Annotated in this window: 76 protein-coding genes; 21 read left to right on the top strand and 55 right to left on the bottom strand. The window is 72.8% G+C overall.

The genetic code is table 11. The annotated features are described in order from the left end of the window. Positions 1-24: 24 nt before the first annotated feature. From AB0C33_RS40705 to AB0C33_RS40735, 7 genes are all read right to left on the bottom strand, one after another. On the bottom strand, positions 25-525 hold the full coding sequence (locus AB0C33_RS40705; protein ID WP_358298131.1) for a tyrosine-type recombinase/integrase: 501 nt from the start codon (positions 523-525) through the stop codon (positions 25-27). Then, a complete protein-coding gene (locus AB0C33_RS40710; RefSeq protein WP_358298132.1) occupies positions 411-1,217 on the bottom strand; it encodes an integrase core domain-containing protein in 807 nt (268 codons plus the stop codon). Before AB0C33_RS40710 ends, AB0C33_RS40705 begins: the two co-directional genes overlap by 115 nt. 250 nt (positions 1,218-1,467) lie before the next feature. Further along, positions 1,468-1,623, bottom strand: a complete 156-nt coding sequence (locus AB0C33_RS40715; RefSeq protein WP_358298133.1) for a hypothetical protein — start codon at positions 1,621-1,623, stop codon at positions 1,468-1,470. A 463-nt stretch (positions 1,624-2,086) separates the two neighbouring features. Further along, positions 2,087-3,292, bottom strand: coding sequence for a DEAD/DEAH box helicase (locus tag AB0C33_RS40720; RefSeq protein ID WP_358298134.1), 1,206 nt, complete (start codon positions 3,290-3,292; stop codon positions 2,087-2,089). 574 nt (positions 3,293-3,866) lie between these two features. Continuing rightward, positions 3,867-4,073 (bottom strand): cold-shock protein, encoded by a 207-nt coding sequence (locus AB0C33_RS40725; RefSeq protein WP_020545593.1) that lies wholly within the window; start codon positions 4,071-4,073, stop codon positions 3,867-3,869. Between the two features lie 358 nt (positions 4,074-4,431). Beyond that, positions 4,432-4,755 (bottom strand): YciI family protein, encoded by a 324-nt coding sequence (locus AB0C33_RS40730; protein ID WP_358298135.1) that lies wholly within the window; start codon positions 4,753-4,755, stop codon positions 4,432-4,434. 53 nt (positions 4,756-4,808) lie between these two features. Continuing rightward, positions 4,809-5,420, bottom strand: a complete 612-nt coding sequence (locus AB0C33_RS40735) for a dihydrofolate reductase family protein (protein WP_358298137.1) — start codon at positions 5,418-5,420, stop codon at positions 4,809-4,811. Positions 5,421-6,136: 716 nt separating this feature from the next. On the opposite strand from AB0C33_RS40735, the gene AB0C33_RS40740 reads away from it, so the two are divergent. The 4 genes from AB0C33_RS40740 to AB0C33_RS40755 all read left to right on the top strand — a co-directional run bounded on the left by AB0C33_RS40740 (position 6,137) and on the right by AB0C33_RS40755 (position 14,201). After that, entirely contained in the window at positions 6,137-6,733 is a 597-nt protein-coding gene (locus AB0C33_RS40740) for an ATP-binding protein (RefSeq protein ID WP_358298139.1), read from the top strand. A 212-nt stretch (positions 6,734-6,945) separates the two neighbouring features. Then, positions 6,946-7,257, top strand: coding sequence for a hypothetical protein (locus AB0C33_RS40745; protein WP_358298141.1), 312 nt, complete (start codon positions 6,946-6,948; stop codon positions 7,255-7,257). 76 nt (positions 7,258-7,333) lie between these two features. After that, positions 7,334-10,186, top strand: a complete 2,853-nt coding sequence (locus AB0C33_RS40750) for an AAA family ATPase (protein WP_358298143.1) — start codon at positions 7,334-7,336, stop codon at positions 10,184-10,186. 172 nt (positions 10,187-10,358) lie between these two features. After that, a complete protein-coding gene (locus AB0C33_RS40755) occupies positions 10,359-14,201 on the top strand; it encodes a S8 family serine peptidase (RefSeq protein WP_358298145.1) in 3,843 nt (1,280 codons plus the stop codon). Between the two features lie 566 nt (positions 14,202-14,767). Here the strand turns inward: AB0C33_RS40755 and AB0C33_RS40760 are convergent. After that, positions 14,768-15,214 (bottom strand): VOC family protein, encoded by a 447-nt coding sequence (locus AB0C33_RS40760; protein WP_358298147.1) that lies wholly within the window; start codon positions 15,212-15,214, stop codon positions 14,768-14,770. Then, entirely contained in the window at positions 15,211-16,623 is a 1,413-nt protein-coding gene (locus AB0C33_RS40765) for an alanine racemase (RefSeq protein WP_358298149.1), read from the bottom strand. Before AB0C33_RS40765 ends, AB0C33_RS40760 begins: the two co-directional genes overlap by 4 nt. Before the next feature lie 139 nt (positions 16,624-16,762). Here AB0C33_RS40765 and AB0C33_RS40770 point away from each other — a divergent pair, with 139 nt between their 5' ends. After that, positions 16,763-17,806 (top strand): Lrp/AsnC family transcriptional regulator, encoded by a 1,044-nt coding sequence (locus AB0C33_RS40770; RefSeq protein ID WP_358298151.1) that lies wholly within the window; start codon positions 16,763-16,765, stop codon positions 17,804-17,806. Here AB0C33_RS40770 and AB0C33_RS40775 read toward each other — a convergent pair. From AB0C33_RS40775 to AB0C33_RS40800, 6 genes are all read right to left on the bottom strand, one after another. Continuing rightward, positions 17,754-19,199: a hypothetical protein gene (locus AB0C33_RS40775; protein ID WP_358298153.1), complete on the bottom strand. Its 1,446-nt coding sequence runs from the start codon at positions 19,197-19,199 to the stop codon at positions 17,754-17,756. The two genes, AB0C33_RS40770 and AB0C33_RS40775, sit on opposite strands and share 53 nt — an antisense overlap. A gap of 36 nt (positions 19,200-19,235) precedes the next feature. After that, positions 19,236-19,922, bottom strand: coding sequence for a response regulator transcription factor (locus AB0C33_RS40780; RefSeq protein ID WP_358298154.1), 687 nt, complete (start codon positions 19,920-19,922; stop codon positions 19,236-19,238). Positions 19,923-19,927: 5 nt separating this feature from the next. After that, a complete protein-coding gene (locus tag AB0C33_RS40785) occupies positions 19,928-21,058 on the bottom strand; it encodes a histidine kinase (RefSeq protein ID WP_358298156.1) in 1,131 nt (376 codons plus the stop codon). A gap of 51 nt (positions 21,059-21,109) precedes the next feature. Next, on the bottom strand, positions 21,110-21,553 hold the full coding sequence (locus AB0C33_RS40790; RefSeq protein WP_358298157.1) for a hypothetical protein: 444 nt from the start codon (positions 21,551-21,553) through the stop codon (positions 21,110-21,112). Between the two features lie 64 nt (positions 21,554-21,617). Next, positions 21,618-22,493 carry a hypothetical protein gene (locus tag AB0C33_RS40795; protein ID WP_358298159.1) on the bottom strand — a complete coding sequence of 292 codons (876 nt, stop codon included), beginning with the start codon at positions 22,491-22,493 and terminating at the stop codon, positions 21,618-21,620. Between the two features lie 269 nt (positions 22,494-22,762). Then, positions 22,763-24,406 (bottom strand): chitobiase/beta-hexosaminidase C-terminal domain-containing protein, encoded by a 1,644-nt coding sequence (locus tag AB0C33_RS40800; protein WP_358298161.1) that lies wholly within the window; start codon positions 24,404-24,406, stop codon positions 22,763-22,765. Between the two features lie 294 nt (positions 24,407-24,700). Here AB0C33_RS40800 and AB0C33_RS40805 point away from each other — a divergent pair, with 294 nt between their 5' ends. Continuing rightward, the gene (locus AB0C33_RS40805) at positions 24,701-25,171 is read left to right on the top strand and encodes a pyridoxamine 5'-phosphate oxidase family protein (RefSeq protein ID WP_358298163.1); all 471 of its coding nucleotides are present in this window, start codon (positions 24,701-24,703) and stop codon (positions 25,169-25,171) included. Positions 25,172-25,228: 57 nt separating this feature from the next. Here AB0C33_RS40805 and AB0C33_RS40810 read toward each other — a convergent pair whose 3' ends face one another. Both AB0C33_RS40810 and AB0C33_RS40815 read right to left on the bottom strand, forming a co-directional pair. Further along, on the bottom strand, positions 25,229-26,059 hold the full coding sequence (locus AB0C33_RS40810) for a hypothetical protein (protein ID WP_358298165.1): 831 nt from the start codon (positions 26,057-26,059) through the stop codon (positions 25,229-25,231). Between the two features lie 129 nt (positions 26,060-26,188). Next, complete coding sequence (locus tag AB0C33_RS40815; RefSeq protein ID WP_358298167.1) at positions 26,189-27,196, bottom strand: WYL domain-containing protein; 1,008 nt, start codon at positions 27,194-27,196, stop codon at positions 26,189-26,191. A 103-nt stretch (positions 27,197-27,299) separates the two neighbouring features. On the opposite strand from AB0C33_RS40815, the gene AB0C33_RS40820 reads away from it, so the two are divergent. Beyond that, a complete protein-coding gene (locus tag AB0C33_RS40820) occupies positions 27,300-28,145 on the top strand; it encodes an NAD(P)H-binding protein (protein WP_358298169.1) in 846 nt (281 codons plus the stop codon). 3 nt (positions 28,146-28,148) lie between these two features. On the opposite strand, the gene AB0C33_RS40825 is transcribed toward AB0C33_RS40820, so the two are convergent. From AB0C33_RS40825 to AB0C33_RS40850, 6 genes are read right to left on the bottom strand one after another with little or no spacing between them, the layout of a single operon-like run. After that, a complete protein-coding gene (locus tag AB0C33_RS40825; protein ID WP_358298171.1) occupies positions 28,149-29,504 on the bottom strand; it encodes a carboxylesterase family protein in 1,356 nt (451 codons plus the stop codon). Then, the gene (locus tag AB0C33_RS40830) at positions 29,501-30,823 is read right to left on the bottom strand and encodes a M28 family peptidase (protein WP_358298173.1); all 1,323 of its coding nucleotides are present in this window, start codon (positions 30,821-30,823) and stop codon (positions 29,501-29,503) included. Before AB0C33_RS40830 ends, AB0C33_RS40825 begins: the two co-directional genes overlap by 4 nt. After that, positions 30,820-31,620, bottom strand: coding sequence for a carbohydrate ABC transporter permease (locus AB0C33_RS40835; RefSeq protein ID WP_358298174.1), 801 nt, complete (start codon positions 31,618-31,620; stop codon positions 30,820-30,822). The genes AB0C33_RS40830 and AB0C33_RS40835 overlap by 4 nt, the downstream gene beginning before the upstream one ends. Further along, on the bottom strand, positions 31,617-32,534 hold the full coding sequence (locus tag AB0C33_RS40840; RefSeq protein WP_358298176.1) for a sugar ABC transporter permease: 918 nt from the start codon (positions 32,532-32,534) through the stop codon (positions 31,617-31,619). The genes AB0C33_RS40835 and AB0C33_RS40840 overlap by 4 nt, the downstream gene beginning before the upstream one ends. 2 nt (positions 32,535-32,536) lie before the next feature. Further along, positions 32,537-33,790, bottom strand: a complete 1,254-nt coding sequence (locus AB0C33_RS40845) for an ABC transporter substrate-binding protein (RefSeq protein ID WP_358298178.1) — start codon at positions 33,788-33,790, stop codon at positions 32,537-32,539. A gap of 10 nt (positions 33,791-33,800) precedes the next feature. Further along, complete coding sequence (locus AB0C33_RS40850; protein ID WP_358298180.1) at positions 33,801-34,658, bottom strand: alpha/beta hydrolase; 858 nt, start codon at positions 34,656-34,658, stop codon at positions 33,801-33,803. A 66-nt stretch (positions 34,659-34,724) separates the two neighbouring features. Here AB0C33_RS40850 and AB0C33_RS40855 point away from each other — a divergent pair, with 66 nt between their 5' ends. Further along, a complete protein-coding gene (locus tag AB0C33_RS40855; protein WP_358298182.1) occupies positions 34,725-35,423 on the top strand; it encodes a TetR/AcrR family transcriptional regulator in 699 nt (232 codons plus the stop codon). Here AB0C33_RS40855 and AB0C33_RS40860 read toward each other — a convergent pair. The 3 genes from AB0C33_RS40860 to AB0C33_RS40870 all read right to left on the bottom strand — a co-directional run bounded on the left by AB0C33_RS40860 (position 35,393) and on the right by AB0C33_RS40870 (position 39,949). Further along, complete coding sequence (locus AB0C33_RS40860) at positions 35,393-37,285, bottom strand: hypothetical protein (RefSeq protein ID WP_358298184.1); 1,893 nt, start codon at positions 37,283-37,285, stop codon at positions 35,393-35,395. The two genes, AB0C33_RS40855 and AB0C33_RS40860, sit on opposite strands and share 31 nt — an antisense overlap. 2 nt (positions 37,286-37,287) lie before the next feature. Next, positions 37,288-38,868 (bottom strand): hypothetical protein, encoded by a 1,581-nt coding sequence (locus tag AB0C33_RS40865; protein ID WP_358298186.1) that lies wholly within the window; start codon positions 38,866-38,868, stop codon positions 37,288-37,290. Between the two features lie 70 nt (positions 38,869-38,938). Beyond that, on the bottom strand, positions 38,939-39,949 hold the full coding sequence (locus AB0C33_RS40870; RefSeq protein WP_358298187.1) for a LacI family DNA-binding transcriptional regulator: 1,011 nt from the start codon (positions 39,947-39,949) through the stop codon (positions 38,939-38,941). 156 nt (positions 39,950-40,105) lie between these two features. On the opposite strand from AB0C33_RS40870, the gene AB0C33_RS40875 reads away from it, so the two are divergent. From AB0C33_RS40875 to AB0C33_RS40895, 5 genes are read left to right on the top strand one after another with little or no spacing between them, the layout of a single operon-like run. Beyond that, entirely contained in the window at positions 40,106-41,395 is a 1,290-nt protein-coding gene (locus AB0C33_RS40875; protein ID WP_358298189.1) for an ABC transporter substrate-binding protein, read from the top strand. Beyond that, positions 41,395-42,243 carry a sugar ABC transporter permease gene (locus AB0C33_RS40880; RefSeq protein ID WP_358298191.1) on the top strand — a complete coding sequence of 283 codons (849 nt, stop codon included), beginning with the start codon at positions 41,395-41,397 and terminating at the stop codon, positions 42,241-42,243. The genes AB0C33_RS40875 and AB0C33_RS40880 overlap by 1 nt, the downstream gene beginning before the upstream one ends. Beyond that, on the top strand, positions 42,240-43,058 hold the full coding sequence (locus AB0C33_RS40885) for a carbohydrate ABC transporter permease (protein ID WP_352365036.1): 819 nt from the start codon (positions 42,240-42,242) through the stop codon (positions 43,056-43,058). The genes AB0C33_RS40880 and AB0C33_RS40885 overlap by 4 nt, the downstream gene beginning before the upstream one ends. Continuing rightward, complete coding sequence (locus AB0C33_RS40890) at positions 43,055-44,044, top strand: serine hydrolase domain-containing protein (RefSeq protein WP_358298193.1); 990 nt, start codon at positions 43,055-43,057, stop codon at positions 44,042-44,044. Before AB0C33_RS40885 ends, AB0C33_RS40890 begins: the two co-directional genes overlap by 4 nt. Further along, positions 44,041-46,662, top strand: coding sequence for a family 78 glycoside hydrolase catalytic domain (locus tag AB0C33_RS40895; protein WP_358298195.1), 2,622 nt, complete (start codon positions 44,041-44,043; stop codon positions 46,660-46,662). Before AB0C33_RS40890 ends, AB0C33_RS40895 begins: the two co-directional genes overlap by 4 nt. Before the next feature lie 3 nt (positions 46,663-46,665). Here AB0C33_RS40895 and AB0C33_RS40900 read toward each other — a convergent pair whose 3' ends face one another. From AB0C33_RS40900 to AB0C33_RS40915, 4 genes are all read right to left on the bottom strand, one after another. Further along, positions 46,666-48,000 carry a Dyp-type peroxidase gene (locus tag AB0C33_RS40900; protein ID WP_358298197.1) on the bottom strand — a complete coding sequence of 445 codons (1,335 nt, stop codon included), beginning with the start codon at positions 47,998-48,000 and terminating at the stop codon, positions 46,666-46,668. Positions 48,001-48,010: 10 nt separating this feature from the next. Beyond that, positions 48,011-49,030, bottom strand: a complete 1,020-nt coding sequence (locus AB0C33_RS40905; protein ID WP_358298199.1) for a hypothetical protein — start codon at positions 49,028-49,030, stop codon at positions 48,011-48,013. A gap of 26 nt (positions 49,031-49,056) precedes the next feature. Further along, positions 49,057-49,590 carry a hypothetical protein gene (locus tag AB0C33_RS40910; protein WP_358298201.1) on the bottom strand — a complete coding sequence of 178 codons (534 nt, stop codon included), beginning with the start codon at positions 49,588-49,590 and terminating at the stop codon, positions 49,057-49,059. Positions 49,591-49,696: 106 nt separating this feature from the next. Beyond that, complete coding sequence (locus AB0C33_RS40915) at positions 49,697-50,647, bottom strand: acyl-CoA desaturase (RefSeq protein WP_358298203.1); 951 nt, start codon at positions 50,645-50,647, stop codon at positions 49,697-49,699. A 217-nt stretch (positions 50,648-50,864) separates the two neighbouring features. On the opposite strand from AB0C33_RS40915, the gene AB0C33_RS40920 reads away from it, so the two are divergent. The 4 genes from AB0C33_RS40920 to AB0C33_RS40935 are packed head-to-tail and all read left to right on the top strand — an operon-like array spanning position 50,865 to position 56,179. Beyond that, positions 50,865-52,157 (top strand): cytochrome P450, encoded by a 1,293-nt coding sequence (locus AB0C33_RS40920; protein ID WP_358298205.1) that lies wholly within the window; start codon positions 50,865-50,867, stop codon positions 52,155-52,157. Between the two features lie 2 nt (positions 52,158-52,159). Then, entirely contained in the window at positions 52,160-53,740 is a 1,581-nt protein-coding gene (locus tag AB0C33_RS40925; RefSeq protein WP_358298207.1) for a peroxidase family protein, read from the top strand. After that, positions 53,737-55,881, top strand: coding sequence for a hypothetical protein (locus AB0C33_RS40930; protein WP_358298209.1), 2,145 nt, complete (start codon positions 53,737-53,739; stop codon positions 55,879-55,881). The genes AB0C33_RS40925 and AB0C33_RS40930 overlap by 4 nt, the downstream gene beginning before the upstream one ends. A gap of 10 nt (positions 55,882-55,891) precedes the next feature. Continuing rightward, complete coding sequence (locus AB0C33_RS40935) at positions 55,892-56,179, top strand: hypothetical protein (RefSeq protein ID WP_358298211.1); 288 nt, start codon at positions 55,892-55,894, stop codon at positions 56,177-56,179. A gap of 10 nt (positions 56,180-56,189) precedes the next feature. Here the strand turns inward: AB0C33_RS40935 and AB0C33_RS40940 are convergent, their stop codons facing one another. The 3 genes from AB0C33_RS40940 to AB0C33_RS40950 all read right to left on the bottom strand — a co-directional run bounded on the left by AB0C33_RS40940 (position 56,190) and on the right by AB0C33_RS40950 (position 57,844). Continuing rightward, a complete protein-coding gene (locus tag AB0C33_RS40940; RefSeq protein ID WP_358298213.1) occupies positions 56,190-56,372 on the bottom strand; it encodes a hypothetical protein in 183 nt (60 codons plus the stop codon). 186 nt (positions 56,373-56,558) lie between these two features. Then, complete coding sequence (locus AB0C33_RS40945; protein ID WP_358298215.1) at positions 56,559-57,317, bottom strand: M56 family metallopeptidase; 759 nt, start codon at positions 57,315-57,317, stop codon at positions 56,559-56,561. A 170-nt stretch (positions 57,318-57,487) separates the two neighbouring features. Then, positions 57,488-57,844 (bottom strand): BlaI/MecI/CopY family transcriptional regulator, encoded by a 357-nt coding sequence (locus AB0C33_RS40950; RefSeq protein ID WP_358298217.1) that lies wholly within the window; start codon positions 57,842-57,844, stop codon positions 57,488-57,490. Positions 57,845-58,008: 164 nt separating this feature from the next. Between AB0C33_RS40950 and AB0C33_RS40955 the strand changes: the two genes are divergently transcribed. Both AB0C33_RS40955 and AB0C33_RS40960 read left to right on the top strand, forming a co-directional pair. Continuing rightward, positions 58,009-58,701: a DUF899 family protein gene (locus AB0C33_RS40955; RefSeq protein WP_358298219.1), complete on the top strand. Its 693-nt coding sequence runs from the start codon at positions 58,009-58,011 to the stop codon at positions 58,699-58,701. Between the two features lie 29 nt (positions 58,702-58,730). Next, complete coding sequence (locus AB0C33_RS40960) at positions 58,731-59,447, top strand: PIG-L deacetylase family protein (RefSeq protein WP_352365061.1); 717 nt, start codon at positions 58,731-58,733, stop codon at positions 59,445-59,447. A gap of 77 nt (positions 59,448-59,524) precedes the next feature. Here AB0C33_RS40960 and AB0C33_RS40965 read toward each other — a convergent pair whose 3' ends face one another. The 8 genes from AB0C33_RS40965 to AB0C33_RS41000 all read right to left on the bottom strand — a co-directional run bounded on the left by AB0C33_RS40965 (position 59,525) and on the right by AB0C33_RS41000 (position 69,429). Beyond that, on the bottom strand, positions 59,525-60,199 hold the full coding sequence (locus AB0C33_RS40965) for a Crp/Fnr family transcriptional regulator (RefSeq protein WP_358298221.1): 675 nt from the start codon (positions 60,197-60,199) through the stop codon (positions 59,525-59,527). A gap of 124 nt (positions 60,200-60,323) precedes the next feature. Continuing rightward, positions 60,324-61,451 (bottom strand): alpha/beta hydrolase, encoded by a 1,128-nt coding sequence (locus AB0C33_RS40970; RefSeq protein ID WP_358298223.1) that lies wholly within the window; start codon positions 61,449-61,451, stop codon positions 60,324-60,326. A 133-nt stretch (positions 61,452-61,584) separates the two neighbouring features. After that, positions 61,585-62,529 carry a chlorinating enzyme gene (locus AB0C33_RS40975; protein ID WP_358298225.1) on the bottom strand — a complete coding sequence of 315 codons (945 nt, stop codon included), beginning with the start codon at positions 62,527-62,529 and terminating at the stop codon, positions 61,585-61,587. 3 nt (positions 62,530-62,532) lie between these two features. Next, the gene (locus AB0C33_RS40980; protein WP_358298227.1) at positions 62,533-64,269 is read right to left on the bottom strand and encodes an amino acid adenylation domain-containing protein; all 1,737 of its coding nucleotides are present in this window, start codon (positions 64,267-64,269) and stop codon (positions 62,533-62,535) included. Then, the gene (locus AB0C33_RS40985) at positions 64,266-65,165 is read right to left on the bottom strand and encodes a DUF6039 family protein (RefSeq protein WP_358298229.1); all 900 of its coding nucleotides are present in this window, start codon (positions 65,163-65,165) and stop codon (positions 64,266-64,268) included. The genes AB0C33_RS40980 and AB0C33_RS40985 overlap by 4 nt, the downstream gene beginning before the upstream one ends. A 79-nt stretch (positions 65,166-65,244) precedes the next feature. After that, positions 65,245-66,630 (bottom strand): carboxyl transferase domain-containing protein, encoded by a 1,386-nt coding sequence (locus AB0C33_RS40990; RefSeq protein WP_358298231.1) that lies wholly within the window; start codon positions 66,628-66,630, stop codon positions 65,245-65,247. Then, positions 66,627-67,820 (bottom strand): cytochrome P450, encoded by a 1,194-nt coding sequence (locus AB0C33_RS40995; RefSeq protein ID WP_358298233.1) that lies wholly within the window; start codon positions 67,818-67,820, stop codon positions 66,627-66,629. Before AB0C33_RS40995 ends, AB0C33_RS40990 begins: the two co-directional genes overlap by 4 nt. 118 nt (positions 67,821-67,938) lie before the next feature. Beyond that, positions 67,939-69,429, bottom strand: coding sequence for an MFS transporter (locus tag AB0C33_RS41000; RefSeq protein WP_358298235.1), 1,491 nt, complete (start codon positions 69,427-69,429; stop codon positions 67,939-67,941). 137 nt (positions 69,430-69,566) lie between these two features. Here AB0C33_RS41000 and AB0C33_RS41005 point away from each other — a divergent pair, with 137 nt between their 5' ends. Further along, on the top strand, positions 69,567-70,877 hold the full coding sequence (locus AB0C33_RS41005) for a fatty acid--CoA ligase family protein (protein ID WP_358298237.1): 1,311 nt from the start codon (positions 69,567-69,569) through the stop codon (positions 70,875-70,877). On the opposite strand, the gene AB0C33_RS41010 is transcribed toward AB0C33_RS41005, so the two are convergent. The 10 genes from AB0C33_RS41010 to AB0C33_RS41055 all read right to left on the bottom strand — a co-directional run bounded on the left by AB0C33_RS41010 (position 70,874) and on the right by AB0C33_RS41055 (position 109,359). Next, complete coding sequence (locus AB0C33_RS41010; RefSeq protein WP_358298239.1) at positions 70,874-71,413, bottom strand: DUF1697 domain-containing protein; 540 nt, start codon at positions 71,411-71,413, stop codon at positions 70,874-70,876. The two genes, AB0C33_RS41005 and AB0C33_RS41010, sit on opposite strands and share 4 nt — an antisense overlap. Before the next feature lie 5 nt (positions 71,414-71,418). Further along, positions 71,419-72,480, bottom strand: a complete 1,062-nt coding sequence (locus AB0C33_RS41015) for an NAD(P)/FAD-dependent oxidoreductase (RefSeq protein WP_358298241.1) — start codon at positions 72,478-72,480, stop codon at positions 71,419-71,421. A gap of 108 nt (positions 72,481-72,588) precedes the next feature. Beyond that, the gene (locus AB0C33_RS41020; RefSeq protein ID WP_352327373.1) at positions 72,589-72,987 is read right to left on the bottom strand and encodes a DUF3224 domain-containing protein; all 399 of its coding nucleotides are present in this window, start codon (positions 72,985-72,987) and stop codon (positions 72,589-72,591) included. Between the two features lie 66 nt (positions 72,988-73,053). After that, positions 73,054-74,307: a beta-ketoacyl synthase N-terminal-like domain-containing protein gene (locus tag AB0C33_RS41025; protein WP_358298243.1), complete on the bottom strand. Its 1,254-nt coding sequence runs from the start codon at positions 74,305-74,307 to the stop codon at positions 73,054-73,056. Further along, the gene (locus AB0C33_RS41030) at positions 74,304-74,543 is read right to left on the bottom strand and encodes a phosphopantetheine-binding protein (RefSeq protein WP_358298245.1); all 240 of its coding nucleotides are present in this window, start codon (positions 74,541-74,543) and stop codon (positions 74,304-74,306) included. The genes AB0C33_RS41025 and AB0C33_RS41030 overlap by 4 nt, the downstream gene beginning before the upstream one ends. Beyond that, positions 74,540-75,757, bottom strand: a complete 1,218-nt coding sequence (locus tag AB0C33_RS41035) for a hydroxymethylglutaryl-CoA synthase (RefSeq protein WP_358298247.1) — start codon at positions 75,755-75,757, stop codon at positions 74,540-74,542. Before AB0C33_RS41035 ends, AB0C33_RS41030 begins: the two co-directional genes overlap by 4 nt. Next, the gene (locus AB0C33_RS41040; RefSeq protein WP_352327369.1) at positions 75,754-75,990 is read right to left on the bottom strand and encodes a phosphopantetheine-binding protein; all 237 of its coding nucleotides are present in this window, start codon (positions 75,988-75,990) and stop codon (positions 75,754-75,756) included. The genes AB0C33_RS41035 and AB0C33_RS41040 overlap by 4 nt, the downstream gene beginning before the upstream one ends. Next, positions 75,977-76,900 (bottom strand): LnmK family bifunctional acyltransferase/decarboxylase, encoded by a 924-nt coding sequence (locus tag AB0C33_RS41045; RefSeq protein WP_358298249.1) that lies wholly within the window; start codon positions 76,898-76,900, stop codon positions 75,977-75,979. The genes AB0C33_RS41040 and AB0C33_RS41045 overlap by 14 nt, the downstream gene beginning before the upstream one ends. Then, entirely contained in the window at positions 76,884-97,112 is a 20,229-nt protein-coding gene (locus tag AB0C33_RS41050) for an SDR family NAD(P)-dependent oxidoreductase (protein WP_358298251.1), read from the bottom strand. The genes AB0C33_RS41045 and AB0C33_RS41050 overlap by 17 nt, the downstream gene beginning before the upstream one ends. A gap of 4 nt (positions 97,113-97,116) precedes the next feature. Then, positions 97,117-109,359: an amino acid adenylation domain-containing protein gene (locus AB0C33_RS41055; protein WP_358298253.1), complete on the bottom strand. Its 12,243-nt coding sequence runs from the start codon at positions 109,357-109,359 to the stop codon at positions 97,117-97,119. Between the two features lie 98 nt (positions 109,360-109,457). On the opposite strand from AB0C33_RS41055, the gene AB0C33_RS41060 reads away from it, so the two are divergent. After that, on the top strand, positions 109,458-110,192 hold the full coding sequence (locus AB0C33_RS41060) for an alpha/beta fold hydrolase (RefSeq protein ID WP_358298255.1): 735 nt from the start codon (positions 109,458-109,460) through the stop codon (positions 110,190-110,192). Between the two features lie 13 nt (positions 110,193-110,205). On the opposite strand, the gene fabD is transcribed toward AB0C33_RS41060, so the two are convergent. The 4 genes from fabD to AB0C33_RS41080 are packed head-to-tail and all read right to left on the bottom strand — an operon-like array spanning position 110,206 to position 115,238. Continuing rightward, on the bottom strand, positions 110,206-112,455 hold the full coding sequence (gene fabD / locus AB0C33_RS41065; RefSeq protein WP_358298257.1) for an ACP S-malonyltransferase: 2,250 nt from the start codon (positions 112,453-112,455) through the stop codon (positions 110,206-110,208). Positions 112,456-112,470: 15 nt separating this feature from the next. After that, positions 112,471-113,193, bottom strand: coding sequence for an enoyl-CoA hydratase-related protein (locus AB0C33_RS41070; RefSeq protein WP_358298259.1), 723 nt, complete (start codon positions 113,191-113,193; stop codon positions 112,471-112,473). After that, complete coding sequence (locus tag AB0C33_RS41075; protein ID WP_358298260.1) at positions 113,184-114,401, bottom strand: hydroxymethylglutaryl-CoA synthase; 1,218 nt, start codon at positions 114,399-114,401, stop codon at positions 113,184-113,186. The genes AB0C33_RS41070 and AB0C33_RS41075 overlap by 10 nt, the downstream gene beginning before the upstream one ends. 3 nt (positions 114,402-114,404) lie before the next feature. After that, the gene (locus AB0C33_RS41080; RefSeq protein ID WP_358298262.1) at positions 114,405-115,238 is read right to left on the bottom strand and encodes a DUF6039 family protein; all 834 of its coding nucleotides are present in this window, start codon (positions 115,236-115,238) and stop codon (positions 114,405-114,407) included. Positions 115,239-115,343 lie beyond the last annotated feature (105 nt).

Raw genomic sequence — 115,343 nt, forward strand, 5'->3', positions numbered from 1 at the left:
TCAGATCGACCCCGGCCGCCAGCATCAGCGAGGCCGCGCCATGGCGGAGATCGTGCAACCGCACCGGCGGCAGCCCCACCTGGAAGGCCAACTGGAGAACTGGTCGCTGACCTGCTGCGGATGCAGCGGCAGCCCGATCTCGTCAGTGAAGACGAACCCGCTGTCCGCCCAGGCCTCGCCCGCGATCAACCGCTCGGCTGCCTGCCGTTTGCGGTGCGCGCGCAGCGCGGTGACGGTGTCCTCATCCAACGCGATGGTGCGGTCGCTGGCCTCGGTCTTCGGCCTGCCCTGCACCGGCTCCCAGCCCAGCTGGGTGATCTGCCAATGCACCCCGGCCGTCCCGGCGGCCAGGTCGACGTCCTTCCAGCGCAGCCCGACCGCCTCACCCCGGCGCAGCCCACGCAGGGCGATCAACCGATACAGCGCGGACAGCCGGTGGGTGGCCGCCTGGGCGAGGAAGGCGTAGGTGTGTGAGGGCGTCCACTGCGCCTGCCGATAATTCCATCCGTGCAGGTCAAGCGGCATGTGAGTATTCGTGGAGGATGCCGCCGAGCCGGTCTCGTCGGCGTATGCTCAGGTTCCACAATCCGCTCGGGATCCGTGATCAGGTCAGGGACGGTGCATTGCGGAGCCGCTTGGCCCAGGGCTTGGTGGGCGCGGTGCCGGTTGTAGAACACTTCGTACTCGCGAAGAGCGTGCCGCAGGTGGTGTTCGTTCCACAGGAGGCAGCGGTCGAGGAGTTCACGGCGGCAAGACTGCACCCACCGCTCCATGATGGAATTCATGCGCGGCATCCGGATGCCGGTGAGTACGGTCTGGATGCCCACGTCGGCGAGGATTCCGTCCATGAGGGTGGGGAACTTCCCATCCCTGTCTCGAATCAGAAAGCGTGCTCGGCAGCCTGCGTCTTCCGGGTCCATCACTAGGTTCCTGATCGTCTGGATCAGGAAGTCGGCGGTCGGGTGAGCGGTGGTGGTGCCCAGTACGCGAACGCGCCTGCTGGCGTGCTCGATGACGGCTAGGATGTACTGGCGTTGCCCGTTCAAGGTGACGGTCTCGATGAAATCGCAGGCGAGCAGAGCGTGGGCTTGGGAGCGCAGGAAGTCGGCCCAAGTGGTGGATGCCCGCCGGGGTTGCTGGATGAATGCCTTCTTGCTTGAAGATCTCCCAGACTGTGGACGGCGCGACCTTGATGCCGAGTGTGGCGAGCTCACCATGTACCCGCCGATAGCCCCAGCCGGGGTTCTCCCGAACCAGGCGCAGGATGAGAGCGCGGATGGACCGGATCGTGGGTCGGCGCCCACGTCGGCCCGGCTGGCAGGTACGGGCCGACGCGCCGTCTCATCAGGTCGCGGTGCCAGCGCAGGACGGTGTCCGGACGGACGACAAGCCGCAGCCGGCGCAGAACCTCACGCGGCAGTGAGGTCAGGTGCGCGGCGAGAAAGGCCCGGTCCTCGGGTGCGAATTTCACTCTGGTGTCGGCGCCGATATGGCGTTGGAGGACGGTGATCTGGTGGCGCAGGACGGGAGTATCTCCACGTCCTTGTCCCGATCGCTCAGGGGCAGCAACCGCAGCGCGGCGAACGTGTTCGTGACGGTGGGGTAGGCCAGGCGAAGGAGCACGACTGATCATCCTGCCGCACGCGTTTCTGTCCCCCGGGTGGCCCTGAGTTCGCGCCGCCATGCGAAGGCCTCACATGGTCATGACCTCGGCCGATGTAATTTTCGGCAGGCGCAGAGATGACGGCGACAACTACGTCCAACGAAGATCAGGTAGATCTCCTAGCCTCGATCTTTCTCGGCCTTGAGCCGGTCGTCATCGCCCCGGCCGAGCACCGCAGACAACAACAGGTCCTGGCCCTGCTCCACCATGACCCCAACCGCCCCTGACCAGCCCGGGGCATCGCCCGCCACCTCCGCGATGTCACCCTCGACACCATGTAGCGGCAACTGTCTCGCTGGGCCGGCAGCCAACTCATCCGCAAGATCGGCCGGGTATCCACACCGCCCGGCCGATCTCTTCAGCACTCTTGCCAACAGCCCAAAAGCCTTGCCTGCCTGGCCTTGGGCGAGTCCCCATCCGCTGCTACCGGAATCGTCTGCCGTTCCGTCCCGACCGGCGACTGACAACCGGTGCTGTGATGGTCACGGGGATGCCTGAGGGAGCCTGGGCGCCCGTGATACGCCTCAGCTCGGCCTCGCCCGAACGGACCTCGCTGGTCTGCGGGACGATACCGGCGTCGGCCATCAAGCGGGTCATGTCACGGCGCTGATTGGGCAGCACCAGGGTGACGACGCTGCCGGACTCGCCGGCGCGGGCGGTGCGGCCGCCGCGGTGCAGGTAGTCCTTGTGGTCGCTCGGCGGGTCGACGTTGACGACGAGGTCCAGGTCGTCGACGTGGATGCCGCGGGCCGCGACGTTGGTCGCCACCAGCGCCGTGACGTGGCCGCTCTTGAACTCGGCGAGGGTGCGAGTGCGCTGGGGCTGGGACTTGCCTCCGTGCAGCGCGGCGGCGCGCACTCCGCTGTTCAGCAACTGTTCGGTGAGCCGGTCCACAGCGTGCTTGGTGTCCAGGAACATGATCACCCGACCGTCGCGAGCAGCGATCTCCACGGTGGTGGCCTGCTTGTCGGCGCCCTGGATGTGCAGCACGTGGTGCTCCATCGTGGTGACCGCGCCCGCCGAGGGGTCGACCGAATGGACCACCGGGTCGCTCAGATAGCGGCGGACCAGCAGATCGACGTTGCGGTCCAAAGTGGCGGAGAACAGCATCCGCTGGCCATCTGGGCGCACCTGGTCGAGCAGGTGGGTGATCTGCGGCATGAAGCCCATGTCGGCCATCTGGTCGGCCTCATCCAGCACGGTGATGCCGACCTGGTCCAGGCTGCAGTCGCCGCGCTCGATGAGATCTCTGAGCCGTCCCGGGGTCGCGATGACGACCTCGGCACCGTTGCGCAGCGCATGGGCCTGGCGGCTGATCGACATGCCGCCGACGACCGTGGCCAGCCGCAGCTTCAGTGCTTGGGCGTACGGCGTGAGCGCATCGGTGACCTGCTGGGCCAGTTCCCTGGTGGGGACGAGGATCAGGGCGAGCGGTCGCCGCGATTGTGCCCGCTGTCCGGAGGTGCGGACGAGCAGGGCCAGGCCGAAGGCGAGTGTCTTGCCCGACCCGGTGCGCCCCCGTCCCAGGACGTCCCGGCCGGCCAGGGAGTTCGGCAGCGTGGCCGCCTGGATGGGGAACGGTTCGTTCACGCCCAGGCCGCTGAGCACCTTGAGCAGTGCGGGCGGCATGCTCAGCTCAGCGAATGTCGCGGCTGCCGGCAGGGCCGGGGTTACGGTGACCGGCAGCGCGAACTCTCTCTGGAGCGCGGCGGGACGCCGCCCGTTGCCGGACCGGTTGGAGGCGCCTGAACGGCCCTGAGCCGGAGAGCTGAATCGGCCGCCCCTGCTTCGGGCGGAGCCGCCCGTACGGGGCGAAGAGTTGCGATCGTGCTCGCGAGTTGCGTGGTTCATGCAGAACCTTCCTCGATGCGGCACGTGTCAGGATCCTCGGCGCGATGAGCGGCACAAGAACAGCTAGCACGAGCCGAAGAAAGACGAGTCGAGCCGGCGGAAACAGCCTGGGCTCGTACGTCGAAATGGTCGGCTTTCGCCGGGAAGAACGCGGCTGTGATGCGGCGCCCTGGGACTGGAGCGGGCCTATGCCCGAACCGGAGCCATCGGTGGTGCATCCGGTGTGCGGCGGAAGAACAGACATGCTGTGCTTCTCGGGTTGTGAGGTCATCACGGCACGATGGATGCCACAAAAGCAACGCGCCGGGGACCGCGCCCTGCGGCGCGGGCCCCGGCTACGTGGTGCGCAGTGTCAGGCGGGAACGATGTTCTCGGCCTGCGGGCCCTTCTGGCCCTGCGTGACGTCGAAGGCCACCTTCTGGCCCTCGCGCAGCTCACGGTAGCCGCCGTTGGCGACGATGTTGGAGTAGTGCGCGAAGACGTCGGCGCCGCCGCCGTCCTGCTCGATGAAGCCGAAGCCCTTTTCCGCGTTGAACCACTTCACGGTGCCAGAAGCCATGTTGATCTCCTTCGATGGGTGCAAAGCCGAAATCCGCATCGAACGGATTCCGCGTCGCCGCGATAGGACCACACACCCGGAAATGACCGGAGAACAAAAAATGCACCTGAGGCTACATACCGTCAGGTGCACACAAGTCTTTATGGGTACCACAACTGCAACTGATCTCAATCTAGCACATGTGCCGGCGGGCTGCGCATGCCCCCGCCGACGCCGACCTCATCCCATCGCCGCCTTGACCTGCAAGTTCCAGGTTCAACCTCGGCGATGTCGAGGTCACCGAAACGCCTGGTCAGGGAGGTGATCACCCGCGCCCACTCGTCGTGGTGGGCCTGGGTGATCACTTCCCGGACGTCGGTCAAAGGAACGGCCGCACCTCGATCTTCCGGTCGCAGACCTTCGACGCCTCGGCGGCGAGCTTGAGCGCCACATCCAGATCGGGGGCCTCCCACACCCAGATGCCGGCGAGGTACTCCTTCGACTCCACGAAAGGCCCGTCGCCGAACATCGCCTGCTCGCCCCGGTTGTCGATGACCGTGGCCGCGCTGGTGTCCGCGAGTCCGCCCGAGAAGACCCAGTAGCCCTCGGCGATCAGTCGTTCGTTGAACGCACTGATGGCAGGCCGCCTGTCCGTGTCATCGGGATTGTCTCTGTCGTCGATCACGGAAACCAGGTACCGCATCTGAAGATCAACTCCCGTGGTGCCAAATCAGCGTGGTGCGCTGGTCAGGGACTTCAAGCCGTCGGCTCATACTGCGGGCGCCCAGCCGGCCGGTAGACCTGGATCGACACACCCTTGGAGTCGGCCCGCGATTCGACCAGGTCGAGCGCAAGATCCGGGCCCGCGTCGGGGAACAGCCGCGCGCCCTGGCCGACGACCACCGGGATGGTGATCAGAGTCATCTCGTCGACCAGGTCGTTCTCCAGCAGCCACTGGACCAGGATGCCACTGCCGTGCACCTGCAGCTCACCCCCGGGCTTGGCCTTCAGCTCACTGATGGCCGCCGCGAGGTCACCGCGCAGCACGGTCGTGTCCTGCCAACGCGGGGTGGTGAGCGTGGTCGAGGCAACGTACTTGGGGGCCTCGTTCAAGGCCACGCCGATGGGATGTGCGCGCATCTGCTCGATGGATCCCCAGGAGCCGGCGAACAGCTCGTAGGTGTGCCGGCCGAACAGGAACGCCTCGGCGCGCTGGTAGGTCTGCGTGATGAACGTCCTGGTCTCATCGTCGCCCTTCCCCCGGGCCCAGCCGCCGCGCTCGAATCCGTTCCTGCGGTCATCCGACGCGGCGCCGTTTCCCTGCATCACGCCATCGAGGGTGACCTGAGTCATGGTCGTCAGCTTCATGTTGCGGTTCCTTTGTCGTGCGATGCCCCTTGTGGGTGCCTTCGCCCCTGCTACGAACACCACCGCCCCGATCCGACACCGCCTCCCGGATTTTTTAAAGAACTGGCCGGAGCTCCGGTCTCGTCAGCGATCCGACAGCACGACGGCTTCGCGGCGACGGCGCTCCGCCTCCTTGATCGCGCCCAGCGCGGACGGGGCTTTGGGACCAGATCGATCGCGAAGACCTGGGAAGACGAGTAGCCGGACCGGGCGCTGGCTGGGGTGTTGGTCAGTTGCCTGTCGGCAGTGACTGATCGACGGCGGCAACGCGGGCGGCGCACACCCTGTGCGCCTTGCGGACAGCCGGTCAGGCGGTCTCGTCAGCCAGGGCGGCGCTCTGTTGCGGTGCGGCGTGAGCTGGGCAGGGAGGCGGACTGGTGCGGGCGTAGTTGCGGCGCGTGGTGGCGGCCCGCAGGAGCCCAGGAAGCGCTCGACCGCGGCCGCGACCGGTTCCCCGGCCGATCCCGGCGCCGGGCCGCCTGGAGAACCAGGAACTTCGCACGCAGTTGGAGCCGCCTGAACCGAACGCCACCCCGCTGGGCCGTCAGTGCTGAGAGACGTGCCAGTCCGCTACTCACTCCCGTGATCATCCGCACGGCGAGAGGCTGCCATGACACCAGGTGCCTGGCCGACAAACCATGAAGTCACAGTGCAAGGCGGAGGTCTATCGTCTGACCATGATTTTCGAGCGTGAGATCCGCGACGGCGACGGCGGACAACCCGAACGAGTCTGGATCCCTGTTGGGCTCGTGCTGCTGGTCGGGCCGCCGGCCTCGGGCAAGAGCTCTTTCTGCCGGGCGCTGATCGATCAAGGAAAGATCGATCCCGAGGCCGTCGTGTCCAGCGACACCATCGCCGAGCACTACCTCAACACTCCTGTCGACCGTGAATCAGCCGACCCCCAGATCTTCCAGGAACGAGATCGCCGAGTCACGGCGCGACTTTCGACGGGCCGCACCGTGATCGCCGAGTCAACCAACGTGCTCCATCACGCGCGCGCCAGGCTGCTCGCCATCGCCAACAGGTTTCAGATGCCGGTCACCGCACTGCGCTTCACCCAGCCCGAGGAGGTCCTGCTGGAGCAGAACCAGGAACGGCGGAAGGCCCTACCGGCGGCCGACGTCTCCCGATACGCCGCGCTCATGGCCATGCACGCCAGCCCTGGCCAGCTTTACGCAGAGGGCGTGTCATCGGTGCAGGACGTTCCCGGACGCACGCAACACCTCACCGCCTCCCAGGCTGCGCGGCTCTTCGAGTTCCGCACGGCCGGCTGAACACCCGGGCGATCCTTCTTCACCGGCGGCGCCCGGCTCGACAGGGCGACCTTCACCGACCACGCCGTCTTCAACAAGGCGACCTTCACTGGCACCGCCTACTTCACCGGGGCGTTGGGGCTGGAGACGGCGGACGTGGCCGGTGTGCGCCTCCCGCCCGCGGCCGCAGGCGGATCGGGAGTGGCCGCCGTGACCTGCACTTCTGGTTTCGTGTGACCGGGTTCGACCAGCTGCCGCCTGCCCACGCCGAAGCTCCGCCCGCCTCGCCGGTGCTCGATGACGGCGGCTACCGCCGGGCGCTGCGCGAGGGCCGCCGAACGCGCCGGGCGATGTTCGCACGCCTGGACGGCGATCACGCTGTCTCGCCCGATGGCGGGCGCGAGCGCGTCGATGCGGTGCTGCCGGCCACCGGCTACCGGCCGAACCTGTTCTACCTCACCGACCTGGCGCACTGGGCGCACTGGGCGCGCTGGGCGCGCTGGAGGACGGCGGCCACCCGCGTCAGCGCCGCGGCCTGTCACTGACCCATCCCGGTCTGGGCTACCCGGGCCTGCGACAAGACGTGACATTTCACGTAGTCGGCGCTTCAATTGCTCGATTATGGACGATGCCGATGTGGCCGCGGAGCGCGTGATCTCGCCGATTCTCGTTGGCCGGGACACGGAGCTGCGGCGGTTACTGGCGGCGGTGAGGCGTCCCCCGGCTGTCGTCATGATCGAGGGCGAGGCGGGCATCGGAAAGACGCGGCTGGTCGGCGAGCTGGCGGCCGCCGTCGAGCTGCGCGACCGGCCCCCGCTCGTCGGCGGATGCGCGCAGATCCGTGAGCCGTTCCCGCTCGGTCCCGTCATCGAGGCACTGCGCGGCGCCGCTGGGAAGCTTCCCGCGGTGGGCCTGTCGCCGGTGACTGGTGCTCTGCACCCGCTGCTGCCCGAACTTGCCGCCGTCCTGCCGGCCGCACCCGGCCCGCTCGACGACCCCGCCGGGCTGCGGCACCGCGTGTTCCGCGGGCTCGCGGAACTGCTCGCCGCGCTCGGCCAGGTCGTCCTGGTGCTGGAAGACCTGCACTGGGCCGACGAGCAGACGATCGAGTTCCTCGGCTACCTGCTCAGCGACCCGCCGCCCGGACTTGGCCTCGTGCTCACCTTCCGTGCTGAGGAGGCCGGTCCCGGCCTGCGGGCGCTCACCGCACGGCTGCGGCCGGAGCTCGCCCACGCCCACCTCGCCCTGGCCCCGCTGGACGCCGCGCGGACGAACGAGCTGACGGCATCGATCCTGGGCACCGCGCAGGTGTCGGACGAGTTCGCCGCCTATCTGTGCGAGCGGACATCCGGCCTGCCGTACGCCATCCAGGAGCTGGTCGCGCTGCTGCGCGCCCGCGGCGTCCTGGTCCAGCGCGGCACCAGGTGGGCGCGCAAGACGCTCGACGAGCTCGGCGTACCGGCCGGGGTTCGTGACTCGGTGCTGGAGCGGGTGCGCGGCCTGAGCGCGAACGGGCAGGCGGTGGCGGAGGCCGCGGCGGTGCTGCAGGTGGCCGTGCCGGTGCGGGAGCTCGTGGCCACCTGCCGCGTGCCGGAGCAGGACGCCCACGGGGGCCTGGACGAGTTGCTCGACCGCGGCCTGTTCGTCGAGCGGGGCGGCACGGCGGGGTTCAGGCACGCGCTGGCAGTCCAGGCGGTGTACGGGAGCATCCCGCTGTCCAGACGCCAGGACCTGCACGTCCGCGCGGCCAAGGCGGTGGCGCGGCAGAATCCCACGCCGCTCGGCCAGATCGCCCACCACCACCGTCACGCCGGCCGGCACGACGCGTGGGTGGACGCCGCGGAGAAGGCGGCCGACCAGGCCGTGGCCCTCGCCAACGACGCGGAGGCCGAACGCCTGCTGGAGGCGGTCCTGCGGCACGCGCCCCTCGACCCGGAACGCGAGGGCAGGCTGGCGGCGAAACTGGGCTGGGCGGGCGGTTACGCGCTGGGCGCCGACGAGCTCATCGGCCTGCTGCGCCCCGCCGCCGCCCGCCAGCCGCCCGGACCGGTGCGCGGCGAGCTGAACTACCTCATCGGGCTGAAGCTGGAGGCCGGGGGCGCCGCGCCGGAGCTCACCCGCGGGGCCATGATCGAGGCGGTCGCCGATCTCGCCGACCGCCCGGTGCTGGCCGCGTACGCGATGGTGGGCCTGGGCATGCCGAGAACCCCTGGTGTCCCGCTCGCCGAGCACCTGCGCTGGCTCGACCTGGCGCTCGAACGGCTGCCCGAGATCGCGGAGCCCGAGCGGCGCATCTCCGTGCTCGGCAAGGTCGCCATGGTGCTGACCCTCGTCGGCGACCCGCGCGGGGCGAGCCTGACCGCGCAGGTCGTGGCGCGGACCGGCGGCCGTCCGACCAACCGGTGGGAGGTGGTGGCCTACGAATCCGTCGGAGAGGTCGCCTGCCTGGCCGGGCAGCACGACACCGCGCACCGTCTGCTGGACGCCGCGCTGGCCGAGGCGGCCGAGCACGATGTCACCGGCCTGATCGAGTCCAGGTGCCGGTTGAACCTGGCGACGCTGGCGTACTGCCGGGGTTCGTGGGACGGCGTGGAGGACGAGCTGGAAGCGTTGCGGGTCCGCTTCGCCGACCTGCGGAGTTACCGCCTCACGGCGGACACCGTGGCCGGCTGCCTGGCCCTTGCGCGCGGGCGCGCCGACGCCGCGCTTCTCGGCGACCTGGTGCGGGCGAACCTGGAGGCGGGCGCGGCCGACGTGCTCGCGCTGCCGGTGAGCGCCCTGCTGCGGCTGGCCGTCGCGCAGGACGGGGCCGGGGAGGCGGTGGCGCGTACCGGCGAGGCGTTCTCGCTGTGGGCGGCCAAGGGGCTGTGGCCGGTGGGTGTCCGCGCGGTTCCGGCGCTGGTCGAAGCCCTGGTGGGGCTGGGCAAGGCCGAGGAGGCCGGTGAGCTGGTGTCACGTCTCGAAGGCGAGCTCGCCGCGCTGGACGCGCCGTTCGCGCGGGCCGCGCTCGGCCATGCGTGGGGCTTCCTGTCCGCCGACGCAGCGCGCTTCGTGGACGCGGCGGCGTCGTACGACCGGCTGGGGGCGACGTACGAGGCGGCGCAGGCGCGCGAGCACGCGGCCGGACGCCTGCTCACCGCCGGTGACGAGCGGGGCGCGGCGATGCTGGAGGCCGCCCTGCACGCGTACGGCGGGCTCGGCGCCGCCTGGGACCTCGACCGGGCCGGCCGGCTGAGCAGGCGCTGGGGCCTGCCCGTGCCCGCCCGGCACCGCGGCGGCCCGCGCGGTTACGGGTCCGCACTCTCCCCCAGGGAGGACGCGGTGGCCAGGCTGGCCGCCACCGGGCTGACCAACAAGGAGATCGCCAAGGAGCTGTTCCTGTCGGCCAAGACCGTGGACAAGCACCTGGGGTCGGCCATGCGCAAGCTGGGCCTGCGCTCCCGAGCCGGGCTGGCGCACCGACTCGACGCCTGACTATTGGGGTGTTTGCCCCATAGGTAGCCCTCTGTCGCTCCTGTGAAGCTGGGCGCATGCCCGAAGAGCCCGATCCGACGGACGAGCAGGACACACCCGAGCCCGAGGCCGAACCCGAGGCCGAACTCGAAGAGGGCTGGGTCGACGCATGAGGAGAGAGGCAGAACCCCCGATGCCAACCACCAGAAGGCGGCCGTGGCCGCGCGTGTTAGCGGGCGCCGCCGTAGCGGCACTGGCCGCGGGCCTGCTCACCCCGGCGACGGCCCTCGCCGCGCCTGATGAGGGCGGCCCAGGCGTCGTCGCGCTCCCCGGCGCCGCCGGCGGCGAATGGAACCTCACCCTGATCACCGGCGACACCGTCCGCCTCACCAGGGACGGCGACGGACGCTACACCGCGACCCCCGAGGCCGTCCGCCGCCCCGACGGTCACACCCCGTTGTTCCGCAGCGAGGCCGGCCCGGAGGGGATCTTCGTGATCCCGGACGACGCCCAGCCCGCCCTCGACGCGGGCGTCCTGGACCGCAAGCTGTTCGACGTCCGCTACCTGGCCGAGAACGGCTACGCCGACGGCACCGCCGACCGCCTGCCGCTGATCGTCCAGTACCCGGGCACCCAGAAGAGCACCGCCCGCGCCCTGCCCGACAGCACCGCCACCCGGTCGCTGCCGAGCATCCACGGCGCCGCGCTCACGGTCGACAAGGCGAAGGCGGACGACTTCTGGGCCACCCTGCGCGACTCGGCCACCGGCAGGACGAAGCTGGCCGGCGGTGTCGGCAAGGTCTGGCTGGACGCCAAGGTCAAGGCGGACCTGGCCGAGAGCGTGCCGCTGATCGGCGCCCCCGAGGCGTGGAAGGCCGGCTTCGATGGCTCGGGCACGACGGTCGCCGTGCTGGACACCGGCGTCGACGCCACCCACCCCGACCTGGCCGGCCGCATCGCCGGCAGCCGCAGCTTCGTCGAGGGCCAGGAGGTGACCGACCACCACGGCCACGGCACCCACGTCGCCGCGACCGTGGCGGGCTCCGGCGCGGGCTCGGACGGTTCACGCAAGGGCGTCGCCCCCGGCGCCAGGCTCGTCATCGGCAAGGTGCTGGCCGACTCGGGCTCGGGCAGCATCTCCGACATCATCGCCGGCATGGAGTGGGCCGCCACCGAGGAGAAGGCGAAGATCGTCTCGATGAGTCTCGGCGGCGATCCCACCGACGGCACCGACCCGCTGTCCCAGTCCGTCAACGACCTGAGCGCCTCGACGGGCGCGCTGTTCGTGATCGCCGCGGGCAACGACGGGCCCGGCAAGGAGACGATCGGCGCGCCCGGCGCCGCCGCGTCCGCGCTGACGGTCGCCGCCACCGACAAGTCCGACCAGCTCGCGAGCTTCTCCAGCCGCGGTCCGAGGGCCGTCGACGGAGCGCTCAAGCCGGACATCGCCGCCCCGGGCGTGGGCATCGTCGCCGCCCGCGCCGCCGGCACGTCCCTGGGCAGCCCGGTCGACGACCTGTACAGCAGCCTGAACGGCACTTCCATGGCGACCCCGCACGTCGCGGGCGCGGCCGCGCTGCTGGCCCAGCAGCATCCGTCCTGGGACGGTCAGCGGCTCAAGGCGGCGCTGATGTCGACCGCCAAGGACGCTGGATTCTCCGCCTACGAGCAGGGCGCCGGTCGCGTCGACGTGGCCAGGGCCGTCTCCCAGGCCGTCACCTCCACCACGCCGAACCTGGACTACGGCATCGTCCCGGTCGACGTGAACGACACCGCGGACAAGACGCTCACCTACGCCAACGACGGCACTGCCGAGGTGACGCTGACCCTCGCCGCCACCCTGGGCGAGAACAAGGACACGCTGACGCTGAGCGCCCCGTCGGTGACCGTCCCGGCGGGCGGCACCGCGTCCGTCACCGTCACCCTGCACCCGGGCGGCCTGCCCAAGGGCGGCCACACCGGCGCCGTGGTGGCCACGGGGCCGTCCGGCACGCGCGTCACGACCCCGGTGGGGCTGCGCCGAGGGCCCAAGATGGTGCCGCTGACCGTGCACCTCGTCGACAGGTACGGCAACCCGCCGTCGCCGATGTTGACCTGGGTGGCCGCGAGCGCGGTCGACGTCGTCGACAGCTACAGCCCCGCCCAGGGCACGTTCGTCGCCGACGGCGTCTACCGCTACATGCTCGAACCGGGCACCTACAGCGTCCAGGCCGGCATCCAGCACAACACGGTCGACAGCGGGCCGGCCCCGGTCGCCCAGCTGTACGACCCCGAGGTGGTCGTGCCGGAGAAGGGCGCCGAGATCACCCTCGACGCCCGCGAAGCCGAACTGCTGCGCTTCACGACGCCCAAGCCGATCGACTGGCGGCACGCCCGAGGCAGCTTCTCCCTCGTGCGCACGGCCTGGGACGGCACCCCCATAACCTCCGGGAACATGGGGGCTCTCGGCATGAACGACTGGTACATCAGCCCCACCAAGAAGGTCACCAAGGGCAAGCTGCTGTTCTCGATGAGCGCCACGGCCGCCAACCCGCAACTGGCCGTACGCGCCGTGGCCCCGCAGCGGTACGCGATCGACGCCAGAACCTATGAGTACTTCGACGGTGGGCTGGGCTTCGACCTCGGCTGGGAGATGCCGTTCCCGGCCGGCACCCACCGCTACGACCTCGCGTACGTCGGCGGCGGCGCGAACCCGCAGGGTGACCTGCGCGGCAAGCTAGCGCTGATGACGATCGACCCCAGTGACACATGCCTCACCGACCTCGATCGGGTGCGGGCGCTGAAGGCCGCGGGCGCCGCCGGGATCGTGCTGTTCGCCAACGTCGTGTCCCCCGGCTGCTCGATCCCCACCTGGCCCAGCCGGGACGAGAAGCCGGAACTGCCGGTGATCCAGGTCTTCAAGGCCGTCGGCGACAAGCTCCGCGCCCGGCTCGCGGACGGCCCGGTGACGCTGGAGATCACCAACAACCCGAGCGTCGACTACACCTACCAGCTCCAGGACTACGAGGACGGCAGGGTCCCCGAGCCCGTCTACCGCTTCGCCGACGGCCGGCTGCGGGCCGTGGACACCTCGTTCCACGCGCCGACGAGCCTCGACAGCCAGATGGAGATCTGGCACAGCCTCAAGCCGTTGCAGCGGGTGTCATTCGCGACGGCCTTCCACTTCGCCGCCCCCTCCAGGCGGATCGAGTACTTCAGCGTGTCGGGCGCGGACACCCTGCGCAAGGGGAGCGTCATCGGCACCAGCACCAGGCCCTGGGGGCTGGACACGACGATCGAGAAGCCCGGCAGGGCCACCATGCGCTGGGGCACCGGTCCGGCCACCCCGGGCGGCATGGTGATCCCGGAGGTCCCCGGCGTCCTGAACAAGGTGTTGTGCGCGATGTGCCGGCTCGGCGACACGTTCCTGCCCGCCTACACGTACGTGACCGGCGACGGGCGGCTGGCCGGGCCCGGCGGGCTCTACAACGCCGACGTGAAGCTGTCCAGGGACGGCAAGGAGCTCCCGCGCATCGCAGGCGCGGCGGTCCCGATGTTCACGCTGCCCAAGGAGGAAGGCGTCTACCGGCTCGAACAGAGCGGCTCGGGCAACGCCAACGTCTGGACCTTCCGCTCCAAGGCCCGCGACAAGGACACCGTCCCGCCGACGACCGACTGCCACCCGATCATGGGAACGTCCGGCTCGTGCAACCCGCAACCGCTGGTGTTCGTCGGGTACGACCTGGGTGACACCCAGGCCCTGGACAACACCGTACGCGCCGGTGGGCGGCACACGTTCCAGATCGACGTGACCCATTCCCCGTCGGCCGAGCGCATGCCTGCGGTCGCGGGGCTGAAGCTGGCCTACAGCACCGACGACGGCCAGACCTGGAAGGACGCCAAGGTCCGCAGGGTACGCACCGGCGTCTACACCACCACGCTCACCTACCCCGCCCTCGCCGACACCAAGAGGGCCGTCACCCTCAAGGCCGAAGCCTGGGACACCGGAGGCAACAAGGTCGAACAGACCACCACCCGCGCCTTCCCCCTGCGCTGACCCCCGCAGCCGACCCGTACCCGCCGCCTGGCCAAGGGCGGCGGGTTCCGGCTTGTCATGCCGTCACGCTGGACGGGCTCGCAGGTCCTCCCCGTCCTCAGCCGCTCCGCCGGACGGTGGAGCGCGGACGGCATGTGAGGTGCAACGCGACGGCGTCCGCCTTGAACTCCGGCGGGTATGACTTCAGTGCCTAGTGGAACTCCTTGTCTCCGGATCTGCATCATCCGGTAGCCAAGGTGTCCACGCTTCAGGGAGAGGCCCGCCTTCCTCGGCGGCGTACGCAGCCGCTCCCGTTCGGAACGACGCTCCAATGCCCGGCGACAACTGGAGATCCGATACATACGAGGCGGTTCTCACCATAGGTCCTACGCTTGCGCTGCGTACACCCTGTTCAAGGCAGGAGCAGAGGAGGTGGTCGCGCTCGCCCTTCTCCGGTTGATCGTTCCCAGCGCCTGGCACAGGAACAGGATGAGCATCTGGCAAGAGGCCGGCGACCAGCCGTTCTCCTTCGACCGCTGCTGCCTGTGCGCTTCCACAAGGAGGTGACCAACGACCCAAGCGGAGCGCTACGCGGCGAACTGGACCAGTTCGACGACATGGCGGTCGGGGTCGAGTACGTACACCAGCCTTGCGCCGTCCCAGCGGCCCAGTTCGGGGGCGGACATGGTGACCGGCGTCGCGGTGAGCGGATGGAAGCCGGCCTCTGCGAGGCGGGCGAGCACGAGGTCGAGGTCCTGGACGCCCAGGGCGACGTGCCCGCCCCCGGGGCTGTTGACCGGCGGCGCGGTCGAGGTGGTGCCGGCTTCGCGGTACTCCAGCAGCTCGATCATCTGGCCACGGCCGGCGTCGAGCATGGCATAGGCGAGCCAGGCGCCCTCGATGCCCGCGGCGCGGCCCTGCGCCTCGCCCGTTTCGAGCAGGGGCATGCCGAGCAGGTCGCGGTAGAAGGTGAGGGAGGCGGACAGGTCGGCGCAGGTGAGTCCCGCGTGGTCGAGGGTGGGGGTGGCGTTCATCGGGCGGCTCCTGTCGCGGGGTGGCGGAGGTGGTCGGGGAGGGTGTCGCGGGCCAGTAGGTCGTCGATGGTCTCGGCCCGCCGTACCAGGTGGGCGTGTGTGCCGTTCACCAGCACCGTGGCCGGTCTGGGCAGCAGGTTGAGGTTGCTGGCGTTCGCGTCGTTGTAGGCGCCGGTGAAGCAGAAGGCCAGCAGGTCGCCGGGGCGCATGGCGGGCAGCGTGGCGGTGCGGGCGAGCACGTCCGACATGCAGGAGCGGCCGACGACGCGGACCTCGGCGCGGTCGCCCGTCTCGGGAAGGTGCACGGGGATCACCGGCGGGCGAGCGGCCTCGTCGGGGATCTCCGACAGGAACAGTTGCGTGGTGTCCGTCTCGTACCAGGTGAAGGGGAAGGGCCGGGTCTGCCGCTTCACGTTGAGCAGGGTCGCCACGTGGATGCCGCAGGGCCCGAACAGCGCGCGGCCGGGCTCGACCTCCAGGACGCAGCCTTCGAGGTCGAGGCCGCCGGACGCCAGGCCCTTGCCCAGGTTCTCGCAGACGACCTCGGCATGGCGTTCGATCGACGGCGGGTCCGGTGCGACGAAGTCCGGATTCGCCCGGCCGAACCCGTCGACCGGCGGCGCGAATCCGCCGCCGACGTCTATGGTGCGCGGCGTCCAGCCGCCCCACAGTTCCGACACCTCGGCGGTCAGCTCACCGAACCGCCTGCTGTACCCGCCGATGACGGACAGGTCGGTGGTGTAGCGGCCCATGTGCATCATCACGCCGCTGACCCGCAGCTCAGGGGCGGTCAAGGCGCGGCCGGCCTCGGCCAGGTCGTCGTAGGGCAGGCCCGACTTGTAGGTGCCGTAGATGTCGTTGATCGGCATGCCGAAGGAATCCATGCGGGCGTCGGTCTCGAAGTGGGGCCGCAGCCGCACCCGCAGGTCGGCCTGCTTGCCGAGGGCGCGGGCCGCCATCACCGCGAGCTCGATCTCCCGTACGTCGTCGACGGTGACGCGGACGCCGAGCGCCACGGCGCGCTCGATCGTGGCGCGGTCCTTGGCGGTGCCGTTGAGCGAGATCCGGCCGGGGTGGACGCCGGCCCTGACCGCGACCTCCAGCTCACCGGCTCCGACCAGGTCGGCGCCACATCCCTCCTGTGCGAGCACCCGTTGCAGCGCGAGCACGGGGTTGGCCTTGACCGCCGGCAGCACCAGCACCTCGCCATGACGCCAGACCCGCTCGAAGGCGGCGCGGATGCGGCGGACCCGCCGACGCAACGCGGACTCGGAGACCACGAACAGCGGCGCCGGGAACCTCTCGACCAGGACGTCCACCGGCACCTCCTCGATCAGCAGCCGGCCGGACTCCCGGCGGAGCATGCCGTCCGACAGCGCCACCGCCGCGGCATCGTAGGATTCGCTCATGGTGGTGAAAATAGTTGGCACACACCGAAGAAGCAACTACTTATGAAACAAGAATCCGCCAGAGCAAGATATTTCCGCTACAAGATCCGTCCCCGCGAGCGATGTGGTGTGCGAGTCGCCTCCATGCTTCGATTGCGGGGTGACCGATGCACCACCCGGCAGCCGCGAACCACGAGATCGGCCCGTGCTGGACGAGATCGACCGGCGGATCATCGCCGAGCTGCAACAGGACGGCCGTCGCACCTACGGCCGCATCGCCGCGGCGGTCGGGCTCACCGAGGCCCCGACCCGGCAACGCGTGGCCCGTCTGACCAGGTCCAACCTGATCGAGATCGTGGCCATCACCAACCCCGCCGCCTTCGGCTGCCGCCTCCGGGTCGCGGTCGGCCTGCGCTGCGAGGGCGACCTGGACACGATCGCCGCGGCGATCGCAGGAGTGGACGAGGTCGACTGGCTGGTCGCCACCGCGGGCCGCTACGACCTGATCGCCGAGCTGCGGTGCGTGGACGAGCAGCACCTGTACAGCCTGCTCACCGACCGGATCCGGGTGATCCCCGGGGTCCACGACGTCGAGACCCTCCTCTACCTCAACCTGTTCAAGGCCGCGTACTCCTGGCCGCCCGGATCAGGCAGGCGGATACCGGACGAGACGACCGCCGCCCGGCGGTGCCCCCCGGTCCTGCCGGTGCTGACCGGCGACGGGGAGGAGGTTCCGCTCGACGAGATCGACCGGCGGATCATCGCCGAGCTGCAGCAGGACGGCCGGCGCACCTATGGCCGCATCGCCGAGGCGGTCGGGCTCACTCTCGCGCCGACCAGGCAGCGGGTGGCCCGCCTCATCGACACAGGCGTCATCAAGGTCGCGGCCATCGTCAATCCGAGAACGGCCGGGCCGCTGCGCCGCGCCGCCGTCGGGCTGCACTGCGCGGGCGACCTGGACGCCATCGCGGCGGCGATCGCGCGGGTGGACGAGGTCGAGTGGCTGATGGCCACCGCGGGCGGATTCGACCTGATGGCGGAGGTCGGCTATCTGGACGAGGAGCACCTCCACCGGCTGGTGACCGGCCGGATTCGCACGATCCCAGGCGTGCGCGGCGTCGAGATCCTGATCTTCCTGTCCATCTTCAAGGTCAGATACCCGTGGCCGCCCGGACTGGCGCACCGGGAGCCGGCCCACCCGTAGACGGCCGGACCGTACGGGCAGCGGAGCGGCCGATGCGGAGCCCGGCGAGGGCGATGAGCAGCATCGCGACCGAGCACCAAGCCGCCCAGTCGCCCAGGCCGGCGTAGACGGTGGAGGCGCCCTGCTGCGGCAGCGCCGCGAACACCGTGGTCACGCCGGGCCTGCCGCTGCGGCCTTCGGCCAGCACCCGTCCCCGGGTGTCGCTCACCGTGAGCAGGCCCTGGCGGGCCGCGCGCGCCACCGACAACCCGCTCTCCACCCCGCGGACCACCGCCATGCGGCTGTGCAGCCAGGCGTCGTCGTCGAAGTCCCAGGCGGGGGCGAGCAGCGTCGTCGCGCCGGCCTGGCGGTACTGCCGTACCAGCCAGGGGAAGTCCAGGTCCTTGCAGACGATCAGGCCCGTCGCGGTCGGGCCGAGCAGGGTCAGCGCGCGTCCGGGCGTGAACTCCGACTCCAGCCCGGGAATCATGTGGTGTTTGTCGTAGCGGGCCCCGGACGGGTAGGCCAGCGCGCTGTTGGTCCGCGTGGCGCCGCCGCCGAGCGCGACGCCGGCGACGACCGTCACTCCCGGCCTGGCCAGCGGCAGGCGGGCGGTGGCGGCGTCGAACGTCTTCTCCGGCAGCACCGCGATCTCGGCACCGCGGGCGGCGGCCGCGTCGACGGCCCGGCGGTAGCGCCGGAGCAGGTCGCGCCCCTGCGGGGAGTCCAGTGCCACGGTGTCGCTCGGGTCGTCGGTGGAGATCAGCGCGACCTCGCGGCGCTGCCCGCCGTCCTGGCCGGTGCCGAGCCGCGCGAAGCCGTACGCCAGGGCCAGCGCCACCATCGTGCCCGCGGTCACCGCGACGGAGAGCCGGCGGGGCGCGTCCGGCGCGAGAAGCGCGGCCACGGCGGCGGGCACGAGCAGGAGCAGGAAGGTGATCCCCCAGACGCCGGTGACGGAGGCCGTCTGCAGGACGGGTAACACGTCGGCCTGCGTATAGGCCAGGCTCCACCAGGCGCCGTGCGGTCCGGCCAGCGCCATCAGGTATTCGACGCCGACCCACGACGCCGGTACGGCGAGCACGGCCGACAGCGTCCGCCGCCTGGCCAGCAGCGAACGGTGCAGCAGCACGCCGAGGCCGTACAGCAGCGCCGGCCCGGCGAGCAGGCCGGCCGCCACCGGGACGGGCGTCTCAAGCGTCCCGGTGAAGTACGGCCACCACTGCAGCTGCCCGGCGAGCCAGGCGAGGGCGCCCGCCGCGAAGGCCGAGCCTCTCCCCACACGGGGGGCGGCGAGCAGCACGGGCAAGGGGGCGAGCCACGTCAGCCAGGCCACGGGGTGCGGGCCGGTGCCGAAGTGCAGCAGGACGGCCGAGGCGAGGGCCGCGGCGAGCGCGATCAGGACACGTTTCATGATGACGATGCTGCTCGCGGCCGCCCTGGTGGCGCGTCAGTCGTGAGTGTGATCTCCGATGTCACTCTCACCGGCGACCACGAGGCCGCATTCGTAGGCGAACACCGCCGCCTGCACCCGGTCCCGCAGGTCCAGCTTGGTCAGGATGCGGCTGACGTGCGTCTTGACCGTGTGCTCGGTGACCACGAGCGCGGCGGCGATCTCGGCGTTGGACAGTCCGCGGGCGACCAGTCTCAGCGTTTCGCGCTCCCGCTCGGTGAGCGCCGCCAGCCGTCCCGCCAGCCGCGGCATCGGGCCGTGAGCCGGCCTTCTGACCAGGTCCTCCAGCAGCCTGCGGGTGGCGGCGGGGGCCAGCAACGCGTCACCGGCGGCCACCGTGCGCACCGCGTGCGCCAGCTCGTCGCGGCGGATGTCCTTGAGCAGGAAGCCGCTGGCGCCCGCGCGGACGGCGTCGTAGACGTACTCGTCCAGGTCGAACATGGTCAGGACGAGCACCTTGGCGGTGGTGGTCGCGCAGATCTCCCTGGTGGCCTCGATGCCGTTCCTGCCCGGCATCCGCACGTCCATCAGGACCACGTCCGGACGCAGCCGCCCGGCCAGCGCGATCGCCTCGTCGCCGTCCGCCGCCTCGCCCACCACCAGCATGTCCGGCTGGGCGCCGAGGATCAGCCCGAACCCGGCGCGGAAGAGATCCTGGTCGTCGGCGATGAGCACGCGCAGCATGCGCGCTATTCAAGCGGAAAGACGGCTCTGACGAGGAATCCCCCGTCCTGTCCCGGTCCCACGGTGAGCGTCCCGCCGTAGGCGGTCGCCCGTTCCCGCATGCCGGTCAGGCCGTAGCCGCCCCCGTCGCGACGTGGCCCGCCGCCCTCGTCGGCGATCTCGACCACCAGTTCCCGCGCGGTCCAGCGCAGGTACAGCCGTACGTTGCGCACCCCGGCGTGTTTGCGCACGTTGGTGAGGGCTTCCTGGACGATCCGGTAGACGGCGGCTTCCAGGCTGCCCGATGTCCGCCGCCGCTCGCCCTCCACGGTCATGACCACGTCCAGGCCGCTGCGGTCGGCCAGTGAGGCGAGTCCGTCCAGGCTCGGCTGGGCGGTCCCGAGGTCCTCCCCCGCCGGGCCGTCCGACGCGCGCAGCGCGGTGAGCAGGCCGCGCAGCTCGGTGAGCGCTCCCCTGCCGGTGTCGGCGATCGCGTCGAAGACGGCCTCGGCCCTGGGCGCGTCGCTCCGTACGACCACGGGCCCGGCCTCGGCCTGGACGACCATCAGCCCGACGGCGTGCGTGATGATGTCGTGCATGTCACGAGCGATCCGCGCTCGTTCCTCCGCCACCGCGGCGATGTGCTGCTGTTCGCGGCGACGGGCCCGTTCGGCCAGTTCCGCGGCACGTGACCGGTTCGCGCGGGCGCTGGTGCCCAGCGCGTAGGCGGCCACGAAGGCGGTGCCGATCAGGCGGAAGATCTCGCTGTCCTCCCCGGGCAGGGCCAGGGAGAAGCCGACGATGACGGCGATCGCCGGGATCGCGGCCAGGCGCTTCCACATGGGACTGAGGTCGGCGATGGTGTGGACGGCGACCAGGGGCCCGAACGGGAGGAACGGCTTCTCCCACAAGACCATGACGGTCATCGCGGCCCCGACGAGCAGCGCCACGGCCATGGGCGCGCGCCTGCGCCAGTAGACGGGCGCGGAGGCGAGCGCGCCCAGGGCGACGATCCACCACGCCTTCGGACTCGGCACCAGCAGCGGACCGAGGGTGGCGGCGGTGGTGACCGCCGCGATCGCGACGTCGCCCCTACGACCGGAGAACCTGGCAGTCCAGAGCGTCAGAACCCCGTCGGCGCGCCCCATGCTGGTCATCCGCTCCTCCGAGGGGGTCGCTGCCGGCATGCGGAAACCGGGTCGGGCGGGTCAGCCGCGCTTGGTGCGCCAGCGGGAGGTGCGGAAGCCGTCGGAGCGCTCCAGGAGATAGGTCAGCCTGGCGGCCGTCTGGCGTACGCCGTCGTCGTGGCGGTGTCGTTTGTCGGGGGCGAGGCGGGAGCGCAGGTCGAGGATGTGGGCCAGCTCGCCGGCGACCTCCGAGACCAGCCGGTAGCGGATGCCGAAGGAGTGCAGGTCGCCGTGCACGTCGTCGACCAGGTCCTCGTCCACGTGCCGCTGGAGCGGTTTGAGCTTGGTGAGCAGCTGGGCGTCCATGCCGGCCACGGGCGCCCTGCGGCGGGTGTCGTCGGCCGGCACCGCCACCAGGGCGCGGATCCGGACGAATGCCAGCGCCCGCTCGGTGTCCGGGGTGGAGGGGTGTTCGGCGAGGTCCAGCAGGCGCCGCAGGGTCTCCTGCGTTTTGTCGTCGAACATGAGGACAAGTCTATGCACTCCAGCTCAGGCGCTCTCCTGTGTCCGGATGGCCCGGCGGAGGCCGTCAGGGATGGAAGATGGGCGGACGGGCGGCGGTGCACTGGTGGAGGGCGTTCGCCACCGCGTGGACGAGCGGGACCTGGGAGGCGTCCCAGACGAGGTTGAGACCGCTGTGGCTGCGGAGCAGCAGCCTGCCGTACAGCAGGACGGGCAGGCGGACATTGTTGTTGAACCGGCGGTCGGGGCCGCCGTTGACGTTGACGTAGCGCCAGGTGGAGTCCACGACCGTGCCGTCTCGGGGCACCGGGCCTGCTTCGATGAAGCGCGCGTGCTCCATGGCGACCTGGAGGTGCTGGTAGGCCAGGTCGGCGACGTGGCGGCCGTCCCGGAACAGGATCCGGTCGGGGAGGAAGTGCACCGACAGGCTGCCCGCGGTCAGGGTCGGGACGGCGACGTTGGTGACCAGGATCCGCGGGCCCGTCAGCCGGGCCGAGGCGTTCAGCCGGCGCAGCAGACTGGAGGCGCCGGCGTTCACCTTGAACTGGTAGGTGCTGGTGACCGCGCCGGACGCGGTGATCAGCCAGAACCCGTGGGCCTGCTGGAGGCCGGTGATCGCGTTGACGAGGTGATCGAAGCGCCGGGCGGCCTCGTCGGTCACGTCGTACATGACGACCACCGCACGAGCCGCCCGGTCGCGCAACGCCACCCAGAGCACGCCAGGCAGCCCGACGGCGAGAACGACCAGGCCGAAGCGTCCGGTCACCAGCCCCGCGAGGAGCAGGGCGGCCAGGGCGAACGGCCAGTACGGCCGACGTCCTGCGGCCCTCTGCAACTGTTGCACGACGTCGCTCGGCTGCGCCGGGATCAGGCTGACGACGTCGTGCATGACCACGTCACGGCCGGGCGCGGTGGTGCGGTAGGAGATCGCGCCGCGTCCCATGCGGACAACGTTGCCGCGCGGGCCCATCCTCGCCCGAAGGCCCGGGATCCCGGTCGTGATCCCCAATCCGGCCTGGTCGAGGGTGAAACGGAACGGTCCAGCCCTGAGGCTGGTACGCACATGGAAGCCCACGATGGGGAATCCGCCGGTCCCGGGTCCCCGTTACCTGCGCCGGGCGATGGAGACGCCCGCGCTGGAGCGGCAGGCCGTCAGGCTTTCCACGGAGGCCCCGTCATCGACCGGGTCCGGTCGATGACGGGGGCAAGGTGCTACTTCAGCACGTCCGCGGCGACAGGCGACTGGTTGCCCTGCGCGTCGACCGCGACGACCTCCGCGCGGTACCTGGCGCCGTCGCGCTGGACCGGCAGCGGGATGTCCATGGAGGCGGCGGCGGGCACCACGTCGAAGCGGTTGGCGACCTTGGTGGTGAGCACCTCGGCGCCGTTGTCGGCGCGGGTGACGCGCACCTTGTAGTGGTACACCAGCTCGTCGTCCTGGGCCTGTTCGATGCGCAGCGCGAGCCGGCCGTCCTTGCCGGTCTGGGCCGTCAGCGGGCGCGGGGACGTCCAGGCCGGGGCCGTGCGGTTGCGGTTGGCGTCGGTGTAGGTGAAGTTCTGCACGACCTGGGCGTCGGCGCCGGCCGTCCTGATCTCCCAGGACCTGCCGGCCAGCGTCCCGTCGCTCTGGAACGGGGGCTTCCAGTTCGCCGACCACTTCCCGCCGGTGTAGATGTCGTGGAGGTCGGCGTTGAGGTTGACGCGGTTGACGACGGTACGGCCCCGGTAGACCTCGACGGCCAGCCCCTGGGCGGTGGGGGTCTCGAAGCGGTTGGCCAGCTGCCCTTCCGCGTCGAGCATCTGGTATCCGTGGTCGATCTCGATGTAGGACGAGCTGCCGTCGTTGACCGCGGTGAAGTTCTTCTGGTGGATCGAGCGCGGGTCGTCCACGTTCAGGTGCGAATGGCCCGAGAAGTAGACGGCGCGCGGGAACTTCGACAGATCCTCGGTCAGGCGCGCGTTGCTGGTCTGCTGGCCGTCCATCACGGTGCCCGGAGCCGGCCGGTGCCCCTGGACGATGATCGGCAGGTCGCGGTAGGCGGGGTCCGCGGAGATCTGCCCGAGTTGGTCACGCAGCCAGGTGCCCTGGGCCGCGGAGTAGTTCTCGGTGTTGACCGTGATCACCGGAATGCCCTTGATGTCCGTGCGGTAGTACCCGTCGCCGGAGTCGGGGAACCACTCCTTGGGGTAGCCCGCACGGAGCTCGGCCAGGGTCGCGTCGTGGTTTCCGTACGACATGAACACCTGGGTGGCGTTCATGCCCTTGCGCGCGAGGTTCTCCTTGAAGATGCGGGCGGTCAACTGGTGGTCCTTGCCGCGGCCGTCCCAGTTGTCGTTGATCATGTCGCCGTTGGAGAGGATGGCGTCCGGGGTACCCAGAACCGACGCGATGGTGTCGAAGTAGGACGACCAGCGGTGGCGATCGGCTTCGTAGTCGCCGATGTGAACGTCCGAGACGATCATCATGCGGGCGATCGGCTGCTCCCCCTCGCGAATGAGGTACCCCTCGGACTTGACGGCGCCGGGCTGGTTGCCCTTGAAGGCGCGTGCCGTCAGATTCGTGTCCTCGGTGATGCGGATGGGCTTGCCGGCGAAGGTCGGGCTGCTCTTGGTGGGAATGCTGCCGTCGGTGGTGTACCGGATCGTCTCGCCCTGCCTGGCCCGCAGCTCGACGGACACCGCCTGCTCGTAGCGACCGCCGTCCACGCTGAAGGCCGGGGCCTGCGGCGTCCCGCCCGGGGCGGCCGACGCGCTCTGTGCCAGCGGGAAGAGCCCCAGACCGATGCCGACCGAGACGGCTGCGATGTGGCGCCAGGCGGCCGGTTCTCGGCGGACGGTGAAGTCGGCATGTCGCATGTGGTGCTCCCCGATCTTGTCGCGGCGCGCTGGGCGCCGCGACACGTGCTTCAAAAGTGAACGACTTGAACCTGGAGCACCAAGATGTACGGAACCGGCGACCTGCATGAAGTTCGGGCGACCTGCAAGGTAAGAACTGAGCACCCCTCACCGGTAGTGCGGCACGATCGCCGTCCTGCCTGGTCGGGAGTGGTTCCCGGGCGGTTACTCGGTGCCTTTGAAGTGCCGTCTTCCGCAGGGTCTTCGCGGCGGCGCAAGATGCCCTGGTCACCCAAGTCGTAAGGAGTGCCGTCGATGACCACGTCGTTCGCCGAGATCGAGAGCGAGTTCAACACCTATATCGGTGCCATCCGGTACGCCACGATGGTCACCGTCGACGCCAGGAACCGTCCCCGCACCCGCATCCTCATCCCCGTCTGGGAGAACGTGGACGGGCGGCCGCGCGGGTGGCTGGCCACCTACCGGACGCCGGTCAAGGCGGCCCACCTGGCGGGCAATCCGCACACCTCCTTCTCCTACTGGAAGCCCGGCAACAGCTCGGTCGCCATCGACGCCACGGCCACCTGGGTCGACGACCTGGCGACCAAGCGCCGCGTCTGGGACCTCTACCGGGCGACCAGCCCGCGCGGCGCCGGTTACGACCTCGGGGCCTTCTGGCGGTCGCCCGCCGACCCCGCGCTGCACGTCCTCCGCCTCGAACCCTGGCGCGTCCAGGTGATCCGCGGGGCCGATCTCCGCAGCCGCATCTGGACGCCGCCGGAATGACCCGGCCGCGGAAGACCGCGGGTGGGGCCCCGGGCGAAAGGATCGCCCGCTCACCGGTCAGTCCTCGTCGGGGAAGACCAGTTCGTCGCGCGTCGCCACGAGTTCGGCGGGCGGCGGCTTGATGTCGATCGGGTCGCCCCAGCCGGAGAACCGCACGTCGGCGGTCGTGACTCGGCGGTCCTTGTCGTTCCAGAGGGAGTCGGGCTCGTCATAGCGCGTCTGGCACCTGCGGACGAGTTGGTCGGCGCCGAGCCACAGCCGCCACTTCACGGGCAACCTGGCGTAGCTCGCGTACCGTCCTGTGGGCTTCTCCAGATCGGCCACCCACAGGCGCGGGTCCAGCTTGAACAGTTCGCCGATGGTGGTGCTGCCCTCGTAGAGGGTGGTGCGGGTGCCGTCGTAGACGCCGGCGGGCCTCTTGGCCGTGGTGGTGGCCAGCACGTGCCGGAGGGTGGCGGGATCGCTCAGCCTGATCTTCCCGCAGCCCAGGTGCAGGTCGTTCTTCCCGGCCTGCAGGAGCCACGTCTTCCCCGCGGGCAGGTAGTCAGGCCGGTCGGACTCCCAGCCATAGGCGCGGTCAGGGAAGAAGATGGCCCGGGAGGCACTCTGGGACGAGGACTTGGGATAGCTGACGTCCGTGGCCGCGACCCGCCCGCCACCGAACTCGTGGACGGACCGCGCCCGGCTGGTCGAACGATCCTTCTTCGGCCCCCAGACGCTCCGGTACACCGAAGTCTCCCGAACCCCGTCATGACCGAGGAGCTGCCGTTTCAGCGCCTCGACCGGCCCGGGACGGGTGACCGCTTCGGCGCGCGGACCGAAGATCGTGACCGAGACCGAGGCCGTCAGCACGAGAGCCGCCCCGATCGTCCATCGCCCCTTGCTCATACGCTCTCCGCTCGGTCGCATGCCGTCCGGAACGGAGGGCGTGGAAGATCATCTCGCAGGAAGATCTCGACGCCGTCACGACGGACGCCCGAGCCGGGCGTCAGGCCGCCGCGTCGTGGGCGACGGACCTCAGCGCGGGTCCGCAGCGTGGGCGAAGGCCGCGGACCGGTCCCTGAGCAGGGCGGCGAGCTCGGGAGAGTCGACCACCTCGAAGGGCCATCGCACCCAGAGCAGGCCGCCGGCGAGGACCTCAAGGCGTACGTCCGCGATCCGCCAGTGTGTCGCCGCCCGGCCGGTGGCGGTGGTCGTCGGGGCGAAGTCGGTGGCGAAGCCGCCCATGTACGCCTGCACCTGCTCGATCGGGGCGTGGATGAGGATCGTCGCCGTGTGCCGGCGGGGCGGAGCGCCGAGCCGGCTGGTGACGAACGCGACCGGGTCGCCCCCGGGGACCTCTTCGGGCTCGAAGCGCACGCCCGTCGCCGACGCCGCCGTGATCCGGTCGACGCGCAGCACCCGCCAGCCGTGGTCGAGGTCGCGGCAGACGAGGAACCACCGGGTCTGCCGGGGCACCAGGGCGGCGGGCTCGACGTGGCACGGGGACTCCCGTCCGGTGTCGGCGCCGTCGGTGCTCATCACGCGCAGCCGGACCCGCTCGGCGTCCCGGCACGCCAGCGCCAGGACCGCCAGCACGCCGGCGTTCAGCGGCGCCGGATAGGCGCCGGCCACGGCGTTCGGCGTGCTGCCGAAGGCGACCGAGGAGCGCAGCGCCCGCACCCGCCGGCGCACCGCCGGAGGCATCACCTGCTCCATCTTGGCCAGGGCGGTGAGCGCCACCTCGCCGCCGCCGGCCGCGCCGCCGGCGGCCGACGAGGCGAGGGCGGCGGCCACGGCGAGCGCCTCGTCCGGGGTGAACACAAGGGGCGGCAGGTCGCTGCCCGTGGACAGCCGGTAGCCGCCGTCGGGGCCGCGGCGCGCCTCGACGTGGTAGCCGAGGCGCCGCAGCCGCTCGACGTCCCGCCGGAGGGTGCGGCCGTCGACGCCGAGGCGGCCGGCGAGCTCGCCGCCGCTCCAGGACCGGCGGGCCTGCAGCAGCTCCAGCAGGCGCAGCGCCCGCCCGGTCGTGGTCTGGTCCGGCATACCCGCCGAGCCTAGTAGAAGTGGACAGGAAATGACCTAAAAGCTCCCTAGGTTGGAGTTCGGGCCGGATGGACCGGCACCGTTTCCCCTGAGGTGAGTCATCTTGAGCATCCTTGTCACCGGCGCCACCGGCGCCGTCGGCCGTCACCTCGTCACGACGCTGCTCGCCCGCGGCGCCGCCGTGCGCGCGCTGAGCCGCAAGCCCGATGACGCGGGCCTGCCGGCCGGGGTCGAGGTCGTGGCCGGCGACCTGGCCGACGCCGCCACGCTCGGGCCGGAGGTGTTCGCCGGCGTCGATCGTGCCTTCGTCTTCCCCGCCGAGGGGGTGGAGGCGTTCGTCGCCGCGGCCACCGCCCGCGGCGTCCACCGCTTCACCGTGTTGTCCTCCCTCGCCGCCGCGAAGGAGTTCCGGCGCGACCACGGCTCGGCGAGCCAGGTCCACCACACGGCGGTCGAGTCCGCCGTGACCTCCCGCGCCGGCGCCTGGACGATCCTGCGTCCCGGCACGTTCGCCGGCAACCTGCTCTCCTGGGCCTGGCAGATCCGCTCCGGCGCACCGATCCGGGCGCCCTACCTCGCGTCGGCGCAGGCCCCGATCCACGAGTACGACATCGCCGAGGCCGCCGCCGAGACCCTGCTCTCCGACGATCACCTCGGAACGGCGATCCCGCTCACCGGCCCGCAGGCCCTGACCCGCGCCGAGCAGGTGGCGATCATCGGCGAGACCCTGGGCGTGGAGATCCCGCTGGTGGAGATCACGCCGGCGGAGTTCCGCGCGGAGACCGGGCGGTTCATTCCCGAGCCCGTGCTGAAGATGTTGCTCGACTACTGGCACGACACCCTCACCGTCCCCGACGTGCCGCGTCCGGTGACCGCGGTGACCGGACGGCCGGGCCGCACGCTCGCGGAGTGGGTCGCCGACCACCGCGCGGACTTCACGGCCGGCTGACCCTCACACCTGCGGTGCGGGATCGTCGAAGATCATGGTGTGGCCGAGCGGCCAGCCGGGGTCGCCGGTGCGGGCGAAGCGCACCCAGGCGGCGTGCATCGCGTCGGCCAGCGCCTGCGGCGCGCCCGGTCCCGCCGTGCGGGCGACGCCGGGCGCGTCCAGCACGTCGAAGACGAAGGGCAGGTCGAGGTTGTGCACCGCGCCCACGCGTCCGCCGCCGGCCGGGCTCTCGACCGGCGACTCCCAGCGGAACTCGTAGCCGTAGGCGGGCCTGGCCTCGCGGATCCAGCACGTCTCGCGGGTGAACAGGTGCCGGGTGACGGCGCGTCCGACCCGCTCGGCCGGGGTGAGGCCGGGTTCGTCCACCTGGACGCCGAGGTGGTCGAGCGCCGCCCGCGCGGCGGCCTCGTCGAGCCCGGCGGCCATGCCCCGGACGAACACGTCGGCCTCCTGGGACGTGCAGCCGACCAGCAGCGGAAGGCGCCCGCCCGCGCCCGCGCGCAGGGCGTCCAGCGGGACGGCCGGGATCAGGTCGCCGTCGACGACCGGCTTGACCGGAACCGAGTCGTTCAGCCCGCCGGAGCCGCCGGTCAGCGGTGGCGGCTGTGCGGCGACGAGCGCCTCGGGCGGCAGCGCGGCGAAGGACGACCTGGTCGGGGCGATCCCGAGGCGGGCGGCGAGCGCCCTGGCGTGGTCGCGGGCCTCCTGCTCGCCGGCGACCAGGGTGGCCGAGCCGCTCATCACGATCGCGCGCCGGAACAGCCCTTCGGCGCGCGGCATGGTGAGCAGGGTCGCGACGGCCGCGGCGCCCGCCGACTGCCCGGCGACCGTCACGTTGCCGGGGTCGCCGCCGAAGGCCGCGATGTTGTCGCGCACCCACTCCAGCGCGGCCAGCCAGTCGAGCACGCCCCGGTTGAGCGGGGCGTCGTCCAGGGCGAGGAAGCCCTCGAAGCCGAGCCGGTAGTTGACGGCCACGCAGACCACGCCGTCGCGGGCGAAGCGGTGGCCCTGGTGCCAGGCCGCCCCGTTGCCGCCGATGGAGAACGCGCCGCCGTGGATCCAGACCAGGACGGGCAGCCCCGTCTCGCCGCCGCCGGGGGTGCGCACGTCGAGGTTGAGGCAGTCCTCGCCGGTCTCGAAGACGTCGGGCGCGTACAGGCCGATGTCCGCGCCGGCCGCCTGCGGGGCGGCGGGGCCGCGCGTGACGGCGGGCCGCACGCCGTCCCACGGCGGCGGCGGGACGGGCGCGCCGAAGCGGTGCTCGCCGAAGGGCGGGGCGGCGTACGGCACGCCGAGGAAGGCGAGCCCGCCCTCCTCGGCCCTGCCCTTGACCAGCCCGGACGCGGTACGGACGATCATGCGCGACGCCATCCGGCCGTCCCTTCGACGATTCTGACGGCCGCCCGGGTGAGCGGTTCGAGGCCGTCCTCGTACACCTTGTCGAGGGTGTCGGCCGAGTCGAACAGGTACATGGGGGCCGACAGGAAGTGCACCAGCGGCACCCCTTCGGGGTGGAAGAAGGCCCCGTCGGTGGGCGGCATCGGGGAGAAGGCGTCCGGCGGCAGCACGAACGAGCGTCTCAGGTCCTCCGCGACGAGGGCCGCCGCCACCAGGCTCTCCAGCTCCGGCTTGCGGGTGGTGAACCACCAGCCGGGTTCGGGGTCGCCGGTGGGGACCAGCTCGCCGTCCACGGCCACGCATCGGCGGGCGGCGTGCTCCAGGTGGAGCTGGAGCACGACGTCGCCGAGCAGGCCGCGGTGCTCTTCGATGAAGGCCCGGGTGCCGGCTGCGTGCGCCATGTGCCCCGCGGTCAGCAGGAAGAGCAGGTTGTGCGGCCGGTCCCGCTCGGGCACGGCCGCCCAGTACCGGGCGGCGGCCAGCACCAGCGCGATCCCCGAGGCGTCCTCGACGGCCGAGGCCCAGGGCGCGTCGTGGTGCGAGCCGATGATCACCCACTGGTCGGAGCGGCCGGGAAGCGTGCCGATCACGTTGTGCGAGACGGCCGGGCCGGTCTCCGACTCGACGGTGAGCGTGCCCGTGCAGGGGCCCGCGTCGACCAGGTCGAGCACCCGCCGCGAGTCGCCGCCCGACAACCAGACGGCCGGCAGGTCGCGCCGCACGGCGTCGTAGGGCACGTAGTAGTCGCGGGTCTCCCACGGCACCCCGGTCAGCGCGCCCGCGAACGCGGCGGCGCCGCCGTCGATCACGCCCTGGAGCACGTCGAGGTAGTCGAGCTGGAACGGCAGCGTCTGGACCAGGTCGTCGAAGACGCCCTCGGGGTCGTGCACGGCCGTCGCCAGGTCCCTGACGTAGGACTGCGGCAGCTCGGTGAAGGCGTACTCGGGCACGACGATCGCGCCCGGCACGACCTCGCGGCTGACCGGCGCGGTCACGGTCGCCTTCGGCGTGGTGTACGGCAGCGCGGACGCCGCCACCCGCACGACCTTCGACGGGTCGGCGTCCAGACGCACCACCAGGGACGCCGTCACCGGCCGCCAGACGGGCAGCTCGACCGGCGCGAGCCGTACGTCGCGCAGCCCGAACCCGGCGAGGCGCTCGGCGGCCCACGCGGCGGTCCAGTCGTCGGCCGGGTAGCCGGGCCGCCGGACGCCGCGCGCGGTGACGGTCTCGATCCACTCCATCATCCGGGCGGCGCCGGGGATCAGGTCCGGGATCATCGTTTCACGCCTCCGAAGGTGAGCCCCGCCACGTAGTAGCGCTGCAGCGCGACCATGAGAATGAACGGCGGCACGGCGGTGACCAGCGCCGCGGTGGTGGTCAGGTGGTAGGTGACGCCGACCTCGCTCTGGAAGTTGGCCAGCCCCACCGGCAGCGGCCACAGCTCCTGCTCGTTGGCCACGATCAGCGGCCACAGCAGGTTGTCCCACTGCGCCAGGAAGTGCACGAGGAACAGGGTGATGAGCGCGGGCCGCAGCAGCGGCACGGCGATGCGCGCGAAGATGCGGAACTCCCCCGCGCCGTCGACCCGCGCGGCCAGCAGCAGCTCCTTCGGGATGCCGAGGGCGAACTGGCGCACCAGGAAGACGCCGAACGCGCTGATCATGCCCGGCACCATCATGCCCTGGAACGTGTTGACCCAGCCGAGCTCCTTCACGATGAGGAAGACCGGGATGACCATGACCATCGGGGTGAGCGCGAGCGTGCCGACCACCAGCGCGAACAGGACGCGGCGGCCGGGGAAGGACAGGTGGGCCATCGCGTGCCCGGCGGCGGCCGAGAAGATCACGTCCAGGACGCCGGTGCCGACGCACAGGATCAGGCTGTTGCGCAGGTACGTGGGCAGGTTGCCCGCGCCGAACAGCACGCCGATGTTCTCGGGCAGGTGGAAGCCGTTGAAGACCAGCCCGCGCAGGTCGGTGTCGTCCGGCGCCGAGGCGACGACGACCATGGCGTAGACCGGCAGCAGCATGAACCCGACCGCGACGATCAGCCAGACGGCGCGCAGCACCCTCATTCGTCGCCGCCCTTCAGGAACGCGAACTGCAGCGCCGAGACGATCACCATGGCGACGAGCAGCACCATGCCCATGGCGGCGGCGTAGCCCATGTGCTCGTAGGGGAAGGCGTTGGCCCAGATGTAGTACGGCAGCACCTGGGTGGCGTCGGCGGGCCCGCCGCCGGTGAGCAGGAAGGCGGGCACGAACGCCTGCATCGATCCGGCGACCGAGATGACCAGGACGAACAGCAGCGTCCTGCGCAGCAGCGGGAGCGTGATGCGGGTGAACGTGGTGACCGGCCCCGAGCCGTCGATGGCGGCGGCCTCGTACACCTCGCCGGGCAGCGCCTGCAGCCCGGCGGTCAGGATGATCACGAACAGCCCCATGCTCTTCCAGACGACCATCACGACCAGGGCCCAGATGGCCAGGCCGGAGCTGGTCAGCCAGGACTGCGGCGGGATCCCGGCCAGGCCGAGGAGGGTGTTGGCCAGGCCGCGGTCGGAGTAGATGATCACCCAGACCATGGACGTGGCGGCGAGCGGCATCACGGCCGGGATCATGACGAGCGCCCTGAGCCAGCGGTTGAGCCGTCCCGGCCTGCTCAGCGGCACGGCCACCAGCAGGGCCAGCACGATCGTCGGGACGACCGTGCACACCGTGTAGACGACGGTGATCCACGCCGAGTTGAGGAAGCCGGGGTCGGCGAACATGCGCTCGTAGTTGGCCAGGCCGATCCAGTTGGGCGTACCGGCCATCTCGTAGTCGGTGAAGCTGAGATAGATCGCGGACAGGAACGGGACCAGCCAGAACACCACGAAGAAGACGGCCACCGGCAGGGTCAGCGCCACGCCCGCCGTGGCCTGGGGCCGGGCCCTGACCCTGCCGAGCACGCTCACCGGACCGTGCGGACGGGCTCCGACTCCGCCGAGCACGCTCACAGGACCGGTCGCACGGTGGCGTCGAAGGTCGCCGCGGCCTGGGCCGGGGTGGCCTTGCCGTGGGCGACGGAGTCCACGGCGCCGGACGCGGCCTTGGCCAGTTCGAGCGCGCCGGGGATGATCGGGCCGAAGTCGACGTGCGGCAGGCTGTCCGCGACGATCTCCATGATCTCGGACTTGCCGCGCGGCCCGGCCTCGCGCCAGCCCTTGGTCGGAATGATGATGCCGTTGTCGAGGTTGGCGGCCACCGACGGGGCGCCCTGGAGGTAGTTGACCAGGTGCCAGGCGGTGAACTGGTTGGGCGAGTCCTTGGCCACGCCCCAGCCCCACGTGTATGCGGGGACGACGGACGGCCCGCCGTCCCAGGTGGGCATGGGGGCGACGCCGTACTGCTTGCCGAAGGTGAGCTTGTCCTTGCCCAGCTTCTCCAGCGCGGGGCCGAGGAAGGCGCCGCTGACGACCATGGCCGCCTGGCCGGAGTAGAACAGGCCGAGCGCGCCCAGCGGGTTGGAGAGCTTGGGGTTGCCGATGCCCGACATGTACGTCAGGGCGGCGATGCCCTGCTCGGTGGCCAGCGACGCCTTGCCGCCGCCCGCCGCGACGAGCTCGCCGCCCTTGCCGCGGACGAGGGCGGTCAGCGTCATGAGGGCCCACTGCGGATCGCCGTAGAGCCACTGCAGGCCGACCCGCGCCCGGTCGGCCGAGGTCAGCTTGGCGCTGTACTCGGCGACCTCCTCCCAGGTCGCCGGGGGCTTGTCGGGGTCGAGCCCGGCCTGCTCGAACCGGTCCTTGCGGTAGTAGAGCAGGCAGGGGTTGAAGTCGATGGGCACGCCGTAGGGCACGTCCTGGTAGGTGAGCGGGGCGGTCGTGCCCGGCTCGTAGTTCGCCAAGGGCAGGGCCTTGGTGTCGACGGGGGCGAGCCGCTGCTTCTTGGCGTGGGCGGGGAAGCTCCAGTGGCCGATCTTGAAGACGTCGGGCGGGGCGCCGCCGCTGAAGGCGGTCAGCAGTTTGGCGTCGAGCTGGCCCACGGGCAGGTAGAGCAGCTTGACGTCCACCTTGAACTCGGCGATGTAGCGGTGCACGAGCTCCTGGAACTGCTGTCCGGTGTCCTGCGAGCCGTGCAGCCAGACGGTGACCTCGCCGTGCGGCCCGGCGGCCGCGGCCTGCTGCCGGGGCTGGTCCTTGCCACATCCGGCGAGCAGGGTGAGCGCGCCGGCGGCGAGGAGCCCACGCCGCGTCAGATCCGCCATGGTGGTTCTCCTAGGTGAGGTTCTTGAGCGCCTGGTTCTGCCAGGCGGTGTTGGTGGGGAGCTCGGGGGCGCCGCCGGCGAACGCCCCGCGGGCCTGGGCGTCGGCCTGGAGCCGGTACCTCAGCCAGGCGGTCACGTAGCCGAGGAAGGCCCCGCCGGTGTTCTGGATGTCGTTGTGTCCCGCGCCCTTGAGCAGCGCCCGGCCCGCTCCGGCGGTGGCCTGGTCGTAGTAGCCCTGCACGGTCGCGGCCGAGGAGATCAGCCAGTCGTCGGCGCCGCTGAGGAAGAGCACCGGGCAGGTCAGGGCGGCCACCGAGAACTCGTCCCCGGGGCTGGCCATCCACTGCGCGGGCACGGCGATCGGCACGACGGTTTTGATCAGCCCGGCGGAGTGGTTGGCCGCGTTGACGACCCCGCCCGCGCCCTGGGAGTGGCCGACGGCGCCGACCTGGGCGGTGTTCAGCTTGCCGTGGAAGACGCTGGCGGGGTCGGCGTCCAGGCCCACGAGGTGCTGGGCGGCGGCGAGGATCTCGGCGCCGGTGCCCGTGGTGGTGTCGGTGGAGGCGACCACCGCGAAGCCCCAGGAGGCCAGGTGGTTGAGCAGTCCCGGATAGTTGTCGGGGGTGGCCCACGAGCCGTTGCCCCACGTGACGATCGGGTGGGTGACGCCGCCCGCGCCGAGGTTCGAGGGGTAGTAGAGCCGGTGGCCGCCCGAGGTGCCGGTGGCGACCGGCCACGGACCCGTCGCCTTGTAGATGGTCTCGATGGTGGAGGCGGCGTCGGCCGCGGTGGTCCACGACAGGAATCCGGCCGACATGAGGCCGAGCGCCCCTGCCCGCAACGCCTGCCGACGAGTGATGTTCTCCATGGTCACCTCGTGGGATATTTGGAGACGTGAACGTCTCCTAAGAGAGGGAAGTACGATCGGTGAGCGATGTCAAGAGATGAACAGAAGGAAGTTCCGGCGGTTCGGCCGCTTCCCCGGGGCCGGCACGGGCTCTCCCCCGACACGGTGCGCGAGTCGCAGCGCGACCGGCTCGTGGAGGCCATGCTGCGGCTGGTCGCCAGGCGCGGCTACGCCGCCACGAGCGTGCCCGACGTGATCGCCGCCGCGCGGGTCTCGCGCAACGCCTTCTACGCCCAGTTCGCCGACAAGGAGGCGTGCTTCCTGGCCGGCTGCGAGCGCGACCTGCCCGAGATGATCGACTCGATCCGGGCGGCCGCGTCGGAGGCGGGCGACCGCTGGCGCACGGCGCTGCGGCTGGGCCTGGCCGCCTACCTGCGGTGGTGGCAGGAGCGCCCGGAGTACGCGCAGGCGTACTTCGTGGAGTTGCCGAGGGCGGGCGAGCGGGCCGTCGAGCAGCGTGACACCGCCTACCGGCCCTTTCTGGACATGCTGGCGGCGCTGGCCGCGCGGGCCAGGCTGGAGGACCCCTCGCTGCCGCCGCTGCGCGCCGCGATCCCCCGGCTGATCGTCTACGGCACCACCGAGTTCATCGCCTCGGAGGTGCGCGCGGGCCGCGCCGCCAGGCTGACGTCGTCGGCGGGCGACCTCTACCACTACACGGTCGCCCTGCTCGCCGGCCCCGATCACGGCCCTGATCACGGCATCGGGACCACCCCTTCCGCCTGAACCCGCCAGCCCTCGGGGAAACAGCCCGACGCCGCCATGTGGGCGACGGCGGCCAGCAGGCCGCCGTTGCCCGGCAGGTAGAGGGGCAGCAGGCCGGGCCACTGGTGGTTGTGGCCGCTGGGCAGGTACGTGTTCTTCGGGGCGTCCATCAGCAGCGCGTCCACGGCGGTGCCGGGCTCGCCGAGCCGGGCCGCGCACATGGCGAGCATCGGGAAGTCCCAGCCCCAGGCGCTGTCCCAGTCCCAGTCGGCGAGCACGTCGTGCAGGGTGGCCCGCATGGTCTCGGGGTCGATCAGCGGGGTGGGCGGCACGAACCCGAGCGCGCCGGTCATCGAGGGATGGTCGGTCCTGACCGTGTACGGCTCCACGCCGATGGCCGCGTACACGCCGTCGCGCACCAGCGGCCGGGCCAGGCCGTCCAGCACCCGCGCCCACTCCGGATCGGGATCGAGGCCGAGCAGGCCCCGCCACCGCTGGGCCGTCGCCAGCCCCCACCACCAGTAGGCCAGCTCGAACGCGGGGTCGCGCACCGTCCTCCTGGACTCGTGGTAGGACTCCTGCGCCGGCACCAGCGGCGGCCCCAGGTGCCCGCCGGCCGCGAAGGAGGCCATGAACTCGGCCGTCTCGAACACCAGGTCCCGGTACTCCTCCAGCGCCTCCGGACGGATCCGGCGGAGCAGCTCGGCGAAGGAGATCAGGTGGGGCTGCTGCCAGACGATGAAGGCGCCGATCTCGCTCGGGCTCTCCCTGCCCTCCGGCCCCACCTGCTTGGGCCAGCGGGCGCCGCGGAACCCCTGCCGCGCGGCCGTGGCCCTGGCCCGCGGCAGGATCGAGCGGTACCACGGCAGGCTCCGCTCCAGCAGCTCCGGCCGGCCCCACAGGGCGAAGTGGGCGGCGTGCCACCAGTGCATCTCCAGGTGGAACTTGCCGCTCCAGGAGTTGACGGCCAGCCCGGTCTCCTGCGGCGGGGTGGTGCCCGCGCAGTTGACCGCGGTGAGGTACTGCGAGAGCACGACCCGGCGTTCGAGCTCGGGCGCCCGCGGGTCGGCGCTGCCCTCGAAGCTGACCGCGCCGCCGCGCGTCCAGAACCGCTCCCAGTGGGCGGCGGCGGCCGTACGGACCTGGGAGAAGGACGGCAGGCCGGCGCCGACGGGGTGCCGGGCGAACTCGACGACGAGCTCCAGCTCCTCGCCCTGGATCAGGTACACGTGGGGGGCGGGCGAGGTGAACCGCGCCGCTCCCGTCCACTCGGCGGCCACGTGGTAGCCGTCCTGGTCCAGGACGCGGGTGAAGTCGCAGCGCGAGCCGCGCCGCGCGCACGTGGTGGTGTGCCGGTCGGGGCTGTCCCAGTCGGCGGTGGTGTGCCAGCCGTCGCTGGCGTAGGGGAAGGCGATCCTGATCCCCGTGCCGCCGGAGACGCGTACGGCCAGCAGGTCGCGCTCGGGATGACAGACCGTCTCCACCTCGTGCGGCCGGCCGCCCAGCTCGAAGGAGCTGGACAGCGTGCCGGTCCACAGGTCGAGGGTCTGCGCCGACCGGCCGAGCGGGGCGTCCTCGCCGGCGTCGAGGCCGATCCGGCCGAGGTGCAGGCGGTGCGGGTTGACGTGCAGCCAGCCGCCCGCCTCGGTGGCCGGATACAGGTCGGGGTAGCCGACGCCGTCGTAGTCGGTGAGCGCGTCCTCCAGCACGTGGCCCTTGGGGTTGGGCATCGTGTGCCAGCCCCACTGCGCCTGCGTGCCGAGCGGCGCGAACGTCTGGAGCCCGGTGGCGTCGGCGGTGAAGGCGAACTCGCCGTTGCCGACGGTGAGCGGGCACCCGGCGTCGGCGACGTTGTGCCGGCGCACGAGTGCCCTTCGGTCCATGCTCACGCACACCCCGGCGTGCCGGAGGCGCGCTGCTGGCGCATGGTCGTCACGTCGCCCGCGACGGCCGACTGGGCCATCGGGCCGAGGTCGAGCACGACGTCGGTGAAGGCGAGCGACGCCTTGCGCATCACCGGCAGGTCGATCGCCTCGGCGCCGAACTGCGGCGAGAACAGCGTCTTGGGCGCGGCGATGGGCGCGATGACGGGCAGCAGGTGCTGGTTGTATGGCGTGCCCTCGCCGCCGAAGCTGCAGTGGTGCGGCACGGTGGCCAGGTCGGCCGCCGACAGGCCCTTGAGGATCGCGGTGCGCCGCACGTCCCAGTACTCGATGTGGCCCTTGACCAGCTCGCGCAGCGGCGTGCTCTCGCTGACGGGGACCCACAGCAGCTCGGTGAGGGTGGGGCTGGCGACGAGCTGCTTGCCCGGCAGGCCGTTCGGCCTGGCGACCGCGTCGTAGCGCTTGGCGCCGAGGTGTTCGAGCACGACGACGGAGGAGACCTTGCCCTGGTCGTACTCGGCGTCGAGCTGGGCGGCGAGCTGGCCGGCGCCGCCCTCGCGGACGTCGGGACCGGTCAGGTGCTGGTAGAGGTGGCCGGTCACGAACGCGAACTGCACGGTCCGCGGACGGCACTCCACCGGCAGCGTCGACAGGTAACGGGCCATCTCGATCATGGTGAGCGGGCCGTTGTCCCACACCGGGCTCATGCCGTCGGTGTGGCTCTCCACGACGATCTTCTGGGCGCTGCCGCCGGGCAGCGTGGCGAGCAGGGTGCGGGTCGTCGTCGGCGTCCAGGCGGCGTTCACCGTCAGCGACGCCTGGACCGGCTGCCCGGCGGCCAGCGCGTCCTTGATCTGCTTGCCCTGGTCGGCGCCGACGTACGCGCCGGGCACGCCGTACGGCAGGCCCTCGTAGGGGGCGTACATGTCCTTGATCTGGGCGTGCGGGAGCTGGCTGACCTCGATCACGCCCAGCGCGCCCGCGGCGGCGGCCGCCTTGAGGTCGGCGTCGGCCGCGGCCGGGGCCTCCATCGACTCCGAGCCGAGCAGGTTGATCGTCATGCCCGGGTCGTACATGGAGTAGCCGAGCGTGGGCGGATAGAACAGCAGGTTGGGCACGCTGGTCCAGGGCAGGTCCCGGACGACGATCTTCCCGGCGGCGTTGGCGGCGGTGATGTTCGTCCCCGCTGCCAGGTGCACGAGCGGCGCCGAGACGCCGCCCGCGCCCGTGGAGGAGGAGAACGGCACGGGCGCCGCGACCTGCACGGACGTGCCGCCGACGGTCAGCCCGGTGCCGAGGTTGTCCCAGCGGTCGATGGCGTAGGGCAGGGAGGAGAGCTGGAGGCCGGGGATGGCCGCCATCTCCTCCTCCAGCCAGTCGACGTAGCCGGCGTGCGCGGCCGAGCCGGTCGGCCTGGGCCCGAACGTTCCCTGCCGGGTGGCCAGGGCGCTCAGGCGGGCCTCGGAGGCGAACGCGGCCGGGTCCACCCTGACCGGGCAGACCGTGGCGGACGCCTGGGCCAGGGCCGGTTGCGCGGGCGCGACCAGCGGGAGGAGAAGGGCGAGGAGAGCGAGTCGTCTCACGTGGGGGGTCCTTCCATCGAATCGTTTTAATGCGTGGCCCGCGACCGTCCCCCGAGGCGCGGCCGAGTTCTCAGCGGCGGGGCGGTCCGGTGGTCCCGCGGACGATCAGCGTGGGCGACACCGACGACGCCACCGACCGGGTGCGTCCTTCGATGCGCTCGACGAGCAGGCGCGCGGCGGTCGCCCCGATCACCCGTCCGTCCTGGTCGACGCTGGTGAGCGAGATGCGCTTGAGCGAGGCGATGCCGATGTTGTCGTAACCGGCGACGGAGAGGTCCTCCGGCACCGACAGGCCGGCCTCGTCGGCGGCGCGCAGGACGCCGAGCGCCGCGATGTCGGCCCCGGCGAAGATCGCGGTGGGCCGGTCGTCGCGGGCGAGCAGTTCCCGCGCGCCCTCGTAGCCGCCCTCCTCGGTGAAGGAGGTGGCCAGCACGTCGTCGGCGAGCCCGTGGGCGCGCATCGCCTGGCGGTAGCCTTCGGCGCGCACCATGTGCGGCAGTCCCTGGGCGCGGGCCCGCTCCAGGTGGGTGATGTGCGCGATGCGGGTGTGCCCGAGCCCGACCAGGTGGTCGACCACGAGCCGGGCCCCCATCACGTCGTCGTCGACGACCGCGTCGTGGTCCGCGGCGCCGCCGTGCCTGCCCACCACGACGACCGGGACGGCCGCCGCGATGGCGGCGAGTTCGGCGTCCGTCATGACCGGCGAGATCAGGATGAGCCCGTCCATGCTCCGGTCGATCATGGCGTCGGTCATCCTGGCCTGCGTCTTGGGCTCGATGCCGCCGGGCCCGAGCAGCACCTGGTACTCGGTGTCGCCCAGCCGGCCGGTGATGCCCTCGATGATGTCGGGGAAGAACGGGTTGCGGGTGTCGGAGAGCATGACGCCGAGGGTGTAGGTGCGTCCACGCAGGGCGCGGGCGGCGGCGTGCGGGCGGTAGCCCAGCTCGTCGATGGCCTGCCGCACCTTGGCCTGCATCTCCGCGCTCACGCCGTACGCGCCGCGCACCACCTTCGACACGGCGGCCGTGGAGACCCCGGCCCGCCTGGCCACATCGGCGATCGTCACCCGTCCGCTCGTCACACGCCATCCTTTTGGGTTCTCGTAGAACGAACTACACACTTTGCTGGAAGCAGAGGCTAGCCCGCCACCACTCCTCAGGTCCACCCCTTGACGGAGGTTTCGATCTTGCCGTAGAACGTTCTACACATTCTCCCCCTCATGAACAGGAGCACGAGCGTGAGAGCACCAACTCGTCCGCTCGGCGCGGCGATAGGCGCCGTCCTCGCCCTGTCCCTCTCCGGCTGCGGATCCTCCGCCCCCGAGGGGACCGGTCAGGTGAAGCTGACCCTCTGGCACAACAGCGCGGACCCGGCGCCGCTGCTGGAGATGTACAAGAAGTTCGAGAAGCAGTCCGGCCACAAGATCGAGCTCGTGTCCATCCCGTCCGACGGGTTCGAGGACACCACCCAGACCAAGTGGGCCACCGGCGAGCGCCCGGACGTCCTGGAGTACCACGCGACGGTGAGCGGCCTGCTCGCCCTCAACCCGGCCGAGAACCTGCGCGACCTGACCGGCGAGGCGTACATCGCCAGGTCCGGCGACCTCTACCAGGCCGCCGGGGCCGTGGGCGGCAAGGTCTACGCCGCCATCACCGGCTTCCCCCAGGTCTTCGGCCTCTACTACAACAAGAAGGTCTTCACCAAGGCCGGGCTGACCCCGCCGGCGAACTTCACCGAGCTGGCCGCCGCCTGCCCCAAGCTCAAGGCCGCCGGCGTCACGCCGGTCTTCGAGTCGGGCGGCTCGATCTGGCCCGTGCAGATCCTGCCCATCCTCTACCTGGCCGGCGCCAACCAGGCCAACGCCTACGGCAAGGCCATCGCCGGCCACAGCAGCACGCTGGCCGACCCCGGCTCGCCCTTCGTCGCCGGGCTGACCGCCTACGCCAAGCTGAAGGCCGACGGCTGCTTCAACAAGGACATCGTCACCGCCAAGTTCGAGGACTCGATGAAGGCCCTGGTGACCGGCGAGGCCGCCATGGTCGCCCAGCACTCCGACATGCTCCCGGCCCTGCTCGCGGCCGCCGGCGGCGACCAGAAGACCGTGGACGAGTCCGTCGGCTTCGTCGGCCTGTCCAGCGACAAGCCGCTGGTGACCTACGCGCCCGGCCCGATCGGCACGTTCTACCTGCCCAAGACCGGTGACCCGGCGCGCGAGAAGGCCGCGCTCGACTTCGTGCGCTTCATGACCGGCCCGGCCTACGCCGAGTACGTCGCCGCGGCCAAGACCTTCCCGGTGCTCAAGGGCGTGCCCGATCCGCAGGGCGTCTCCTCCGTGCTGCAGGACGTCAAGAAGGCGTACGACACCGGCGCCGTCATCGCCTTCAACTCCGACATCCCCGGCATGGGCGGGCTGGCCCAGCTCATGTCCGAGCTGATCGCCGGCCAGAAGGACCCGCAGAAGGCGGCGACCCAGCTCCAGGGCCAGGTCGAGCAGGCGGCCAAGGCGGCAGGGCTGCCCGGATGGTGATGCGGAACAGGGCGGCCTGGCTGCCGTGGGCGCTGCCCGCGATCGTGCTGGTCACGGTCTTCTTCGTCGCCCCGTTCCTGCTCAACGTGCGGTTCGCGTTCTCCTCCTGGACGAGCTTCCGGGCCGAGATCACCTGGAACGGGCTGGAGAACGTCCGCACGCTGATCGACCAGGACCTGCTGGCCAACGCGGTCACCGTGACCGTGCTGTACGCGATCCTGTGCATGGCGATCCAGAACACGGTCAGCCTCACGCTGGCCCTGGCCCTCCAGCGGACCAGCGGCATCAACACCGTCTTCCGCTCGGCGTTCTTCCTGCCGACGCTCATCTCGCCGCTGGCCGCCGGGTACATCTGGCGCGGGCTGCTGGCCCCCGACGGGGCGATCAACTCCTTCCTCGGCATCGAGTGGGCGTGGCTGGGCGAACCGTCCACCGCGCTGGTGGTGGTCGCCTTCATCGACGCGTGGAAGTGGAGCGGGCTGATCACCCTGGTCTACATCGCGGGCCTCAACTCCATCCCGAAGTCGCTGCTGGAGTCGGCGACCGTGGACGGCGCCGGCCCGTGGACCCGGCTGCGGCGGGTGGTGTTCCCGATGCTCGCCCCCGCGCTGACCTTCAACGTGGCTGTCACGCTGGTGGGCGCGCTCAGCGCGTACGACGTGATCGCCGCCACCACCGGCGGCGGCCCCGGCGACCACACGCGGGCCCTGAACGTGGTGATGCGCCAGCAATGGGGCCAGGGCTTCTTCGGCTCGGCCAGCGCGCTGGGCTTCACCGTGACGCTGCTGGTGATCGCGACGGCCGTGCCCCTGGTGTGGTGGCTGCGGCGCAGGGAGGTGACGGGATGAGAGCGGCGCTCAAGTACGCGGCGCTGACGATCTTCGCGGTCCCGTGGGTGCTCGTGCCCGTCTGGCTGGTGGTCGTCAACTCCTTCAAGCCCGCGGGCGAGGCCGCCGAACTGGGTCTCGGCCTGCCCAGGACATGGGCGATCGCCGAGAACTACGGCATCGTGCTCGACCGGGGCGGCTACCTGACCGGGCTGCTCAACAGCCTCAAGGTGACCGTGCCGATCGTGATCGCGGTGGTGCTGCTCGGCGCGGCGGCGGCGTGGGCGTTCGGACGCAGCCGGTCGCGGTGGCTGCAGGCCGCCTACTTCGTGATGGGGTTGTCGATCCTGCTGCCGCCGTCCATCATCCCGACCGTCTACCTGCTGCGCGCCCTGTCGCTGGACGGCGGCTCGCTCGGCTACGTGCTGACGATGACCGGCTGCCGCCTGGGCGTCGTGATCTTCCTGGCCACCGGGTTCGTCCGGGCGTTCCCGCCGGACCTGGAGCAGGCCGCGGCCATCGACGGCGCCTCGCGTCCGCAGGTGTTCGTGCGCATCCTGCTGCCCCTGCTGCGGCCGGTGCTGTTCGTCGGCGGCGTGATCCTGATCATCAACGTCTGGAACGACTTCTTCTTCGCCCTCTTCCTGCTCCAGGGCAGCGCGAACGCCACGCTGCCGCTGAGCCTGTTCCAGTTCGCCTCCGGCACCCTGCAGAGCCTGAACTGGAACCTCGTCTTCGCCCACGTCCTGCTCACCACGCTGCCCCTGGTGGCGGTGTACGCCGTCGCGCAGAAGCGCGTCCTGGCCGGCCTCACGGAAGGTGCACTGAAGGGATGACCACGCACGACATCGCGCTCGACTGGGTCAGGCGCGAGATCAAGGAGGGGCGGCTGCCGTGCGCGGTGTTCGGCGCGGCGACCTCCGACGGGATCCAGGTGCTGGAGGCGTTCGGCGCCCACGACGGCCGCGGGACCAGGACCGACGACCACTTCGCGCTGTTCTCGGTGACCAAGCCGCTGATGGGCCTGCTGGCCCTGCGCCAGGTCGAGCGCGGGCTGTTGTCGCTGCGCCGCCCGCTGCGGGACGTGCTGCCGCACTTCGCCCGGCCCGACGTGACGCTCTGGCACCTGCTGACCCACACCAGCGGCATCGCCGAGCAGACGCTGACACCCGACGACCTGGTGGAACACCTCCTCACCGCGCCGTCGCTGTTCGAGGCGGGCACCCTCAGCCACTACTCCAACCTGGCCTTCGCCGGGATCGCGGAGATGGTCCGCGACGTCACCGGCCGCGACGTGGCCGAGCTGGTCGACTCCGACCTGAACACGCTGGTGCCGGGCGGCGGGCGGATCACCTTCGACCCGGCGTGCGAGGCGGCCGAGGTGCACGGCCTCGAACTGCTCGGGCCCGGCTTCGACTTCGACGCGTTCGTCCGGCTCCGCCATCCGGCGGGCGCGCTGTTCTCCCGCGCCGAGGACCTGCTGGCGCTGGGCGGGGCGCTGCTGCGCGGCGACCGCGCGCTGATCCATCCGACCACCCTGGCCGCCATGACGACCCCGCAGACGACGGGCCTGGTCAAGCTGCAGCCCGACCCGGTCAACGCCGGGCAGGACTGGGGGCTCACCTGGAACCTGCGCCACTCGGCCCCCGGGCTGCTGGAACGGCGGCTGTACGGGCACGGCGGCGCCTCGGGCTGCCAGTGGTGGATGTACCCGGAGCAGGACGCGTGCTTCGTGCTGCTGATCAACGTGATGGCGCCGAGCCTGTCCGGCGTCGACGTCGACGGCCTGCACAACGCCTTCACCACCGGGCTCGATGCGTGAACCGGGACTCGGGGGTGCTCGACGTGCAGGTCTCGGGCGCGCAGACGCCCTACATCCGGCCGGCTCCGCCCGGCGCGCGGGCGGGCCTGACGTGCGGTCTGGCGGATCCGGTGGGCGTGGACGAGCCGTCGCCCCGCCTGTCGTGGGACGCCCGGACGACCGCGGCGGCCACCATGGTGCTGTCCGCGGACGGGCGCGAGGTGTGGCGGTCCTCCGTGCCCGCCGGATCGTCCGGCGTGGACGTGCCGGACGAGCTGCTGATGCCGCTGACGTCGTACGCGTGGGAGGTGGAGGGGCTGGCGGCGGGCGCGTTCACCACGGGCCTGCGGGCGCGCGGCGCATGGGACACGCCCTGGCTGCCGGGCGATCCCGAGGCCGGGGTGAGCCTGCGCGGGACGTTCACCTGGCGTCCCGCCCCGGGACGCGCCTGGCTGGCCGCCACCGCGCTCGGCGTCTACCGGGCGCTGCTCAACGGCGCGCGGCTGGGCGAGGAGGAGCTGGCCCCCGGCTGGACCGACTACGGCCGCCGCACGCGCTACCGGCTGCTGGAGCTCACGGACCTGCTGGCGCCCGGCCAGAACGAGCTGGAGCTGTGGCTGGCTCCCGGCTGGTACGCCGGTCACGTCGCCGGCGGCGGCCCGCGCCGCTACGGTGACCGGCCCGCGGTCAGCGCCCAGGTGCTCGTGCGGGACGACGACGGCCCGCGCCGCGTGTTCGCCACGGACGCCGCCTGGACCCGGCGGGACCTCGGCCGCCCGCGCGCCGACCTGGTGATGGGCGAGACCGTCCAGGCGCCCGCCGAGGGGACCGGCCCGGCCGGGACGACCGCCGCGCCGGAGATCCTGGTGGAGGCCGACCCCGCTCCCCCGGTCCGGGTGACCGGCGCGGTGCCCGCCGTGTCGGTGACCGAGCCCGCGCCGGGCGTGCAGGTGGCCGACTTCGGGCGGAACGTCGTCGGGCGCGTCCGGTTGCGCGTGGACGCGCCGGGGCCCGTGCGGATCGTCGTCCGGCACGGGGAGGAGCTGACCGCGACCGGGCGGCTCTACACCGACAACCTGCGCACCGCGGACCAGCGTGACGAGTTCGTCCTCGACGCCGGATCACACGTCGTGGAGCCCGCCTTCACCCTGCACGGGTTCCGCTACGCGGAGGTCACCGGCTGGCCGGGCGCGCTGAGGCCGGACGACCTGGAGGCGGTGCTGCTGTCGTCCGCGCTCGCCGTCACCGGCTCGCTGACCGTGAGCGATCCCGCCGTGCGGCAGCTCGTCGCCAACATCGGCGCGTCGGCGGACGGCAACCTGGTGAGCGTGCCGACCGACTGCCCCCAGCGCGACGAGCGGACCGGCTGGACGGCCGACATCTCGGTGTTCGGCTCGACGCTCAGCTTCCTGCGGCACACGCAGGCGTTCCTGTCCGGCTGGGTGACGACGCTGATCGACGGGCAGCGGGCCGACGGCGCCGTCCCGCACGTCGCGCCGGTCCTGCCCGAGTACGGCTACGACTCCCCCGTCTGGTCCGACGCGCTGGTCGAGGTGCCGTGGCTGCTGTGGCGGCGCTACGGCGACGACCGCACGTTGCGCCGCGCGTACGACCCGATGCGGCGGTGGGCCGCCTACTGCCTGGCGCAGTCCGACGACGGCCTCAGACCGGGCCGGGCGCTGGGCGACTGGCTGGCCCCGGGCACGGTGGAGACGCCCAGGAGCCTCATCGCCACCGCCGCGCTGGCCCGCAGCCTCCGCCTGATCGCGCACGCGGCCGCCGTGCTCGGCGAGCCGCACGCCCCCGAGTACGACGAGGCCGCCGCCCGCGTGTCGGACGCCTTCCGCCGCGCCTTCCTCGACGGCCCGAGGCTGCGCACGCAGACGCAGACCGGTTACGCCGTCGCCCTGGCCTGGGATCTCGTCCGGCCGGAGGACCGCGCCGCGGCGGCGCGGGCGCTGGCCGACCTGGTCCGCGCCGACGGGCACCGGCTCATGACGGGCTTCGTCGGCACCCCCCTGCTGCTGCCCGTGTTGTCGGAGACCGGCCACCACGACGTGGCGTGCCGGATCTTCAACCAGGAGGGTTACCCGTCGTGGCGCTACCAGCTCCGCGCCGGGGCGACGACCATGTGGGAACGCTGGGACGCCTGGCACCACCGGTACGGTCTGCAGACGCCGTCCATGAACTCCTTCAACCACTACGCCTACGGCTGCGTGGGCGACTGGCTGTTCCGGCACGTGGCCGGCCTGGGCGACGACCCGCGCGGCACGGGCGGCGGGTTCGGCGAGCTGCTGCTGCGTCCGGGCCCCGTCCCGCTGCTGCGGCAGGCGCACGCCCGCTACGCGAGCGCGTCGGGGGCCGTCGAGTCGGGCTGGCGGGCCGGGCCCGACGGGGTGCAGTTCACCTTCGCCGTCCCGGAGGGCGTGACCGCCCGCGCGGTGCTGCCCGTACGCGGCGCCTGGGACGGGATGACCGTCAACGGCACCTTCCTCATGGGCCTGAACGAGCAGCTGCCGACCACCAGGCTGGCCGACGGCGGCTGCGCCCTCGACCTGCCGCCGGGCCGCTGGTCGTTCACGGCCCCCGCCGCCGCCACGTCCCACCTGCTCCAGGAGTGGGACGACCTGGGCCGGTGAACGTCAGCCGGCGAGGTCGCCGAGCCAGCGCAGGGCGGTCAGGCTCGGCATGAAGCCGTACTCGCCGCCGCGGGTGACGACGAACCGGGGCAGGGACTCCAGGCGCCGCCGTACGGGACGCCGGGGGACGGTGAAGTCGCCGGAGCCGTCGGCGGAGCCGGTCAGGGGATCCCTGGCCGGGCCCCCGCCGAAGAAGACGCCGTCGTTCAGCCATTCGGTCTGGACGAACTCGAACTGCCGCCCGAGATGGGCTCCGACGAAGGCGAACATCAGCCCCCGGTCGGCGCCGTCGTCGTCCAGGACGCCGTCGGGCAGCGGCGGCCCGTAGACCGTGCCGCGCCTGATCATGCGGTGCAGCCTCGGGACGCCGGCCACCGCCGCGTCCCGGGGGTTGGCCCGGCGGATGTGGCAGCCGCCGGGCGTGGTGAAGCCGGCGGGGTCGTCCTCCTGGTACAGGAAGGCGTTGCGGCGGGCGGCGTCGGCGCCGAGGGCGGGGTCGTCGTGCAACGGGCTGAGCGCCAGCGGCGCGCCGCTGCGCCAGCGACCCATGATCTTCGCCGCCAGCAGCTCCTCGTCCTGCGGATCGGTGGCGTTGTCCCTGAGGTAACGCCGGAACAGCGCGACCCGCTGGTGCAGCTTGCGGATGGCCACGTAGGTGCCGTTGCGCCCCAGCTCGTCGGGCTGGGGGGCCTGGACGCCGCCCAGCTCGTCGGGCCGGCCGAGCACGAACTCGCCCGCCTTGAGCGGCGTCTCCAGGGGGTTGGACCCGGCGATGCCGCTGCCCTCGACGGCGGGATGGCTGACGCCGTCGCGGTAGCCGAAGGGCTCGGTCTCGGTGGGCAGGGCGTGGCAGTTCTGCCGCCAGATGCCCGTCACGCCCGGAAGTGCGTCGTAGGCGGGGCGGGCGCGTTCGATCGCGGCCTGCAGGCGCGCGGTGTCGGGCGCGAGCGCCGCCAGCACCACGTGCACGTCCGGGGTGCCGAGCGGACGCTCCCAGCGGTCGGGGCCGCTGTCCCCGGTGTCCCCCAGGGCGGCGGCGCGGGCGGCCATGCCCTGCCGGAACTCCCACGCGAAGGTGTCCAGCGATGCCTGCGGCACGCCGAGGGCCTTCAGCCCCTGGTAGGTGAGCGCGACGCTGACCCACGTCTCCCCCAGCGGGCTCACCGGGTCGGCCACGGAGGTCACCACGGCGCTCACTCGCCGCATCAGCTCCCGGCCCTGGGCGCGGTCGTCGATGCGGAACAGCAGGTACGTCGCCGCGTACGGGGTCGGCCGCGCGCTGAGCACCCCGCGTTGGATGTCGTCCAGGTCGAGCATGGCCGGAGTGTGTTCGTTCACCGGAGGTCGCTCACGTGGCTCTGACGAGGTTGTTCCAGAACGCGCGCAGGCTCTCGTCGACGCCGAACAGCGAGCTGAAGATCGTGGAGTCGGCGAGGATCACGTCCCCGGCCCGGTCGCCGCGCGGGGGCAGCCACAGGAACATGTTGAACTCGGTGTTCCCGGCCTCGACGAACGGGTGCGTCGGCCGGGTCAGGTCGATCGGCTGCCGGCCCAGCACCCGGACGGCGTCCGGGTCGTCGGTGGTCACGGCGTAGTGGGGCAGGTGCATGTGGAAGTTGAAGTGGGACACCCCTTCGAGCCACCCCTTGGTGTCCAGGTCCCCGGCGATGGACAGCGGGGCGTTCTGCCCCGTTCCCATCACGGCGGGACGCAGCCCGTACCGGTTCTCCACCGGCACCCCCAGCCCCGCCATCAGCGACCGGGTGTACCCGCCGAACCGCTGCTGGCGGGGCACGAGCGCGTCGCCGTGATGGTGGTACTCGACGTCGCGGACGGCCAGGTCGCCGGTCGCGCCGACGTCATGGTGCGGCCCGAGGGCCAGGCAGGTCCCTTCGCGGGTGAGGAACGCGCGCACCGCCTCGATCTCGGCGGCCGTGGCCTCCTGCCCCGTGATCATGTGGTCCAGCCCCCACACGAACAGGGTGTCGGTGTCGGCCAGCACCCGCTCGTCCAGCGGGGTGTGGAACCCGGCCTGGTCGACGCGCTGGTACACCGGCACCGGGTGTCCGGTGACCTCGTGGACGAACCGCTGGAAGGGCAGCCAGCCCCAGAAGAACAGTTCCAGGCCGCCCGCGATGCCCTGCTGGAAGCGCATGGGGTCGGACCACTGCGGGTCCTCGTAGGCCGGCCACTGCACGCGGCGCACCTCGGTCATCGTGGAGAACCGGTTGTCCAGCCCGGTGACGTCCCGGCCCGCCTCGGCCGGATAGCTCCATGCGACGTAGATGCTCACCCGCCGCCGGCCGGGGGCGTACGGGCGCGGCACGTGGTCCTGGTTGTAGGTGCGCGCCGTCTTCGGCTCACTCATCTGATCTCCTGCGCCGTCCGGGGCCGTCACTGCAACTGGTCGAGCATGTCCGACAGAGCGCTCTTGATCCGCAGAGCCTTCTTGATCTCGTCGGCGGTGACGTACGGGTACTCGCCGTACTCGATGAAGCTGGGGCAGTGATGCTCGCGGACGAACCGGACGAACGCCTCGGGGTTGGTCTTCCAGTCCTCGGGGAAACCTTCGAGGTTCTCGAAGACCGTGTTCACCCCCGCCCTGGTGAACAGCGCGATGGCGTCTTCGGTGTACTTGTCGAAGTCGGTGTCGAAGATCCCCTGGTACATGAAGCGGGTGTCGTCGTCGAACAGCACCCAGCGCAGGTAGTGCAGTTTCAGTGGAGCCAGCAGGCCGGGGTCGTCCCGCAGCGCCTCGGCGAGCGTGTCGCCGTAGCCCCGGATGGCGTCGGCCCGGCCGGGCTTGACCCGGGCGATGACGGTGAATCCGTAACAGGCGGGGCCGCGCGGGAAGACGGGGCCGTACTTGCCCTGCTCCAGATGGCCGGTCTCCTTCGGGATGACGACCGCCTGCGGCGTGATCTCCATGACCGTCCTCTCCGACGTGGTGCTCGTGGGAGGAAGGCTGAAGCGACCTGACTGGCTCCATCGTCCCATACGGGGGTGGCGCGTCGCGGTATCCCGGCCGCCCGTGTCAGCGCGAGGAGCCGGGGACGCGCTCGGCGCGGCGGGCCGTCAGGCGGTCGGGGGCCGGCCAGCGCACGGCGTGGGCCCAGCCCGCCCGCTCGAACCAGCGGATCAGCCGCGCGCTCGGGTCGAGCTGGCCCTTGAGCACGCCGTGCCGGGCGCAGGTGGGGTCGACGTGGTGCCAGTTGTGCCAGCCCTCGCCGAGCGTCAGCATCGCCACCCACCACACGTTGGACGACCGGTCCCTGGTGCGGAACGGGCGGTCGCCGAAGGTGTGGGCGATCGAGTTCACCGACCAGGTGACGTGGTGCACCACGGCGTAGCGGACCAGGCCGCCCCACAGGAGCCCGCTCCACGCGCCCGCCCACGACATCGACCAGAGCCCGCCGGCGGCGGCCGGAAGCGCGAACGACAGCAGCACGACCGCCGGGTAGGCGGCGTCGAGGCGGCGCACGTCCGGGTCGGCCAGCAGGTCGGGCACCCAGTGCCGGCGGCTGGAGCGCCGCCGGGCCGTGTAGAACCAGCCGACGTGGGCGTGCAGCATGCCGCGCAGCAGGGCCGGGCCGCTGTCGCCGTAGCGCCACGGCGAGTGCGGGTCGCCCTCGCGGTCGGCGTACTTGTGGTGGCGGCGGTGCTCGGCGGCCCACAGGGTGAGGGGGCCCTCGACGGCCATGCCGCCGGCCAGCATGAGCGCGATCCGCAGCGCCCGGTTGGCCCTGAAGGCGCGGTGGGTGAACAGGCGGTGGTAGCCGATGGCGATGCCGAAGATGCTCACCAGGTACATCACGACCGCGATCACCAGGTCGCGCGGGCCGATGCCCCACCCCCAGGCCGCCGGCACCGCGAGGGCCAGCAGCAGCACGGGCAGGACGACCAGGACGACCAGATAGGCGGTGCGGCGGCCGGTGGTGACCGTCACCGTCTCCGCCGTGCCCGGCTGCGGCAGGGGTGACGTCACGTTTCCTCCCATGAGCGGTACGGGTCGATCAGGCTCCTTATTCAATGACCAGGCCCATGGACTGCGGCAATGTCCTGACAGTGACGGAGTAATTACCGTGAGGCACCAAAACAATGCACTCGATTGTCATGAAGAAAGGGTGTGACGCCTCCCTAGATTGTGATTGCGCAAAGTGATCATCCTTGTGCGCTCCGATATCAGGCGGAAGGTCCACGGAATGGGTGCTGTCGATCAGGCGACCACGGGCGGCTATCTGGAGAGGTACGACCAGGCGCTGGCCAAAGACCCGATATCGGCGTTCGGCCTGGTCCGGGAGTGGATGCGGACCGACTGGCGGAGCCTGTTCGCCGAGCTGCGCGAGCGGCGTCCGGTCTTCGTCACGCCCGCCTTCACGGTCGTCACCCGCTTCGCCGACGTGACCGAGGTGCTCGCCCACGAGCAGGTCTTCTCCGTACGCGCCTTCGGGCCCCGCCTCGACGCCGCGCTGGGCGCCCCGTTCATGCTGGGCCGGGACGCCACGCCGATGAACTGGCGGGAGAAGGGCCTGATGCAGCTCATGCTCGCCCCGCAGGACGCGGCCGGCGTGCGCGAGCTGACCGGCCGTCTGGCCGACGAGCTGCTCGACGCCGCCGAGCCGGGCGGGCGGCTGGAGGCGGTCGAAGGGCTGTTCCGCCCGGTCGCCCTCGGCGTGTGCGCGCGGTATTTCGGCGTCCCCGGCCCCGGCCCGCGGACCCTGGGCCGCTGGACGCGGGCCATCGTCGCCGACGGCTTCGCCAACTTCCTCGGCGACCCCGAGCTCCAGGCGGCGTCCGTCAAGGCGGGCGCCGAGCTGGTCGGGTATCTGCGTGACCTGCTCGCCGAGCACCGGGCCACGCTGCGCGCCGGCCGGGACCTGCCCGACGACGTCTTCGCCCGCCTGGTCCGGGCGTCCCTGCCCGCCGTCTCCGACGAGCGCATCGTGATCAACATGGCCGGGCTGCCGCTGGGCTTCGTGGAGAGCGCGCCGGGGGCCATGGCCGAGGCGGTCGAGCAGCTCCTGCTGCGCCCGCGGGTGCTGGCCGAGGCGACGGCCGTCGCGGGCGATCCCGAGAGGTTCGACCCGTACGTCTGGGAGGCGCTGCGGTTCAGCCCGTTCTTCAAACTGCTTCCCCGGCTGTGCGAGCGCGACCACGTGCTGGCCGCCGGCACGCCGCGCAGCACGGTGATCCCGGCGGGCACGTTCGTGCTCGCGGCGCCGGCCTCCGCCATGTTCGACGCGGCCGTGGTGCCGGATCCCGGCGAGTTCCGCCTCGACCGTCCCCGTCACCATCAGCTGTTCTTCGGCTCGGGTCATCACGCCTGCCTGGGCGTGCACGTGGCCGAAGTGGTGATCGCCGAGACCGTGCGCCGGCTGCTGCTGCGTCCGGGCGTGCGGCTGCTGCCGCCGCCGGAGGGCCGGGTGGAGCGCTCACTCGGGATCTTCCCCGACGCCTTCGCGCTCGGGCTCGGCGCCGGCGTGCGGGAAGGCTGACGATGGCGGCGAGCCGAGCACGCAGCATCGCCACGGACGGCCTGTCCAACCGGCTCAGGTTCCTGGCCCTGACCCACGGCCGGCCCCTCTGGGACCTGCTGCAGAGCAGCCGCCCGGTGCGGCGCCGGATCAACGCCTCGCTGATCGACCACGCGATCCGCGAGATGCCCCCGCGCCCCGAGCCGCTGAGCACCATGGCCGACTACACCTCGTGGGCCTCCCTGACCGACCGCGCCTACAGCGGCAGGCACCTGCCTCCGGTCGCCGTCGCCGAAGATCGGCTGCCCACGCCGGAGCGGGCGGCCGACCTGTTCGCCCGCGGCGAGTCCATGATCCCGTGCCCGCGTTCCACGGTGCTCTTCGCCTACTTCGCCCAGTGGTTCACCGACGGCTTCCTGCGCGGCGACGTCAACGTCCCGCGCGACCCGCGCAAGAACAGCTCCAACCACCACATCGACCTCAACCAGGTGTACGGCCTCGACGAGGCGGCGACGGCCGCGCTGCGCGCCTTCGACGGCGGGCTGCTCAAGAGCCAGTCGCTCGGCGGCGGCGAGTTCCCGCCCTACCTGTGCGCGAACGGCAAGATCAAGCCGGAGTTCGCCCCGCTGCGCGTCATCCGCTTCGACCAGCTGTCCGACGCCCGGCGCGACACGTTGTTCGCCACCGGCAGCGACCGGGGCAACGGCCAGATCGGTTTCACCATGCTGACGGTGCTGTTCCTGCGCGAGCACAACAGGGTGGCGCGGCTGCTGGCCCGGGAGAATCCGCGCTGGGACGACGAACGGCTGTTCCAGACCGCCCGCAACGTCCTCATCGTGCTGCTGATCAAACTGGTCGTCGAGGAGTACATCAACCACATCACCCCCTACCACTTCCGGTTCGCCCTCGACCCGTGGCTGTCCACGCGGCTCGACCGCGCGGCCTGGCACCGGCAGAACTGGGCCTCCGTGGAGTTCAACCTCGTCTACCGCTGGCACAGCCTGGTCCCGTCCCGTCTGTCGGTGGCCGGGCGGGAGCTGCCGATGGCCGAGACCTTCTTCGCCGGCTCGCTGCTCCCCGGGCCCGGCCTCGGGCGGCTGTTCGAGGACGCCTCCCGCCAGCGCGCCGGCCGCATCGGCCTGTTCAACACCGACCCGGTGCTGCGCGAGATCGACGTGGCCAGCGTCGCCGACTCCCGGGTGCTCGGCCTGGCCCCGTACAACGGCTACCGCGAGCACTGCCGCTTCCCCCGGGTGCGCGCCTTCGAGCAGATCACCGGCGACCGGCGGGTCAGCGGCGCGCTGCGCGACCTCTACCGCGACGTGGACGACGTCGACCTGTACGTCGGGCTGTTCGCCGAGGAGCCCGGCTCCCCCGACGCGATCCTGCCGCCGCTGCTGACCAAGATCATCGCCATCGACGCCTTCTCCCAGGCGCTCACCAACCCGCTGCTGGCGCCGCGGATCTTCAACGCCGCCACGTTCTCCCCCCAGGGCCTGCGGGTCATCGCGGCCACGCGCACGCTGTCGGACGTGCTGCGCCGCAACACGCCCGAGGACCCGGCCCCCCGCTTCGTCAGCATGTCCCGGCGGGCCCGGCCGTGACCGGCGACGACGATCCGGCCGCCGGGACCCTGCGCGCCCTGGCCCGGGAGCTGGTGGACGTCGCGGTCACCATCCACGGCGCGGCGTCGCACGCCACGGCCGCGCTGACCGACGACGCGCTGCTGCGCGCCGTGCCGCGCGCCCCCTCGGCGGCCCGGCCCGCCTACCGCGCGCTGCTGCGGGCCACGACGAACGGCCGCGGCCTCGGGTACTCGTTCGCCGGCGGCCGGCTGGCGACCGCGGCCGCCAAGGCCGGCGCCCTGCTGGGGGCCGAGAGCCTGGCCGTACGGGTGCTGGCCACGTCGTTGCGGTTGCGCGTGGCGGCGGTGGCGGTCGCCCATCCCGAGCTGACCGAGGACCCCATGCTCGCCCGGCTCATCGAGGCGGCCGCCGCCGACCGTGACGTGGAGGCCGTCCGGGCCCTGCGCGCCCTGCTCAAGGACCGTGGCGCGGTGCGCGCGCTGAGCCAGCTCGCGCCGGTCTTCGGCGAGGTCCTGGCGCTGCGCGCGCTGCTGGACGAGAACCCGCTCAACGACGCCGCCGCCTGGCTGATCGCGACGGGGAGGGGCTTCGCCACCGCCGATCCGCTCCTCGGGCTGAGCAACAGGGCGATCGCCGTCCTCGACGTCGGGGAGGGCGCCGCGCGCCGGGTCGAGCTGAGCGCGGCCGAGTCCGCCCGGCTGTGCGCGCGCGGCTCGCTGCTCGGCTTCCTGTCCAACATCAGCACGATCGGCACCACCGGGCGGGCCCTCCTCCAGAGCGTCGAGGGGCCGGACGGCGTGATCCGGCACGTCCTGCACGCGCCGGGCATGCGGCTCGGGCGTCCCGACGGCGAGTCGCCCCAGGACCTGCTCGGCGCGTTCAGCAGCGCCGTGCTGGCCGCCAGCCCCTACAGCCGCGCCCTGGCACAGGCCGTCGCCGACTACGGGCCGCCGCCGGGCGCCGACCTGGCGCTCGTCGGGCACAGCGCGGGCGGGGCGGCGATCATGAACCTGGCCCAGGACCCCGCCTTCTGCGCCCGGCACACGGTCACGCACGCCGTCGCCGTCGGCTCGCCCGTCGACTTCAAACGCCCCGCCGACCCGCGCACCTGGGTGGCCAGCGTCACCAACCAGCACGACATCATCCCCACCCTCGACGGCCAGGGCGCCGGCACCTGCTTCGACCTGCACCCCGACTGGTACGTGGTGGACTACAGCGATTCCACCCACATGTTCCCGCAGTGCCACAGCATCGAGCGCTACCTCGCCAACCTCACCGACGACCTGCCCGAGGCCCGCGACGTCATCGAACAGCGGCTCGCCCCGTACCGGGGGCGGGTCGTGCGCTCCCAGGCGTACCTGCTGTTCGACCGTCCGCCCGCGCCGGAGCGGTCGCCCTTCCGGGCCGTGCCGGTCCACGGGCCCGAGGGGGTCGTCGAGCTGCCGATCATCTGCCGCGACGGCGAGGCGATCACGGCCTGCTTCGCCGTCAGCCCGGCGGCGGTGGCGGGGCTGCTGGAGGGCACGGGGCTCGGTCCCGTCGTACGGGTGGCGGGGCGGGCGCTGGTCGTCGTGCACGCCGCCCGGAACCGGCGCACCGGCGTGGGCGACTACGCGGAGCTGCAGGTCGGCGTCGTCGTGCCGGGGCCGTTCCGGTCGCCGGAGCCCGGCCCGCCGTGGCGGGGCTTCGGTCCTCCCGACCTGCTGCGGGCCGCGGACGTGCGCCGCTCCGGCGCCTTCCTCGTCGGCTCCGCGGTCGACAGCGCGGTCGTCCAGGCCCTGGGCGCGCGGCTGTGGGGCGGCGAGACGTACCTGACGGCTCTGGAGCTGCGGCTCGGCGCGCGGTCCGCGCACCTCGCCGCCGACCGGATCCTCACCCTGCGCGGGCGGCTCGGTCCCGGCCTGCCGCTGAACGATCCCGGCCTGGTCGGCTACGCCCGGGAGGCCGGCGCGGTGCTGCGGTCCCACGTACGCGCCCGCGGGCGGGCCCGGCTGCACGCGGCGCCGTCGTTGCGGCTGGCCGTCGAGCCGCGGTCGGCCCACCCGCTGGCCGGACGGCTGCGCGAGCTGGGCCTCGACGGCGCCCGCCCGCTGCTGTGCCTGTCGGCCACCACCCGCCGGACGCTCCGGGACGCCGCCGTCCCGGTGCCGACGGGCTGATGGAGGAGCCATGTCCGCCCGGATCGCCGCGATCGTCGCGCACGCCGAAGTCCTGCGCGCGGACGCCCGCGCCCTCGCCGCCTGCGCCGAGCGGCTGCGCGCCGTCGAGGCGGGGCTGAAGGCGGGCGACGGGACGCCTGCCTGGTTGCGCTCGGCGGTGACCGCCCATCTGGCGGCGTGCGTGACCGCCGCCGCCGACCTGGAGGCGTCCGCCCGTCACCTGCTCCGCTACGCGGCCGAGGCGGGCGGCGAGCACACCGGGCACACGCGGCCCGGCTGCGACGAGCCCGGCCGGTAGCGGCGCGGGGTCAGCCGTCGGCCCGCGGTTCCGGCTGCCGTCCCAGGTCGGGCGCGGCCGCCTCCCGCTCGCGCGCGGCCCGGGCTTCGGCGGCCTTGGCCCGCCCTTCCGCGCGTACCAGGTGGACGACGCCGACGATGAAGGCTCCGCCGACCACGACGGGGGGCGCGAGAGCGGCCACGATCTCGTACACAGGGACACCTCTTTCCGGGCGGGCTGCCCAGGATATGCAGAACGTCCAAGCCTTGGCGGCGCCGAGCTCCTGACCTGCCCGGCGTACGGGACGGCTGACAGGGGGCCGCCGTCAGCACCAGTGCGAGGAGCGCGACGGCGAGCCCCCCGGCCAGGACGACCGCGGCCGCGATCAGGACGAGGGCCGCTAGAGGGCGAAGCAGACCAGCGGCGCGATCAGCACCGCCAGGGGCCCGCTCAGCTGCAGGACGGCCGCCGAGTAGGCCGCCGCCGACACCCAGCGGGGCCGGCCGCGCCCGTCGAGCAGGCGCTCCAGCCGTTCCACCACACCAGCGTCGGCCAGGGCGAACGTGGCCGCCCCCGGCGAAGCGCCACCGGCCGCCATGCGTACCAGGGCCCGCGCCAGAGGCAGCTCTCCGTGCACGCGGCGGGCGTGGTCGTCGGCGACGATCTCCAGCAGCACGGCCACCGCCTCGCGGGCCGTGCGCGCGGCGGGCAGCCACGAGAACGCGTGCGACAACGCCACGAACGGCAGCAGGGCCAGGTGGTGACGGCCGCGCGCGTGCGCCCGCTCGTGCTCCAGGACGGCCCGCAGCTCGGCCGGCGCCAGCGCGTCGAGGGTGCCCTGGCTCAGCACGACGCGCCGGCGTCTGCCCGGCACGCAGTAGGCCACCTGCCCGGCCACCGGCAGCACGTAGGCGTCGTAGGCCGGATGATGGTCGGCCACCACGTCGACCAGCAGGCGTTGCCGCCGCCGCTCGCGAAGGGTCTTGGCCGTGGCCCGCGCCGTGTGCACGGCCAGCCAGCTCAGCAGGCCCGCCGACCAGGCCAGGGCCGGCAGGTGCAGCGGGCCGAGGCCGTCCAGCCCGTGGCCGCTGACGATCTGCCGCAGCAGCGTGTGCATGCCGTGCGGGAACACCGCCGCCGGCGGCGCGACCGCGGCCACCAGCCCGAGGCCGACCGCGCCCAGGCCCGCGCCCAGCCCGATGGCCTGCCAGAGCGCCAGCGCCGCCCGCGGGCAACGATATGACTAGGCCGCTCCGGCCAGCGCGCGGGCGAGGCGGCCGCCCAGCGTCACCGGCAGCAGCGCCACCCCGGCGGCGACGAACCAGGCGATCACCGCGCCGGTCCGTCCTGCTCCTCCAGCGCTTCGCGCAGCGCCGCGGCCACCTCGGGGGTCACCGTGCCGACGAACCGCTGCACGGCCGCCACCACGTCGCCGGCCTCCGCCAGCGCCGCGCGCATGGCTTCGGCGACGAAGGCGTCCTTGCCCGCGGTGGCCTTGTAGAGGTGGGCCCGGCCGACGCGCTCGCGGGCGACCATGCCCTTGTTCGCCAGGCGCATCAGCACGGTCAGCACCGTCGTGACGGCGGGCTGGGAGGGCAGGCCGGCCGCGAGGTCGTGGGCGAACATGCCCTGAGGACGCCGCCACAGGGCTTCCATGATCGACCGTTCGAGATTGCCGAGTTGCATCCGCGACTCCTCCCGGGTTCTACCCGAGGTAGAAGGCTACCGCCCGGACGTGCTCAGGAGTCCGTGCGGGCGGCCTCGGCGGGATGCGGGGCCGCCGATGAGTTTCGCGTCCGCGGCGGGTCTGTCCCTGTGCATCGCAGGCCGCGACCGAACAGTGAGAGACCATGAGCGCGAACGCACTACCGCCCGTCGTCGACGCCGAGACCTGGCGGCTCCGGCTCGACGAGCTGCGGGCCAGGGAGAAGGCCGCCACCCGTGAGCTCGACGCCATCGCCGCCCAGCGCCGTCGCCTGCCGATGGTGCGCATGCCCGACTACGTCCTGGAGGGCGAGGACGGGCCGGTCCGGCTGGCGGACGTCTTCGAAGGCAGGCGGCAGCTGATCGTCTACAACCACATGTGGTTCCCCGGCAAGGAGTGGCAGTGCCCGGGATGCACGGGGTTCACCGCCCAGTTCACCCGCCTGGAGTTCCTGGACGACTACGACGCCCGGTTCGTCGTCGTCACCCAGGGCCCGATCGAGGAGGCCCTGGCCTACCGGCGGCGGGTCGGCAACCGGATGACCTGGTACTCGACGGCCGGCAGCCCGTTCGGGGCCGACGTCGGCGCGCCGCCCGGCGCGGGCTTCGCCGTGAACGTGTTCCTGCGCGACGGCGACGCGGTGTACCGCACCTGGCACACCGACGGCCGGGGCACCGAGCAGCTCACGCACACCTTCGCGCTGATCGACCTGCTGCCGTACGGGCGGCAGGAGGAGTGGCAGGACTCCCCCGACGGCTGGCCGCGCTCGCCGGCCTACAGCCGCTGGCCCTCCTCCCAGGACGTCGCCCGGCGCTACGGCCCGGACCAACAGGTTTAGCGATCTTCGTGCATGTCAGGGGGAAGGGCATGACGGACGACTTACAGCCCATGCCCGATGACTGGACGAGAGCACTGGCCGTCGTGGCCCACCCCGACGACATGGAGTTCGGCAGCGCCGGCGCCGTGGCCGCCTGGACCGGGGCCGGCAAGCAGGTCGGCTACCTCCTGCTCACCCGCGGCGAGGCGGGCATCGACTCGATGCCGCCGGACCAGGCGCGCAAGGTGCGGGAGGAGGAGCAGCGGGCGAGCGCCGCCATCGTCGGCGTCTCGTCGGTCGAGTTCCTCGACCATCCCGACGGCGGGATCGAGCACTCCCCCCGGCTCCGGCACGACCTGGTGGCGGCGCTGCGCCGGCACCGGCCCGAGCTGGTGATCACCTTCAACCACCACGACTTCACCTTCACCGGGAAGTGGAACAGCCCCGACCACCGCGTCACCGGCCGGGCCGTGCTGGACGCGGTCCTCGACGCGGGCAACCGCTGGATCCTGCCCGACGCGGGGGCCGAGCCGTGGGGCGGCGTCAAGTACGTGGCGATCGCCGGTTCCGTGCGGCCGACGCACGCGGTGGACGTGACCGGGCACCTGGACGCGGCGCTGGCCTCGGTCGAGGCGCACGCGGCGTACCTGTCGGCGCTGGGGGTGCCGCCCGGCGGGGCCCGGGTGCCGCTGGAGGGGTTCGTGAACGCCGCGGGTCAGCGGTTCGGCGGCCGTCCGGCGGTGCCGTTCGAGCTGATCTCCTGCTGAACGCCGCCCGGCCCGGCCCGCCGCGCGCGGACCGGGCCGGGGGCGGCTCGCCGGCCGTCAGTCGACCTCGTCGGCCGTCAGTTGACCTCGTCGACGTACTCGGCCAGGCGTTCCTCGTCCACGACCAGGTACGGGTCCGAGGTGGGCAGGACCAGGCCGGCGTCCTTGAATCGTTTGAGGAAGAATCCGACGCGCGACCGGGTGGTGCCGACCATGCCGGAGAGTTCTTCCTGGGTGATGCGTTCCTCGATGGCCCGCACATTCGGGGCACGGCGCTTACCGATCTTTCTGGATAAGCGCAGCAGAACGGAGGCCAGACGCTGCTCGCTGTCCATCGTGACCATTGTCGCGATCACTTCCTGCTGTTCCCGCAGGCGTAGCGCGAGATAGTCGATGAATCCGTCCATGAGTTCGTTCTCGGCCATGGCGGCGCGGAATCGGGCGGCCGGGATGCGGCGCACCCAGGTGGTCCGCATGGCGGTGGCCGTCTCGCTTCGCTCGGCCCCGAGCAGGGAGGACTCACCGAAGATGTCGCCGGCGGTGAAGATCGAGAGCAGGCATTCCTTGCCGCAGCGCGCGTACATCTGGGTCTTGACCTGACCACTCTCGATCACGTAGATGTTGCTGTCGCGCTGACCGCAGTTGTAGATGTTGGTGCGTCTCGGCACCCGGATCGAGCAGGCGCCCGACGTTTCCTGCGAGATGAAGGAGCGGAGCCCGGCTCTCAGTTGCGCAGCGTCCGATGACTTCATTTAGCCCGCCCCTCGGAATTCATTTCATGTCGTCGTTGCCCCTACCCATCAATCGACTGATTAACAAGCTGCCCCATAATTCTCTGATATGTCCGGAGAATTACCTGGAAGCGGATTTCGGCTGTTATCGGGCGGCCGCGGAGTCAATAAAGTCCCGGGCCATATCCATCAACTCCGGGTCACCTTTGAACAGCGAAATGTGGTCGCCGTGCGCCCGGAGATGCAGGACGGCGTCCGGCAGCGCCGCCGCCACCGCCTTCGAGCCCGCCGGGTGGGCGGTCTCGTCGTCGTGACTGGAGACCACCAGGACGGGCCGGTCGATCCCGGCCAGCCAGGGGCTCACGTCCGTCGTCATGATCTCGCCGTTCAGGCGGCAGTAGCGGTGCAGCAGCTCGGGCGTCGCGTACGGGTAGACCACCAGGTGCGCCAGGTCGGGCGGCACCGAGGAGAGCATCGTCTGGCAGAGCACGGGATGGATGGCGGCGGCCCGGTCGGGGCCGGCCGCGGCCATCTCCATGAGCCCCACCAGGTTCTGCTGGTGGTGGGTCCGGTCGGCGCCCTTCACGGCGGCGAAGTCGCCGTGCCACAGGCTGAGCGAACCGACGCGGCCGGGATCGAGGTGCGCGGCGGCCAGGCCGATGACGGCCCCGCCGCACAGGCACATCAGGTGCGCCCGCCGGACGCCGAAATGGTCCATGACCGCGAAGAGGTCACCGGCCTGCGCCGGCACCCCCGCGTCCGGCGGCTCCGCCGAGGGGTCCGGCCCGAACAACGCGCGGGTCTCCCAGGTGAGGACGTGATGGGTGCGGGACAGGAACCGCATCCACTGCTCGCACAGGCGGGCCGGCATGCCGCAGGCGGCCACGATCACGACGGCCGGGGCCCGCGGGTCGCCGGCCGCGTAGGCGGGCAGCGGCGGGCCGCCGTCCGCCCGAGCGACCTCCTCGCGCGTGCACAGCCCCTCGAAGCCGTCCCGCGCCGCGCCGTCCACGACCTCGTCGACGGCGGCCGGCGGCAGGTCCTCGCCCATGCCGTCATGGAGCGCGAGATGGTCGCTGACCAGGCGTTCGAAGGTGTCGAGCGAGTCGTGGTCGGTCAGGGCGAACTCCGGTGCGCCCAGCCGTCGGGTCACACGGCCCAGGAGGGAGGCGAGGCCGGGCGGGCCGGCCAGGCGCACCGGATGCCGCAGGACGTCCACCAGCGGCCGCGCGTCCTGCACGGCCCGGGTCAGACGTCTCAGTTCGGCGGCCACGAGATGATCACCGCATTCCGTGGATCGTCAGAGGGCGCGCGGGTCGCCGCGCGCCGTGGGCGGGCAGAGGTCGGGTGGCGGGAGGGCGCGCGGGTCGCCGCGCGCCGTGGGCTTCGCGAGGTCACGGCGGGCCTCATCGGGTGGTGAAGGGGTGGCCGGTGGTGGTGGCCGTGGCGATCCGGTTGTTGGGGTTGGTGTTCTGCCCGGTGACCAGGACGGCGCCGTACCGGTCGAGGCTGACCCGGCCGCCGTACTCCTCGATCTCGTCGGTGTCCGGGTAGACGTCCACCTTGGTCGGGACGTACCGGGCGGCGAACCCCAGGCGCATCTCGTCGGTCAGGCCCTTGTGCGGCAGCGAGGCGTGCATGAGCGTCGACCAGAACAGGATGGCCTCGCCCGGCCTCATCACCATGGAGACGGCCTGCGACTCGTCGGGCTTCCAGTCGGGGTCGATCTGCAGGTCGCGGTAGTCGTAGCCGAAGAAGCCGCGCCGGACGCCGTCCTTGTCCTCCTGGTTGATCTTGTTGGGGTCGTAGTGCATGCGCTTGGTCTCGTCGTAGAACATCGTCTCGTGGGTGCCGGGGATGAACTGCAGGCACCCGGTGTCCTCGTTCGCCTCGGTGAAGGCGGTCCAGACGGTGATCGTGCCGCCGAACTCCTCCGCCTGCGGCCAGACGATCTGCGGCTTGCCGGAGGCGTTGGCGAAGGTGTCGGCCTGGTGCCAGTCGGTGCCCTCGTCCCCGGGGTACTTGGGGAAGAACTCGGTGCGCCAGCAGAGCACGTCCGGGCCGAGCACGCTGACCACGCGGTCCACGATCTGCGGCCGGCTGATGTGGTCGGCCAGGAAGGGCGAGTCCAGGTGCCGGTCGTAGTTGGAGATGTTGGTGTTGCCCGAGGCGGCGTCGTCGCGGTAGACGGCGTTGCTGCGGTCCATGAGACGCATGCGCTCGCGCCGCCAGTTCTGGCGCATCTCGTCGATCTCGTAGACCTTGAACGGGCCGAAGTAGCCCTGGGTGTGGAAGCTCTTCAGCTCCTCGGGGGTCATCGAGTGCTCGCCCCGGACGGTGGTCTCGTGCATGGTCTATCCCCTCACGGTCAGTCGTTCCTCGACGCAGGAGGCCAGGGCGGCGACCGACGCCTCCTCCTCCAGTTCGCGTCCCGTCAGCTCCAGCCCGAAGCGCTCGTTGACCTGGGCGATGATGCGGGTCATCGCCAGCGAGGTCGCGCCCAGGTCGAACAGGTCCACCCGGGGTGGCACCTCGTCGCGTTCGAGCACGTCCTCGGCGATGCGCTGCACGACCTTGGCGGCCGACGATGCCTGCGCGGACCTGGCCAGAGCGGCGCGGTCCGCCTTTCCCTGCGGCGTCATGGGGATCTCCGACACGATGTGGTAGGTGGACGGGCGGGCGTGCGCCGGCAACCGGCTCGCGGCCCGCTCGGTGAGCCGGTCGATCAGGTCCGGCCCCGGATCGCCGTCCGGCACGACGAAGGCCAGCAGCCGGACGTCGCCCTCGCCGTAGTCGCGGTGGGCCACCACCGCGTGGGCGACCCCCGGATGGCCGAGGAGGCACAGCTCGATCTCCCTGGGCTCCAGGCGGAACCCGCGGACCTTGATCTGGTCGTCGGACCGCCCGAGGTAGGCGTACTCGCCGCCGGGCAGGCGGGTGACGACGTCGCCGGAGTCGTAGCGGCGGCCGCCGTCCGGCGCGACCCTGAACCGCTCGGCGGTCAGCTCGGGCCGGTCCAGGTAGCCGCGGGCGAGCCCGGGGCCCGAGACGTGCAGGTTCCCTGTGGTCGCCGGGCGTCCGTGCTCGTCGAGCACGTCGAGGCGCAGGTCCGGGATGGGCACGCCGATCGGGCTCAGCTCCGGGTGGCCGAGGTCGGCCGCGCGGACGCGGCGGTAGGTCACGTGGACGGTGGTCTCGGTGATGCCGTACATGTTGACGAGCTGCGGGTGCTCGTCGCCGTAGCGATCGATCCACGGGGCCAGCAGCTCGACGTCCAGCCGCTCGCCGCCGAAGACGATCCGGCGCAGCCGGTACGGCGACGGCTCCTCCTGCCGGGCGTCGGCCGCCACCAGGTGCCGGAACGCGGAGGGCGTCTGGTTCAGCACGGTGACGCCCTCCGCCACCAGCAGCCGGCGCAGCGACTCGGGCGACCTGGCCACGTCCGCCGGGACGATCACCAGCCGGCCGCCGTACAGCAGCGCGCCCCAGAGCTCCCACACCGAGAAATCGAAGCTGACGGAGTGGAAGAGCGTCCAGACGTCGTCGTCGCCGAAGCCGAACCACTGCTCGGTCCGCTCCAGCAGGCGCACGACGTTGCGGTGCTCGACCAGGACCCCCTTGGGCGCGCCGGTCGAGCCCGAGGTGTAGATGACGTAGGCCAGGTCCTCGTCGCGGGCCGTGGCCGCGGGGTGTCCCTCGGGCGGCTCGGCGTCGGCGAGCACGACCTCGCCGGGCAGGACGCCGCCGAGCCGGCCGGCCACCCCGGACGTCGTGACGACCGTGCGGACCCCGCTGTCCTCCAGCAGGTACGCGATCCGCCCCGCCGGGTAGCCGGGGTCGATCGGCACGTACGCGCCGCCCGCCTTGAGTATCGCGAGCAGCCCGGCCACCAGGTCGATGCCGCGGTCCGCGCACAGCCCCACCAGCACGCCGGGGCCGGTCCCCGCGGCCTGCAGCAGGCAGGCCAGCCGGTCGGCGCGAGCGTCCAGGTCTCCGTAGGTGATCTCCTCGGCGCCGCAGGTCACGGCGATCCGGTCGGGGGCCTTCGCGGCGCGCTCGGCGAAGATCTCGTGCAGGCAGCGGCCGGTCATGTCGCGTACATCCCCCAGTGGTGCGGGGTGAGGCCGGTGTCGTGCATGCTGCCGGGCACGAACATCCTGGCCCAGGTGCCGCCGCCGCGCTCGGGCGCGATGCGCTGCTGGAAGTACAGGTCCCGCACCTTCTCGTCCTTCACGTGCAGCGCCAGGACCTTGTAGTAGGTGCTCAGCGACTTCATGTGGATCAGCCAGTGGATGCGGTCGGCCGCGCCGAAGGCCTCCTCGTAGACGAAGACGGTGGCCTCGCCGGGCAGGTTCTCGTTGATGGACTCGGCGGCCTCGCGGGCGAACGTGCGTCCCTCGGACCGGAAGTCGTAGTCGAGCTGGGCGGTCCGGTGCAGCAGCAGGCCGCAGTTGCCCGAGTGGACGAGCTGCTCGTAGGGCTGCGGCACCTGCTCGCGGGCGCCGGGCAGCCCGGTGATCTCGCCCTGTTGCAGGTAGACCGCGGACTGCTTCTCGCGCTCGCCGTCGACCGCGGTCCCGTACATGCCCCAGAACTGGGGCAGCAGCACGGTCTCGGTCATGCTGCCGTCGACGAAGATCTCGTCCCAGCCGCTTTCGGCGGTGTTGTCGCGGTACTCGCCGTCGGAGGTGCCCATGTGCACCATCTGCTCGTAGGCGTGCAGCGAGCTGAGGTGGATCAGCCAGTGCAGCCGGTCCTTGGTCCCGAACGTCTCCTCGTACAGGAAGACGCTGGCGACGCCCACCTGCTTGGCGGTCACCATCTCGGCCATCATGCGGGCGAACTTGCGCCCCTTGGCGTGGGAGCCGTTCCTGACCTGCGCGGTCCGCTCGACGATCACGCCGGCCGTGGCCGAGTTGATCAGATCCGCCGCGGGCACCGAGGTCTGCTGCTCGGCCGGCGGGATGACGGGATTCGGGTTGGTCATCGTTCCACTCCGTCTGTCGGCTTGTTCGTCACGCTAATGAGGGCCCGCCGTGCTGCCTGCTCAATAGTGAGCAGGGGCTTCACAGCGGGATGTTGGTGTGGTCGCCGCGCAGCGGCACGGCCTTGAGCAGGGCCTCGGCGAGCCGCCGCCGGGTGCCGGCGGGCTCGATCACCTCGTCCACGACGCCGATCTCCACGGCCTTGCCGACGCCGCCAGCCTCACGTTCGTGCTCGGCGACGAGGCGGCGGCGCAGCTCCTCGCGCCCGTCCCGCGGGCCGTCGCGCAGCTTCCTGCGGTGCAGGATGTCCACGGCGGCCTCGGCGCCCATGACGGCCACCTCGGCGGTGGGCCAGGCGTAGACCGCGGAGGCGCCCAGGGCGCGGGAGTTCATGGCGACGTACGCGCCGCCGTAGGACTTGCGCAGCACCAGCGTCACCCGGGGCACGACGGCCTCGGCGAAGGCGTGCAGCAGCTTGGCGCCGCGCCGGACCACGCCGTCCCACTCCTGCCGGACGCCGGGCAGATAGCCGGGCACGTCCACGAGCACGACGAGCGGCACGCCGAGCGAGTCGCACATGCGGACGAACCGCGCGGCCTTCTCGGCCGCCGCCGCGTCGAGGCAGCCCCCCTTGCGCAGGGGGTTGTTGGCGATGACGCCGACGGTCCTGCCGGTCAGCCGGCCGAGCGTGGTGACGAGGTTGGGCGCCCACTTCGGATGCAGCTCCTCGCCGGGGCCGTCGAGCAGCCGGGCGACGATCGGGTGCACGTCGTAGGCGCGCCTGGCGCGTTCGGGGAGCAGGCCGCCGAGCTCGGGGTCGTCGCGGGCCTCCCAGGGGCGCAGCTCGCCCTGGCCGCCGAGCAGGGTGGTGATCCGGCGGGCGGCGTCGATGGCGCCCTCGTCGTCCGGGGTGGTGAGGTGGGCCAGGCCGCTGCGCCTGCTGTGCGGGTCGGGGCCGCCGAGCCGTTCCATGTCGACGTCCTCGCCGGTGACCTTGCGGACGACGTCCGGGCCGGTGACGAAGACGCGCCCGCTCTCGCTCATGATCACCACGTCGGTGAGCGCCGGGCCGTAGGCCGCGCCGCCGGCGGCCGGGCCGAGCACGACGGAGATCTGCGGGACGGCGCCGGAGGCCCGGACCATCGCGGCGAACACCTGGCCGACGCCGTCGAGCGCGGTGACGCCCTCGCCCAGCCGGGCGCCGCCGGAGTGCCAGAGGCCGACGACGGGCGCCCGCTCCCGGACGCCGAGGTCGATGGCCCGGACGATGCGGGCGCAGCCCTCGGCGCCCATCGCGCCGCCCATCCGGCCGGGATCGGTGGCGTAGGCGACGGCCGGTCCGCCGCCGATGCCGCCGCGGGCGGCGAGCACGCCGCAGCCGTCGTCGCCGTCGTCGTCACCGGGCAGCGGCCGGACGGTCCCGGGGTCGAAGAGCGCGCGGACCCGGTCCCGCGGGTCGCGGTTCATCCCCAGGTCACCGGGAGGGCGTGCACGCCGTACACGAACATGTCGGAGCGGAAGGGCACCTCCTCCAGCGGCACCGCGAGGCGCAGCCCCGGGAGCCGGGCGAACAGCGTGGACCAGGCGATCTCCAGCTGGGCACGGGCCAGGAGCTGGCCCATGCACTGGTGGATGCCGAAGCCGAAGGACAGGTGCTCCTGCCGGTCGGCGAGGTCGCCGAAGCGGCCGAAGTCCAGCCGGTCCGGGTCGGCCCACACCTCCTCGTCGCGGTTGGCCGCGGCCAGCACGACGACCACGCCCTCGCCCTTCCTGATCAGCTTGCCGCCGACCTCGACGTCGGCGGTGGCCGCGCGGCGGGCGCCGTAGTCGATGACGGTCTGGTGGCGGATGATCTCCTCGATGGCGGCGGGCAGCGCCTCGGGACGTTCGCGCAGCTCGGCCAGGCGTTCGGGGTTCTCCAGCAGCGCCACGGTACCCACGCCGATCTGGTTGGCGATGGTCTCGTAGCCGGCCACCATCAGCAGCGTGGCGATGCCGACGACCTCCTCCCGGCTGACCTTGGCCGCCTCGCGGTGGGCGCCCAGGCGGCTGAGCAGGTCGTCGGCGGGCCGCTGCTCGCGCTCGGCGACCAGCCGCTCCAGGTAGTGGCGCAGGTCCTCGCGGACCTTCATGCGCTGCTCGGGCTCCACGTTGCGGTCGCCGATGACCTTGGTGGTCTCGTGGAAGTAGTCGCGGTCCTCGTACGGCACCCCGAGCAGCTCGGTGATGACCTGGGAGGGCAGCGGCAGGGCCAGCGTCTGGACCAGGTCGGCCGGCGGGCCCTGGGCGGCCATCTCGTCGACGAGCGCCTCGGTGATGCGCCGGATGGCCGGGCGCAGCGCCTCGACCCGCCTGCGGTTGAACTCCGGCAGCAGCAGGCGGCGCAGCCGCGAGTGGTCGGGCGGGTCCATCCTGATGAAGGTGCCCGGCCCCGGGGGCTGCGAGGTCAGCCGGGCCGGGAAGCCGGGGGTGGCGAAGTCGGAGCTGAACCGGGCGTCGCCGAGCACGGCGCGGGCGTCCTCGTACCGCGTCACCAGCCAGACCTCGCTCCCGTCGAAGTCCAGCCGGACGCGCGTGATGGGCCGCCCCGCCTGCAGGTCCCGGTATTCGGACGGCGGATCCAGCGGGCACGTCCTGGGGATGGGGTAGGAGTCCATGCCAGCAGCCTCGCCCGCGCGCCCGGCCGCGTCTGCTCAACTGTGAGCAGGCCCGTGCGCGCAGGCGGACATGGCGATGGCGGGGCCGCGCACGGCCCCGCCACCCGGTGCTCCGGGGTCACGCCCTGGCGGCACGCCCCTGGTTGGGTGCGGCCTTCTGGTCGGCCTTGCCCGCCTTCGACCTGCCCATCGACATGTCGCGCAGCGGCACCTCCTTCAGGAAGAGGCTGGCCACCAGGCCGATGCCGACCGCGATCGCGCAGGCCAGGAACAGGTCGCCCAGCGCGTCGGCGAGCACCGCCGGCGCGACGCCCTCGCCGCCCTGACCGGCGACGCCGAGCCGGGACGACATGATCGAGCCGAGGATCGCCAGCGAGACCGGCCCGGCGATCATCCGCCAGAACTGGATCTGGCTGGTGCCGACGCCCACCTGCTCCATCGGGATCGCGCTCTGCGTGACGGCCGTGGCCATCGGGAACGCGATGCCGATGCCGACGCCGATGAGCACCATGGCGACGATCGGCAGGCCCTGCCCGCTGTCCGGCCCGACGGCCGACAGGATCAGCAGCCCGGCGACGATGGCAGCCATGGCGAACACGCCGAGCAGCCGGTAGCGCGGCATGGCCGTCATCGCCTTGCCGGCGATCGGGGCCATGAGCATCAGGCCGAGCATCATCGGGATCAGCAGCGTGCCGGAGTGGGTCGCGCTCACGCCGAGCACGCCCTGGTAGAGCAGCGGCACGTAGAAGGCCGTGCCCATCATGGCGAACGCGGAGAAGAAGGCCACCACGGCCATGACGGACACCTGGTTGCTCCGGAACAGCGCGAACGGCACCAGCGGGTTCTTGGCCACCCGCGTCTCGACGAAGTAGAACGCCACCAGCAGCACGGCGCCGCCGATCAGCAGGGCCAGCACCTCGGGCGAGGTCCAGGCGTGCCGGTCGCCGGTGAGCGTGAGCCCGATCAGGATCGGGACGAGCCCGGCCACGAGCGTGACGACGCCGGCGAAGTCGATGTCGCGCCAGCTCGCGCCGCTGCGCACGAACGGGACGCCGATCAGCACGGCGGCGATCGCGAGCAGCCCGATGGGCACGTTGACGTAGAAGACCCAGCGCCAGCTCCAGTTGTCGGTGATGAACCCGCCGAGCGGCGGCCCGATCACCATGCTGAGGCCGGAGAAGCCGAAGAAGACGCCCTGCATCTGGGTGCGGCGCTCCGGCGTGTAGACGTCGGCGAGCAGCGTGAAGACGTTGGCCATCAGCACGCCGCCGAACAGCCCCGCCAGCCCTCGCGCGCCGACGAGCTGGGGCATCGTCTGGGCCGCGCCGCACAGCCACGACGCCACCAGGAAGCCCGCCAGGCCGACGAGCAGCACCGGTTTGCGGCCGAACATGTCGCCGAGCTTCCCGGCGATCGGCACGACGACGGCGGCCGCGACGGCGTAGGAGACCCCCACCCACGCGTACAGCGACAGGCCGTGCAGGTCGGCGGCGATCCGGGGCATCGCCGCCCCCACCACCGAGACGTCGATCGACGCCAGCGCCAGGGCCAGGAGTGCGCCGATGGTGGCGAACAGCTGGCCGCGCGTACTCGAACCGGTTTGGTTCATGTCATCGCCTCCCTTGTTCTTGGCAGCCGTCCCACTTCTTCGCGGACCCATGCCGACTCCAGCCCACACGAAAGCGCCCCACGGGTCTGCTCAACACTGAGCATCCGGGGAGCGCCCGGCTTCCTACCATCGGCCGCATGACGACGAACCCGGCAGAACTGGTCAGCGCCCGTCGGGGCGATCATGTGGCACTCGTCGTGGACGGCGAGCGCGAGCTGCGGGTGGCCGACTGGACCGCCCGGTCGGAGGAGCTGGCCGCCCGGCTGGCCCCGGTCAGGACGGCGCTGCGGCACGACGACTGGATCGGGCACGCGGTCGCCGCCGTGGCCGTGCACCTGGCCGGCGGCACCGTGCTCGGGCTGCCGCCCGCGCTGCCGGAGGAGGAGGTCCGCGCCCGGCTGGCCGAGTGCGGGGTGGGCCAGGTGCTGCCCGGCCCGTTGGGTGACGCGGCGGGCGCCCGGGACGACGACGTCGCCGAGATCCTCTACACCTCGGGCACGACCGGCCGTCCCAAGGCCGTGGCGGTCCCCGTCGCGAACCTCACCTACGGCCACGAGGGCCGCGGGAAGCTGTTCACCGGCGTGGACGGGGTGCTGGCCGCCGTCCCGCTGGGCACGAACGCCGGGCACAGCGCGCTGATGACGGCGATGACCGCCCCGGCGACCACGCACGTGCTGACCGACCTCGGGCCGGAGAACGTGGCCCGCATGCTGGAGAAGCTGCGGGTGCCGATGGCGATCGTCCCGCCGTCCACCGCGACCCGGATGGTGGCGCACGGCTGGCACGAGCGGTACGACCTGTCCGGCCTGCGGGCGCTCATGCTGGGCTCGGCGCCGGTGCCGATGGCCACGGTGGCCCGGCTCATGCGGGCGCTGCCGGGCGTGCGGATCGTCATCGGCTACGGCTCGACGGAGTCGGCCCCCGCCTTCGTGCACCGCCCGGTGGAGACGCCCCCCACGCCGGACGACGAGGGGCTGCTGGGCCGCCCGAGCGCGGGCACCGAGGTGCGGGTCACCGACGCGGGCGAGATCTGCCTGCGCTCGGCCGCCCCCCGCCGTTACTACCTGAACGACGCCGCCGCCGACGAGCGCACCTTCCGCGACGGCTGGACCCACATGGGCGACCTGGGCGAACTGGACGGGGAGGGCAGGCTGCGCTTCTTCGACCGGGCCGCCGACGTCATCACCGCCGGCGGGCGCCGGATCTCCTCGCTGCGGGTCGAGCACGCCCTGCACTGGCATCCCGAGGTGGTCGAGGCCGCGGCGTTCCAGGGGCCGCAGGGCGTCACGGCGGCCGTCGTGCTGCGCTCGCCCGTGCCCGAGGAGGAGCTGCGCGCCTTCGCCGCCGACCGGCTGGACCCGGCCGAGCGGCCGGCGCGGTACGTGGTCGCGAAGTCGCTGCCGCGCGGGCCGATCGGCAAGACGCTCAAGCGGGTGCTGGCGGGCTAACCGGCGGTGGCCAGCTCGTGCAGCTTGGAGACGGTCTTCCAGTTGCGGGCGGTGGCGGTGACGCCGAGCTTCTTCTCCCAGAAGGAGTAGGACAGCTTGGTGTTGCGCACCCCGTCGGGGCACCAGACGTAGATCTCCTTGCCGACGTGCTTGAAGACGTCGGGCTTGAAGGCGTCGGGGTCGAGCGCCTTGATCGGCCCGGCGTCGGGCTTGTCCGACAGGAACGTGACGAGGTGCAGGGCGTCGTCGGCGGCGACGTCCCCGAGCGGGTTGGCCTTGAGGATCTCGCCCAGCTCGGCGCCCGTCCTGGCCAGGACGGGCACCGAGACGCCGAGGTCGCGGGCGAGCGCGGCCTGGATCTCGGCCGCCGCCTTGTCGGGGCTCTTCCCGCTGGTGTAGACGACGTTGCCGCTCTGCAGGTGCGTCTTGACGTCCTCGAAGCCGAGGCCCTCCAGCAGCTTGCGGAGCTCGGCCATGCTCACCATGTTCCGGCCGCCGACGTTCACTCCGCGCAGCAGCGCCACCTGCCTGGACATGTCGCTCAACCCCTTCTGCCCGCCACCGCCTGGGGACGGAACTGCCTGATGCGCTCGACCAGATAAGCCGCGTCGTCCTTTACCCACCAGATGAGCGCCGAACCGTAGGAGTGCTGGCACTGCATGCCGAGGACGTAGAGGCCGGGGGACGCGGTCACACCGCGGTCCTGCGTGATGCCGCCGCCCTCGTCCTGGACGGGCGCGTGCACCCAGGAGTAGTCGTAGCGGAAGCCGGTCGCCCAGACGACGGCGTCGACGTCGGCCGAGCGGCCGTCCTCGAAGCGCATCGTGCGGCCCTCGGCGTCGACCGTGCGGCCCACGAGCTCGAAGCGGTGCCGCTTGGCCAGCTTCTTCAGGCTCGGCCCGACCAGGATCGTCTTCTTGTGCAGCCGGTCGCGCTCGCCCATCAGCGGCTTGGCGATCAGCCCGAACTTGTCGCCCCACCAGTGCAGGCCCTTGCCCAGGAACCGGCGGCCGAAGTGCGGCAGCGGCGAGCCCTGCGACAGCAGCACGCGGCGGCCGGCGGCCAGCTCGGGCGCGATCTGGGCGCCGGAGTTCGCGGCGCCGACCACGACGACGGTCCCGCCCGGCACCTGGGACGGGTTGCGGTAGCGGCCGGTGTGCACCTGGTAGACCTCGGGGTCCAGCCTGCCCGCGAGCTCGGGCACCTTCGGCACCCGGTAGGCGCCGGTCGCGATGATCACCTGCGGCGCCTCGTACGTGCCCTTCGTGGTCTCCAGCCGGTAGCCGCCCTCGATCGGCTCCAGGGAGGTGACGCGGGTGCCGAGCCTGACCGGCAGGTCGAACTCCTTGCCGTACGCCTCGACGTAGTCGGCCATCTCCTCCTTGGTGGGGAAGCGGTTCTTCCGGCCGGGGAAGCGCAGGCCGGGCAGGGCACAGTACTCGGCGATCGTGAACAGCTCCAGGGAGTCCCAGCGCTGCCGCCACGCCTCGCCGAGCCGCGGTTCCTCGTCGAGGATGACGAAGGGGATGCCGGCCTGTTTCAGGTAGTAGCCCGCGACGAGCCCGCTCTGGCCGCCACCGACGACGATCACTTCAGTGTCCATGCGGCCATCGTCGCGCGCGGGCGCGAGGCGGTCTGCTCAACACTGAGCAGTTCCTGACATGCGAGTACGCGGAGCCCTCGGCCCCGCGTACTCGACTGCGTGCAGCGCCTACTTGAGGTTGAAGTTGAGGGTGACCTCCGCCGAGCCGTCGGTCTTGGAGACGTACCCTCCCTTGCCGCTCAGCCCCTTCAGCTCCTCCGTGCCGGAGTTCGGCACGACGGACCAGTCGGCCTTGGCCACGCCGCCGTCGAAGGTGCCCGTCGCCTGCAGCACGAAGGAGCCCTTCTTGCCGCGGACGCTCCCGACGACCTTCTGCAGGCCGACGAAGCTGGCCTCGGTGTCGCTGGCGTAGGCCATCAGGTACTCGGCCTGCCCCTCGCCTTCGATGTCGCCGGTCCAGGCGTTGGTGACGTGGGCCTGAGTGAGCTTGGGCTGGCCCTTCTTCTCCTCGTAGGGCTTCTCGTCCCAACCGGTGATCTGGTACGAGCCCTTACCTTGGGTGGTCATGTCAGCTCCCTTTTTTGCTCTCTTTTTCGCTACCCCTGACCCTCGGCGCTATGCGTCGGCCGTCGGTCAACGCTCGCGTCCGAGGACGATGCAGGTGTTGAAGCCGCCGAACCCGAAGCTGTTGGACAGCGCGTAACGGATGTCGGCGGCCCGCAGCCTGCCGGGTGCGAGCCGGCAGTCGCGGTTGATCGGATGGCGCAGGTTCAGGTTGGGATGGACGAAGCCGCGGCGCATCTGCACCACGGTCGCGATCGCCTCCACCACGCCGGCCGCGCACATGCAGTGGCCGACCAGCCCCTTGGTGGAGTTGACCCACGGCCGGCCGAAGCTGTCGCCCAGCGCCCTGCGCAGCGCGGCCAGCTCGGCCACGTCGCCGCTGGGCGTCGCCGTGGCGTGGGCGTTGACGTAGTCGATGTCGCGCGGCCCGACGCCCGCGTTGGCCATGGCGTTGACCATCACCTTGGCCTCGCCCTCCTCGCGTGGGTCGGGCAGGCTGTTGGCGTCCAGCTTCAGGTCGTAGCCGCACAGCTCGGCCAGCGCCGGCGCGCCGCGGGCGGCGGCCGAACGGGCGCTCTCCAGCACGACGCAGCCGGCGCCCTGACCGGGCACGAACCCCTCGTGCTCCTCGTCGAACGGCCGGCACCTGGCCTGCTGCGGCTCCTCGACGCCGGCGACCGCCCCGAGCGTGGCCAGGCCGCGCTTCTCCATCGGCGACAGGTCGGTCATGGCGCCCACCACCAGGCAGACGTCCACCGCCCCCGACTCCACCAGCCGGCTGCCGTTGATGATGCCGACGTTTCCGCTGGCCGAGGCGCCGCCCACGGTGTAGCCCTCGCCCCTGATGCCGAACACCTGGCTGAGCGTGCCCACCCGGTCGGTGTCCATGAAGTGCAGCGCGAACCTGGCCGGCAGGTGGGCGGGGTTGTCCTCGTACTTGGGGTGCAGGTCGTGGGCGTAGCCGGAGCTGAGGTTGTGCCCGGCCACGACCAGGCCCATCCGCTCGGGGTCGGCGCGCGCCTCGTGCAGCCCGGCCTGCTCGTACGCCTGCATGGCGGCGACCAGGTCCATCTGCAGCGGCTGCGGCGAGCGGTTGGCCGCCCGCAGCGCGTTGCGCACGATCTCCTCGGGCAGGCGGCGGCGGGCCGCCACCGCCTCCCGGAAGCGGAAGCCCTTGACCAGGGCGGCCAGGCGCGGCCCGCCGTCGCCGGGGTCGGGCACCGGCCCGATCCCGCACCGTCCGGCCCGCAACGCCCTGGTGAACGACGGGACGGTGGAGGCGATCGAGCAGACGATGCCCATGCCGGTGACGACGACCTTCATGAATGCCTCGCCAGCAGGTCCACCAGGGACCGGATGTCGTGCACCTCCTGGAACTCCGACACCGGCACGGTCAGCCCGAGGTCCTCCATGCTCATGGTGACCACGTCGGCCCGGTCGACGCTGTTCGCGCCCAGGTCGGTCAGGGTGCCCTCGGTCGTCACGTCGCCGGGCCGCAGGTCCGGCAGCACCCTCAGGACGTTCTGCTTGACGGTCTCGAAAATCTCCGCATTTGTCATGGTGCCAGCCATTCGTAGGTTCGGTGGTAGTCCTTCGTCCCGGTGTTCACCAGGAGGTCGCGGTCGAAGCGGGCGCGGGCGAGCAGGTGCTCGTACGCGCCCACGTCGACCTGTCTGTCCCGCTCCGGCACGAGGCAGGTCAGGGTCTCGGGCAGCAGCGCCGCGTACTCGTCGAAGCCGAGCTCGCAGCGGCCGTCCAGGTGCTCGCCGATCCGCATCGCGGCCAGCGTGCTCGCCGACTCCTCGTCGACCAGGCCGCTGAAGAACTCCGATGAGCAGCCCGAGCCGTAGGAGTAGAGGCCGACCCGGGCCGGGCCGTCCAGGGTGGCGTGGTCGATCAGGCTGGCCAGGGCCAGGTAGACCGAGCCGGAGCAGAGGTTGCCCACCCGTCTGGGGTAGGCGAGCGAGGGCAGCACCCGCCGCTCGAAGTCCTCCTCGACCGACGCCGTGCCGCCGCCCGACTCGCGCATCAGCTTGCGGTGCGCGGCCTTGACCATCCCGGCGAACGGGGTGTGCATGGCCAGATGGTCGAAGGTGGTGGCGAAGTCGGCGTCCTCGACCCTGGACCGGTAGCCGGCCAGGCAGCTCGTCAGGCAGTCGAGGTAGGCGAACAGCGAGCGGTCGGAGTCGGCGATGTCGAACGTCGGCCCCGGCCGGGCCGAGTCCATCGTCTCGTAGCTGTGGTTGCCGAACGCCCCCAGATCCAGGTCCAGGACGCGCGGCCGGTCGCTGATCAGCACGGCCGCCGCCCCTGCGCCCATGGCGGGCTCGGCGTAGGCGGCGCGCTCGTCCACCAGCGCCACGTCCGTCGCGATCACCAGCGCCTTCGCGCCGGGCGACACGCCCGAGGCGACGTACGCGGCGGCGAGCTGGACGGCCGCCGTGGCCGCGTAGCACGCCTGCTTGACCTCCACGACCCGGCAGCTCCTCGGCAGCCCCAGGTATTCGTGCACGTAGGAGGCCACCGACTTGCTGTAGTCGAGGCCGGACTCGGTGGAGGTGATCAGGATCTCGATCCGGTCGTCGCCGGCGATCGGCCGGGCGGCGTTGACGGCGTTGGTCACCGGGTCCTCGAAGGGCAGGCCGACCGAGCGGTTGCGCATCATCAGGTTGCCCAGGCGCTCGGCGTCGAGCCCGCGCCCCTCGAACAGCTCCGGCACCGGGATCTGGGCCAGGCCGCAGTAGACGTTGAGTGCCTCGATTCCGACGTTCACCTCACACGCTCCCACAGGAAGTCGACCAGGGCGTCGATGCTGGGCACGCCGCCGAAGGAGGACAGCGGCTCGCGCACGCCGAGCCGGTCGAGCACGGCCAGGATGATCTCGACCCGGTCCACGGAGTCCGCGCCCAGGTCCTTCAGGTGCGCCCGGCCGTCGATCTCGACGCCGGGCAGGATCTCGTCGATCGTCTTGTGCACGACGCCCTCGACGTGTTCACGCGTCGTCATCGGTGTCTCCCCTCCTGAGAACGCGCAGGGTGCTGACCGCGATCGTGCGGCCACGGTCCTCCATGACGAGGTTGACGATCTCCTCGTTCTCGTCCTGCGGCGCCGGCCAGCACTCCAGGCTCACCCGCAGCACCGAGTCGGCGTTCGCGTTGCCCAGGTAGCACAGCCGCTGGTCGAGCACGACCCGCCGGAGGAAGTCGGCGACGCCGATCCCCCGGCTGCGCCAGAAGCGCAGCAGCACCCAGTCGACGATCGCGAAGTAGGAGGCGAAGTAGAGCAGGCCCACGCCGTTGAGGTCCCTGGACGGCTCCACCGGGTAGTCGGCGGTGAACGTGACCGGGTCGTCCGGTTTGCGGGCCAGGAACGTGCCGGTGCTCCGCGCGTGGCCGTAGATCTTCCGCGGCGAGTACGCGCCGGGCAGCGTCGGCAGGTGCTCGTGCCTGAAGTCCACCGGCGACGACTTGACCAGCCGCTCGTTGCTGCCGGGCGCGCTGCGCGAGATCCAGCGGTTGAAGGTCTCGACGTAGATGCAGCCGGGGTCGTCGAAGGCGTAGAAGCGGTCGGGGTCGAGCTCGCCCGTCCGGCCGCCGCCGCGGCCGATCCGGTGCAGGGCCAGCACCGACTCGCTGCCGAAGCCGAACAGCCGGGAGGTGACCTCCAGCTCGTCGCCGAACGTCAGCGCGTTGACGTGCAGGTCGCGGCTGCCCCTGACGTGGAAGTAGTAGAACGACAGGTACGTCGGGTCGCCGGCGGCGTTGCGCGCGTCGAAGGCGTTCGTGCCGCACAGCGCGCTGACCGTGTCCCAGGTCCAGTCGCCGACCTCGCCCATGAACAGCGAGCTGGGCCCGCACATCCCTGGCTTGACCAGCTCGGTCCTGGTCACGGTGCTGTCGTCAATTCTGTTCATCATGGAACTCGCAGATCAGCCGGTTGACGTGGTCGGGGCTGGTGAGCTGCGGGAAGTGACCCGCGTCCGGGATCTCCTCGTACCGGGAGTCGGGGATCAGGGCGTGCAGCAGGTGCGCGGTCTTGGCCGGGATGACGGTGTCGTACCGGCCCTGGACGATCAGCGTGCGCGCCCGGATCTCCGGCAGCCGGTCGCCCAGGTCCGGGCGTTCGGCGAACACGTCCAGGTAGCGCAGGCCGACCTGCGGGGCCATGCTCTCGGCGCGCAGCAGCAGCCGCATCAGGGCGTCCCGCCGTTTGCGCAGCCGCTTGGACCCGCTGCCCTCGATGACCCGGTCGAAGTCCTGGGTGGCCACCACCTCCAGCTTGTCGATGTCGCCGACCCGGTTGCCGATGCGGCAGGAGCTGCCGATCAGGATCAGCGACTCGGTGTCGTCGGGATGGTCGAGCGCGTACGCCAGGGCGACCAGCCCGCCGAACGACGCCCCGGCCACGTGCGCCGGGCCGCCCGCCACGTCGTGGCAGAGCCGGGCCAGGCCGCTGAGCGACAGGTCGGCGGCGGCCGTGGTCGCGCCGACGCCCGGATGGTGCACGCTCGTCACCCGGTAGCGGTGGGCCAGGCCCTCGAACTGGCGGGCGTAGACGCCGGCGCCGATGTTGAAGGGGTGCATGAGCAGCAGGGCCGGTCCTGAGCCGGCGCTGAACAGCTCGACGTCGCCGTCCGCGGTGGTGACGATCTCGTGCTCGACGTCGGGGTGGTGTTCGCGGAGGATCGCCAGGTTGGGGTTGTCGGGGTTGCTCCGGGTCTCGTTCTTCCGGCCTTCGGGACGGGCGGATTGCGGGGCGTCGGCCTTGCGGCGGGCGGATCGCGAGGCGTCGGCGCCGAGGAGGGCGCCTAGGCGGGCGGCGGCGTCCTTGGCCTCCTCGACGCTCAGGCCGACCGGCACCGCCAGGCGCACCACGCCCTCGCGGCCGAAGTGCGGCGCGCCCCTGATGCCCGTCTCGCGGAAGATGCGCACGTGGTCGGCGTCCTTCAGCAGCACGCAGTGACCGCCGGGCGGGCCCTCCAGCGCGACGCCCGCCTCCGACAGGCCCTGCCGGAGCGCCGCCACCGCGTCCGCTCGGGCGCGGACCTGATCGGCCACCGTCTCGCGGTCCTCCAGGGCGGCCGCCATGATCCGGCGGTTGGCCAGGCCGACGTCGCTGCCCCACGTCTCCAGCCGCTCGGCGACCCGCTCGCGCAGGGCGTCGTCGCGGGTGGCGAGCAGGCCGCCGAACGGCACCCCGAAGTCCTTGGACAGGCTGATCGTGGCGCTGTCGGCCAGTTCGAGCAGCTCGCCGACGACCTCCCACACGTCCCGGCCGTCCGCGACCGCCACCGCGTTGTCCACCACGCGGGCGCCGTCGATCACCAGCGGAACGCCGTGCCGGGCCGCGGCCTCCTTGACCGCGCGCAGGCTCGCCAGCGGGGTCGGCGCGCCGCCGGCCGCGTTGTTGGCCACCTCCACGCAGACGAACGACACCGGCTCGTCCCCGGCCAGCTCCGCCTCCAGCGCCTCGACGTCGATCTCCGGGCCGCCGGGCAGCTCGACCGGCTTGAAGCCGTTGTCGGCCAGGCTCAGGAACCACGTGGGGAACAGGCCGTTGTGCAGCACCCGACCGCGCCGGCCCGGCCACGACCGGCACAACAGCGCCTCGGCCGCCCGGCCGGAGCCCGTCGGGACGACGAAGGGGAACGGCAGGCCGTCGATCTCGGTGTCCGGGCGGGCGGCCGACTGTTCCGTCAGGCGCCGCAGCCGCTCGGCGATCCAGGGGGCGTCCAGCTCGGCCCAGGAGTCGGTGATCAGGTCGGTGGTGACGTGGTGGGCGGGGACGCGGGCCGGCTCGCCGCCGTACCGGTTCAGCAGTCCGGCCATGTCCGGCATGTCCGCTGTCGGCTTGGCTTCGGGCTTGGCTTCGGGCTTGGCTTCGGGCTTGGCTTCGGGCTTGGCTTCGGGCTTGGCTTCCGCCGGCTCCTCGGTGGTGGCGGGGCGCAGGTCCGGGTCGGCGATCATGAGGATGATCTCCGAGACCGGCGTGCGGTCCTCCCCCTCCGGCTGGCACAGGTAGATGGGCACGTTCACCGGCCGGAACTTGTTCTTGAACTGGAAGTTCCCCTCGCCGAAGATGCCCGCGGAACGCAGCTCGTCCAGCGCCTGGCGCACGTCCGGGGCGGCGTTGGCCGACTCCTCCGTCTCCACGCCGAAGCTGGCGCCGAAGCTGAACATCGTGCAGCCCTCCTCCACGAGCCGCTCGATGATCTGCACGATCGCGAACTCCAGCCCGCCGAGTGGCATGTCCTTGGGGTAGAACTCGACGTCCAGCAGGTAGCCGTTCTCCGACGGGATCTTCGTGATGACGACGGCGTTGGCCACCTCGTCGTCCAGGTAGGTGACGAAGACGCGGTGCCTGCCGTCCAGGCGGCCCTCCTCGATCTCCCGCCGGACGACCGACACGTACGGGTTGACCATCTGCTTGCGGCCGGCCCAGTCGTCCACCAGCCCGGCCAGCCTGCGGTCCATCTCGGGGTCCTCGCCCGAGCGGTACTCGGCCGTCCGGCACTCGCCCGCCTTGCAGAAGCGCCGCACCATGTAGCGCAGGCGTTCCATCCGGCCGCCCTTCAGCGTGAAGGAGCCCAGGTCGTCGAGCCGCTGCACGGCCCCGAACGGCGTCGCGCTGTACGGCTCCCCGGCCACCTCGCGCACCGGGAGGAGAGACAGGAAGTTGGGCCGCAGGCCGCGCGCCCGCGCGTAGGCGGTGTACTCCTCGACCAGCTCCTGGAAGTACTCCTCGGAGCCGGCGTAGCTCCAGGCCAGCAGGTTGCCGCCGTTCTCGGAGACGTGCAGGTAGCCCTTGCGCGCCGAGCCGATGAAGGCCAGCGGCGCGATGTCGCGTCCGGCCAGGCCGCCCTCCTTGGCGTGGCGGCGGTCGATGCCTGCGACCAGGTCCCGCAGGTCCGGGTGCCGGTGCAGGTCCCGCTTCAGCAGCACGGCCGGCTCGCCGTCGCGCGTCCTCGTCTCGAACGGGGCCGGCCCGTCCGGCTGCTCCGGGGGCTGTACGGACTCTGTGCCGCGCTCGTCGCGCAGGTGGGCGGCCAGGTCGGCGGGCGTGGGGTGGTCGAACAGGAGGGTCTTGCGCAGCGCGCCGACCTGCTTCTCCAGGACGCTCACCACGCGCAGCATCTCGAAGGAGGTCAGGCCGTTGTCGGCGAAGCTGCGGGCGGGGTCGAGCGGACGCTCGATGATCGCGCCGACCAGGTCCGCGAGCTGGTCCTCCAGGGTGCCTGCCTTCCCTCGCGCCTGCTGCGGGGCCTTGGCTCGCGCTGGGCCGGGCTCCTGCGCCTGCTCGGGCGTACGGGTGCGCTTCGGGGCCGGTTCCGCGGCCTTTTGCGCTGGTTTCGGGGCGGGTTTCGGTTGCGGTTTTTGGGTGGGGGCGGAGTCGGTGATGGCTGATTCGACGGCGCGGGCGAGCCGGTCCACCGTGTCGTACTCGTACAGCTCGGCTGCCTGGAGGTCGAGGGAGAAGGCGGTGTTGATCGCCTTGACCAGTTCCATCCGGAAGATGGAGTCGAGTCCCAGCTCCTCGAAGGGGGTGTCCACGTCCACGCCGGCGGGGTCGGCGTCCAGGATCGTGGAGAGCCGTTCGCGCAGCATCTCCTCCACCCCGGCGGGCCCGCCGGCGCTTCCGGCGGGCGCGACCGGCGTCTCGTCCAGTCGCGCGGCCTCCGCCCGCTCGGCGGCGGGGGCCGGAGCGGGGGCGTCCGGCGTCCGGCCACCCTTGGCGGCGCGCAGGCGGACCTTCCCGTCGCTGGTCCGCCGCACGACCGCGCCGTCCGAAGACGCGGCGGACGGCACGGCGGCCGGGGCGGCGGCGCGGGACGGCTCGGGTGCGGTGAACCAGTGCTCGACGCGGGCGAAAGGCGGGCCGGGCAGCGAGACCCGCACCGGGCGCGGCCCCTGCCACAACCCCTGCCAGTCCACCTCGCTGCCGGAGACCCACGCCTCGGCGAGGTCCTCCGGCCCGGTGCCCCACGGCGCCGGGGCGTCCCTGCGGGCGGTGCCCCTGTGCACGCCCGCCGGTTCGCCGCTCAGCGCCCGTACCGCCTGCTCGCGATCGCTGACCACCACGGCGAGCCGTTCGGACAGGTGGCGGCGTCCGTTCTGGAGGGTCCAGGCGATGCGGTCGAGCCCGATCTCCGGATGTTCCCGGATGTACCGGGCGACGTTCCGCGCGTACTCCTCCAGGGCCTCCCGGCGGGCCGCCGACAGCACCAGCACCCGCGGCTCCCCCGTCTTCTCCGGCGGGACCTGCTGCCGGTACGCCTCCAGCACCACGTGCGCGTTCGTCCCGCCGAAGCCGAACGAGCTGACCCCCGCCACCCGGTCCGGCCCGTCCCACGGCGTGAGCCGCGTGTTGATGGTGAACGGGCTGCCCTCCAGCCGCACGTACGGGTTGGGGCGCTCGTAGTGGATCGTCGGCGGCAGCGCCCCGTGACGCATGCAGAGCAGCACCTTGAGCAGCCCGGCGATGCCGGCCGCCGCCTCCAGGTGGCCGATGTTGGTCTTCACGGTGGCGAGCGCGACGTGCGGGACGTCCGGCGCGGGCCGCCCCCGGTCGGCGTACAGCCGGGCGAACGCCTTCTTCATGCCCTCGATCTCGATCGGGTCGCCGAGCCTGGTGCCGGTGCCGTGCGCCTCGATGTAGGTGACGCGGGCGGGATCGACGTCCGCCTTGCGGTAGGCGTCGACCAGCACGCGCGCCTGCGCCTCGGGGTTGGGCGCGGTGAGCGAGCTGGCCCGGCCGCCGTGGTTGACCGCGCTGCCCCTGATCACGGCGAGGATCTGGTCGCCGTCCGCCAGCGCCGTCCGCAGCGGCTTGAGCAGGACGGCTCCGCAGCCCTCGCCCCGGCCGTAGCCGTCGGCGCGCTCGTCGAACGTCTTGCAGACGCCGTCCTCGCTGATCATCCCGGACTTGGCGAAGGCGATGTAGAGCCCCGGGCTGAGCGTCAGGTTGACGCCGCCGGCGATGGCCGCGTCGCACTCGCCGTCCTCGATGGCGCGTACCGCGTGGTGCAGGGCGACGAGGGAGCTGGAGCAGGCGGTGTCGACCGCCTCGCTCGGGCCGCGCAGGTCCAGCAGGTGGGAGACGCGGTTGGCCAGGATGCAGTCGGCCACGCCGCTGGCCGTGTGGGCCTCGACCGGCACGCCGTGCTCGCGCAGCAGGTCGTCGTAGTCGCACGCGGACACGCCCGCGAACAGGCCCGTCCTGGTGCCGGCCAGGTCGGCGGGGCGGTAACCGGCGTCCTCGACGGCCCGCCAGACGGTCTGCAGGAACAGCCGCTGCTGCGGGTCCATCATCGCCGCCTCCTTGGGCGAGATGCCGAACAGCGCGGCGTCGAAGGAGCGCACGTCGTCGAGGAAGCCGGCGCGGACGTTCGCCGTCTCGGGGTTCTCACGCAGCTCGCGCCGGTCCTCGGGGACCGGGCGGGTCAGGTCGCGGCCCTCGGTCAGGTGGCGCCAGAAGTCGTCCAGGTCGGCGGAGCCGGGCAGCATGCCCGCCATGCCGACGATCGCGATGCCACCCGTCGCGGGCTTTTCCGTCGCGCTCCCAGCCGTCGTGCCGGTCGCTGTACCGGTTTCTGTACCGGTTTCTGTGCCGGTTTCTGTGCCGGTCCCTGTGGTCGGTGGGTTGTCAGGGGTGGTCGGGGAGGTCCCGGCGCCGGGCCGTGGGGGCGAGGTCACGGTCTCCGGCGCCGGGCCTGGCTCGGCGTCCTCCTGCCCCCCGGCGGGGGCGGCGAGAGGTTCTGCGACGGGGGCGGATGGGGTGGCGGGGGCCGGTGGGGTGGTGGCGGGGGCGGGTGGGGTGTGGGCGGCGGCGATCTCGGCCGGGTGCTCGGCGAGCAGATGGTCGCAGAAGGTGGTCAGGTCGGTGGCCTCGAAGAGCACGGTCGGCAGCAGGTCCAGCTTGTACCGCTCGTTGACCTGGTCCACCAGCTCGGCCATGGAGATCGAGTCGAACCCCATGTCCATCAGCTCGGCGTCGAGGTCCACGTGCTCCTCGCCCACCAGCAGGAATCCGGCCGCCGCGCGACGCAGCTCCGCCCGGACCGCCTCGATCAGATGGTCGTCGGACCCGGTCGTCTCCGTCGCGGACATGGGCTCACTCATCTCCATAACCTCGGATTCGGGGTTCGCGGGCGGCTGGGGCCGTTCGGGGACGGGCTCGGCGGGGCCTTCGACCACGGCGAAGCTCGTCTCGGCTCCGGCCAGCCCCCGGGCGAAGGCGGCCAGCCCGGCGGCGGTGGTCATCGGGACGCTGCCCCAGCGGCGTTCGAACAGCCGGCGGGTGGCGTCGTCCACCTTCATGCCGCCCTCCTCCCACAGCGGCCAGCCGACGGCGAGCGTCCTGCCGTGCCCGAGCCGCGCGCGCCGCTCGGCGAAGTGGTTGAGGAAGGCGTTGGCGTAGGCGTAGTCGATCTGCCCGATGTTGCCGGTCTCGGCGGCCACCGACGAGAACAGCGCCAGGAAGTCCAGCGGCTGGCCGCGCAGGGCCTCGTCCAGCAGGACGGTGCCCAGGATCTTGGGCTCCAGCACGGCCCGCGTGTCCTCGGGACGTTTGCGCACGGCCCGCGCGTCCCGGTGGATCCCGGCGGCGTGGATGACGCCGTGGAAGGGGCCGTACCGGTCGCGCAGGTCGCGCAGGTCGGCGGCCGAGCACACGTCGGCGCGCACGTAGACGGCGGGCAGCCCGGCGATCCGGCGCTCGATGTCGTCGCCGGGCTCGGAGCGTCCGGTCAGGACCAGCTTCGCCGCCCCGCGCCCGGCGAGGAAGCGGGCGAACGCCAGCCCGATGGCCCCGGCGCCGCCGGTGATCAGGTACGTGCCGTCCGGCCGGACGTCCAGCCCGGGCGGCGGCGGCTCATACGGCTCCATGCCCTTCACCAGGCGGACGCCGTCGCGGTAGGCGACCTCGGAGACCCGCTGCTCGGGAGCGGTTCCGGCGGCGGGCGCCCGCAGCTCGGCCGCGACCTGCGCCGGGGTGGCGCCGGTGACGCACACGCCGCTGAACGCCGTGTGCTCCAGGGCCAGCGTCCTCAGTGCGGCGGCCAGGGCGGTGTGGTGCGGCTCGCCGGTCGCGGCGGACACCACCACCCTGAGCGGGCCCCCGTCGCGCAGGACGGCGGTGGCCGTGCGCAGCAGGGCGTCGAAGGCGGCGGTCCCGGGGAACGGGTCCGAGGGGGCGATCACGATGGCGTCGGGCGTCCGGTCCAGGTCGCCGAGCTGCCGGGCGGCCTGTTCGGAGGGATCGTCCGGTGGGAAGGCGTCGCCGGGGCGGAGTTGGGCGCCGCCGAGCGCTTCGGCCAGCCGGTCGTCGTCGGTGATCACCAGGAGGGCTTCCGGTTCCCCGGGTCCTTCGGGGAGTGCGGCGGGTGTCCAGCGGGGCCGCAGGTAGGTGCAACGCCCGTCGGCGGCCTCCCCCGATTTCTGATCGGACGCCGGCCCGGCGGCGAGCTCGGAGCCCGTCCGAGCGGCGGCCGCGTCGGCGGGCGTCGGCTGAGGGGCCGGAGGTCGGGGCATGGGGCTGGGTCGGTCGGCGGGCTTGCCGGCGGGGTCACCGGCGATCTGGTCGGTGGAGTGGGTGGTGGGGGCGGTGGGGAGCCAGTAGGGGCGGCGGTCGAAGGGGTAGGGCGGGAGGGTCACGCGGCGCGGGTGGGGGGTGGGCCAGTTGGCGGCCCAGTCCACCCGGGCCCCCGCGACCCATCCGGCCCCGAGCCCCTCCGCGCCATCCTCCGGCGGAGCCTGGCCGGCGCCTGGCTCCGCCGTCCCCACGAGGACGCCTTCGGCCTCGCCGTCGCCCGCGAACGAGCGCAGCCGGGCGGCCAGCTCGTCCAGGCCGGCTGCCCGGACGGCGAGCCGTTCGGGCAGCTCGGCGCGGCCCACCTGGGTGGTGTAGGCGAGCTCCGCCAGCCCCGCCCGCCCGCTCGCCGCGACGTCGGCGACCTGGCCCGCCATGGCGCGGAGCTGGTCGCGGGTACGCGCCGAGAGCAGGATCACCTGCTCCCCCGCGTCGGCGGGCTCCGGCGGCGTCCCGGCGGTGGGCACGTACTCCTCCAGGACGACGTGCACGTTGGCCCCGCCGGCGCCGAACGAGCTGACCCCGGCCCGGCGCGGGAACGTCTCGCCGTCCAGGAAGGGCCGCTGCCAGTCGGTCAGCCGGTCCGGCGGCCGGAAGGGGGACGCGGTGAAGTCGATCTTGGAGTTGGGCGTCTCCAGGTTCGCGCAGGGAGCCACCTGGCCGTGCTGGAACTGCAGCAGCACCTTGGTCAGCCCGGCGATGCCCGCCGCCCCCTCCAGGTGCCCGATGTTGGCCTTGACGGAGCCGACCATCCGGTCCACGCGGTCCCCGTCCGCGAAGCCCTGGGAGGCGAAGGCCCGGGTCAGGCTGGCGATCTCGATGGGGTCGCCGAGCGCGGTGCCGGTGCCGTGGGCCTCGACGTAGGAGATGGTCCGCGGGTCCAGCCCGGCCCGCCGGACCGCCTCGGAGACCAGGTCGGCCTGGGCGCTCGGATTGGGCACGGTGTACCCGGCGGTCTTCCCGCCGGCGTTGGCGAAGGCGCCCTTGATGACGCCGTAGATCCGGTCGCCGTCCCGCTCGGCGTCGGCCAGGGGCTTGAGCAGCACCGCCCCGACGCCCTCCCCCGGGACGAACCCGTCCGCCGCCTCGTCGAACACCTTGCAGGCGCCGTCGGCGGCGAGCATGTTCAGCGAGCAGAGCGCCACGAAGTGGGCGGGGTGCAGGATCAGGTTCACGCCGCCCGCGATGGCCTGCGCGCACTCGCCGCGCCGCAGGCTCTCGCAGGCGAGCTGGACCGCGGTCAGCGACGACGAGCAGGCCGAGTCGACGGCGAGGCTCGGCCCGCGCAGGTCGAAGAAGTACGACACCCGGTTGGCGATCGACCAGTACGCCGAGTGCGCCCCCGCGAACCTGCCCTCCGGCCAGCCCTCGGCCGCAGCCATGCGCCCGTAGGAGCCGTACATGGTGCCGACGAAGACGCCGGTGCTCGGCTGCCTGGTGTGCTCGCTCAGGTAGCCGGCGTCTTCGAGCAGGGTCCAGGCGGTCTCCAGGAACAGGCGTTCCTGCGGGTCGGTGATCTCGGCGTCGCGCGGCAGGATGCCGAAGAACGGCGCGTCGAACTGCTCCACGCCCTCGATGAAGCCGCCCCACTTGCTGTAGGTGCGCTGCTTGCGTCCGCGTTTGGGGTCGTAGAGGGCGTCCAGGTCGAAGCGGTCCGCCTCGGTGATGCAGTTCGCGCCCTTCGCCAGGTTGCTCCAGAAGGCGTCCAGGTCGGGGGAGGCCGGGTAGCGGCCGGTCACCGCGACCACGGCGATGTCGAGGGCCTGCGCGGCGGGCTCGCGGCGCGGCGCGGGCCGCGCCGGCTCCTCCGGCGCGGGTTCCTGGCCGAGGGCCGCGCGCAGGCGCTCGCCGTGCTCGTTCTCCAGGTACGCGGCCAGCTCCTCGATCGTCAGGTTCTCGAACAGCAGGGTGGACGGCAGCGGCCCCAGGTCCTGCTCGAACCGGTGGATGACGTTCTGGCTCACCAGCGAGTCGATGCCGAACGTCTCGAAGGTGGCGCGCTCGTCCAGATCGGTGCTCCCGTACTTGAGCACCTCGGCGAACACCCGCTTGACGTAGCCACGGGCGCCGGTGCCGGGAGCTGTGGCGGCCGCCGTCTCGCCCACCAGGACGCACTGGTCGAGCTCCGCGACGGGCGTGCCGGGGATGCCCAGGGTGCGGGCGGGGGTGAGACCGGCGTCCCGGAACGCCCGCTGCCATTGCGGCGCGCCGAGCAGCGGGCTGTGCGGCAGGCGCAGCTCCTCGTCGGTGAAGCGCCACCAGCCCGGGGTCAGCCCGAACGTGAGGGTCAGGAAGTCGGCCGCCCTGGTCACCTCGTTGACCAGCAGCCGTCCGCCGGGACGCAGCAGCGCGGCGGCGTTGCGCAGCGTCCGGCTGACGTCGGCGGTGGCGTGCAGGACGTTCGTGGCCAGCACGACGTCGTAGGTCCCGGGTTCGAAGCCCTGCTCGGCCGGGTCGCGTTCCACGTCGAAGAGGGCGAGCACGAGGTCCGGGCGGCGCGCGCCGAACTCCCGCTCGCCGTGGCGCAGGAACCCGGGCGAGACGTCGGTGTAGGTGTACTCGACGTCCTGGCCTTCGAGGGCGTCCAGCACGAAGCCGGTGCTCGCGCCCGTGCCGGCGCCGATCTCCAGGACGCGGCGGGGGCCGCCGCGGGCGACCTCCCCGGCCAGCAGCCGGTTGAAGTGGTCCGAGACCGCCTGCCCCTTGTAGACCTGCTCGACCAGGCTCATCGAGCCGCCGGGGAACAGCACCTCCATGGGGTCGCGCTCGCCCGCCAGCACGCCGGGCAGCGCCTCGACGCAGGCGGTCAGCAGCTTGACGTGCGGCTCCAGGTCGGGGAAGCGGGCCAGCACGTCCGCCGGCGACGTCTGCGGCGCGGGCCCGTCCAGCAGGTCGAGCACGGCGGCGCGCAGCCGTCCGCGGTCCGCGCGCACGTTCTCGACGGCCCTCACCCGGTCGGCCGACCGGTGCAGCAGCCCGCGGGCCAGGTCGTCCAGAGCGGCGAACGCCGTCCGCGCCCGTTCCAGCTCACCGGGCTCGCCGGTCCGGCCGGGCTCGGCGGCGGCGTCCGGGGTGCGGACGCCGATGTGGGCCAGTCCCTTCGGCTCCGCCTTGACGACGAGCGCCTGCCGCGCGCCCGAGCCCAGGACGGATGCCAGCGCCGCCATGCCCTCCTCCGGCTCGATCGAGCCGATGCCCAGCTCGGCGAACCGGCCGTCGTAGCCGCCGCCGGAGACCGCGCCGACGCTGCCCCAGTAACCCCAGTTGATCACGCTGACCGGCCGGTCGGGCAGGCTCAGCGCGTAGGCGTCCTCGAACGTGCTGGCGGCCGCGTAGTTCGCCTGGCCGCCCACCTCGACGAACGAGGCCGCCGAGGAGAAGTAGGCCAGGAAGTCGAGCGACAGGCCGGCCAGCGCCTCGGCGAAGACGGCGGCGCCGGCCACCTTGGGCGCGAGCACCTGGGCGAACGCGTCGTCGTCCATGTTGGCGAGCGTCATGTCGCGCAGCACCAGAGCGGCGTGGAAGGCGCCGTGGAGCTCGCCGAACCGCTGCCGCGCCGCCTCGACGGCCCTGCCGAACGCGGCCCGGTCGGCCACGTCGGCCCGCAGGTACACGGCCTGGCCGCCGAGCGACTCGATCTCGGCCAGCTGCTCGCGGATCTCGTGGCTGATCTCGCGCCGCCCGACCAGGGCCAGCCGCGCCCCTGCGGTGGCGGCCAGGTGCCTGCTCAGGGTGCGTCCGAGGCCGCCGGTCCCGCCCACGATCAGGTAGGCCCCGCCGTCCCGGTACGGGCTGCGTCCGGCGGTCAGGGGCAGGGGTTCCAGGGTGCGGAGGTGGCGGTGGCCGTCGCGGAGGGCGACCAGCTCGTCGGCGCAGCTCTCGGCGCGTACCAGGCGGGCGAGGTCGGCGGGTGGCTGCGGCGCGGCGCCGACGTCGATGACGGCGACGGTCCAGTGCGGGTGCTCGGCGGCCACCGCCCTGGTAAGTCCGATCACACCGGCCGCGTGCGGGACGATCTCCTCGTCCCCGACCCGCACGGCTCCGGCGACGACCACCTTCACCGTGGGCCGCCGGCCGCCGCGCCCCTGCTCGGAAAGCCGCTTGACCAGGCGGAACACGTCATGCGTGGTGGGGTCGCCGGCGGGCGGGCCGTTCCGGTCGGGCAGGGCGAGGACGTACACGGTGTCGTACCGTTCCTCCGGCGTTGCGGGCGAGGCGAGCGGGGCCAGGCGGCCGTCCTCGTGGGTGTCCAGGAGGGCGCGGGCCAGCGGCTCGGCGGCGGGGGTGTGCAGCACGAGCGCCCTGCCGCCGCCCGCACCGGACCCAGTGGCGGGCTCGGTCCGGCGCCAGACGGGGGCGAAGATCATGCCGTCCGCCGGGCGGGCCGGCCGGGTCCGCAGGACGACCCCCCGGAACTCGGCCCTGACCCGCCCTGCGGAGTCGGCGAGGCGGACCGTGTACCCGTCCCGGCCCTCGTCGGTCACGTGGGCGTGGGCGGGGCCGGTGATCGGGCCGTCCAGCTCGGCCGACTCCACGCTGAACGGCATCGCCGGCTCACCGTCTTCGGGACGCAGCGCCGCGACGGTCTGGAGCGCGCCGTCCAGCAGCGCCTCCCAGCGCGCGCCGTCGCGCAGGACGCCGAGCGCCTCGCCGTCGCCGACGCGGACCTCGCGCAGCACCCGGAACCCGGGCCCGTAGTGCAGCCCGGCGCGGTCGAAGGCGCGGTAGAGCTCATCGGCCGGACGGCTGTCCGCGCACCGGGCCTCAACCTGGGCGACGTCCAGCCGCCCGAGTGCGCCGTCGCCGGTCCGCAGGGTGCCGCGGGCGTGCCCGTCCAGCTCGAAGCCGCCGTCGTCGCGCACGACCACGTCCAGGGCGCGGGCCTCGCGCACCTCGAACGGGCGCAGCCACCGTACCCGCTCGAAGCGCACCGGACCGGACAGCCCGCCGCGCTCGGCGGCGATCGTCAGGAAGGCCACGCCGGGCAGCACGGGGGTGCCGCCGATCCGGTGGTCGGCGACCAGCCGGTCGTCGGGGCGGATCCACGTCCCGGGGCCGGGCCCGGCGGGGTGGTCGTCGCCGCCGATCCAGTGGCGCCGGTCGTCCGCGAACGGGTATCCCGGCAGCGGCACCCGCCGCCCGCCCGCCGTCAGGTCGTCCCAGGGGAGGTCGTCGCCGCCGGTGTACCGCTCGGCGAGGCGTCCCGCCTCACCGCGTGCCGGGCGGGCGCCGTCGCGCAGCTGGCCGCGCAGGTCGGCGAGGTCCCCGGCCACGTACGCGCACCGGGCCCCGGCCAGGTGCGACCTGCCCACGGCGAGCGTGCGGGCGACGTCGCGCACGTCGAGCTCCGGGTGGGCGTCGAGGTGGCCGGCCAGGCCGGTGCGCAGCCGGGCCAGGGCCTGCTCGTCCGAGGCCGACAGGGGGACGACGACGTCCTCGCGGCCGCCGGCCCGCGGTTCGCGGGAGGGCGGCTCGGCGACCACGACGTGGCAGTTCGTCCCGCTGAAGCCGAAGCTGCTCACCGCCGCGACCCGCTCGCCGGAGCGGCCGGGCGTCCAGGGCGACAGCTCCGTGACCACTTCGAGCGCGCCGTCCGCGAAGTCGATCTTCGGGTTGGCCCGGACGAACCCCGGCGACGGCGGCAACTGCCGATGCCGCAACGCCAGCAGGGTCTTGAGCAGCCCGCCGATCCCCGCCGCCATGGTGGTGTGGCCGACGTTCGCCTTGAGCGAGCCGATGCGGCACGGGCGCTCGCGGTCCGCGCCGAACACCTTCGCCAGCGCCTTGACCTCGATCGGGTCGCCCAGCTCGGTCCCGGTGCCGTGCGTCTCGACGTAGTCCACCGCGCCGGGACGGATCCCGGCCCGCCGGTGCACCTCGGTCAGCAGTTCCGCCTGGGAGGAGGCGCTGGGCGCGGTGATGCCGTTGCTCGCGCCGTCGCCGTTGACGCCGCTGGCCCGGATCACACCGTGGACGTGGTCGCCGTCCGCCAGCGCCCGGTCCAGCCGCTTCAGCACGACCACGCCGACGCCCTCGCCCAGCACGATGCCGTCGGCCGACTCGTCGAAGGGCGCGCAGGTGCCGGTGGGCGAGAGCATCCCGGCCTTGCTGCACCAGATGTGCATCCTCGGGGTGTTCATCACCGCCACCCCACCCGCGACCGCCGCCTCGCACTCGCCGCGCCGGATGCTCTCGCAGGCCAGGTGCACGGCCACCAGCGAGGACGAGCACGCGGTGTCCACGGCCATGGTCGGCCCGCCGAAGTCCAGCAGGTACGCGATCCGCGCGGGCAGCACCGAGGAGGCGTTGCCGAGGAAGGCGTGCCCGGTGTCGTCGTGTCCGGCCGCCGCCAGCAGTCCGGCGTAGTCGCCCGCGCCGCAGCCGACGAAGCACCCCCACGGCCGGCGACCGGACCTGGCGGCGTAGCCGGCGTCCTCCAGGGCGTGCCACGCCTCCTGGAGGAACAGCCGCTGCTGCGGGTCCATCGTCTCGGCCTCCAGGGGCGAGATGTTGAAGAAGGCCGCGTCGAAGGCGTCGACATCGGTGAGCATGGCGGCCCACTTGCTGTACGTCCGGCCCGGCGCCATGCGGTCGGCGTCGTACACCCGCGAGACGTCGAACCGCTCGGGGGGCACCTCGCGGATGCTGCACCGGCCGTCCGCCAGGTTCCGCCAGAACGTCCGGAGGTCGGGCGCGTCCGGGAACCGCCCGGCCATGCCGATGACCGCGATGTCCCCCTCCCGGACAGGCGTCTTCTCTCGTGCGGGGGTGGGCTCCTCACGGGCGGGGGGCTCTTCGGTGGGCCTCACCGCCTCCAGGGTGACCGTGCCGGTGTTAGCGGGAGGCTCGGCGGTCGTGGTGTCCGGTTCGGCGCGGTCGCCGTCGAGCGAGGGCAGCCGGACCTGGCCCGCCCGCTCCTCCGGATCGCCCGGTTCGGGCTTCTCGTCCCGCTCGGCGGGGGTGGGTTGTTCGGGCACGAAGGGCCGCTCCTCCGGGACCGGCTGCTCGGGGGCGGGACGCGGCGGAGGCACGGTCAGCCCGTCGGCGGCCACGGCCTCCCGTACGGCGTCCACCAGAGCGGGGACGGTCGGGTGGTCGTAGACGGCGACGGAGTCCAGGTCGAGCCCGAAGCTCCGGTTCAGGTCCCGGACGATCTCCACGGCCCCGATCGAGTCCAGCCCCATCTCGCTGAAGCTCAGTGAGTCGTCCACCTCGTGGGCCTGGAGGTAGAGGTGGCTCATGAGCGTGCCCTCGATGACCCGCCGCACCTCCCCCGGCTCAGGCCCGCCCCCCGCAGAACCCCCGGCCTTCGGTGACGCGCTTCTGCCCGTGTCCGCCTTCGGGGCGTCGCCTCTGAAGGTGTCCACCTTGGCGAAGTAGTCGTCGACGCGGGCCAGCGACTCCTCCCCCAGCACGCGCTCGTGCATCCCCGACTCCCCCGCGATGACGCCGGCCAGCCGGTCGAGCACCCGTCCGGCCAGCTCGGACTTGAGCGCCCGCAGGGCGGGCAGCGGCAGCGCGGCGATCGAGCGGGCGTGCCTGAGCGCCGCCTTCAGCACGGCGCCCTGCGGCAGGACGGTCACCCCGGCCCCCCGCCGGGCCAGCTCCTCACCCGTCACGGACCGGCCGGTGTAGAGCATCTCGTGCGCCGCCGACCGGCCGAGCCGCTCCTCCAGGATGTACGTCGCGCCCATCCCGGGCGTGAAGCCGAACTTCATGAAGTTGGCGCTGTAGACCCCCTCGGCCGCCATGATGACGAGGTCGGCGAAGAGCCCGAAGGCCAGCCCGCCGCCCGACGCGTGCCCCTGGACGGCGGCGACGACCGGCCGGTCGCACCGCAGCAGCCCCTCGTACAGGAAGGGCACGTCCGTGAAACGTCCCTCGCCGCCCGCGAGGGTGCGCAGGGCCTCCGGGGTGGCGCCCATGCTGAAGACGTTGCCGCTGCCGGTGAGCACGACCGCCTTGACGTCCTCGCGCCCGGCGATCTCGGCGAACGCGGCCTGGAGGTCGTCGATCAGCTCCCTGGTGAACATGGACGCCCCGGACCCCATCACCACCAGCGCCACCCCGTCGGGCAGCACCTCGAACCGCAGCCCTTCCCCGTCCGGCACGAGCTCCACGGCCTGCTCCTCCGCCGTCTCCACGGCCGGCGGCTCGATGGGTGACTCGGCAGGCTGCTCGGAGGTCGCGGTGGCGCGCTGCCAGCGGCCGAGCCAGCAGCTCTCCTCCTGGAACGGGTAGACCGGCAGCGACACCAGCCGTCCGCCGTCGTGGCACTCGCGCCACGGCACCTCGGCTCCTCCGACCCAGGCGGCCGCCACCTCTTCCAGCCGTCCGGCCCGGAACAGCCGGACGCAGTCCGCCGCCGACGGCGTCCCGTCCTCGCCGCCGGAGCCGGTGAAGACGCCGGGGCCGGGGTTCGCGCCCGCCGCGTACGCCTCCAGCCCGTCCCGCAGCTCGGCCACGTCGCGCACGACGAGCGCCAGCCGCTCCGCCATGCCGGTCCGTCCGACCTGCGAGGTGTAGGCGAGGTCGGCCAGAGCCGTGCCGGGCCCGGCCAGGTCGGCGACGGTGTCGTCCAGCGAGAGGCCCTGTCCGAGCTGGATCAGCGCGGCCGGGTCGAGGCCGAGGTCGCCCAGCGAGTCGGCCGGGTCGAGCTGGTCGGCGGGGATGCCGAGCAGCGCGGCCACCCGTTCGACGGCGCCCCGGGAGCTTGAGAGGGAGCCGTCCGCCGTGGCCGTCTCCGCCAGGAAGCGGGTCCAGGCGCGGGCGTAGTCGCGCAGCGCCTCGGGCGTACGGGCGGAGAGCACGACCAGGCAGGGACCGTCCGCGCCCGGCCCGGGAGCGGGCTCCGGCGCCTCCTCGACCAGGACGTGCGCGTTCGTGCCGCCCGCGCCGAACGCGCTGACCCCGGCCCGCCGGGGTGTGCCGTCCGCGCGGGGCCAGGGTTCGAGCGCGCGCTGCACGTGGAAGGGCGTGGCGGCGAAGTCGATCTTCGGGTTGAGCTCGTCGGCGTGCAGGGACGGCGCCAGTTGCCCGTGCTGGAGCTGGAGCAGCACCTTGGTCAGCCCGGCGATCCCGGCCGCGCCCTCCAGGTGGCCGATGTTGGACTTGACCGAGCCGATCGCGCAGTCCGCGCCCTCCGGCAGGGCCTGGCGCATGCCCTCGACCTCGATCGGGTCGCCGAGCGAGGTGCCGGTGCCGTGCGCCTCGATGTAGCCGATGCTCGCCGGGTCCCAGCCGGACCTGCGGATCGCCGTGCCGATGAGCTGGGCCTGCGAGCGCGGGCTCGGGACCGTGGCGCCGCTGGTCCGGCCGGTGTGGTTGACGGCGGTGGCGGCGATGACGCCGTAGACGTGGTCGCCGTCCGCCAGGGCCCGCGAGAGCGGCCTGAGCAGGACGGCCCCGACGCCCTCGCCGGGCACGTACCCGCTGCCGCCGGCGCCGAAGGCGCGGCACCGGCCGTCCTCCGACAACCAGTGTCCCTGGGCGAGTTGCAGGTACTTCTGCGGGTGGACGGTCGCGTTCACGCCGCCGGCCAGGGCGAGGTCGCACTCGCCGCGCCGCAGGCTCTCGACGGCCAGGTGCACGGCGGTCAGCGAGGAGGAGCAGGCGGTGTCCAGCGCGATGCTCGGGCCGTGCAGGTCGAGGGTGTAGGAGACGCGGTTGGCGATGGAGGCGTGCATGGCCGTGGGGGCGACGCCGCCCTCCCCGCCCTCGACGAGCTGGTAGTGGTTCCACATCACGCCCGCGAACACGCCGACGTTGTGCGCCGACAGCGACTCCGGCGGGTGGCCGGCGTCCTCCAGCGCGTGCCAGCAGGTCTGGAGGAACAGCCGTTCCTGCGGGTCCATGCGTTCGGCGTCGCGGCGGGAGATGCCGAAGAAGGCGGGGTCGAAGCGGTCGACGCCGTCGAGGAAGCCGCCCCACTTGCCGTACGTCCTGCCACGGGCGCCCTTCTCGGGGTCGTAGATCTCGTCGTGGTTCCAGCGGTCGTCCGGGATCTCCTCGACGCAGTCGCGTCCCTCGGCCAGGTTGCGCCAGAAGGCGCGCAGGTCGGGGGCCTGCGGGTACCGTCCGGCCAGCCCGACGACCGCGATGGGCTCCTCGCCGCGCAGCTCGCCGGGCTCGCCGCCGCCCGCCGCCCGCGCCTCCGCGCGGGGCGTGGCGGCCGCGGGCCGGGAGGCCGGGCGGGGCGAGGGTTGCGGCGGGGCGGGCGGCAGCAGCGTGGGGACGCGGTCCGCGTCGCCGTGGAGCACCGTCACGACGTCCTCGCTGCCGCTCAGGGCGCGGTCGAACACGTCGAGGGCGGCCTCGGTGGGCAGCGGGACCATCCCGGTGGCCGTGCGGGCGCGCTCGACCGTCTCCGGCCCGACCCGCATCCCGCCCTCGGCCCAGTACGGCCACGCGATCGCCAGGGTCCGGCCCGGCCGGTCCCGCCGCGCCGCCCGCCGCCGGGCGAACTCCTCCAGGTACGCGTTCGCGAAGGCGTAGTCGGCCTGCCCCGGGTTGGCCAGCGACGCCGACACCGACGAGAACACCACGAAGCAGTCCAGATCGTCGTCCCTGGTCGCGGCGTCCAGGTGGCGCACGCTCAGGGCCTTGGCCGCCACCACGGCCTCGATGTCGGCGGCCCGTTTGCCCGGGTAGAGCCCGTCGCGGTTGACGCCCGCGCAGTGGACGACGCCGTCGATGCGGCCGTGGCGCGCCCGGACCGTGGCGAGGGCGCGCTCGACCTGGTCCGGGTCGGTCAGGTCGGCGGAGATCTCCGCGTTCCTGCTGACGGGCACGGCGGTGGCCTGGTGGCGGCGTTCCAGGTGCTCGGCGAGGAGGCGGCCGATGCCGCCCGTCCCGCCGGCGATCACGTACACGCCGCCCTTCCTGATCGGGACGCGCCCGCCGGGCTCGGGCTGCTCGGGCTGCTCGGGCTGCTCGGGCTGCTCCATCGGGAGCCAGCGGCGCACCAGGCGTTCGCCGCGCTCGTAGCGGATCTCGGGCTCGGCGGAGGCGTCCCGCAGCACGTCGGCGGAGGAGGCAGGGGCGTCGGCGGGGGCGGGGGCGTCGGAGGAGGCGGGGGCGGGGGCAGGGTCCAGGCGGATGCTGCGGCAGCGGATCAGCGGGGTCTCGGCGGTGATCGTCCTGGCCAGCGCGCCGACGGCCTCGTGGGCGGGGTCGTCGCCGGTGTGGGCGTAGGTCAGGGTGACCGGCCGCTCCGGCTTCGCGGCGAGGACGGCCTTCGCGGTCTCCCAGACGGCCAGGCACGGGTCGGCGGGCTCCCCCGGCGTGGCCCGGATCACCAGGTGCCGGGAACCGTCGTACCGGGCGCCGGGGGTGATCTCGCGGTACTCGCCGGGGTCGTCGCCGTCCTCGGGTTGCGGCACCCACACGTCGCGGAAGCAGCGCGTCTCGCCCGGCTCGGGCTCCGGCTCCCCCGGGGTGAGGTCGTAGGCGGAGGAGAGGTGGGCGGCGAGACTGTCGATGTCGCCGTACTCGAACAGCAGGGTCGGGTAGAGCCGCCGCCCGACGATCTTCTCCAGCCGTTCGCTGATGTCCACGAGCGTGACCGAGTCCAGGCCGAGGTCGTAGAAGCCGGTCCCGGTGGGCACCTCGCCGGGCGGGCGGCCGAGCGGCCCGGCGACGAGCTCGCGCAGGCGGCCGACCAGGTCGCCGGAGCCGTTGTGGCCGGTGGCGGACGGCTGCTCCGGGCGGGCCGGGTCGTCGAGCAGCCGCTCGATCAGCCGCGGCGACCTGATGCGCTTGCACGACAGCCCGCCGAACCCCGCGACGAAGCGCCCCCGCTCGTCGTAGAGGCCGAAGTCGTTGGTGATCACGTCGCCGGACGGCGCGATGCTCTCCGGGCGCGGCGCGTACACGTGGAAGGCTGCGCCAAGCCGCCGGGGCGCGCGGAACTCGGCGATGTAGACCGGGATGAACGGCTCCCGCCCCGACGCCTGGGTCTGGCCCAGCCCGGCCAGGGTGGCCGCGTCCAGCCGGGCGGGGTGCAGGTGGAAGCCCTCGTGGCCGGGGGTGGGCGCGTCCTGCCGCAGCTCCGCGAGCAGGTAGCCGTCGCCGTGGTGCAGCCGTCCCGCGCATTTCATCGGGGCGCCGTGGCTGATGTCCTCGGCCCTGGCGCGGGCGTACAGGTCCTCCATGTCGCCGTGCCGCCGGGCGCCGCGACGGAGGGCGTCCAGGTCGATCGGGCCGGGCTCGGGGCCGGTCGGCGTGCCCACCTTGCCGGTGAAGTTCCGCCGCCAGCCGGACAGCGGCGTCCCGTCCCTGCTCCAGCGGCTCTCCGCCCGCACGTCGGCGCCGTCGACGGTGACGCGGATCTCCCGGTCGGCCTCCGGCTTGGTGACGATCGCCTCGGTGAACAGCACCTCGCGCAGGACGATCTCCCCGGCGTCGCGCCCGGTCGCCATCAGCGTGCGGAACACCAGATCGAGGAACGTCACCCCGGGCATGACGGACACGTCGTGCACCCGGTGGTTCCGCATGATGAAGTCGGTGTGCTTCAGCGTGGTGTGACACTCGATCGCGGGCATGGAGTCAGCGCCTCCCCGTGGTGATGTTCAGGTCGAGCAGCGAGCTGGCGTCGTCCGGCGGGCCTGGATCGGGACCGGGACCGGAGCCGGACGCGCCGGCCGGAACCGGGTCGCGGGCCGGGTCACGGGCCGGGGCCGGGTCGCGTTCCAGCCACAGGCGCCTGCGCCGGAAGACCGGCGCGGGGGCGGGCTCGCGTTCCGGCCGCACGCCAGGCCGCGGGTCCGGCTCGCTCAGCACGAGGTGCGCGTTGGTGCCGCCGAGCCCGAACGAGCTCACGCCCGCGACCCTGGGCGAGGGCCAGTCCCGTGGCTCGGTGGCGGGCTCGAAGGGCGAGGCGGCGAAGTCGAAGCGCGGGTTGGGCCGCTCGCAGGACAACGTCGGCGGGATCCGCCCGTGCTCGACGGCCAGCGCCGCCTTGATCAACCCGGCGATCCCGGCCGCGCTGAGCGTGTGCCCGATGTTGGTCTTCACGCTGCCGATCGCGCACGTTCCCGGGTCGCCGCCGCCTTCCGCGAACACCCGCGTCAGGGCGCGCAGCTCGATGGGGTCGCCGATGAGCGTGCCGGTGCCGTGCGCCTCGATCAGGCCGATCTCGCCCGGCGTGCGGCCGGCCGCCGCCAGGGCCCGGCGGACCACGTCGGCCTGGGCCTCGGGGTTGGGCGTGGTGACGCCCATGGTGCGTCCGTCGTTGTTCACCGCCACCGCCTCGATGACCGCGTGCACCCGGTCGCCGTCGGCCAGCGCCGCGCGCAGCGGCTTGAGCAGGACGACCCCGCACCCCTCCCCCGGCACGAACCCGTCGGCGCGCTCGTCGAACGTGTGACACCGTCCGGTGGGCGACAGCGCCTTGGCCGCGCTGAGCTGGAGGTAGTCGTTCTCGTCCAGGAGCACCTCCACCCCGCCCGCCAGGGCGACCTCGGCCTCCCCGGCGAGCAGGCTCTGCGCGGCGAGCTGCACGCCGACCAGCGAGGAGGAGCAGGCGCTGTCCACCACGAGGTTGGGGCCGCGCAGGTCGAAGTGGTGCGCGACCCTGGCCGCGATGAAGTTCTGGTCGGAGGCCAGCCCGCCCGGCCGGACGCCGACCCGGCGCCCGTAGTCGGACATGCGGGCTCCGGCGAACACGCCGGCCCGGCGTCCGCGCAGTTCGGCGGGGTCGTAACCGGCGTCGGCCAGGCAGGCCGCGCAGCACTCCAGGAACATGCGGATGGCCGGGTCGAGGGCGCGGGCCTCGTCCTCGCCCAGGCCGAAGTAGTCGTTGTCGAAGTCCTCGATGCCGTCGACGAAGCCGCCCCACTTGCTGATGCTGCGGCCGAGGGCCGGTTCGGGCGAGTACAACTCGCGGTGGTCCCAGCGGGAGGCGGGCACCTCGCGCACGTCGCACCGGCCCTCGGTGAGGTTCCGCCAGAACGCGGCCACGTCCGGGGCGCCGGGGAACCGGCAGGCCATGCCGATGATCGCGATCCTGCGATCATCGGCGCCCGGAAGGGCGGGCCCGGAGGCGCCGCCCGGCGCACTCTCCCGGCCCTCCTCCCGCGCGCCCGTCTCGGGGACGCCCGTCTCGGGGGCGTCCGGGAGAACGGCGGTCGGCTCGGGGACGTCCGGACGGTCGGCGGTCGGCTCGGGGGCGTTCACGCGGTCGGTGTCCGGCTCCGGAACGCCCAGGCGGTCGCGGAGCTGCTCCAGCGTCGGATAGTCCAGCAGCAGCGACGGCTCCAGGCTCTCTCCGAGCCGTTCCTCGATGCGCTGCACCAGCTCGGCCAGCATCACCGACTCGACGCCGAGGTCCCCGAACTCCGCCGTCGGGTCCAGGGCGTCCACGGGGATGCCGATCGTCTCGGAGAACAGCACGGCCAGCCAGTCGGGTCCACCGGTCCGCGCCGGCTCGGAAGCCGGGCGAGCGGGGGCCGGACGGCGGTCCGCCCGCTCGGGGAGCCGGATCAGCGCCGGGACGTCCACGGACGCGCCGGACGGCGGGCACGGCAGCACGGTCGCGCCGCGCGGCAACCCGATCACCCGGTCCAGCACCCGCAGCCCCTCCCGGTCGCCGAGCGACGCGAGCCCGACGGCCTCGCCGACGTTCGGCTTGCCGCGCGCCCCGCCGGACTCCCGCCACTGCGGCCAGTCGACCGACCGGAACTCGGTCCGCCCGGACCGCCGCCTGACCCCGGTGCAGTAGTCGAGGAAGGCGTTGGCGGCCGCGTAGTCGGCCACCCCGGCGGCCAGCGCGGGCACGGCGGCGCACACGGAGGAGAAGGTGACGAAGAAGGCCGGACGGTCGCCGGCGCACGCCTCGTCCAGCGCCTCCAGGAGGTCGGCCTTGGGCGTGAGCACGGCCTGCAGGTCGTCCTCGGACTTGTGGGCCAGCGACGGACGGCCCTGGCTGGAGCGTCCCGCGCAGTGGACGACGCCGCCGATCGGGCCCAGCTCGCGCCGCACGCCGTCCAGGAAGGCGGCCACCCCGGACGGCGGCCCGGTGTGCACGACCACCCGGGCGCCCGCGCGTTCCAGGTCGAGGACGGTGGCGACGGCCTCCTCGCCGGAGCCGTCCCACTGCTCGCGCGGCGGCAGCGGACGCGCGCCGAGCAGGGCGAGCCGGCGCGCGCCGCGATCGGCCAGGTGGCGGGCCACCAACGCGCCCAGCCCCCTGGTGCCGCCGCTCACGACGTAGACGGCCGCGGGGTCGAGCCGCGGCTCGGCATACGGCGCGGACAACTCCCGCAGATCGGGACGGAACCGCTCACCGTCGCGGTAACAGACCTCCCCGTACGGCTCGGCGGCCGCCCATTCGGCGCGGATCTGCGCCGCCGTGGGCCGGTCGCTGTCCAGCACGGTGGCCGTGACCGCCGGGTACTCGGCGGCGAGCATCCGCACGAACCCCGCCATCCGCGCCCCCGCCAGGCTCGGCGACGCGCCGCCGAGGTCCAGCAGGCCACTGGTGACGTGCAGGATCCGGAGCGGGCGGCGACGGGCCAGGGCGTCCCGCAGCACGGCGAGCCGGTCCAGCTCGCCCGCCGGGTCGGCCTCGCCCAGGTCGCGCAGGTCGATCCAGCCGGTGAACTCCTCCGGGACGGGGTCGCCCGCGCCCACGGGCACGACCTGGTCGCCGAGCGAGCGCGCCAGCTCCTCGGAGGCGTCGCCGAACAGGCACACCACGGTCCCGCCGCCGAGCGTCCCGGGGTCGTGGGCGGGCTCCCCGGACGGCGCCCAGGTCCGTTCGAAGAGCGGCGTCTCGGCGACGGCCGGTCCCCGATCACCTACGGCGGGCTCCCGGTCGGCGGCGGCCGGTTCCCGGTCGCCGGAGGCGGGTTCGAACGGCCAGCACCGCATCCGGTCGAACGGGTACGACGGCAGGCCCACCAGCCGCGCGCCCGGCGGCGGCGTCCAGTCCACGTGGCCGCCGTCCACCCAGTGCCGCCCCAGCTCCAGCAGGTCGCCAGGCCGTCCGGAGAGCTGGTCGCCGGACCACCCGGACGGCGGGACGCCGGGACGGGTCCGGCCGCGCAGCACGTCGGCGGGCTCCGACCGGGCGAAGCGCTCCAGCCGTTCGCACAGCTCCGCCACGTCCGCGACGACCAGCGCGAGCCGTTCGCGCAGCGGTTCCCGTCCGGTGCGGAGGGTGTGGGCGACGTCGGCGAGACTCTCGGGCGTCGCGCGCAGGTGGCCCGCCAGCCGGCCCGCCATGGCCCGCAGCCGCCGCTCGTCGTGGGCCGACAGCACGATGAGCTGCGGTCCGTCGTCGGGCGTGCCGGTCGCGGCGAGCGTGGCAGTCGCGGTGGGCGTGCCGGTCGCGGTAGGCGTGCCGGTCGCGGTGGGCGGGGCCTCTTCGATCACCGCGTGGGCGATCGTCCCGCCGGCGCCGAACGAGCTGAGGCCCGCCCGCCGGGGCGCGCCGCCGGGCCCCTCGGGCCAGTCGGCCGCCTCGCGCTGCACGCGGAAGGGGATCTCGTCCCAGGCGATGTCCGGGTTGAGCTCGTCGGCGTGCAGGGAGGGCACCAGCCGCCGGTGCCGGAGCTGGAGCACGATCTTGGTGAGCCCGGCGATGCCGGCGCCCGACTCGACGTGCCCGAGGTTGGACTTGACCGACCCGATCGGGATGCTGCCCGGCGCGGCCCCCACCTGCCCGAACACCCGCATGAGGGCGTTGATCTCGATGGGGTCGCCGAGCGCGGTGCCCGCGCCGTGGCATTCCAGATAGCCGATCCCGGCGGGGTCCACGCCCGCGTCGGCGAGCGCGCGGGCGACGAGCTCGCCCTCCTCGACGGGGCTCGGCACCACCCAGCCGTTCGTCCGGCCCGAGTGCACGACGGCGGTGCCCCTGATCACGGCGTGGATGCGGTCGCCGTCCGCCTTGGCCCTGGACAGCGGCTTGAGCAGGACGACCCCGGCGCCCTCGGCGGGCACGAAGCCGTCGCCGCCCGCCCCGAAGCTGTGGCAGCGCCGGTCACCGGCGGTCAGCCGCATGCGGGCGTGCTGGACGAACTTGTTCGGATGCAGGTTGAGGTTGACGCCGCCGGCGATCGCCAGCTCGCACTCCCCCTGGCGCAGCGACCGGACCGCGAGGTGCAGCGCGGCCAGCGACGACGAGCACATCGTGTCGACCGACATGCTGGGCCCCTTGAGGTCCAGGTGGTAGGAGACGCGGTTGGCCACGCCGCCGAGCGTCGCGCCGGTGTCCTGGGGCGTGCCGCGCAGGCTCTGCTCGACGCCGAAGAAGGGGTACTCGTTGTACATCACGCCCGCGTAGACGGCGACGTTCGAACCGTGCCGGTCGCGCAGGCGGGTGCGCGGGTAGCCGGCGTCCTCCAGGGCCTCCCAGGTGACCTCCAGGAAGACGCGCTCCTGCGGGTCCATGAGGGCCGCGTCGCGCGGGGTGATGCCGAACAGCAGCGGGTCGAAGTCGGTGACGCCGTCGAGGAAGCCGCCCCACATGAGGTCCACGGGCCAGCCGTCGCGGGTCCTGCCGGCGGGGACGCGGGAGAGCGAGTGCCGCCCGGCGGCCAGGTTCTCCCAGAACGTGCCCAGGTCGGGGGCGTCGGGGTAGCGCCCGGCGATCCCGATGACGGCGATCGCGCCGTCGTCTGCGCTGTCCGTCCCGGCGGAGCGCGGTTCGGTCCGATCGGTCCGGTCCGTCGGGGGCGGGGCGGGGGTTCTGGCGGACAGCGCGGCGGCGACCCCCGCCAGGTCCTTGTGCTCGAAGAAGAGCGTGCGCGACCGCTCGCCCAGGTCCCGCTCCAGCCGCGCGTTGAGCTCCACGATCTGGGACGACGTCAGCCCGTACTGCTCCAGCGGCACCCGCGTCCCCAGCCGGTCGGCGTCGATGCCCGAGACCTCGGCGTAGACGCCCTTGAGGTAGTCCTCCATGTCCCCGGCGGCGGCCTCCGACGCGACCGGCTCCGCCCGTTCGATCCAGTACGGCTCGGCCTCGAACGGGTAGGCGGGCAGCGCGACCCGTGCGGGCGGCTCCGGCCAGAACCGGGCCCAGTCGACGTCCTGACCGGCCACCCAGGCGGCCGCCGCCTCGGCCTCCGCGCCGGTCGGACGCCCGCCGGAGCCTCCGGCGAGCACGGACGGATGCGTCCTGCCCGCCGCGAACGCCTCCAGCCCCTCCCGCAGCCCGGCCGCGTCACGGCAGACGACGGCGAGCCGGTGCGCGAGGGCGGCGCGCCCGGTCTGGGTGGTGCAGGCGATCCGGCGTACGTCCCGCTCCCCGGTCTCGGCCAGGCGGCGGGCGGCGGTGACCAGCTGTTCCGGGGTCGCGGCGGACACCAGGACGGCGTGCTCCCGTCCGTCCTCGGCCGCGCTGCCCGGGGTCTCCTCGGGAAGGGGCGCGCGGACGACGGCGTGGGCGTGCGTGCCGGTCGCCCCGAAGGCGTTGATCAGCGCCCGCCGCTCGCCGGTCCACGGCTGCGGCTGCTCCGGCACGGTGACCGCGTCGGTGGGCGGCTCGGCGAGCAGAGTGGGCGCCAGCCGTCCGTGCCGGAGCTGCAGCAGCACCTTGGCGAGCTGGGAGGCGCCGGACGCGGCTTCGAGATGGCCGATGTTCGGCTTGAGCGTGCCCGCCGCGACGGGCTCGGCCCGCTCGCCGAAGACGTCGGCAAGCGCCTCGGCCTCGGCCGCGTCGGCCAGGGCGGCTCCGGCCGCCGCGCACTCGACGTAGGAGACGTCGCGGGGCTCGGCCCCGGCCCGCTCCAGGGCCCGGCGCATGGACGCCGCCATGGCGTCGGCGCTCGGCGCGGTGAACCGCCCGGTACGCCCGGTGTGCGCGACCCAGGTGGCCTCGACCACGCCGTGGACGGCGTCCCCCGCCCGGACGGCGTCCGCGACGGGCCGCAGCAGGAAGGAGCCGACGCCCTCGCCGACCGTCCAGCCGGGCCGGTCGGGGTCGAAGGCGGCGGCGCCGGCCTCCTCGGCCAGCAGGCCGAGCCCGGCCAGCAGCCCGGCGTGGTAGGGGTCGGCGAGCAGGTTGACGCCCGCGACCACGGCCGCGTCGCAGTCGCCCGTACGGATGGCCTGGGCGGCCAGGTGCAGGGCGGTCAGCGTGGACGAGCACGACGTGTCCACGGCGATGCTCGGCCCGGTGAAGCCGAAGAAGTACGAGACGCGGTTGACCATGTCGGACGCGGTCGCCGAGACCACGGCCGGGCCGCCCGCGCGCCAGGCGGCGGCGCCCGCGTGCTGGTAGTCGTGCCACATCGAGCCGACGAAGACGCCCACCCTGGGCGCGGTCGCGTGCAGCGAGGCGGGGGTGTGACCGGCGTGCTCCAGGCACTCCCAGACGCTGTGCAGCAGGAGCCGGAGCTGCGGGTCGAGCGTCGCGGCCTCCTTCGGCGAGACGTGGAAGAGCAGGCTGTCGAAGCGGTCGATGTGCTCCAGGTAGCCGCCGGGACGCTCGCCCCTGGGGCTCGGGCCCAGGCTGCGGGTGCCGGTGCTGAGGTTGTGCCAGAAGCCGTCCAGGTCGTCGGCGCCGGGGTAGCGTCCGGCCATGCCGATCACGGCGAGCCCGGCCGGCCGCTCCCCGTGCGCCGGCTCCTCGGGCGCCGGCTCCTCGTGCCGGGCGGGCTCGGCGCGGAGGGCCGGTTCCGTCTCCGGGGTGGAGGGCACGGGGGTGGAGAGAACGGGAGTGGCGAACACGGGGGTGGCGTCGCCGGTCGCGTACTCGGCGGGGCCGCCCAGGAACGCCTGAAGGAAGCGGTGGCCGTCGTCCAGGTCGAACTGGTCGCGCACCTGGTCGAAGGCGACCTCGCCGATGGGGCAGAGCCCGATGCCGCAGGCCGCCTGGCCGGTCATCAGGAGCTGGCCGAGGTAGCCCGCCTCCAGGGTCAGGTAGCGCAGGCTCTGCTCGCCGTACAGGGGCTCGATGCCCTTGGTCTGGCCGATGAGGTAGAGGCTGAAGCCGGCGCGGTCGTACAGGTCGCGGTTGTAGACGAAGTGGGCCGTACGGTCGAGCTCCGGGCGGCCGTTCACGAGCTGGAGCGCGTGCTCGACCGGGTTGTAGTAGTAGATCCCCTCGGCGACGCCGCTGATCGCGCCCTTGGCGACGTGCAGGTACGCCTGCACGGCGTAGGTGTCCCCGGCCGACGGGTACAGGTGGCGCGCGCGGTCGCCGAGCCGCCGTTCGCGCAGCAGCCCGAGCAGCCGGCACAACGACCGGTACGGCAGCGAGCCGGGCGCGAAGTCGCGCACGCTGGCCCGCCAGGCGTAGTGCTCCTCGGGCACGTCCAGGCGGTCGAGGCGGATGAGGCTGGCGTCGGGCTCCAGCGGGCGCAGGTTCCAGCGGCCCGCCTTGAACGCCTCCCGGTCCTCGGGCGAGAAGAAGTCCACCTCCCCCGGCCCGTCCGCCTCGACGTCGGCCCGCACAGGCTGCTCGACGGGCTTCTCGGCGGGGGGCTTCTCCGTGGCGGGCTTCTCGGCGGCGGGCTTCTTCGGCGCGGGCTCGTCGGTGGGGGCGCCGACGACGGTGGCGATGCCGGTGACGGTCGGGTTCTCCAGCAGCAGCGCCACCGGCACCCGCCTGCCGTACCGCTTCCGCAGCGCCTTGGAGACCTGGACCATGGTGAAGGAGGTGACGCCCTGGTCCCACAGGTCCTGGCCGGGATCGACCTCCTCGACCCCGATCAGTTCGGCGAACAGCTCGGCGATCTCCGTCACCGTCCGCCCCGCCACCGCGGGCTCGGGCTCGGGCTCCGGCTCGGGCTCGGGCTCGGGGGCGCGGTCGGTGAGCGGCCACGGGAGCGCGTCCCGGTCCAGCTTGCCGTTGGCGGTGGCCGGGAACGTGCTCACGAACGCCACGTGGTTGGGCACCATGTACGCCGGCAGCGTCCCGGCCGCGTGCGCCCGCAGCTCCCCGACGTCCGGTTCCGCGCCCTCGGCCATCACGTACGCGACCAGCTTCCGCTCCCCCGACCGGTCGTCGCGGGCCAGGACGACGACGTCCCGCACGCCCGGATGCTGCCGCAGCCGGTGCTCGATCTCGCCCAGCTCCACCCGGAACCCGCGGATCTTCACCTGGTTGTCGGCCCGCCCGAGGAACGTGATGTTCCCGTCGGGCAGCAGCGCGGCCCGGTCGCCGGTCAGGTACATGCGCCCGCCCGCGAACGGGTCCGGCACGAACCGCTCGGCGGTCAGCTCGGGCTGGTTGCGGTAGCCGAGGCTCAGGCACCTGCCGCCGATGAACAGGTCGCCCTCCTCGCCTTCGGGGCAGGGCCGCCGGTCCTCGTCGAGGATGTAGTAGAGGGCGTCGTCGATCGGCCGCCCGTACGGGATGCTCCGCCAGGACGGGTCGACCTCGCCCACCTCGAACCAGTTCGACCAGACGGTGGCCTCGGTGGCGCCGCCCAGGCTGACCACCCGCGCCCGCGGGAAGGTCGCGCGCACGGCGTCCGGCAGCGGCAGCGGCGTGTAGTCGCCGCTGAGGAAGACCAGCCGCAGGTCGCCGGTGCCCTCCCCGCCCTGCCGCTCCGCCAGCAGCGGGGCGAGCTGGTTGAGCGTGGTGGGCGCGGAGTTCCAGAACGTGATCGGCTCGTCGATGAGCACGTCCAGCAGCAGTTCTGGGTCGCGCTGCTGGCCCTCGTCGGCGATGTAGAGCGAGGCGCCCCGGCCGAGCAGGCCGAAGATGTCGAACACCGACAGGTCGAAGCCGAGCGAGGTGACGCAGAGCCCGACGTCGGAGGCGTCGAAGTCGAAGGTGCGGTAGCACCAGTCGAGCAGGTTGAGCAGCGGCCGGTGGCTGACCTCGACGCCCTTGGGCTTGCCGGTGCTGCCCGAGGTGAAGATCACGTACGCGAGGTCGTCCACGGTGCCGGCGAGGGGCGGGTCGCCGCGGTCGTCGCCGCCGGCGTCCAGCTCGACGGCGCGCACGCCCTCGGGCACGGCCCAGCCGGGCGTCTGCGCGCAGGTGAGGACGATCCCGGCGGCGGCGTCGTCCAGCATGACGGCGGCCCGCTCGTCGGGCAGGGACGGCTCCACCGGCAGGTAGGCGCCGCCCGCCTTGTGTATCCCGAGGACGGCGGCCACCATGTCGGGCCCGCGGCACAGGCGCACGGCGACCACCGTCCCCGGCCCCACGTCCAGCTCCTTGAGCCGCCAGGCGACGGCGTTGGCACGCCGGTTCAGCTCCCCGTACGTCATGGTGCCGCCGGCGTGCCGCAGCGCGACCGCCTCGGGACGGGCGGCGGCCTGCCGCTCGAACAGCCGGTGCGCGGGGCGCAGCCGGTCCTCGAAGGCCGCGAACAGCTCGGCGAGGTCGGGGAACTCCGGCTCCAGCGCGTCCCAGTGGTAGTGCAGCCGGTCGCCCTCCCTGATGACGATGCAGTCGAGCGCGACGTCCGGGGTGTAGGTCATCCAGGGCCCGGCCTCGACGCCGTCCGGCAGGGGATGGTCGGTCAGGTCGAGGGTGCTGGTGTAGACGACGGGGAAGGCGTAGGCGCGGCGGCGGCGCTCCTTCATGACGTGGCCGCGCAGCGTGGCCAGGCCGGTCAGGGCGCCGTTCGCGGCGTCGGCGGCGATCCGGTCGGGGTAGGACTCCGCGTCGGTGACCCAGCTCAGGGCGGTGTGCTCGCCGGGTCGCCGCGGCTCGGACTCGGCGGTCCAGCGCACCACGGACACGCTGAACGGATCGGCGAAGCGCCCGCGCAGCGCGCCGGCCAGGGCGGCGAAGACGGTCTCGTCGGACACCGCGGCGACGCTGCCGCTCAGCCGGACGCGGCGCGCGGGCGTGGTGGCCAGCTCGGGCCCCGGCGGCAGGTCGCGGAACCGCTCGTCCCAGTAGCCCCCTTCGCGCGGACGCTCCGGGGCGGCCGGGGCCTCGGCGGGCGGCCGCGGCTCGGCGGACGGGTCGGCGTACAGCCTGAACAGCTCGCGCAGCACGATGTGGATGCTCCGGCCGTCCAGCACGGCGAGGTCGACGGCCGCGTGCACCGTCTCGCCGCTGACCCGCAGCTCCCAGTGCGGCCAGCGGCCCAGCGGGAACGCCCGCCCGGCCATCTCCGCGGCCGTCTCCCCCGCCGTCTCCCCCGTCTCGGCACCGGGGATCTCGGGGATGTCCCAGTTCTCCGGCGCGTGCGGCCTGACCCGCAGCGTCCCGTCGTGGGTGACCTCCGAGCGCAGCGCGTCGTGCGCGGCCACCAGGCGCAGCCAGGCCCGTGCGAGCCGGTCCCGGTCCAGGTCGCGGACGTGGAAGCTGTGGTGGACCTGGCAGCCGTCGTACGGGTGCGAGCCGCCCGCGCGGGCCACGTAGTACGCCTTCTGCAGTTCGTTGAGCGGCCGGATCTCCTCCTCGCCGGTGTCGGCGGCCAGGGCGCGCAGCGCGTTGGTGAAGCGGGCGAACAGGGTCTCCGGCTCGCCGGGCGCGAAGCAGCCGGGCACCAGGTCCCAGCGCACCCGCAGCTCGCCGTCGTGCTCCCACATCTGGTGGTCGAGCGCGACGCCGGAGGTCTGGCTCAGCGCGTACGTCACCGGCGGCACGGCCTCGTCGGGCCGGGCGTCCAGCAGGCTGGTGAAGACGACGGGCAGCGCCGTGCGCTCGCGCAGCTCCCGCATGACGGTCACGCCGGGGACGCCCGCGTGGCCGAGGTCGCGCCACAGCCGCCGGTGCACCTCCTGGACCGCCTCCGGGAGCGGCTCGCCGAGCGTGCTCTCGGCGGCGAACACGGCGGTGCCGGTGAACGGCCCGACCACCTCGTCCACCTCGCGCGGCAGCCAGGCCCGGCCGGTCGTGGTCACGGCCAGGGAGCAGTCCTCGCCCCTGCCGACCGTCTCGGCGAACAGGGTCAGCACCAGGGCGGTCGGCGAGACGTCCAGCTCGGCGGCCCTGGCGCGCAGGGCGCCCCACTGGGCGGCGGTCAGCGAGCCGGTCAGCGCGGAGCGCGGCGACCCGTCGGGCACGCCGGCGGCGGGGCCGGGCGGCAGGTCGGCCAGGCGCTCCCGCCAGTAGTCCAGGTCCTCCTGGTGGCGGGGGCCGCGCCGCTGGGCGTCCAGCGCGAGCAGGCAGTCGCGGACGGACAGCCCGCTCTCCTCCAGCGTGTGGCCGGGGTCGCGGTAGCAGCGCCACCAGTCGCGCAGCAGCACGTCGAGCCCGCGGCCGTCGGTCACGCTCGCGTCGATGCCGAAGTGCACGGTCCCGGGCGTGGTGACCTCGACGGCGAACGGCGGCCAGACGCCGGGCTCGTAACGCCGGTGCGCGAGGCGTTCGCGGGCGCCGGGCTCGTCCACCGGCAGGTCCCAGGAGGGGGCCCGCTCCAGGATCCGCTGGGTGCCGTCCTCGCCCAGCTCCAGGCGCAGGGCGTCGTGGTGGTCGACGACGCGCTGCCAGGCCGCGCGCAGGCGGTCGGGGTCCACGCCGGGCACCTCGAACTCGCGGTAGACCTGGCAGCCGACCGGGTCAGGGGTGGCGTCCTCGTCCGCGCCCATGACGTACGCCTGTTGCAGGGGCGTCAGGGGGAACGGCTCGTGCCGGTCGCCGGGGGCCGGGCTGATCTCCGCCACGGTCACGGGGGTGTCGTGCTCCGCCGTCCCGGCCAGCTCGGCGATCCGCGCGGCCAGTTCGGCCGGCGTCGCGCAGCCGCCCAGCCGCTCGACGGGGAGGTCCAGCGAGAACTCCCGCTGGATCTCGAACCACACCCGTACCGCGGAGATCGAGTCGAGTCCGCTGTCCTTGAGTGAAGCGTCGGGGGTCAGCTCCGCGCCGCCGGGCAGCACCTCGGCCAGCAGGCGGATGACCGTCTCCGTCACGCGCTCGTCGTGCTCCATGGGCCTCCTCCCTCACTGCGACGCTAGTGAGGACGGCGGGCGCTGCCTGCTCAAGACTGAGCAGGCGGCGCAAGGCGATCGGCCGTAGCTTTCTGACCATGCCTGGTTCCTGGATAGCGGGCGGCGAGCCCAGAGCCGACGCCCGCATCAGACTGTTCTGCTTCGCGCACGCGGGAGGCGGCTCGGCGCTGTTCCGCAAATGGGACGACCACCTGTCGCCGGACGTCGACGTCTGCCCGGTGGTGCTGCCGGGGCGCGAGTCACGCCTGCGCGAGCGGCCCTACAACCGCATGGAGCAGCTCGTGGGGCCGCTGTCGGAGGCCATCGAGCCGTACACCGACCGGCCGTTCGCGCTGTTCGGGCACAGCATGGGGGCCGTGGTGGCCTGGGAGACGGCCCGCCGTTTCCCGCCCGCGGTGCTGTTCGTGTCCGGACGCCGCGCGCCGCACCTGCCGACCCGCCGCCGCCGCTTCACCGACCTGTCGGAGGACGAGCTGCTGAGCGAGCTGGGCAAGCTGAACGGCACGCCGTCGGAGGTGATGGACCAGCGCAGCCTGCTGGAGGTGTTCCTGCCGGGCCTGCGCGCCGACTTCGAGCTGAACGAGTCGTACACGCCGCTGCCCGGCCCGCGTCCGGACTGCCCGATCTCGGCGCTGACCGGCGACGCCGACCCGGAGGTCGACCCGGACGAGATCAGCGCCTGGGCCGACGCCACCGGCGGCGGTTTCACGTTGCGCGTGTTCGGCGGCGACCACTTCTACCTCAAGGGCCCGCGGCCCGAGGTGCTGACGGCGGTCCAGGAGGACCTGAACCGCCATCTGCTCAACGTCTAGCCGTCCTCAGCGTCTAACCGTCCTTGGACAGGTCGCGCAGCCGGGCTTCGAGCAGCCCGGCTGCGGCCTCCATCAGCCGGTCGGCGATGACGTCCACGTGCCTGGCCCGCCAGTCGGCCAGCTCCGTGCCCGCCACCCACCGGTTGAACGCGCCCATCGCCGGCCCGCAGTGGACCTGGTAGTCCACCTGCCGCCCGGCCTCGCCGCGCAGCGCCAGCCTGATCGTGTGCACGAAGTACCAGCGGAAGACGAGCGCCATCCGGTGCTTGGGGTCGCGCTCGGCGCGGGCCAGTTCGGCCGGCCGGCGCGCGGCCAGGAACGCCCGGGTCTCCTCCCACACCTCCTCGAAGGAGCGGCGGAAGAACTTGTCCTGGATCGTCCGCCTGGTCCGCTCGTCGATCTCCTCCAGCGAGCCGTACTGGCGGTAGAGCTGGTAGAGCTTGTTGGCGCGGGCCGGGAACAGCGTGCCCTTCCTGGCGACCTGCACCTGCGCGCCCATCTCGAACATGTCTCCGGCCGGGGCGTAGGCGGTGTCCTGCACGTCGAGCCCGGCCAGCAGGTCCTTGACGGCGTCGGACGTCCCGGCCTGCGGGGTGCACTGGTTGACGCTGCCGGTGACGATGAAGTCCGCGCCGAGCACGAACGCCGCGGCGGCCGCCTCCGGTGCGCCGATGCCGCCGGACGCGCCGACCCTGATGCGCCGGGCGTAGCCGTGGGCGGCCATCTCCTCGTCGCGCAGCCGCAGGATCGCCGGCATCAGCGCGTACGGAGAGCGCCCGTCGGTGTGCCCGGCCGAGTCGGCCTCGACGCAGACGTCCGCGCTGACCGGCAGCTCGGCGGCGACCTCCGCCTCGGCCGCGCTCAGCGCGCCCTCCCGGACGAGCCGGTCCAGGACGGCCTGCGGGGCGGGCCGCATGAAGGCGGCGGCGACCTCCGGCCTGGAGACCTTGGCCACCACGTGCCGGACGGCGACCGGCCGCCCGGCCGGGTCGCGGTGCGCGCCGCTGTAGCGGTAGCGGACGAGGGGCGCGGTGATGTGCGGGTAGGCGGCGGCCTCGACGTACCGCACGTCGCGGCGGAGCAGCAGGTCCACCGTCTCGCGCTCCAGGCCGTCCTCGTCGAAGCCGTAGAGCAGGTTCACGCCGTAGGAGCCGTCCGGGCCGAGGGCGGACTGGACGGTGTCGAGCGCGTCGGAGATCTGGTCCAGGGTGAGGCCGCCCGCGCCGAGGAAGCCCATCAGCCCGGCCCGGCCCATCCTGATCACGAGCTCGGCCGAGGCGATGCCCTTGAACATCGACCCGGCCAGGTAGGCGTGGCGGACGCGGTAGTCGGCGCGGAACTCGGCCGAGCCGAGCACGATCCCGGCCTCCCGGACGGCGGGCGCCTCGACCGGCTCCCGGACGGGGGGCTTCTCGACCGGCTCCTGCTCGGCAGAGGGCTCGGGCGGGTGGCGGCGGGTGACCGTCCACAGCTTGGTGAGCACGTCACCTGGGCCGATCTCCTCCAGCTCGGAGACGCCCTGGTCCATCAGGTAGCGCAGCCCGTCCACCCACCGCACCGGGTTGCAGATCTGGCGGCGCAGCAGCTCGGCCGCCTCGCCGGCCCGGTACGGGCGTCCGGTCACGTTGGAGACGACGGGCACCCGCGGCTCCTCGATGCGGACGCCCTCCAGCGCCTCGGCGAAGGCGTCGGCGGCCGGTTCCATGTAGCGCGAGTGCGAGGGCACGCTCACGCTCAGCGGCACCCACTTGCCGGGGCCGCCGCGGCTGAGCGCGTCCAGCTCGTCCTTGGGCCCGGCCAGGACGACCTGTTCCGGGGAGTTGTAGTTGGCGATGTCGACGCCGGTGCCCGCCACCAGCTCCTCCAGCCGTTCCCGGTCGGCGCCGAGCACCGCCGCCATGGCGCCGCCGCCGGCCGCGGACATCAGCTCGCCGCGCCGCTTGACCAGGCCGAGCGCGGTCTCGAAGTCGAAGCAGCCGGCCGCGAACAGCGCCGCGTACTCGCCCAGGCTGTGCCCGGCCAGGTAGTCGGGCCGGCCGCCCTCGTCCTGCCGGGCGAGGAAGCTCAGCGCGTTGACCGTGAACAGGGCGGGCTGCACGTAGCGGGTCTCCCGCAGCCGCTTGGGGTCGTCGCACAGCTCGGCGACGGAGTAGCCGAGGATCTCGTCGGCGCGGGCGCACAGGTCGGGGTACCGCTCCAGGACGCCCGCGCCCATGCCCTTGCGCTGCGACCCCTGCCCGGGGAAAACCCACACGACGGACATCAGGCGCGTTCCTCTCTAGCGTTCCCAGGGGAATCTCTTCTCGGTCGCGTAGTCGACGAGCCTGCGGCGCACCTCGGGGCTGGACATGAGCCGGCCGAACTCCTTGACCGCCACCTGCTCGGTCTCGTCCGACAGGATCCACAGCTCGCGGAAGTAGCGCTTCATGTCCGTGACGATCGACCGGTCCAGCTTGGTCAGCCGGTAGGCCAGCCGCCGCACGAGCGCCTCCGGGTCGTCCGACACCTCGTCCACCAGGTGGAAGGCGGCGGCCTCTGCGGCGCTCACCGGCTGGGTGCTCAGCGTCATCGCGTACGCCTTCTGAAAGCCCGTGCGCCGGATCAGGAACGGCAGCACGCAGCACGGCAGCAGCCCCCACAGCGCCTCGGGGAGGCTGAAGGTGCTGCGCTCGCTGGCGAAGACGAAGTCGCTGGCCGCGGCCAGGCCGACGCCGCCGCCGGCCACCCGGCCGTCCACCCGGGCCACCACCGTCACGGGCGTCTCGGTGAAGCGGCGCAGCAGGCCGTAGAACGCCCGGCCGCCGTCGGCGACGTCGCTGCCGGCCGCCTCCTCCAGGTCCATGCCGGTGCAGAAGACGCCGTCGCCGCCCTCCAGCAGCAGGATGCGGCAGCCGGGCGCGCGCTCGGCCTCGTCCAGGGCGGCGCCCAGTTCGTCGATGGCGCGGTCGTCGATCGTGCGGCTGCGCAGCCGGTGCCGCAGGGTCGCCGAGGTCAGCTCCATCTGTACTCCCGGTGGAAGTCCGCGATGCGGTCCAGCACCAGCAGGCCGCGACCGTCGAAGGCGTCCTCGTACAGGTCGCCGTACGGTTTGGGGTCGAGCACGGCGTCCCGCACCCCGAAGGCGCGGTCGGCGCTCAGCTCGGTCAGCGCGTCCAGCTCCGCGACGCCGATCTCGCGCCGCTCGTCCAGCGCCCGGCCGATGCCGCTGCGCCCCTGGGCCGGGATCACGCCGCTGTAGAACTCCGACGCGCAGCCCGACCCGTACGAGAACAGCCCCGCCCGTTTCGGCGCGTCGAACGCGCCGTGGTCGATGAGCGAGCACAGCGCCAGGTAGAGCGCGGCCGAGTAGGTGTTGCCCACCCGCACGCCGTAGGCCAGGGACGGCGCGACCCGCGCCGCGAAGTCGGCCTCGATCTCCCGCGCCCCCATGCCCTTGAGCTTGCGCAGCAACATCCGGTGCGCGCCCTTCACCATCCCGGCGAACGGCGTGTGCAGCGCCAGGTAGTCGAAGGTGTCCACGATGTCGGCCCCGGCCACCCGCCGCCCGTAGGCCGCGAAGCACTCCTCGGCGCAGCGCATGTACGCCAGCAGCGACAGGTCCGGATCGACGGCGTCGGTGTCGTGGCGCGGCCGGGCCGTGTCCATCACCTCGAAGGTGTGGTAGCCGCTGGCGCCGGGGTCGAGCCGCAGCACCCGCGCGTCCGCGCCGACCAGCATCGCCACCGCGCCGGCGCCCTCGGAGGGCTCCCAGTAGGTGGACTTGGCGGTGCCGCTGGCCGCGTCCGTGGCGATGGCCAGCGCCTTCACGCCGGGGATCGGGCTCGCGCCGACGACGGCGGCGGCGCACTGCAGCGCGGCCGTCCCGCCGTAGCAGGCGTGCTTGACCTCGAACGAGCGGCACGCCGGGTTCAGCCCGAGATGGTGGTGGATGTAGGTGCTGATCGGCTTGCCGAAGTCGAGCCCCGACTCGGTGCCGACGACCAGCAGCTCGATCCGGTCCTTCTCCTCCGGAGCGAGCGCGTCCAGCAGCGGGCGGGCGGCGTTGACCGCGTTGGTGACCGGGTCCTCGCAGGGCAGGTTGACCGAGCGCTGCTCCATCATCAGGTTGCCGAAGCGGTTCACGTCCAGGCCGCGCGCGTCGAACAGCGCGCGGACGTCCGTGTACGCCCTGCCGACGTACGCGTTGATCGCCTCGATCCCGAGAGCCATGGCCTAGGGCACCATCAGGACGTCGTGGATGCTGGTCGGCACGAACAGCCGGTCCCACTGCCCGCCGCCGTGCCGTTCCGGGACCCGTTCCACGTCGTAGACCTCCTTGCGCATGCCCTCGCCGCGGTCCAGCTCCCGCACGGCCTGGTAGTCGTCCAGCTCGCGCAGGTGGATGAGGGCGTGCAGGCGGTCCTGCCGGCCCCACGTCTGCTCGTAGATGAAGGCGGTGGCGCGGCCTTCGAGGTTGGCGTTGAGGTAGCGGGACCAGTCGTAGAGGAACTGCCGCCCCTCCTCGCGCAGCTCGTAGCGCGCGTCGGCGGTGCGCAGCACGATCGCGCCGGCGGTCGCCGAGTTGAGCTGCTCCTGCTGCGTGGTCTGGTAGGTCGCGGGCGGCACGAACGTGCCGGGCACGTCGTGCACGTCGTCGGTGAACCCGTGCTGCGGGCACATGACGGTCTCCTGGAGACTGCCGTGCACGAACATCTTCTCCCAGTTGCCGCCGCCCTTCTTGGGCAGCCGGTCCTTGAGCGAGATCTGCTGGAACGCCTCGTCGTGGTCCACCATCTCGATGAGCTTGCTGTACTTCTCGGGGGACTTCATGTGCACGAACCAGTGCAGCCGCTCGCGTACGCCGAAGACCTCCTCGTAGCAGAAGGTCGTGGCGACGCCGGCCTGGGCGCGGTTCATGTAGTCGAGCAGGTCCACGCTGAAGTCGCGGCCCTCGCGGGCCATGCCGTACTCCAGCATCCCCACGCGGTGGATGATCAGGCCCGCGTTGCCCGAGTGCAGCAACTGGTCGGGGGGCAGGGTGGTCTGATACTGCGCCGGCTTCGTCATGCCCCGAATGTCGCCCACGGGGGCGGGAAGCTCCGCTCAATATTGAGCAGGCCCCCGGCGCGCCCGTCGCGGGCGGGCTCAATATTGAGCAGCAGGACGGCGGCC

The organism is Nonomuraea sp. NPDC048881 (assembly GCF_040649795.1).
Taxonomy (GTDB): domain Bacteria; phylum Actinomycetota; class Actinomycetes; order Streptosporangiales; family Streptosporangiaceae; genus Nonomuraea.

Coding starts and splice junctions, on each gene's coding strand:
- AB0C33_RS40835 (WP_358298174.1), bottom strand. CDS start 31,620: ATGAGGGTGCTGCGCGCCGTCTGGCTGATCGTCGCGGTCGGGTTCATG.
- AB0C33_RS41055 (WP_358298253.1), bottom strand. CDS start 109,359: ATGGAGCACGACGAGCGCGTGACGGAGACGGTCATCCGCCTGCTGGCC.
- AB0C33_RS40980 (WP_358298227.1), bottom strand. CDS start 64,269: ATGACCGGCCGCTGCCTGCACGAGATCTTCGCCGAGCGCGCCGCGAAG.
- AB0C33_RS40790 (WP_358298157.1), bottom strand. CDS start 21,553: ATGTTCGACGACAAAACGCAGGAGACCCTGCGGCGCCTGCTGGACCTC.
- AB0C33_RS40805 (WP_358298163.1), top strand. CDS start 24,701: ATGACCACGTCGTTCGCCGAGATCGAGAGCGAGTTCAACACCTATATC.
- AB0C33_RS40975 (WP_358298225.1), bottom strand. CDS start 62,529: ATGCACGAGACCACCGTCCGGGGCGAGCACTCGATGACCCCCGAGGAG.
- AB0C33_RS41030 (WP_358298245.1), bottom strand. CDS start 74,543: ATGACAAATGCGGAGATTTTCGAGACCGTCAAGCAGAACGTCCTGAGG.
- AB0C33_RS40905 (WP_358298199.1), bottom strand. CDS start 49,030: ATGAGTGAGCCGAAGACGGCGCGCACCTACAACCAGGACCACGTGCCG.
- AB0C33_RS40735 (WP_358298137.1), bottom strand. CDS start 5,420: ATGAAGCTGACGACCATGACTCAGGTCACCCTCGATGGCGTGATGCAG.
- AB0C33_RS41050 (WP_358298251.1), bottom strand. CDS start 97,112: ATGCCCGCGATCGAGTGTCACACCACGCTGAAGCACACCGACTTCATC.
- AB0C33_RS40925 (WP_358298207.1), top strand. CDS start 52,160: ATGGCGGCGAGCCGAGCACGCAGCATCGCCACGGACGGCCTGTCCAAC.
- AB0C33_RS41045 (WP_358298249.1), bottom strand. CDS start 76,900: ATGATGAACAGAATTGACGACAGCACCGTGACCAGGACCGAGCTGGTC.
- AB0C33_RS40720 (WP_358298134.1), bottom strand. CDS start 3,292: ATGCCGCCCGCACTGCTCAAGGTGCTCAGCGGCCTGGGCGTGAACGAA.
- fabD (WP_358298257.1), bottom strand. CDS start 112,455: ATGTCCGTCGTGTGGGTTTTCCCCGGGCAGGGGTCGCAGCGCAAGGGC.
- AB0C33_RS40890 (WP_358298193.1), top strand. CDS start 43,055: ATGACCACGCACGACATCGCGCTCGACTGGGTCAGGCGCGAGATCAAG.
- AB0C33_RS41070 (WP_358298259.1), bottom strand. CDS start 113,193: ATGGAGCTGACCTCGGCGACCCTGCGGCACCGGCTGCGCAGCCGCACG.
- AB0C33_RS40775 (WP_358298153.1), bottom strand. CDS start 19,199: ATGAAACGTGTCCTGATCGCGCTCGCCGCGGCCCTCGCCTCGGCCGTC.
- AB0C33_RS40885 (WP_352365036.1), top strand. CDS start 42,240: ATGAGAGCGGCGCTCAAGTACGCGGCGCTGACGATCTTCGCGGTCCCG.
- AB0C33_RS40710 (WP_358298132.1), bottom strand. CDS start 1,217: ATGGTGAGCTCGCCACACTCGGCATCAAGGTCGCGCCGTCCACAGTCT.
- AB0C33_RS40765 (WP_358298149.1), bottom strand. CDS start 16,623: ATGAGCGAATCCTACGATGCCGCGGCGGTGGCGCTGTCGGACGGCATG.
- AB0C33_RS40995 (WP_358298233.1), bottom strand. CDS start 67,820: ATGGACTCCTACCCCATCCCCAGGACGTGCCCGCTGGATCCGCCGTCC.
- AB0C33_RS40920 (WP_358298205.1), top strand. CDS start 50,865: ATGGGTGCTGTCGATCAGGCGACCACGGGCGGCTATCTGGAGAGGTAC.
- AB0C33_RS40730 (WP_358298135.1), bottom strand. CDS start 4,755: ATGCGGTACCTGGTTTCCGTGATCGACGACAGAGACAATCCCGATGAC.
- AB0C33_RS40815 (WP_358298167.1), bottom strand. CDS start 27,196: ATGCCGGACCAGACCACGACCGGGCGGGCGCTGCGCCTGCTGGAGCTG.
- AB0C33_RS40785 (WP_358298156.1), bottom strand. CDS start 21,058: ATGACCAGCATGGGGCGCGCCGACGGGGTTCTGACGCTCTGGACTGCC.
- AB0C33_RS40825 (WP_358298171.1), bottom strand. CDS start 29,504: ATGATCGTCCGTACCGCGTCCGGGCTGGTCAAGGGCAGGGCCGAGGAG.
- AB0C33_RS40990 (WP_358298231.1), bottom strand. CDS start 66,630: ATGAACCGCGACCCGCGGGACCGGGTCCGCGCGCTCTTCGACCCCGGG.
- AB0C33_RS41080 (WP_358298262.1), bottom strand. CDS start 115,238: ATGACGAAGCCGGCGCAGTATCAGACCACCCTGCCCCCCGACCAGTTG.
- AB0C33_RS40965 (WP_358298221.1), bottom strand. CDS start 60,199: ATGAAGTCATCGGACGCTGCGCAACTGAGAGCCGGGCTCCGCTCCTTC.
- AB0C33_RS41000 (WP_358298235.1), bottom strand. CDS start 69,429: ATGAACCAAACCGGTTCGAGTACGCGCGGCCAGCTGTTCGCCACCATC.
- AB0C33_RS41015 (WP_358298241.1), bottom strand. CDS start 72,480: ATGGACACTGAAGTGATCGTCGTCGGTGGCGGCCAGAGCGGGCTCGTC.
- AB0C33_RS40850 (WP_358298180.1), bottom strand. CDS start 34,658: ATGGAGAACATCACTCGTCGGCAGGCGTTGCGGGCAGGGGCGCTCGGC.
- AB0C33_RS40725 (WP_020545593.1), bottom strand. CDS start 4,073: ATGGCTTCTGGCACCGTGAAGTGGTTCAACGCGGAAAAGGGCTTCGGC.
- AB0C33_RS40740 (WP_358298139.1), top strand. CDS start 6,137: ATGATTTTCGAGCGTGAGATCCGCGACGGCGACGGCGGACAACCCGAA.
- AB0C33_RS40755 (WP_358298145.1), top strand. CDS start 10,359: ATGCCAACCACCAGAAGGCGGCCGTGGCCGCGCGTGTTAGCGGGCGCC.
- AB0C33_RS41010 (WP_358298239.1), bottom strand. CDS start 71,413: ATGTCCAGGCAGGTGGCGCTGCTGCGCGGAGTGAACGTCGGCGGCCGG.
- AB0C33_RS40795 (WP_358298159.1), bottom strand. CDS start 22,493: ATGGGACGCGGCGCGATCTCCTACCGCACCACCGCGCCCGGCCGTGAC.
- AB0C33_RS40760 (WP_358298147.1), bottom strand. CDS start 15,214: ATGAACGCCACCCCCACCCTCGACCACGCGGGACTCACCTGCGCCGAC.
- AB0C33_RS40845 (WP_358298178.1), bottom strand. CDS start 33,790: ATGGCGGATCTGACGCGGCGTGGGCTCCTCGCCGCCGGCGCGCTCACC.
- AB0C33_RS41060 (WP_358298255.1), top strand. CDS start 109,458: ATGCCTGGTTCCTGGATAGCGGGCGGCGAGCCCAGAGCCGACGCCCGC.
- AB0C33_RS40860 (WP_358298184.1), bottom strand. CDS start 37,285: ATGGACCGAAGGGCACTCGTGCGCCGGCACAACGTCGCCGACGCCGGG.
- AB0C33_RS40830 (WP_358298173.1), bottom strand. CDS start 30,823: ATGATCCCGGACCTGATCCCCGGCGCCGCCCGGATGATGGAGTGGATC.
- AB0C33_RS40985 (WP_358298229.1), bottom strand. CDS start 65,165: ATGACCAACCCGAATCCCGTCATCCCGCCGGCCGAGCAGCAGACCTCG.
- AB0C33_RS40950 (WP_358298217.1), bottom strand. CDS start 57,844: ATGCAACTCGGCAATCTCGAACGGTCGATCATGGAAGCCCTGTGGCGG.
- AB0C33_RS41025 (WP_358298243.1), bottom strand. CDS start 74,307: ATGAAGGTCGTCGTCACCGGCATGGGCATCGTCTGCTCGATCGCCTCC.
- AB0C33_RS40750 (WP_358298143.1), top strand. CDS start 7,334: ATGGACGATGCCGATGTGGCCGCGGAGCGCGTGATCTCGCCGATTCTC.
- AB0C33_RS40705 (WP_358298131.1), bottom strand. CDS start 525: ATGCCGCTTGACCTGCACGGATGGAATTATCGGCAGGCGCAGTGGACG.
- AB0C33_RS41040 (WP_352327369.1), bottom strand. CDS start 75,990: ATGACGACGCGTGAACACGTCGAGGGCGTCGTGCACAAGACGATCGAC.
- AB0C33_RS40855 (WP_358298182.1), top strand. CDS start 34,725: ATGTCAAGAGATGAACAGAAGGAAGTTCCGGCGGTTCGGCCGCTTCCC.
- AB0C33_RS40960 (WP_352365061.1), top strand. CDS start 58,731: ATGACGGACGACTTACAGCCCATGCCCGATGACTGGACGAGAGCACTG.
- AB0C33_RS41075 (WP_358298260.1), bottom strand. CDS start 114,401: ATGGCTCTCGGGATCGAGGCGATCAACGCGTACGTCGGCAGGGCGTAC.
- AB0C33_RS40800 (WP_358298161.1), bottom strand. CDS start 24,406: ATGCGACATGCCGACTTCACCGTCCGCCGAGAACCGGCCGCCTGGCGC.
- AB0C33_RS40955 (WP_358298219.1), top strand. CDS start 58,009: ATGAGCGCGAACGCACTACCGCCCGTCGTCGACGCCGAGACCTGGCGG.
- AB0C33_RS40780 (WP_358298154.1), bottom strand. CDS start 19,922: ATGCTGCGCGTGCTCATCGCCGACGACCAGGATCTCTTCCGCGCCGGG.
- AB0C33_RS40810 (WP_358298165.1), bottom strand. CDS start 26,059: ATGAGCAAGGGGCGATGGACGATCGGGGCGGCTCTCGTGCTGACGGCC.
- AB0C33_RS41020 (WP_352327373.1), bottom strand. CDS start 72,987: ATGACCACCCAAGGTAAGGGCTCGTACCAGATCACCGGTTGGGACGAG.
- AB0C33_RS40880 (WP_358298191.1), top strand. CDS start 41,395: ATGCGGAACAGGGCGGCCTGGCTGCCGTGGGCGCTGCCCGCGATCGTG.
- AB0C33_RS40935 (WP_358298211.1), top strand. CDS start 55,892: ATGTCCGCCCGGATCGCCGCGATCGTCGCGCACGCCGAAGTCCTGCGC.
- AB0C33_RS41005 (WP_358298237.1), top strand. CDS start 69,567: ATGACGACGAACCCGGCAGAACTGGTCAGCGCCCGTCGGGGCGATCAT.
- AB0C33_RS40910 (WP_358298201.1), bottom strand. CDS start 49,590: ATGGAGATCACGCCGCAGGCGGTCGTCATCCCGAAGGAGACCGGCCAT.